Source organism: Brachybacterium netajii (SeqCode), assembly GCF_054114245.1.
This window is the reverse complement of the sequence record NZ_JBSYXB010000004.1, coordinates 1-115,343: the sequence shown is the minus strand read 5'-3', so window position 1 is coordinate 115,343 and position 115,343 is coordinate 1. Positions and strand designations below refer to the sequence as shown.

The 115,343-nt window shown below is 71.2% G+C and carries 85 protein-coding genes and 1 riboswitch (1 of these 86 running past the window's edge); of the genes, 34 read left to right on the top strand and 51 right to left on the bottom strand.

Features of this window, described 5'->3' with window-relative positions:
• The 7 genes from ACXET9_RS09670 to ACXET9_RS09640 all read right to left on the bottom strand — a co-directional run.
• A protein-coding gene (locus ACXET9_RS09670) for a Gfo/Idh/MocA family protein (RefSeq protein ID WP_457886370.1) crosses the window boundary here: on the bottom strand, positions 1 to 1,120 show its 5' portion. It extends 143 nt beyond the left edge of the window; 1,120 of the gene's 1,263 nt are visible here — the first part of the coding sequence; it begins with the start codon at positions 1,118 to 1,120; its stop codon lies off the left edge, out of view.
• On the bottom strand, positions 1,110 to 1,883 hold the full coding sequence (locus tag ACXET9_RS09665; protein ID WP_457886369.1) for a ThuA domain-containing protein: 774 nt from the start codon (positions 1,881 to 1,883) through the stop codon (positions 1,110 to 1,112). Before ACXET9_RS09665 ends, ACXET9_RS09670 begins: the two co-directional genes overlap by 11 nt.
• A 675-nt stretch (positions 1,884 to 2,558) precedes the next feature.
• On the bottom strand, positions 2,559 to 3,155 hold the full coding sequence (locus tag ACXET9_RS09660; protein ID WP_457886368.1) for a hypothetical protein: 597 nt from the start codon (positions 3,153 to 3,155) through the stop codon (positions 2,559 to 2,561).
• Entirely contained in the window at positions 3,152 to 3,844 is a 693-nt protein-coding gene (locus ACXET9_RS09655; protein WP_457886367.1) for a histidine phosphatase family protein, read from the bottom strand. Before ACXET9_RS09655 ends, ACXET9_RS09660 begins: the two co-directional genes overlap by 4 nt.
• A gap of 32 nt (positions 3,845 to 3,876) precedes the next feature.
• Entirely contained in the window at positions 3,877 to 5,586 is a 1,710-nt protein-coding gene (locus ACXET9_RS09650; RefSeq protein ID WP_457886366.1) for an FAD-binding oxidoreductase, read from the bottom strand.
• Complete coding sequence (locus tag ACXET9_RS09645; RefSeq protein WP_457886365.1) at positions 5,583 to 6,401, bottom strand: lysophospholipid acyltransferase family protein; 819 nt, start codon at positions 6,399 to 6,401, stop codon at positions 5,583 to 5,585. Before ACXET9_RS09645 ends, ACXET9_RS09650 begins: the two co-directional genes overlap by 4 nt.
• A 4-nt stretch (positions 6,402 to 6,405) precedes the next feature.
• Positions 6,406 to 7,182, bottom strand: a complete 777-nt coding sequence (locus tag ACXET9_RS09640; RefSeq protein WP_457886364.1) for an SDR family NAD(P)-dependent oxidoreductase — start codon at positions 7,180 to 7,182, stop codon at positions 6,406 to 6,408.
• A gap of 149 nt (positions 7,183 to 7,331) precedes the next feature.
• On the opposite strand from ACXET9_RS09640, the gene ACXET9_RS09635 reads away from it, so the two are divergent.
• Both ACXET9_RS09635 and ACXET9_RS09630 read left to right on the top strand, forming a co-directional pair.
• A complete protein-coding gene (locus ACXET9_RS09635; RefSeq protein ID WP_457886363.1) occupies positions 7,332 to 9,737 on the top strand; it encodes an HAD-IB family hydrolase in 2,406 nt (801 codons plus the stop codon).
• Positions 9,734 to 11,389, top strand: a complete 1,656-nt coding sequence (locus ACXET9_RS09630; protein ID WP_457886362.1) for a YibE/F family protein — start codon at positions 9,734 to 9,736, stop codon at positions 11,387 to 11,389. The genes ACXET9_RS09635 and ACXET9_RS09630 overlap by 4 nt, the downstream gene beginning before the upstream one ends.
• A gap of 63 nt (positions 11,390 to 11,452) precedes the next feature.
• Here ACXET9_RS09630 and ACXET9_RS09625 read toward each other — a convergent pair whose 3' ends face one another.
• The 5 genes from ACXET9_RS09625 to ACXET9_RS09605 form a co-directional block, all read right to left on the bottom strand.
• On the bottom strand, positions 11,453 to 12,295 hold the full coding sequence (locus ACXET9_RS09625) for an amino acid ABC transporter ATP-binding protein (RefSeq protein ID WP_457886591.1): 843 nt from the start codon (positions 12,293 to 12,295) through the stop codon (positions 11,453 to 11,455).
• Positions 12,296 to 12,297: 2 nt separating this feature from the next.
• On the bottom strand, positions 12,298 to 13,314 hold the full coding sequence (locus ACXET9_RS09620; protein WP_457886361.1) for an amino acid ABC transporter permease: 1,017 nt from the start codon (positions 13,312 to 13,314) through the stop codon (positions 12,298 to 12,300).
• On the bottom strand, positions 13,311 to 14,246 hold the full coding sequence (locus ACXET9_RS09615) for an ABC transporter substrate-binding protein (RefSeq protein WP_457886359.1): 936 nt from the start codon (positions 14,244 to 14,246) through the stop codon (positions 13,311 to 13,313). The genes ACXET9_RS09620 and ACXET9_RS09615 overlap by 4 nt, the downstream gene beginning before the upstream one ends.
• 102 nt (positions 14,247 to 14,348) lie before the next feature.
• Positions 14,349 to 16,376, bottom strand: coding sequence for an ABC transporter ATP-binding protein (locus ACXET9_RS09610; RefSeq protein WP_457886590.1), 2,028 nt, complete (start codon positions 16,374 to 16,376; stop codon positions 14,349 to 14,351).
• A 128-nt stretch (positions 16,377 to 16,504) separates the two neighbouring features.
• Positions 16,505 to 18,241 carry an ABC transporter ATP-binding protein gene (locus ACXET9_RS09605; protein WP_457886358.1) on the bottom strand — a complete coding sequence of 579 codons (1,737 nt, stop codon included), beginning with the start codon at positions 18,239 to 18,241 and terminating at the stop codon, positions 16,505 to 16,507.
• 573 nt (positions 18,242 to 18,814) lie between these two features.
• On the opposite strand from ACXET9_RS09605, the gene ACXET9_RS09600 reads away from it, so the two are divergent.
• The gene (locus ACXET9_RS09600) at positions 18,815 to 19,477 is read left to right on the top strand and encodes a DUF6318 family protein (protein ID WP_457886357.1); all 663 of its coding nucleotides are present in this window, start codon (positions 18,815 to 18,817) and stop codon (positions 19,475 to 19,477) included.
• 559 nt (positions 19,478 to 20,036) lie between these two features.
• On the top strand, positions 20,037 to 21,188 hold the full coding sequence (locus tag ACXET9_RS09595; protein WP_457886356.1) for a hypothetical protein: 1,152 nt from the start codon (positions 20,037 to 20,039) through the stop codon (positions 21,186 to 21,188).
• Positions 21,189 to 21,263: 75 nt separating this feature from the next.
• On the opposite strand, the gene ACXET9_RS09590 is transcribed toward ACXET9_RS09595, so the two are convergent.
• The 6 genes from ACXET9_RS09590 to ACXET9_RS09565 all read right to left on the bottom strand — a co-directional run bounded on the left by ACXET9_RS09590 (position 21,264) and on the right by ACXET9_RS09565 (position 29,115).
• Positions 21,264 to 21,980, bottom strand: a complete 717-nt coding sequence (locus ACXET9_RS09590; protein WP_457886355.1) for a class I SAM-dependent methyltransferase — start codon at positions 21,978 to 21,980, stop codon at positions 21,264 to 21,266.
• Between the two features lie 684 nt (positions 21,981 to 22,664).
• The gene (locus ACXET9_RS09585) at positions 22,665 to 24,749 is read right to left on the bottom strand and encodes an ABC transporter ATP-binding protein (protein WP_457886354.1); all 2,085 of its coding nucleotides are present in this window, start codon (positions 24,747 to 24,749) and stop codon (positions 22,665 to 22,667) included.
• The gene (locus ACXET9_RS09580) at positions 24,746 to 26,941 is read right to left on the bottom strand and encodes an ABC transporter ATP-binding protein (protein WP_457886353.1); all 2,196 of its coding nucleotides are present in this window, start codon (positions 26,939 to 26,941) and stop codon (positions 24,746 to 24,748) included. Before ACXET9_RS09580 ends, ACXET9_RS09585 begins: the two co-directional genes overlap by 4 nt.
• Entirely contained in the window at positions 26,938 to 27,450 is a 513-nt protein-coding gene (locus ACXET9_RS09575) for a DUF456 domain-containing protein (protein WP_457886352.1), read from the bottom strand. Before ACXET9_RS09575 ends, ACXET9_RS09580 begins: the two co-directional genes overlap by 4 nt.
• A gap of 221 nt (positions 27,451 to 27,671) precedes the next feature.
• Positions 27,672 to 28,061, bottom strand: coding sequence for a tautomerase family protein (locus ACXET9_RS09570; RefSeq protein WP_457886351.1), 390 nt, complete (start codon positions 28,059 to 28,061; stop codon positions 27,672 to 27,674).
• 61 nt (positions 28,062 to 28,122) lie between these two features.
• Positions 28,123 to 29,115 (bottom strand): beta-ketoacyl-ACP synthase III, encoded by a 993-nt coding sequence (locus tag ACXET9_RS09565; protein WP_457886350.1) that lies wholly within the window; start codon positions 29,113 to 29,115, stop codon positions 28,123 to 28,125.
• Between the two features lie 206 nt (positions 29,116 to 29,321).
• Here ACXET9_RS09565 and ACXET9_RS09560 point away from each other — a divergent pair, with 206 nt between their 5' ends.
• Together ACXET9_RS09560 and ACXET9_RS09555 are read left to right on the top strand one after the other, a co-directional pair.
• On the top strand, positions 29,322 to 29,993 hold the full coding sequence (locus ACXET9_RS09560) for a VanZ family protein (RefSeq protein WP_457886349.1): 672 nt from the start codon (positions 29,322 to 29,324) through the stop codon (positions 29,991 to 29,993).
• A gap of 17 nt (positions 29,994 to 30,010) precedes the next feature.
• A complete protein-coding gene (locus ACXET9_RS09555) occupies positions 30,011 to 30,457 on the top strand; it encodes a hypothetical protein (protein ID WP_457886347.1) in 447 nt (148 codons plus the stop codon).
• A gap of 77 nt (positions 30,458 to 30,534) precedes the next feature.
• Here the strand turns inward: ACXET9_RS09555 and ACXET9_RS09550 are convergent, their stop codons facing one another.
• The 4 genes from ACXET9_RS09550 to ACXET9_RS09535 form a co-directional block, all read right to left on the bottom strand.
• On the bottom strand, positions 30,535 to 33,738 hold the full coding sequence (locus tag ACXET9_RS09550) for an AAA family ATPase (RefSeq protein WP_457886346.1): 3,204 nt from the start codon (positions 33,736 to 33,738) through the stop codon (positions 30,535 to 30,537).
• Entirely contained in the window at positions 33,735 to 34,967 is a 1,233-nt protein-coding gene (locus ACXET9_RS09545; protein ID WP_457886345.1) for an exonuclease SbcCD subunit D, read from the bottom strand. The genes ACXET9_RS09550 and ACXET9_RS09545 overlap by 4 nt, the downstream gene beginning before the upstream one ends.
• Positions 34,968 to 35,173: 206 nt before the next feature.
• Entirely contained in the window at positions 35,174 to 37,660 is a 2,487-nt protein-coding gene (locus ACXET9_RS09540) for a bifunctional metallophosphatase/5'-nucleotidase (protein WP_457886344.1), read from the bottom strand.
• 192 nt (positions 37,661 to 37,852) lie between these two features.
• Positions 37,853 to 38,491 carry a TetR/AcrR family transcriptional regulator gene (locus ACXET9_RS09535; protein WP_457886343.1) on the bottom strand — a complete coding sequence of 213 codons (639 nt, stop codon included), beginning with the start codon at positions 38,489 to 38,491 and terminating at the stop codon, positions 37,853 to 37,855.
• A gap of 88 nt (positions 38,492 to 38,579) precedes the next feature.
• Between ACXET9_RS09535 and ACXET9_RS09530 the strand changes: the two genes are divergently transcribed.
• Both ACXET9_RS09530 and ACXET9_RS09525 read left to right on the top strand, forming a co-directional pair.
• Positions 38,580 to 39,626: an SDR family NAD(P)-dependent oxidoreductase gene (locus tag ACXET9_RS09530; protein WP_457886342.1), complete on the top strand. Its 1,047-nt coding sequence runs from the start codon at positions 38,580 to 38,582 to the stop codon at positions 39,624 to 39,626.
• 174 nt (positions 39,627 to 39,800) lie between these two features.
• Complete coding sequence (locus tag ACXET9_RS09525; RefSeq protein WP_457886341.1) at positions 39,801 to 41,186, top strand: NAD(P)/FAD-dependent oxidoreductase; 1,386 nt, start codon at positions 39,801 to 39,803, stop codon at positions 41,184 to 41,186.
• A gap of 82 nt (positions 41,187 to 41,268) precedes the next feature.
• Here ACXET9_RS09525 and ACXET9_RS09520 read toward each other — a convergent pair whose 3' ends face one another.
• The 9 genes from ACXET9_RS09520 to ACXET9_RS09480 form a co-directional block, all read right to left on the bottom strand.
• Positions 41,269 to 41,646, bottom strand: a complete 378-nt coding sequence (locus ACXET9_RS09520) for a DUF202 domain-containing protein (protein WP_457886340.1) — start codon at positions 41,644 to 41,646, stop codon at positions 41,269 to 41,271.
• Positions 41,643 to 42,005 carry a YidH family protein gene (locus ACXET9_RS09515; RefSeq protein ID WP_457886339.1) on the bottom strand — a complete coding sequence of 121 codons (363 nt, stop codon included), beginning with the start codon at positions 42,003 to 42,005 and terminating at the stop codon, positions 41,643 to 41,645. Before ACXET9_RS09515 ends, ACXET9_RS09520 begins: the two co-directional genes overlap by 4 nt.
• Positions 42,006 to 42,170: 165 nt before the next feature.
• On the bottom strand, positions 42,171 to 42,674 hold the full coding sequence (gene ribH / locus ACXET9_RS09510; RefSeq protein WP_457886338.1) for a 6,7-dimethyl-8-ribityllumazine synthase: 504 nt from the start codon (positions 42,672 to 42,674) through the stop codon (positions 42,171 to 42,173).
• Entirely contained in the window at positions 42,671 to 44,227 is a 1,557-nt protein-coding gene (gene ribB, locus ACXET9_RS09505) for a 3,4-dihydroxy-2-butanone-4-phosphate synthase (protein WP_457886337.1), read from the bottom strand. Before ribB ends, ribH begins: the two co-directional genes overlap by 4 nt.
• Complete coding sequence (locus ACXET9_RS09500) at positions 44,224 to 44,865, bottom strand: riboflavin synthase (protein ID WP_457886336.1); 642 nt, start codon at positions 44,863 to 44,865, stop codon at positions 44,224 to 44,226. Before ACXET9_RS09500 ends, ribB begins: the two co-directional genes overlap by 4 nt.
• Positions 44,866 to 44,894: 29 nt before the next feature.
• Positions 44,895 to 46,106: a bifunctional diaminohydroxyphosphoribosylaminopyrimidine deaminase/5-amino-6-(5-phosphoribosylamino)uracil reductase RibD gene (ribD, locus tag ACXET9_RS09495; protein ID WP_457886589.1), complete on the bottom strand. Its 1,212-nt coding sequence runs from the start codon at positions 46,104 to 46,106 to the stop codon at positions 44,895 to 44,897.
• Between the two features lie 191 nt (positions 46,107 to 46,297).
• Positions 46,298 to 46,425: riboswitch (FMN riboswitch) on the bottom strand.
• A gap of 160 nt (positions 46,426 to 46,585) precedes the next feature.
• A complete protein-coding gene (locus tag ACXET9_RS09490; RefSeq protein WP_457886335.1) occupies positions 46,586 to 49,213 on the bottom strand; it encodes a DUF3488 and transglutaminase-like domain-containing protein in 2,628 nt (875 codons plus the stop codon).
• Complete coding sequence (locus tag ACXET9_RS09485; RefSeq protein ID WP_457886334.1) at positions 49,210 to 50,643, bottom strand: DUF58 domain-containing protein; 1,434 nt, start codon at positions 50,641 to 50,643, stop codon at positions 49,210 to 49,212. The genes ACXET9_RS09490 and ACXET9_RS09485 overlap by 4 nt, the downstream gene beginning before the upstream one ends.
• Positions 50,640 to 51,716, bottom strand: a complete 1,077-nt coding sequence (locus tag ACXET9_RS09480) for an AAA family ATPase (RefSeq protein WP_457886333.1) — start codon at positions 51,714 to 51,716, stop codon at positions 50,640 to 50,642. The genes ACXET9_RS09485 and ACXET9_RS09480 overlap by 4 nt, the downstream gene beginning before the upstream one ends.
• A gap of 131 nt (positions 51,717 to 51,847) precedes the next feature.
• Between ACXET9_RS09480 and ACXET9_RS09475 the strand changes: the two genes are divergently transcribed.
• Positions 51,848 to 53,098 carry a hypothetical protein gene (locus tag ACXET9_RS09475; RefSeq protein WP_457886332.1) on the top strand — a complete coding sequence of 417 codons (1,251 nt, stop codon included), beginning with the start codon at positions 51,848 to 51,850 and terminating at the stop codon, positions 53,096 to 53,098.
• A gap of 57 nt (positions 53,099 to 53,155) precedes the next feature.
• Here ACXET9_RS09475 and ACXET9_RS09470 read toward each other — a convergent pair whose 3' ends face one another.
• A complete protein-coding gene (locus ACXET9_RS09470; RefSeq protein WP_457886331.1) occupies positions 53,156 to 53,917 on the bottom strand; it encodes a DUF6270 domain-containing protein in 762 nt (253 codons plus the stop codon).
• Between the two features lie 290 nt (positions 53,918 to 54,207).
• Here ACXET9_RS09470 and ACXET9_RS09465 point away from each other — a divergent pair, with 290 nt between their 5' ends.
• Entirely contained in the window at positions 54,208 to 55,356 is a 1,149-nt protein-coding gene (locus ACXET9_RS09465) for a magnesium and cobalt transport protein CorA (RefSeq protein ID WP_457886330.1), read from the top strand.
• A gap of 183 nt (positions 55,357 to 55,539) precedes the next feature.
• Here ACXET9_RS09465 and ACXET9_RS09460 read toward each other — a convergent pair whose 3' ends face one another.
• From ACXET9_RS09460 to ACXET9_RS09445, 4 genes are all read right to left on the bottom strand, one after another.
• Positions 55,540 to 57,411 (bottom strand): collagen-binding domain-containing protein, encoded by a 1,872-nt coding sequence (locus ACXET9_RS09460; RefSeq protein WP_457886329.1) that lies wholly within the window; start codon positions 57,409 to 57,411, stop codon positions 55,540 to 55,542.
• A gap of 395 nt (positions 57,412 to 57,806) precedes the next feature.
• Positions 57,807 to 59,954: a hypothetical protein gene (locus ACXET9_RS09455; protein ID WP_457886328.1), complete on the bottom strand. Its 2,148-nt coding sequence runs from the start codon at positions 59,952 to 59,954 to the stop codon at positions 57,807 to 57,809.
• Between the two features lie 132 nt (positions 59,955 to 60,086).
• Positions 60,087 to 60,881, bottom strand: a complete 795-nt coding sequence (locus ACXET9_RS09450; RefSeq protein WP_457886327.1) for a FadR/GntR family transcriptional regulator — start codon at positions 60,879 to 60,881, stop codon at positions 60,087 to 60,089.
• On the bottom strand, positions 60,878 to 61,810 hold the full coding sequence (locus ACXET9_RS09445) for an SDR family oxidoreductase (RefSeq protein WP_457886326.1): 933 nt from the start codon (positions 61,808 to 61,810) through the stop codon (positions 60,878 to 60,880). Before ACXET9_RS09445 ends, ACXET9_RS09450 begins: the two co-directional genes overlap by 4 nt.
• 66 nt (positions 61,811 to 61,876) lie before the next feature.
• Between ACXET9_RS09445 and ACXET9_RS09440 the strand changes: the two genes are divergently transcribed.
• The 9 genes from ACXET9_RS09440 to ACXET9_RS09400 all read left to right on the top strand — a co-directional run bounded on the left by ACXET9_RS09440 (position 61,877) and on the right by ACXET9_RS09400 (position 74,581).
• A complete protein-coding gene (locus ACXET9_RS09440; protein WP_457886325.1) occupies positions 61,877 to 62,716 on the top strand; it encodes an SDR family NAD(P)-dependent oxidoreductase in 840 nt (279 codons plus the stop codon).
• A gap of 84 nt (positions 62,717 to 62,800) precedes the next feature.
• A complete protein-coding gene (locus ACXET9_RS09435) occupies positions 62,801 to 64,858 on the top strand; it encodes a glycosyltransferase family protein (protein WP_457886324.1) in 2,058 nt (685 codons plus the stop codon).
• Between the two features lie 228 nt (positions 64,859 to 65,086).
• Positions 65,087 to 65,674 (top strand): HdeD family acid-resistance protein, encoded by a 588-nt coding sequence (locus ACXET9_RS09430; RefSeq protein WP_457886323.1) that lies wholly within the window; start codon positions 65,087 to 65,089, stop codon positions 65,672 to 65,674.
• 210 nt (positions 65,675 to 65,884) lie between these two features.
• Positions 65,885 to 66,442, top strand: coding sequence for a YdeI/OmpD-associated family protein (locus ACXET9_RS09425; RefSeq protein WP_457886322.1), 558 nt, complete (start codon positions 65,885 to 65,887; stop codon positions 66,440 to 66,442).
• Positions 66,439 to 68,154: a hypothetical protein gene (locus ACXET9_RS09420; RefSeq protein WP_457886321.1), complete on the top strand. Its 1,716-nt coding sequence runs from the start codon at positions 66,439 to 66,441 to the stop codon at positions 68,152 to 68,154. The genes ACXET9_RS09425 and ACXET9_RS09420 overlap by 4 nt, the downstream gene beginning before the upstream one ends.
• A gap of 269 nt (positions 68,155 to 68,423) precedes the next feature.
• Positions 68,424 to 69,734, top strand: coding sequence for a hypothetical protein (locus ACXET9_RS09415; protein ID WP_457886320.1), 1,311 nt, complete (start codon positions 68,424 to 68,426; stop codon positions 69,732 to 69,734).
• A 208-nt stretch (positions 69,735 to 69,942) separates the two neighbouring features.
• Positions 69,943 to 71,202 (top strand): LacI family DNA-binding transcriptional regulator, encoded by a 1,260-nt coding sequence (locus ACXET9_RS09410; RefSeq protein WP_457886319.1) that lies wholly within the window; start codon positions 69,943 to 69,945, stop codon positions 71,200 to 71,202.
• A 469-nt stretch (positions 71,203 to 71,671) separates the two neighbouring features.
• Positions 71,672 to 73,300 (top strand): family 43 glycosylhydrolase, encoded by a 1,629-nt coding sequence (locus tag ACXET9_RS09405; RefSeq protein WP_457886318.1) that lies wholly within the window; start codon positions 71,672 to 71,674, stop codon positions 73,298 to 73,300.
• Positions 73,301 to 73,606: 306 nt separating this feature from the next.
• A complete protein-coding gene (locus ACXET9_RS09400) occupies positions 73,607 to 74,581 on the top strand; it encodes a ribokinase (protein WP_457886317.1) in 975 nt (324 codons plus the stop codon).
• Here ACXET9_RS09400 and ACXET9_RS09395 read toward each other — a convergent pair.
• Complete coding sequence (locus tag ACXET9_RS09395; RefSeq protein ID WP_457886315.1) at positions 74,565 to 75,305, bottom strand: hypothetical protein; 741 nt, start codon at positions 75,303 to 75,305, stop codon at positions 74,565 to 74,567. The two genes, ACXET9_RS09400 and ACXET9_RS09395, sit on opposite strands and share 17 nt — an antisense overlap.
• Before the next feature lie 231 nt (positions 75,306 to 75,536).
• Here ACXET9_RS09395 and ACXET9_RS09390 point away from each other — a divergent pair, with 231 nt between their 5' ends.
• The gene (locus ACXET9_RS09390; RefSeq protein WP_457886314.1) at positions 75,537 to 77,771 is read left to right on the top strand and encodes a glycosyltransferase; all 2,235 of its coding nucleotides are present in this window, start codon (positions 75,537 to 75,539) and stop codon (positions 77,769 to 77,771) included.
• Between the two features lie 16 nt (positions 77,772 to 77,787).
• Positions 77,788 to 79,629, top strand: a complete 1,842-nt coding sequence (locus ACXET9_RS09385) for a heparinase II/III domain-containing protein (protein ID WP_457886312.1) — start codon at positions 77,788 to 77,790, stop codon at positions 79,627 to 79,629.
• 64 nt (positions 79,630 to 79,693) lie between these two features.
• On the opposite strand, the gene ACXET9_RS09380 is transcribed toward ACXET9_RS09385, so the two are convergent.
• Positions 79,694 to 80,749 carry a hypothetical protein gene (locus tag ACXET9_RS09380; protein ID WP_457886311.1) on the bottom strand — a complete coding sequence of 352 codons (1,056 nt, stop codon included), beginning with the start codon at positions 80,747 to 80,749 and terminating at the stop codon, positions 79,694 to 79,696.
• Positions 80,750 to 81,076: 327 nt separating this feature from the next.
• Between ACXET9_RS09380 and wecC the strand changes: the two genes are divergently transcribed.
• From wecC to ACXET9_RS09365, 3 genes are all read left to right on the top strand, one after another.
• Positions 81,077 to 82,330, top strand: coding sequence for a UDP-N-acetyl-D-mannosamine dehydrogenase (gene wecC, locus ACXET9_RS09375; protein WP_457886310.1), 1,254 nt, complete (start codon positions 81,077 to 81,079; stop codon positions 82,328 to 82,330).
• 184 nt (positions 82,331 to 82,514) lie between these two features.
• A complete protein-coding gene (locus tag ACXET9_RS09370) occupies positions 82,515 to 87,125 on the top strand; it encodes a glycosyltransferase (protein WP_457886309.1) in 4,611 nt (1,536 codons plus the stop codon).
• Positions 87,126 to 87,138: 13 nt separating this feature from the next.
• Positions 87,139 to 87,933, top strand: coding sequence for a polysaccharide pyruvyl transferase family protein (locus ACXET9_RS09365; protein ID WP_457886308.1), 795 nt, complete (start codon positions 87,139 to 87,141; stop codon positions 87,931 to 87,933).
• 72 nt (positions 87,934 to 88,005) lie between these two features.
• On the opposite strand, the gene ACXET9_RS09360 is transcribed toward ACXET9_RS09365, so the two are convergent.
• A complete protein-coding gene (locus tag ACXET9_RS09360) occupies positions 88,006 to 89,283 on the bottom strand; it encodes a hypothetical protein (protein ID WP_457886306.1) in 1,278 nt (425 codons plus the stop codon).
• Positions 89,280 to 90,512, bottom strand: a complete 1,233-nt coding sequence (locus ACXET9_RS09355) for a hypothetical protein (RefSeq protein WP_457886305.1) — start codon at positions 90,510 to 90,512, stop codon at positions 89,280 to 89,282. The genes ACXET9_RS09360 and ACXET9_RS09355 overlap by 4 nt, the downstream gene beginning before the upstream one ends.
• Before the next feature lie 507 nt (positions 90,513 to 91,019).
• On the opposite strand from ACXET9_RS09355, the gene ACXET9_RS09350 reads away from it, so the two are divergent.
• From ACXET9_RS09350 to ACXET9_RS09340, 3 genes are read left to right on the top strand one after another with little or no spacing between them, the layout of a single operon-like run.
• Entirely contained in the window at positions 91,020 to 91,448 is a 429-nt protein-coding gene (locus tag ACXET9_RS09350) for a hypothetical protein (RefSeq protein WP_457886304.1), read from the top strand.
• Positions 91,445 to 93,484: a glycosyltransferase gene (locus ACXET9_RS09345; protein WP_457886303.1), complete on the top strand. Its 2,040-nt coding sequence runs from the start codon at positions 91,445 to 91,447 to the stop codon at positions 93,482 to 93,484. Before ACXET9_RS09350 ends, ACXET9_RS09345 begins: the two co-directional genes overlap by 4 nt.
• Complete coding sequence (locus ACXET9_RS09340) at positions 93,481 to 94,119, top strand: hypothetical protein (RefSeq protein WP_457886302.1); 639 nt, start codon at positions 93,481 to 93,483, stop codon at positions 94,117 to 94,119. Before ACXET9_RS09345 ends, ACXET9_RS09340 begins: the two co-directional genes overlap by 4 nt.
• A 93-nt stretch (positions 94,120 to 94,212) precedes the next feature.
• Here the strand turns inward: ACXET9_RS09340 and ACXET9_RS09335 are convergent, their stop codons facing one another.
• From ACXET9_RS09335 to ACXET9_RS09320, 4 genes are all read right to left on the bottom strand, one after another.
• Positions 94,213 to 95,889 carry a hypothetical protein gene (locus ACXET9_RS09335; protein ID WP_457886301.1) on the bottom strand — a complete coding sequence of 559 codons (1,677 nt, stop codon included), beginning with the start codon at positions 95,887 to 95,889 and terminating at the stop codon, positions 94,213 to 94,215.
• A 104-nt stretch (positions 95,890 to 95,993) separates the two neighbouring features.
• On the bottom strand, positions 95,994 to 96,617 hold the full coding sequence (locus ACXET9_RS09330; protein ID WP_457886300.1) for a hypothetical protein: 624 nt from the start codon (positions 96,615 to 96,617) through the stop codon (positions 95,994 to 95,996).
• 27 nt (positions 96,618 to 96,644) lie between these two features.
• The gene (locus ACXET9_RS09325; RefSeq protein WP_457886299.1) at positions 96,645 to 97,994 is read right to left on the bottom strand and encodes a glycosyltransferase family 2 protein; all 1,350 of its coding nucleotides are present in this window, start codon (positions 97,992 to 97,994) and stop codon (positions 96,645 to 96,647) included.
• A complete protein-coding gene (locus tag ACXET9_RS09320) occupies positions 97,991 to 98,365 on the bottom strand; it encodes a hypothetical protein (RefSeq protein ID WP_457886297.1) in 375 nt (124 codons plus the stop codon). Before ACXET9_RS09320 ends, ACXET9_RS09325 begins: the two co-directional genes overlap by 4 nt.
• Positions 98,366 to 98,739: 374 nt before the next feature.
• Here ACXET9_RS09320 and ACXET9_RS09315 point away from each other — a divergent pair, with 374 nt between their 5' ends.
• From ACXET9_RS09315 to ACXET9_RS09305, 3 genes are all read left to right on the top strand, one after another.
• Positions 98,740 to 100,056, top strand: coding sequence for a UDP-glucose dehydrogenase family protein (locus tag ACXET9_RS09315; RefSeq protein ID WP_457886296.1), 1,317 nt, complete (start codon positions 98,740 to 98,742; stop codon positions 100,054 to 100,056).
• Between the two features lie 15 nt (positions 100,057 to 100,071).
• Entirely contained in the window at positions 100,072 to 100,695 is a 624-nt protein-coding gene (locus tag ACXET9_RS09310; protein WP_457886295.1) for an acyltransferase, read from the top strand.
• Between the two features lie 285 nt (positions 100,696 to 100,980).
• Positions 100,981 to 102,000, top strand: a complete 1,020-nt coding sequence (locus ACXET9_RS09305; RefSeq protein WP_457886294.1) for an SGNH/GDSL hydrolase family protein — start codon at positions 100,981 to 100,983, stop codon at positions 101,998 to 102,000.
• Here ACXET9_RS09305 and ACXET9_RS09300 read toward each other — a convergent pair.
• From ACXET9_RS09300 to ACXET9_RS09285, 4 genes are all read right to left on the bottom strand, one after another.
• Entirely contained in the window at positions 101,902 to 102,741 is an 840-nt protein-coding gene (locus ACXET9_RS09300) for a hypothetical protein (RefSeq protein WP_457886293.1), read from the bottom strand. The genes ACXET9_RS09305 and ACXET9_RS09300 overlap by 99 nt on opposite strands.
• A 66-nt stretch (positions 102,742 to 102,807) precedes the next feature.
• A complete protein-coding gene (locus ACXET9_RS09295; protein WP_457886292.1) occupies positions 102,808 to 103,473 on the bottom strand; it encodes a sulfotransferase family 2 domain-containing protein in 666 nt (221 codons plus the stop codon).
• A gap of 70 nt (positions 103,474 to 103,543) precedes the next feature.
• Entirely contained in the window at positions 103,544 to 104,740 is a 1,197-nt protein-coding gene (gene cysC / locus ACXET9_RS09290; protein WP_457886291.1) for an adenylyl-sulfate kinase, read from the bottom strand.
• On the bottom strand, positions 104,712 to 105,704 hold the full coding sequence (locus tag ACXET9_RS09285; RefSeq protein WP_457886290.1) for a sulfite exporter TauE/SafE family protein: 993 nt from the start codon (positions 105,702 to 105,704) through the stop codon (positions 104,712 to 104,714). The genes cysC and ACXET9_RS09285 overlap by 29 nt, the downstream gene beginning before the upstream one ends.
• 169 nt (positions 105,705 to 105,873) lie before the next feature.
• Here ACXET9_RS09285 and cysD point away from each other — a divergent pair, with 169 nt between their 5' ends.
• The 4 genes from cysD to ACXET9_RS09265 are packed head-to-tail and all read left to right on the top strand — an operon-like array spanning position 105,874 to position 109,824.
• Positions 105,874 to 106,785: a sulfate adenylyltransferase subunit CysD gene (gene cysD / locus ACXET9_RS09280; protein ID WP_457886289.1), complete on the top strand. Its 912-nt coding sequence runs from the start codon at positions 105,874 to 105,876 to the stop codon at positions 106,783 to 106,785.
• Complete coding sequence (locus ACXET9_RS09275) at positions 106,785 to 108,026, top strand: sulfate adenylyltransferase subunit 1 (RefSeq protein WP_457886288.1); 1,242 nt, start codon at positions 106,785 to 106,787, stop codon at positions 108,024 to 108,026. The genes cysD and ACXET9_RS09275 overlap by 1 nt, the downstream gene beginning before the upstream one ends.
• 12 nt (positions 108,027 to 108,038) lie before the next feature.
• Positions 108,039 to 108,860: a 3'(2'),5'-bisphosphate nucleotidase CysQ gene (locus tag ACXET9_RS09270; RefSeq protein WP_457886588.1), complete on the top strand. Its 822-nt coding sequence runs from the start codon at positions 108,039 to 108,041 to the stop codon at positions 108,858 to 108,860.
• A 1-nt stretch (position 108,861) separates the two neighbouring features.
• Positions 108,862 to 109,824 (top strand): hypothetical protein, encoded by a 963-nt coding sequence (locus ACXET9_RS09265; RefSeq protein WP_457886287.1) that lies wholly within the window; start codon positions 108,862 to 108,864, stop codon positions 109,822 to 109,824.
• Between the two features lie 150 nt (positions 109,825 to 109,974).
• Here ACXET9_RS09265 and ACXET9_RS09260 read toward each other — a convergent pair whose 3' ends face one another.
• The 3 genes from ACXET9_RS09260 to ACXET9_RS09250 form a co-directional block, all read right to left on the bottom strand.
• Positions 109,975 to 111,189: a hypothetical protein gene (locus ACXET9_RS09260; protein ID WP_457886286.1), complete on the bottom strand. Its 1,215-nt coding sequence runs from the start codon at positions 111,187 to 111,189 to the stop codon at positions 109,975 to 109,977.
• 37 nt (positions 111,190 to 111,226) lie between these two features.
• Positions 111,227 to 111,982: a sulfotransferase gene (locus tag ACXET9_RS09255; RefSeq protein ID WP_457886285.1), complete on the bottom strand. Its 756-nt coding sequence runs from the start codon at positions 111,980 to 111,982 to the stop codon at positions 111,227 to 111,229.
• 89 nt (positions 111,983 to 112,071) lie between these two features.
• The gene (locus ACXET9_RS09250) at positions 112,072 to 115,107 is read right to left on the bottom strand and encodes a glycosyltransferase (protein ID WP_457886284.1); all 3,036 of its coding nucleotides are present in this window, start codon (positions 115,105 to 115,107) and stop codon (positions 112,072 to 112,074) included.
• Positions 115,108 to 115,343: the final 236 nt, after the last annotated feature.

Below are 115,343 nucleotides of genomic sequence, written 5' to 3'. Positions count from 1 at the left end.
AGGCGACGGCCGCCTCGACCATCGCGAAGCTCAGCAGGTTCTCGTGGATCTCGCACATCGGGGTGCGTCCCTCGCGCAGGGCGGAGACGAACTCGATGAGCGAGGCCGCGATCTGGTCGGGCTCGGGGGAGCCCGCCTCGGCCGATGCCGCGGCGGCCGCCTCCTCGGCGGCGACCTCGGCGGTCAGGCGCGCGGTCTCCTCCTCGTCGGCCGTGCCGAGGACCGGCGCACCGGTGCCGTCCCAGAGAGCGGTGCCGTCCTGGGCGCCGATGCGCCACTCGCCGTTCCAGTAGGTCGGCAGGCCGCGGGCGTTCCAGGTGCCGTTGTAGACGAACAGCGATCCGTCGGACATCTCGAAGGTGGCCGTGACGGACGCGTCGTGCGTGTAGACGCTCCACTCGGGGCGGGCGCCGCGGGCGGTGACCGCCACCGGGTCGGCGCCGGTGATGTAGCGGGCGGCGTCGAAGGCGTGGATGCCCATGTCCCGCAGCAGCGGGTGCAGCTGCGTGCGGCGGTAGCCGTCGTGCTCCTCGAACAGCGAGAAGAAGGCGGAGGTCAGGACCGTCGGCCCGTGCCCGGCGACGAAGGAGCGCAGGCGGCGCACCTGCCGGAAGAACCTCCGCGACTGCGACACCATGAAGGGCGTGCCCGTGATCTCGGCGTGCGCGAGCAGGCTGATGGCCTCCGGCAGCGTCTCGGTGACGGGCTTCTCCCCCAGCACCGGGATGCCGGCATGGAGGGCCTTCACGGTCACCGGATGGTGGGCGACGGGGACGGTCGGGTTGATGAGGATGTCGGCCCCGACCTCGAGGGCGAGGTCGACGCCGTCGGTGCCGACGCCGATCGCCGACGGGTCCGGTGCACCGGACCGGGCGATGACGCGCTCGGGAGCGCCCTCGACGAGGTCGGCGATGCCGACGAGCTCGGCCACGCCGCTCGCGACGATCTCCTCGGCCCACCAGCTGCCCATCCCGCCGGCGCCGACGACGACGGCGCGGGCCTTGCGGTCCGCGGGCAGCGGCAGGGTGACGGGACGGACTGCGGCGGAGCCGGCGGACGCGGCGGCGGATGCGGCGTCGGCCGCGGGGGCGGCGGCGTCGATGCGGGGATCAGATGACACGGTCGACCGCCTCGGGGGTCTCGTCGCGGAACCAGTCGCGCTGCGCGTTGGCGATCTTCACCGGTGCGGCGGGGCGCTCCTCGGGGCGCGCCCACACGACGGCGTTGGCCAGCACCCGCTGGATCTCGGCCTGGTGGTAGACGGGGTACTCCTGGTCGCCGGGGCTGAAGTAGAAGACCTTGCCCTTGCCGCGGCGGAACACGCTGCCCGAGCGGAAGACCTCGCCGCCGGCGAAGGAGGAGACGAAGACGAGCTCGTCGGGCGCGGGGATGTCGAACATCTCGCCGTACATCTCCTGGGCGGGGATGACGATCGGGTGCGGGACGCCGCGGGTGATCGGATGGGAGCCGTTGACGGTCCACACCCGCTCCTCCTCGCCCTCGTTGCGCCACAGCAGGTTGCAGGTGGTGCCCATGAGGAGCTTGAAGGGCTTGGAGTAGTGCGCCGAGTGCAGCGGGATCAGGCCCATGCCCTCGTGCACGCGGCGGACGACGCGCTCGGCGATCTCGTCGGGCACGTCCTCGTGGGCCATGTGGCCCCACCAGGTGAGCACATCGGTCTGGGCGAGCGCCTCCTCCGAGAGCGACTCCTCGATGTCGTCGAGTAGGGCGATCCTGACCTCGGCGTCGACGCCGTCGGCCGCGAGGGTGGCGCGCAGCCCCTCCGCGATGACGGTGTGCATGCCGTCGGGATAGATCGCCTGGACGCTGGGATCGACCTTCTCGTGCCGGTTCTCGCCGAAGACGGCGATGCGCAGTGCCATGGTGCGTACCTTCATTCATCAGAGGTGGAGGTGGGTGCGGAGCGGTCCGACGACGGCTCCGCACGGACGGCCGGGCGGGATCTCCCGCGGCGGCCGCGACCGCCCGGAGCACGGCGGCTCCGGCGCGGTCGGACCATCGTAGGAGCGTCCGACGGCCGCCGGAACCACTTTCCCCCGGCGATTCGTGAACGCTCTCGGAACAGGCCGGATCCGCGCCCCGGAGCATTGCAAGAAACCCCGGGCGCACCGCCCCTCCCGGACCCATGAGAGCGCCCGACGACGGCTCCGCGCCGCCGCGCCCCGCGGCCGTCCCGCGGCCTCGATCTTGCAGGATCCCGTCGATCGCTCCCGATGCGCGAGCGACCGGGGAGGTCACAGGGACGCGCTCCGGAGCTCCTCTGCAAGATCCGCCCTGCTCGGCGCGTCCGTCGGCCGCGCGCTCGCGGGCCGGGCATCGGCCGAGAACCCGCCCGGACGGACTGCCATCGTTGCAAGAACCGTGACCATCGTGTGATCGGATTCTCACTGGATCTGGATTATGGTCATGCAGAGGTTCCTTCAATGGCGAGGGAACCTCTTCTCCTTTCCGGGAGCGGCACCCCGGTGTCGGCTGCCCGGTCCCCCGGCGCCGGTTGCCCGGACGGGCGCCGGGGGGGCGGCCCCTCCGCGACGGCGTCAGCGGATCCGTCGCACCTCGAGGTCGCGGCCCAGCCGCTGCTCGATCAGGGCCGCGGTCGCCTCATGCCGGCGCACCGCCGTCGCCCGGCCGACGACCCCGCCGAGGGATCCCCCGGCCCGGCCGCCCCAGCGATGGACGAGCTCGGTGCGCGAGGCATCGGCGCCGGAGCCGGGGCGGAGGGTGATCGTCGCCGTCAGGTGGAAGGCGCGGCCCGCGAGGGCTCCGAGCAGGACGGTGCGGCGCAGGCTCCCACGCTCGATCCGGAGGGTCAGGGCGCGCGGGGGGTCGACCGCGTCGTCCGTCGCCCGGTCGCCCTGGTCACCTCGGCCGCCCTGGTCGCCCCGGTCGTCGGGCTGCTCCTCCGCGATGCGCCAGCCGTCCTCCTGCAGCACGGCCATCAGGGCGGTGCGGACCGCCTCGGGCGCGGCGCCGACGAGGAGCACCGCCTCGGTCGGCGGCAGTGCGGAGCCGCGGGACACCGGGCTGCGGGAGCTCGGGCCGTGGGAGGTCGGGCCGCGGAACGCCGGGCCGCGGGACGCGGAACCGCGGGAGGCCGAGCTGCGGGACACCGGGCCGCCTGGCGTGCTCATCACGGCGCCAGTGTCCCGGGCCCGACGGGGCGCAGCTCGGCGTTGCCCAGATGGGGGACGGAGCGGTGGTCGTGCGGGTCGAGCCCGCTCCCCAGCGCGAGGGCGATCTGCAGGACGTCGCCGTGGGCGACGAGCACGACCGCCGGCGGCGTGCCCGCCTCGCCCGTCGGCCCGGCCTCGCCCGTCGGCCCGGCCTCGCCCGTCGGCCCGGCCGCCTGCCGTGCCTGGGCCTCGCGGAGGACCTCGTCGACGCGGCGGGCGACGTGGAGAACGGTCTCGACGCCGTCGCCGGGGTCGCGGCGGGCGCGGTCGGCCTCCCAGACGGTGTCGTAGGCGGTCGCGGGCCCTTCGTCGTGGGCGCCGAAGGAGCGCTCCCGCAGGCGCACGTCGATCGTCGGCTCGTCGGCGCCGAGGACGCGCGCGAACTCCTGCGCGGTCTCTCTGGCGCGGGCGAAGTCGCTCGTGATCACGAGCGTGCCGGGGCCGAGGCCGAGGCTCCGGGCCCGCTCCCCCGCCGCCCGGGCCTGCTCACGGCCGCGGGCGGTGAGACCGACCTCGGTGAGCGCGCGGGGTCCGGGGACGGAGACGATCCGGCCCTCGACGTTGGCGGTGGACTCGCCGTGGCGCAGGACCAGCACGCCCGTCGACACCGGGGCGTCGTCGGCCGAGGGGGCGGGGCGGTGCTCAGGCACGGGTGCCGCTCCGGTGTCGCCGCGGACGCCGCTCAGGCGTCGACGACCTTGTGCGGGTTCAGGTTGCGACCCGGGTCGTTGTCGGCGAAGAGGCCCTTGACCATGCGCACGCCGACCTCGCCGATGTCATCGACGATCCAGGGGCGGTGCTCGGTGCCCACGGCGTGGTGGTGGGAGACCGTGGAGCCGAGGTCGACGAAGGCCTGCTGCACGGCGGACTTCGCGTTGGTGTACTCGGCGAGGGCGGTCTCCTCGCTCGTATACTCGAAGGCGAAGGTGAAGTAGAGGCAGGCGCCCGAGTGGTAGCTGTGCGACATGTGGCAGAACATGAAGCCCCGCAGGCCCAGCTCCTCCTGCGCCGCGAAGAACGCCTCGTAGACCTTCGCGTGGACCTCGTTGATGTTCGACCAGGTGGCGCCCGTGTCGCACACGTCGCCGAAGACCTGGTAGTTCAGCAGGAAGTCGCGCAGGTACGGGGTGTCGAACTTCTTCTGGTCGTAGATCGCGCCGGGGCCCGCGCCGAGCGTGATGCCGCCGTTGGCCTTGACGATCCTCTTGACGATCGACTTCTGCTGCTCGACGGAGCTCTTGGTGCCCTCGAAGCAGACGTAGGAGATGCACATCTCGTCGCTCGTGTCCCAGCCCTGCGAGCGCAGGTAGGCGAACAGGCCGTCCTGCACCTTCGCGGCGACCTTGCCCTTGGTGGAGCTGGGCTCCTTGACCATGGAGAGGCTGAAGGCGGTCTCCGGGCCGTCGGAGAGGCGCGTGAAGGTCGGGGTGACGTCGGTGGAGCGGGCGATAGCGTGCATGCCGCGGATGCCGTGCTCCCAGTCGGGGTACATGTAGGCGATGACCTGGCGGACCGGGGCGATCCGGTGCACCTGCACCGTGACCTCGGTGATGATGCCGAGGCGGCCCTCGCTGCCGAGCAGCATCTCGTGGACCGACGGGCCGGAGTCGCGACCCGGGATCGCCTTGGTGACGACGACGCCGTCGGGGTGGACCACGCGCATGCCGCGGACGATGTCCTCGATGTCGCCGTACTTGTCCGACTGCATGCCCGAGGAGCGGGTCGCCGCCCAGCCGCCGAGGGTGGAGTACGTGAACGAGTCGGGGAAGTGCCCCATCGTCCAGCCGTCGGCCTGGAGCTGGTCCTCGAGGTCGGGGCCGTAGACGCCGGCCTGGACGCGGGCGAGGCCCGAGGTGTCGTCAATCGCGACGACGCTGCGCAGGCGCCCCAGGTTCATGGTGAGGACCTGGCGCTCCTCGTCCCGCTCGGGGGTGACGGAGCCGGAGATGCAGGAGCCGCCGCCGTAGGGGATCAGCACGAGGTCCTCGGCGAGCACGATCCGCAGGATCGCGGCGACCTCGTCCTCGTCCGCGGGGTAGACCACGGCGTCGACGGGACGGCCGAAGTCGCCCGTGCGCACGCGGAACAGGTCCGTCAGGGAGCGGCCGAAGGAGTGCACGAGACGGATCTCGTCGTCGTCCAGGAGGTTGTCCTCGCCGACGACGCCGACGAGCTGCGCGCGCACGCCCGCCTCGAGGCGGCTCGCGGGCACCTCGTGGTCCTCCAGCCGCGGCTCGTCCACCGGGCCGCGGGAGGCCAGGTCCACGCCGATCTTGCTCTTCGCGAAGGGCGCGAAGAGCGGCTTGTTGTCGAAGCGGAAGGCGACGTCGTCCAGGCCCCACCCCCACCACTTGTGGCGCTTGACCTCGCGGGCGCTCGGCGTAGAGCTCATGCGGACTCCTCCTCTCCCGGGCGCGCGGCGCCCAGGACCTCGTCGTGATGCTCGTCGTACAGGGACTGCACGCGCTCGCGGATGCGGGCGCTGAACTCCACCGCCGGCTCGCCCTCGTGAGCCAGCATCGGCTCCCCGAAGACGACGCGGACCGGCGGACGTCCCTTCTTGGGCCAGCTGCGGCCCTTGGGCATGGCCTCGTAGCCGCCGACGATCGCGGCCGGGATGACCGGGATGCCGACGCCGATGGCGAGCGCCGCGGCGCCCGGCTTGAACTCGCCGATGCGTCCCGTCGTCTGCCGCGTCCCCTCGGGGAAGACCAGGATCGGGACGCCCGAGCGCAGCAGACGACGCGAGAAGCCGGCGAACCGTCGGTCGCCCCCGCGGCTGATCGGGAAGGCGTTGAACATGAGCCGCACGAACAGGCGGCGGTACCAGATGGTGAAGAAGTAGTCGGCGGCGACGCCCGTGGAGAGGTAGCGCGCCTGCGACCAGGGCAGGCCCTGCGCGAGCATCGGCGCGTCGACGTGGCTGGTGTGGTTCGCGACCAGCACGTACGGGCCGCGGACCGTCTTCACCCGGCGGTTCACGACCGACGACGCGGTCAGCTGCGTGCGCACGATGCCGCGGAAGAACACCCGCTGGACCACGAAGCGCAGCGCCGCGCGCGGCCGCGAGCGGTACTTCTTCAGCTCGGGGGCGAGCTCGTCCCAGCCCTCGCCGCGCGAGCGCGCCGAGAGCGACGCCAGCATCGCGGAGGGCTCCTCCGGGGATTCCTCCCCGTCGGTCGTCCTGCGGTCGTCGCTCGGGCTCATCGCCTCAGCGCTCCTTGCTCCGACGGTGGCTCAGCAGGGCGCTCAGCCGCGCGACCACGCCGCGCGGGGTGGTGCGGAGCACCGCGGAGATGATCTTCCAGCGCAGGCTCGGGATGCTGACGGGGCGGCCCTTGGCCACATCCCGCAGGCACTCCTCGACGAGCTTGTCGGCGTCGAGCCAGAGCACCCCGGGGATCGAGGACCCCTTGATGCCGGCGCGCGAGTGGAACTCGGTGCGCACCCAGCCCGGCATGAGCGCCGTGACGTTCACGCCCGTGCCCGCGAGCTGCACGCCGAGGGACTCCGAGTAGTTGGCGACCCACGCCTTGATGGCCGAGTAGTTGTTCTGTGTGACGAGCGAGCTGACGGACGCGACGTTGACGATCCAGCCGCGCCCACGGGAGGCGAAGCCGCGTCCGGCCGCCCCGCCGAGCTTGAGGACCGCGCGGATCATGACCTCGAAGCCGAGGTCATGCTGCGTCAGGTCCTCGTCGAGCAGGCTCGCCCGCACCGAGAACCCGGCATTGTTGATGAAGACGTCGACGGGGTCGACGTCGGCCTCCAGCCGGTCGGCGACGCGCTGCTGCGCGGCACGATCGGAGAGGTCCGCGACGACGGTCTCGACCTCGACGCCGTAGCTGCGGCGGAGGTCCTCGGCGGTCGCGGTCAGACGCTCCTCGTCGCGCGCGACGAGGACGAGCGCCGTGCCGCGCGAGGCGAATGCTCGTGCGAAGGCGGCCCCGATGCCCGCGGTGCCGCCAGTGATCAGGGCCCTATGCATGGCGGCTACGATACACTAGCGCCGCCCTGCCCAGCGCACGCATGACCTGCGTCGATACCTGCGACGACAGCCCGCGTCGATGTGGCCGGCGACACCCCGCCGCCCTTTCCGCCGCTGCCCGCCGCTGCACCGAACAACCGAGGGAATCCATGACCAGCACCTCGTCCTCCTCCCCTTCCGCAGGCGCCTCCGCGAGCACCCCCTCGCAGGCCGCCGCGGATGTCGCCGACGCCGTCGCCCAGGCCTACGCCGGGTCCGCGGCCGCCGGCTCGGCCGCGCCCCGGGGCGCGCAGACGCGGAGGATCCTGCTGACGGGCGTCACCGGCTTCCTCGGCCAGGCTGTCCTGCGCTCCCTGCTCGAGACCGACGAGACCGTCCGCGTCACCGCCGTCGTGCGCCCCAAGGGCTCGGTCACGGGCCGCAAGCGCCTCGAGGGCCTGCTGCGCAAGCCCGTCTTCGCCAGCTGGGCCGACGAGATCGACAAGGCCTCGGCCGAGAGCGCCGCCGACGGCGCACGGGTCAGCGGCAAGGAGCGCGTCCAGGAGATCTTCGACGCCCGCGTCGACGTCCTCGAGGGCGACCTCACCGACATGCCCGCGATCACCGAGCCCCTCGACGTGGTCATCCACTCGGCGTCGTCGGTCTCCTTCGACCCGCCGATCGACGAGGCCTTCCGCACCAACGTCGGCGGCGCCCGGAACCTGTACCAGGCGCTCCTGGACTCCGGGCAGGACCCGCACGTCATCCACGTCTCCACCGCCTATGTCGGCGGCATCTCCAAGGGCCTGCGCCGCGAGGGCTCCCTCGAGGCCCAGGTCGATTGGGAGGCCGAGTACCGGGCCGCGCAGGACGCCCGCGTCCGCGTCGAGGCGGAGTCCCGTCGGCCGGAGACCCTGCGCACGCAGATCCGCGCCGCGAAGGTGCGCCACGGCCGGATGGGCCCGAAGGCCGTCGCCGCGGCCGCCGAGGAGGCCCGCCGCGCCTGGGTCGACGAGCGCCTGATCGACTTCGGCCGCACCCGCGCCCAGTCCGTCGGCTGGACCGACATCTACACCTTCACCAAGGCGATGGCCGAGCAGGTCGCCGAGCAGATGTGGGCGGGCAACGGCCACCGCGTCTCCTTCGTGCGCCCCTCGATCATCGAGTCCGCGATGGTCACGCCGTATCCGGGCTGGATCGACGGCTACAAGGTCGCCGACCCGCTGATCATGGCCTACGGCCGCGGCGCGCTGCCGGAGTTCCCGGGCCTGGCCGATTCGATCCTCGACGTGATCCCCGTGGACTACGTCGTCAACGTGATCGTCGCCCTCGCCACGCAGGAGGTCTCCCGCCGCGGCGAGGACGCCTACTTCCAGGTGGTCTCCGGCGCGTCGAACCCGCTGCCGCTGCACGAGATGTTCTCCGCGGTCCACGACTACTTCGTCGAGCATCCGCTCGAGGACGACAAGGGCCGGCCGATCCGCGTGCCCGAGTGGACCTTCCCGGCCGTCGAGATGGTCGAGCAGCGGTTCCGCGTCAAGGAGCTCTCGGCCAAGCTGGGCTCCTCCGCGGTCGCCTACCTGCCGGCCACGCGCCGCACCCGCGAGTGGACCTCGAGCCTGCACAAGGCCACCTCCGGGCTGACCCTGCTGCGCAAGTACATCGAGCTGTACCGCCAGTACACGAAGACCGAGATGGTCTTCGACGACGCCAACACCCGCGCCCTGCGCGAGGAGCTGCCGGCGGAGTTCCTCGCCGGCCACGACTTCGACGTCACCAGCATCGACTGGCGCGAGTACTTCCAGGAGCAGCACCTCCCGGCGGTCACCGACCTCACCAAGGCGTACTCGCGGGCGAAGTCGGCGCAGAAGCGCCGCACCTCGCGTCCCGCCCCGGAGCTCAAGGCCGCCGAGGGCGCGCTCGCGATCTTCGACCTCGACGGCACGGTCATCGCGACCAACATCGTCCAGCAGTACTTCGCGGTCGTCCGCGCGACCCGCCCGCGCCGCACCTGGCCCCGCGAGATCGGCGGCCTGCTGGCCTCCGTCCCCGGCTACCTGCGCGCCGACCAGCGCGACCGCTCCGAACTGATCCGCCTGGTCAACCGCCGGTACAAGGGCTTCCGGGCCGACGAGCTGCGCACGCTCATGAACGCCCGCGACGGCGAGCTCGGCCGGCGCATCCGCGCCTCCATCCGCCCCGAGGCCCTCGAGGTCATCGAGCGCCACCGCGCCGCGGGCCACCGCACCGTCCTGGTCACGGGCGCCCTCGACGTCCTCGTCGAGCCGCTCGCCGATCTCTTCGACGACGTCGTGGCGACGCAGATGGACACCGGCGCCGACGGCGTCCTGTCCGGCTACCTCGCCACTCCGCCGGTCGTCGACGAGGCCCGCGCGAACTGGCTCGCCAAGTACGCGGCCTCCCACGGCGCCGACCTCGCGGCCTCCTACGGCTACGGCGACTCCCACGCCGATGCCGCCTGGCTCGACCTCGTCGGCCACGCGACCGCGATCTCCCCCGACCTCGGCCTGTACGCGGTCGCCAAGAAGAAGCGCTGGCAGATCGCCGAGTGGTGAGCCACGGCGGGCACTCGCACGCCGGCCACTCCCACGAGGGAGGCACGGCGGACGATCTGACCCGTCGGGGCCGCATCGCGCTGTTTGCGCTCGTCGGCGCGCTCCTCCTCGCGACGATCGCCGGGATCCTCCTGCTGCTCCCGGGCGCGGAGCGGAGCGTCGAGCGCACCGCCTTCCTCGCGCCCGGGGTCGAGATCGTCCCCGTGACCGTGACCGTCGTCGACCTCGACGGCCGGCCCACCGAGCAGGTCGCGATCGAGGGCGAGGCGCGCTCGGGCGATCTCGAGGGCCGCACCGTCCAGGTCGAGGTGCCGCCCGAGGTCGCCGCCGACGGGATCCAGGTCGGCGACCGGATCCGCGCCCTGTCGGTCGCCGTGCCGACGGACGCCGGCGCCGACGGCTCGGACTGGACGGACGAGGAGGGCGCGCTCGAGGCCGACGGCACCACCTCCGACGAGACCGCCTCCGACGAGACCTCCGCCGACGGCTTCTCCGTCGACCCCTCCGCGCCGCTGTACTACTTCGACCATGACCGCGGGCTCCCCCTGGGCCTGCTCGCCATCGCCTATCTGCTGCTGGTCGCGCTGGTCGCCCGGGGCCGCGGCCTGCGGGCGATGGTGGGGCTCGCCGCGGGCGTCGCGATCGTCCTGTGGTTCATGCTGCCGGCGATCCTCGCGGGCGAGAGCCCGATCCTGGTCGCGCTGGTCTCCGCCGCCGCGATGATCTTCCCCAGCGTCTACCTCGCCCACGGGGTGTCGGTGCGCACGAGCACGGCGGTGCTGGGCACCGTCGCCGGCATCGCCGTGACGGTGCTGGTGGCGCTCCTCTGGGCCGGTCCCTCGGGCATGACGGGCTCCCAGGGCGACGCCCCGCTCATGCTCTACGGCGCCCACCCCGAGATGTCCCTCGGCGCGGTGTTCCTCGCGGGCGTGATCATCTCGGGCCTCGGCGCGCTCAACGACGTGACGATCACGCAGGCGTCCTCGGTGTGGGAGCTGCGGCGCGCGATGCCCGGGGCCTCCCGGCTGCGGGTCTTCACCTCCGCGATGCGCATCGGCAGCGACCACATCGCCTCGACGGTCTACACCCTCGCGTACGCGTACATCGGCTCGGCGCTGCCGCTGCTGATGTACGCCTCCACCCTGGACCGCTCGATCCTGGACAGCCTGATCTCCGGCGAGATCGCCGAGGAGGTCTTCCGCACCCTCGTCGCCTCGATGGGCCTCGTCCTCGCGATCCCGCTGACCACGGCGATCGCCGCGGCGCTCGCGTCGCCGCACGCGGCGGCCGCGGGCGCTCCGTCGGCCGGGCCCATGGGCGCTCCGGCGGGCGCGGCCGGCGCGGGGGCGACGGGTGCGGCCGGCGCGGGGGCGACGGGTGCGCCGACGCACGGCGCGTGGATCGGGCCGACCGGGGTGCCGTCGGGCGGGACGGCGGGCTCGTCCTCGGGCGAGAAGCCGGGCGCATCGTCGGCCGAGTCGACGAGCGCCGACGGCGCGGCCGGAACCGGCGCCGGAGCAGTCGCAGAAGGCGACGCCGGATCCGACGGTGCGGCCGGGGCCGAGGAGCCCCGCCCGGTGCGGCACAGCACGCGGCGCGAGCGTCGCGCGCAACGGCAGGCCGAGATCATCGAGCGCCTCTCGCGCTACTGACCGATCGCGCAGCCGACCGCGCCGACGGCGGGCTGGCCGTCTGCGGGCTCGCCGACCGCAGGGTCAGATGACCGAGGCGAGGAACGAGGCCAGGCGCTCGGAGCGGGGATGGTCGATGACGTCCTCGGGGGTGCCCTGCTCGACGATCCGGCCGTCGTCCATGAAGACGACGCGGTCGGCGACCTCGCGCGCGAAGCCCATCTCGTGGGTGACCACGACCATCGTCATGCCGCCCTCGGCGAGCTCCTTCAGCACGGCGAGGACCTCGGCGACGAGCTCGGGGTCGAGCGCGGACGTCGGCTCGTCGAAGAGCATCAGCTCGGGCTCCATGGCGAGGGCGCGGGCGATCGCGACCCGCTGCTGCTGGCCGCCGGAGAGCTCGGACGGGTAATGGTCGGCGCGGTCGGCGAGGCCCACCCGCTCGAGCAGCTCGCGGGCGCTCGCCTCGGCCTCGCGGGCGGAGCGCCCGAGGACCTGCTGCGGCGCCTCCATGACGTTCTGCAGCGCCGTCATGTGCGGGAACAGGTGGAAGCGCTGGAAGACCATGCCGATCCGCGCCCGCTGCGCCGCGATCTGCTTCGGCGAGAGGCGCTGCCAGCGGCCGTCGGGCAGGGGCTCCTCGAGATAGCCCTGGGTGACGCCGTCGACGCGGACGCGCCCGGCCGTCGGATCCTCGAGCTGGTTGATGCAGCGCAGCAGCGTGGACTTGCCGGAGCCCGAGGGGCCGATCAGCACGCACACCTCGCCGTCGGCGACCTCGAGGTCGCAGCCCTTGAGCACATGCAGGTCGCCGAAGGCCTTGTGCACGCCCTCGATCCGGATCCGTGCGCTGCCGGGAGCTCCAGCGGACGCGGCGGCGTCGGACGCGGCGTCGGGCGCGGTCGTCGCAGCGGTCTCGTCGGTCATCATCACAGCTCCACCTCCGGGAGGGAGTCCTTGGGGGTCGTGCCGGCGCGGTTCACGGCGGCCTGGCGGGTGCGGCGCGCGGAGGCGCCGCCGCGGGCGGTGCGCCCGCCCGTCGGACGATCGTCGAAGCCGCGGCCGAAGTAGCGCTCGAGGTAGTGCTGGCCCACCATCAGCACGCTCGTGATCGCGAGGTACCAGAAGGCGGCGACGATCAGCAGCGGGATCGGCGCGTACAGCTTGTTGGCGATCGCGTTGGAGGCGAAGGTGAGGTCGAGCGTGAACGGCACCGCGAGGACCAGCGAGGTCGTCTTCAGCATGCCGATGGTCTCGTTGCCCAGCGGCGGCACGATCACGCGCATGGCCTGCGGGATGATGATGCGCCGCAGGATCTTCCCGTTGCTCATGCCGAGGGCCTTGGACGCCTCGGTCTGCCCCTTGTCCACGGAGTTCAGGCCCGAGCGGATGATCTCGGCGAGGTAGGCGCCCTCGTTGAGCCCGAGGCCGACGACGGCCGCCCAGAAGGCCGGGAAGTAGTCGCGGGTCTCGAAGGCCAGCAGCTCGGGACCGAAGGGGACGCCGATCGCGATCTTCGGGACGATCACCGTGAACAGGCCCCAGAACACCAGCTGCGTGTACACCGGGGTGCCGCGGAAGACGAAGATGTACGCCCAGCTCACGCCCCGCAGGACGGGGTTGTCGCTGCGTCGGGTGATGGCGGCGGCGAGCGCGACGGCCGTGCCGAGCACCATCGACAGCACGGTGATCAGCAGCGTCCAGCCGACGCCCTGGACGACCTTCACGTCGAGGATGTAGGTCGCGACCGTGGCCCAGTCGAAGACCTCGTTAGAGACCAGGAAGTTGGCCAGGCCCAGCACCAGCAGCACGACGATCACGGCGCTGATCCAGGTGCCCGGGCGCGGGCTGCCCTTCGCGCGGATCCGGCCGGGGATGCGGTCGACGCCGTCGGCGGCCGACGAGGCGGGGCCCGACGGGGCGGGGGCGGGAGTCTGTGCGTTCACTGCTGCGGGTCCACTTCCGAGGTCTCGATCATGCCGTTGTCGTTGCCCCAGGCGCCGAGGATCTCGGCCATGGCACCGGTGTCGATGAGGTGCTGCACCGCCTGGCGGATCGCCTCCGCGAGCTCGGGCTGGTCCTTGGCGACGACGATGCCGTTGAGGGCGGAGTCCTCGATCTCGCCGACCTGCTCGAGGGTCCCGCGGGACTGCGCGACCGCATAGGCGACGACCGGGGAGTCCCCGATGAGGACGTCGGCCTTGCCGCCCGCGACGGCGGTCGCGGCGTCGGCGTTGCCGGTGTAGGGCTGGTCGACGATGCCGCTGCCGCCCGCGTCCCGGCATGCCTGGTCGCGCTCGACGACGACGTCGTCCATGTAGGTGCCCACCTGGTGGGCGACGGACGTCCCGCACAGGTCCGGCGGGACGATCCCGTAGGGATTGCCGGTGCGCACCGCGTAGGACATGCCGGCGGAGAAGTAGGAGACCATCGAGACCTGCTCGAGGCGCTCGGGGCTGATGGTGAAGCTCGAGATCCCGACGTCGTACTTCGTGCCGATCGAGGGGATGATCTGCGCGAACACGGCGGACTCGGTGCGGGTGGAGAGCCCCAGCACCTTGCCGATGCCGGCGAGCACGTCCATGTCGAAGCCGACGGCCTCGCCGTCGGAGCCGACGAACTCGCCGGGCGCGTAGTTCAGGGCGGCGCCGTTGACGAGCTCGCCGCGCTCGCGGATCGCGGTGGGCACGAGGGCCGCGATGTCCTCCTGCAGAGTGATGCCGGAGAAGTCGACCTCGGGGATCGCATCACTCTCGGCGTCGAGCCGCTCGGACGCATGCGTGCAGGCGCCGAGCAGCGGGGCCGCGACGGCGGCGCCGAGCACGAGCGGCACGCCGCGGAGCAGGGTGCGGCGACGGGGCTGGAAGACGGTCACCATGGAATGTTATGCATTGTTACGCATGATGACAACCTGGTGTGGTGCAGCTCCTCGACGCCGACGGGCCGGGCCGACCGGCCGGGCCGCCGGGCCGGGCCGGGGTCACATGCCGAGCATCATCCCGCCGGTGGCGGTCGGAACCTCGCCCTCGGGGGCGGCGTCGTCGGGCTGGTCGTCGGCGTCGGGATCGGCTCCCTCGAACTGGGCGCGGTACAGGCGGGCGTAGGCGCCGCCGGCGGCGACCAGCTCGTCGTGGGTGCCCTGCTCGACGATGTCGCCGGCCTCCATCACCAGGATCAGGTCCGCGTCGCGGATGGTGGAGAGACGGTGGGCGATCACGAAGGAGGTGCGGCCCTCGCGCAGACGGTTCATCGCCTGCTGCACGAGCACCTCGGTGCGGGTGTCGACGCTCGAGGTGGCCTCGTCGAGGATCAGCAGGCTGGGCCTTGCGAGGAACGCGCGCGCGATCGTGAGCAGCTGCTTCTCGCCGGCGGACACGTTCGAGGCCTCGGCGTCGAGCACGGTCTCGTAGCCCTCGGGGAGGTGCCGGACGAAGTCGTCGACGTGGGTGGCCTTCGCCGCGGCGATGACCTCCTCGTCGGTCGCGTCGAGGCGGCCGTAGCGGATGTTCTCCATGATCGTCCCGGTGAACAGCCACGTGTCCTGCAGGACCATGCCGGTGCGGGCGCGCAGCTGGGTGCGGGAGAGCTCGCGGATGTCGACGCCGTCGATGGTGATGCGGCCGCCGTCGATCTCGTAGAAGCGCATCACGAGGTTCACGAGGGTCGTCTTGCCGGCGCCCGTCGGCCCGACGATCGCGACCGTGTGGCCCGGGTCCGCGACCAGGGACAGGTCGCGGATGAGCTCGCGGTCGGGGCTGTAGGAGAAGCGCACGTGCTCGAACTGGACGCGGCCCTTGCGGATCGCGTCGGCCGCGCCCGCCCGCTCCGTCTCCGGCTCCTGCTCCTCGGCGTCCAGCAGCTCGAAGACGCGCTCGGCGCTCGCCACGCCCGACTGCAGCATCGTCGCCATCGAGGCGACCTGGCTGAGGGGCTGCGTGAACTGGCGCGAGTACTGGATGAACGCCTGCACGGCGCCCAGCGTCATCGAGCCCGAGACCACCTGCAGTCCGCCGACGATCGCGATCGCCACGTACGACAGGTTCCCGGCGAACATCATCAGCGGCATGATCAGCGAGGACACGAACTGGGCGCCGAAGGACGCCTTGTACATCTCGTCGTTGCGCCGTTCGAAGCTGCGGGAGATCTCCCGGCGGCGCCCGAACACGTTGACCAGCTCGTGGCCCGAGAAGGCCTCCTCGACCTCGGCGTTGACCTTGCCGGTCGCATCCCACTGCGCCTGGAACAGCTTCTGCGAGCGCGAGCCGACGAGGCCCGTGATCAGCAGCGCCAGCGGGATCACGGCGAGCGCGATCAGCGTCAGCTTCCACGACAGCGTGACCATCATGATGACCACGCCGATGATCGTGAGTATCGCGTTGACCAGGCCCGTCAGCGTGTTGATGAGGGTGTTCTGGATGTTGTCGATGTCGTTGGTGACGCGCGAGAGGATCTCGCCGCGGCGCTGGCCGTCGAAGTACCGCAGCGGCAGCCGGTGCAGCTTCTCCTCGACCTCCCGGCGCAGGCGGTACACCATCTTGAAGATGATGACGTTGAGCAGATAGCCCTGCAGCCACTGGAAGAACGACGCCACGATGTAGAGGCCGACGACCATCAGCAGCACCTCGTGGAGGGCCGTGAAGTCGATGCCCTCGCCGGGCGTGAAGTCCATGCCCGAGAGCATGTCGGCGAAGGTGTCCTCGCCCTGCGCGCGCAGCCCGTCGATGACCTCCTGCGGGTCCGCCCCGGCGGGGAGCCCCTTCGAGATCAGCCCCGAGAAGATGATGTCGGTCGCGCGGCCGAGGATCTTCGGTCCGACGACGCTCAGCGCCACCCCGATGATGCCGACCAGGATGCCGAGGATCGCGTACCAGCGGTCGGGCCCGATCTGGCCGAGGAGCCGCTTGGCCGAGGGCCAGAAGGTCTTCGCGCTCTGCCCCGGGCGCAGTCCGCGCTCGGCGTCCTTCTGGGCTGCGATCTCCGCGGCCTCGCCCGCCTCGTCGCCCGCCATCGCGGGCTTCGTGCTCCGGTCGTCCGCGGGGCTGCCGTCCGTGCGGCGGTCGTCCGCGGGGCTGCCGTCCGTGCGGCGGTCGTTCGCGGGGCTGCCGTCCGTGCGGCGGTCGTTCGTGCTCCGGTCGTTCACGCCGGCACCTCCTCAGCGCCCTGCGAGCGGACGATCTCCCGATAGGTCTCGCTGGTCTCCAACAGCTCCGTGTGGGTGCCCGAGCCGACGACGCGGCCATGGTCCAGCACGAGGATCAGATCCGCAGCGGTGATGGTCGAGACGCGCTGCGCGACGATCAGCACGAGCGCATCCCGGGTCTCGGGGGCCAGCGCCGCCCGCAGTTTCGCGTCGGTCGTCAGGTCCAGCGCGCTGAACGAGTCGTCGAAGAGGTAGATCTCCGGACGCGCGACCAGGGCGCGCGCGATGCACAGGCGCTGCCGCTGACCGCCCGAGACGTTCGTTCCGCCCTGCGCGATCGCCGAGTCCAGCCCGTCGGGCATCGCCGCGACGAAGTCGCGGCCCTGGGCGACCGTCAGCGCATGCCAGAGCTCCTCGTCGGTCGCGTCGGGACGGCCGAAGCGGAGGTTCGAGGCGACGGTCCCCGAGAACAGGTACGGCTTCTGCGGCACCAGGCCGATGCGGTCCCACAGCAGCTGCGGGTCCAGCTCGCGCACGTCGACCCCGTCGATCACGACCCGTCCCTCGGTCGCATCGATGAGCCGCGGTACCAGGTTCAGCAGGGTCGTCTTGCCCGAGCCCGTGCCGCCGATGATCGCGACGGTCTGGCCCGCGGTGGCGGTGAAGGAGACGCCGTCGAGCACCGGCGTCTCCGCGCCCGGATAGGTGAAGGTGACGCCCTCGACCCGCAGGTCCCCGCGCCCGACGACCTCCGTGACCCCGTGCTCCGGGACCTCGACCGACGTCGTCGTCGTGAGCACCTCGTCGATGCGCTCGGCCGAGACCATCGCGCGCGGGATCATCATCGTCATGAACGTCGCCATCATGACGGCGATCAGGATCTGGATCAGATACGCGATGAACGCGGTGATCGACCCGACCTCCATGCGCCCGTCGTCGACCATCGGCGCCGCGAACCACAGCACCAGCACGCTCGACGCCTGCAGCAGCAGCATCACGATCGGGTTGATCAGGATCATGATCAGGCCGACGCGCCGGTTCGTGTCCGTCAGCCGCTCGTTGGCGACCTCGTAGCGGGCCCGCTCATGCTCCTCGCGGGTGAAGGCCCGCAGCACCCGGATGCCCGTGATCTGCTCGCGCAGCACCAGGTTGATCGCATCGATGCGCTCCTGCATGACCCGGAACTGCGGCGCCGCCTTCGCGATCAGCAGACCCACCGCCACCAGCATCAGCGGCACCATCACCGCGATCAGCCACGCCAGCCCGGCCTCCTGCCGCAGCGCCAGCACGATGCCGCCGATGCCCGTGATCGGCGCCTGCACCAGGAACTGCATGCCGAAGAAGCCCAGCATCTGCACCTGCTGCACGTCGTTCGTCGACCGCGTGATCAGCGACGGCGTGCCGATCTCGTTCATCTCCCGCGCCGAATACGTCGCCACCTGGTCGAACACGCGGCTGCGCAGGTCACGGCCCATGCCCATCGCGAACCGGGCCGCTGCATAGTTCGCGATGATGACGGCGACGATGTTCCCCAGCGACACCGCGAGCATCCACGCCCCGAGCCGCCAGATGGTGTCGACGTCGCCGACCGCGACGCCGTCGTCGATGATCGACGCGTTCAGCGTCGGCAGGTACAGCGCGGCGAGCACGCCGACCAGCTGGAACACGACGACCACGAGGATCGACGCCCAGTACGGCCTGGCCGATGCGGACAGGAGTCGCAGCAGAGTCACGAGGTTCCTTCGGTCTAGTGCGGGCGGAGCGGGAGTGAGGGGGGCGGGGCGGGAGTGAGGGGGGCGGAGCGGGAGTGAGGGGGGCGGGATATCGGAGCAGGCGCTATCGGAGCGGGCGCTCGGAGCGAGCGCCCGCTGTTGCCGGCTGCGCAGCAGGACGGGGCGGCGAGCGGGCGAGTTGTCGAGCTGCGCGAGTTGGCGAGCTGTGCGAGTTGGCGAGCTGTGCAAGTTGGCGAGCTGCACGACAGGACGGGGCTGCGGCAGCGTGACGAGACGGATCGGCGGCGGTGGCGGGAGTGGTCCGGGCGAGGACGTGTGAATGCCCGGCACGGAAGATTAACCCCGCAAGTCTGCATGTGTCCCGGGACTTCTGCATCCGACGAAGGGCGGACCTTCCATGAGCCCGTCGTCACATGCCCGTCGGGTGTCGAGCGGAGCGCGGGCCCGTCGGGCATCGGGCGTCGGGCGTCGGGCGTCGGGCGTCGGGCGTCGGGCGGAGCGAGCATCCCCCTGCCGCAGAGCGAGGCGGGGCCCGTCGGGCGCCGCCCAGGCGCTCCCTCTACCCTGGGGCCCGTGAGCAGACGCACCCAGCAGATCATCATCGCCATCGTCGCGGCCGCGCTCGTGATCCCCTTCGGCGCGCTCGGCATCGCACAGCTGCTCGGGAACGACGACCAGACGCAGACCGAGTCCGCCGACGGCCGCGCCTCCGTCGACCCCGCCGACCAGCCCGCACGCCCGTCGGTCGCCCTGGCCGACGCACCCGCCGAGATGACCGACCAGTCCGCCGAGGGCGCCGAGTCCCTCGTCGCCTACATGCTCACGACGTACACCTACATGATGACGACCGGCGACACCTCGGTGTGGGAGGCCGGGTCCGACGACAACTGCTCGGTCTGCCAGACCTTCATCTCCAACGCGCAGATCCTCAACGACCAGGGCGGCTACCTCGTCGACGGCGCCTTCACGATCCACTCGACGAGCTTCAGCGGCGCCGGCGACCCGCCCTCGTCCGGCACCGTCACCATCGAGTTCACCGAGGAGCCGGGCATCCTCGTCGACGATCCCACCCTCACCCCTTACGAGCTCGAGGAGATCAACGGCACCATCGAGGCCACCGTCGCCTGGGACGGCACCGCCTGGAAGGTCGGCGACATGACCCTCCTCGACTCCGACTACACCGGCCAGGACTCCACCGCCTCCGACGCCGGCGGCGCGAGCGACGCGGGGCAGTGACGCGGGGGCGTGAGAACGCTCTGCAAGGTGACACGAGGCGCTGAGGGCGCCGTATCCGCGTACTGAGAGCGCCGCGACCTCGAGCTGAGAGCGCCGCATCCGCGTGCTGAGGACGCCGCTTCCTCGAGCAGTGGGCCTCAGCTACCCCTATAGCGCTTCATTTCCGTTGAGGAATGGACACTGCTCCGCTGTGTCGCCTCCTCCGGCTCCGGTAGACACCTCCCCGCGCCGCTGTGCGCACTTGCGGCCCGTCTCCCCTTCGCGAAGCTCGTGAACTGTCCCCCAGCAGTAGCTGAAGCGCTCCACTTCCGGGTGCTCCTGCCCAGTGCTCCGCTCCTGCCAGGGGCTGAGCAGGAGCACGGGCCCGGACCTCGGGCGTGGGCACGGGCACGAGCTCGGGCACGAGCTCGGGCAAGGACTCGGAGTACTCCTCCCCACTGGCTTCCGAGAGGTATGAGCAGGTGGAAGGGGGGCGGACAACGGACGGAAGCGGGGCAGCGCGGACCGGCGTTGTGGATGAGCGGCAGGGTGGCCCGGACGAGTGGGAGAGGCTGTGGCGATGGCCCGTCCTCCCGCCCCGCTGCCCCTCCCGATCAAGCACCGCGTCTTCACGCGCCATGAGGCGCGAGCGCTCGGAGTCAGCGATGCGCGTCTGACGCGGCAGGACGTGGAGCGATGGGGCCCGGGCCTCTACCGACGGGCCGGGAGCACGATCCGCGAGGCGGATGTCGCCTCGGCCATGTCCCGACGGAATCCCGAGGTCACCGTCGTCGGCCTGTCCGCGGCCCGGCTGTACGGGATGCCGCTGCCCGGCCGGCTCGACCAGTGGGGACCGGGCACGGAAGTGCACCTCTCCTGGACGGCGGTGCAGCGCCGCAACCGTCACCGGGATCGGGGGCGGGGAGAGTGGCGACGTGAAGGGGCCGACAGGGCATCCGGCAGCACCCCGGGACGCGCGGCGCTGAGCTGGCGGCGTCTGAGCCTCGGCGATGGCGAGCGTCGGCCGATGCTGATCCTGATCCCCGAGAAGCCCACGTCGCCGGAGCGCGCGCAGATCATCACCGACGCCTCCGGTCCCGGCTGCACCTTCTCCCGGGCCGCGCGCGCGGCATCGCTCGAGGTCACCCTCACGACCCGGGCTCGCACGTGGCGGGATCTCGCCGGTCATCTCGACGAGGAGCAGCTGGTCGCCGTGGCCGACCACCTGCTGCGTCATCCCCGTCCGGAGCTCGAGGACGGACGGATGGAGCCGCACTGCACGCGCGCGGAGCTCGCCGCGCAGTGCACCGGCAGGCACGCTTCGATGCTCAGGTCGGCTCTCGCCCGGGCGCGCGTCGGCGCCGACTCCCCGAAGGAGACCGAGCTGCGCCTGGCGTTCGTCGCCGCTGGCCTGCCCGAGCCGCTGATCAACCGGCCGCTCGTCGGACTCGACGGAGATCTCTTCCACGAGACCGACTTCCAATGGCCGGACCAGCGGATCTGCGCGGAGTACGACGGCCTCGTGCACGAGCGGACGAGCCAGGTGCAGCGGGACATCCAGCGGGAGCGTCGGGCACGTGCCGCGGGCTTCCTGCAGGTGCGGCTGTCGAACCGGGACACCCGCGACGGCTGTCACGCGGCGGTCGAGCAGGTGCGGCGCGTGCTCCTCGGGAGGGGGTGGGTGCCGCCGGAGGGCGGGCATTCGGCGCGGGCGGAGCGGGCCGCCGCGTGACGGTGGGGCGTCGTGTGACGGCGGGATGCCGCGTGACGGCGGGGCGCCGCGTGTCTGCCGGCGCGCGGCCCGCGATCAGCCGGCCCGGAACAGGAAGAGGTCCGTCCGGTAGGGCAGTCCGACGACATCCCCCGGCGCGTGCCCGAGGTGCTCATGGAGATACCAGTCGAGGTTGCCCAGCACCTTCGCACGCGTCGCCTCGCTGGCCGTGATGACATAGCTGCGGGTGCGGGCCAGATCGATGAGGTCCTGCGTCGGCATCGGATCCTCCCAGCGCACCACGATCCGCTCGACCAGCTCGAAGCCCGCGGCGACCGGCGGAGCGAAATCATCCTTCTGCACGTCGCCCGCGTGCATGATCCGCGAGAAGCGGTGCACCCACGGGATCTGCACGTCCATCGTGTTCCATACGAGCGCGAGCACTCCCCCGGGCTTCAGCAGCCGACGCGCCTCCGCGCTCGCGGCCTCGGTGTCGAACCAATGCCATGCCTGCGCCGACGCCACCGCCTCGGCGCACCCGTCCGCGAGCCCCGTCGCCTCCGCGGTCCCGACCACGGTGCGGACGGAACCGCGAGCGCCGCCGGGAACCCCGTCAGGGACAGCGGAATCTCCGAGCACCCGCAGCATCGATTCCGACGGATCCACCGCGATCACCTCGGTGCCCCGCGATGCGAGCGCGAGGGACAGCTTCCCGGTCCCTGCGCCGAGGTCGACGACGACTCGTGAGCCCGCAGCGCGGTCCGCCGACGCACGGTCGCTGTCCGGGAGCGCCGCCACGATCGCCTCGACCACCTCGTCCGGGTACTCGGGACGCAGGCGGTCGTAGTCAGCACCGGTCTCAGCGAACGCATCGGCCAGCTCATCACGCCGCTCCCGACTCGCGAACCGGGGCTGCGACGCACGGGACACGGGCGGGATCGCCGACGAGACGGGCGAGGTCGCTGGCGAATCAGCGGGAGTCATCGAAGGCGCCGGCGCGGAATCCGAGACGGAGGGTTCATCAAGCACGGCTGCGATCCTAGACCGCCCCTGCCACGCAGCTCGCTCCCCTTCGGCGTCGGCTCGTCTAGCCTCGCCCGTCCTGCCCTGTCCTGGGGCGCCCCGCTCAACCCCGCCCTGCCCTGCCCTGCCCCGTCCTGCTCTACCCCGTCCTGCGCCGTCCTGCGCCGTCCTGCCCCGTCCTCCCCGTCCTGCCCCGATTCCCTCCATGGGCGATGACGCTGTGGCTCAGCGGAGAGGCAGTGGCCGGAAACCCTCGGATATTGAGCGCTTCAGCTACTGCCCATGGACACTCGAGCGGCCAAATCCCCATGAGACCCGCCTTCCCGGTTGGACGAGAAGTCGCCCGCCGGGGCAGTGGCCGGAAACCCCCGGATATTGAGCGCTTCAGCTACTGCCCATGGACACTGGCCCGGGACGAGGCGGCCTGAGGAGGGAGGACCCCGGCCCGCCCCCGCGTCAGCCGCGGGCCCCGCGTCAGTCGCGGGATTCGCGGTGGGCGACCCATGAGCGGTGGAGGCCGGCGTAGATGCCGTCCTCGAGGTCGACGAGCTCGGCGTGGGTGCCGTGCTCGACGAGGTCGCCGTCGGCGAGGACGAGGATGCTGTCGGCGCGCTCGGCGGTGGAGAGGCGGTGGGCGATGGTGATGGTGGTGCGTCCGCGGGAGAGGCCGTCGATGGCCTGCTGGAGACGGACGTCGGCGGCGGGGTCGACGGCGCTGGTGGCCTCGTCGAGGACGATGATGTCGGGGTCGGCGAGGTAGGCGCGGGCGAGGGCGACGAGCTGCCGCTCCCCGGCGCTGAGGGATTCGCCGCGCTGGCCGACGGGGGTGTCGAGGCCGTCGGGGAGGCCGTCGATCCAGGCGCTGAGGCCGAGCTCGTCGAGGGCCTGGCGCATGTCGTCGGCGGTGGCGTCGGGGCGGCCGTAGCGGAGGTTGCCGGCGACGCTGGTGTCGAAGAGGAAGCCCTCCTGCGGCACCATGATCACGCGCGAGCGCAGGGATGCGTAGGGCACGAGCGGCAGCGGGATGCCGCCGATGCGGATGGTGCCGGAGTCGGGATCCATCATGCGCGTGAGCAGCTTCGCGAAGGTAGTCTTCCCGCTGCCGGTCTCGCCGACGATCGCGACGTGGGAGCGAGCGGGCAGGCTCACGCTGATCCCGTGCAGGACCTCCGGACCGATGCCCGAGGCCGCGGCACCCTCCGCGTCCACGGCACCCTCCGCGTCCACGGCACCCTTCGCGTCTGCGCCACCCTCCCGGCCCGCCGCGACGCCCTTCTGCCCTGCGGCGTCGTCGGAGTCCTCGACCAGGGGGTAGGAGAAGCGGAGGGCGTCGACCTCGATGTCGAGGGGGCCGTCGGGGAGGGGGCGGGCGCCGTCGACGGCGGGGAGGCGGGTGCCGGTGTGGGGGTCCATGCCGCCGGCGGGGTCGGCGACGTCGGCCGGGGTGTCGAGGACGCCGAGGACGCGGCGCCAGCCGGCGACGGCGTTCTGGGCCTCGGAGAGCATCTCGATGCCCATGCGGACGGGCTGGCTGAACAGCGACACGAGGAACACGAAGGCGACGACGCCGCCGGCGGTGAGGTGCGCGCCGGGGAGGTCGATGCCGAGCATGCCGGTGCCGAGGAGCACGCCGACGACGACCACGACGGCGGTGGCGAGGCCGTCGGCCGCCTCGGAGAGGAAGAAGGAGGCGGACTGGGGCTTGAGGACGCCGAACTGGGCCTCGCGGACAGCGCGGATCCGCTCGACCTGGCCGCGACGGGTGCGGTCCTCGATGCCGTAGGCGCGGACGGTCGCGGAGCCGACGAGCGATTCGGAGACGGAGCCGAGCATGCGGCCGACGGCGGCGCGGACCTTCTGGAAGCGTCGGCGGATGAGCTTCTGCAGGCTGCCCATCAGCAGAAGGATCGGCAGGTAGCAGATCCACACGACGACCGCGAGGGGCCACGAGTACACGGCCATCACGCCGGTGGCGAGGACGAGCTGGAAGCTCATGACGACGAGCATGATGCCGCCGAAGCTCATGAACTGGCTGACGGTGTCGACGTCGCTGGTCACGCGCGAGACGAGAGCGCCGCGCTGCTCGGTGCCCTGGGTGAGCAGGGACAGGTCGTGGATGTGCCGGAAGGCGCGCTTGCGGAGCGTGGCGAGAGAGGTCTCGGCGAGCCGGAACAGGCGCCGGTTCATCAGCACGTTGCAGGCGGCGGTCGCGAGGAGGACGAGGGCGGCGAGGCCCGCGGCGCCGGCGACGAAGCGCAGGTCGGGCTCATCGGGCGCGATGATCCCGCGGTCGAGGATCGTCTGCACGGCGATCGGCACGACGATCTTCCCGGCGGTCGCGATCACGGCCAGCGCGAGGGTGATGCCGATGCCGCGCAGGGCCCCGGGGGTGAGGGCGAGGCCGCGGCGGATGGTGGTCAGCGCGGACTCGTCGGTCCGCATCTCCCCGCCGAGCGAGGAGGAGCGCCGCGAAGCATCGCGATCAGGGCGGGCGGCATCGCGATCAGGGCGCGAGGCGGCGCGATCAGAGGCGGCGGCATCCTTCGGGATGGCGGTCATCGTTCGTCCTCCTCTCCGTCGCGGACAGAGCGGCGCAGGTCGCGGCGGGTCTCGTGCTGGCGCTCGGCGGCGGCCTCGCCGCGGCGGCGGGCGTCGGGGACGGCGCGCGCGGGGTCGGGGCCGTCGCTGGGATGGGGGGCGTCGGCCTCGAGGAGCTCGTGGGCGATCGCGGCCTCGTCGTAGGCGTCGACGAGGGCCCGGTAGCCGGCGCTCTCGGCGCGCAGGCGGGCGTGCGGGCCCTGGGCGGCGACGCGGCCGCGGTCGAGGAAGACGACCTGGTCGGCGAGGGAGATCGTGGACTTGCGGTAGGCGATAAGCAGGAGCGTGGAGCCGGTCATCTCGCGGCGGATGCCGTCGAGGATGGCGAGCTCGACGCTGGGGTCGCAGGCGCTGGTGGCGTCGTCGAGGATGAGCAGGCGGGGCCGTCGGGCGAGGGCGCGCGCGAGGGCGATGCGCTGGCGCTGGCCGCCGGAGAGGGAGCCGCCGCGCTCCCCCAGCGGGGCGTCGAGGCCCCCGGGGAGGGCGTCGACGAAGGCCTCGGCCTGGGCGGTGCGCAGGGCCCAGCGGATGGTCTCCTCGTCGATGTCCTCGCCGAGGGTGATGTTCTCGCGGACGGTGTCGTCGAAGACGAAGGCCTGCTGGAGCACGAGCGCGACGTCGGCCGTGAGGGCGTCGGCGGTGAGGGTGCGCAGGTCGGCGCCGTCGAGGCTCACGGTGCCGGAGGTCGGGTCCATGAGGCGGGCGGCGAGCAGGGCGAGGGTCGACTTGCCGGAGCCGGTGGCGCCGACGATCGCGAGCACGCGGGTCCCGTCGCGCGGGTCGGCGTGCAGGCTGACGCCGTCGAGCGCGCGGCTCTCGCGGATGGTCGCGCCGTCGGCCGGAGCGCCGTCGGCCGCGGTCCCGCCAGCGCCGCCGGACCCGCCAGCGCCGCCGGACCCGGCCCCGCGGCCGAGGATGACCTCGGCGGGATCGTCGCGGTAGACGTGGGTGACGTCCTCGAGGCGGAGGGCGCCGGGGCCCGCGGGCAGCGGGTCGGGGCCGTAGCTGCGCTCGTCGGGGACGTCGAGGATCTGCTGGACGCGTCCGCCGCCGACGACGGTGCGCGAGAGGTCGCCGAGCACCCAGCCGAAGGAGCGGATCGGCAGGGACATGAGCGTGAACAGGTAGGACACCTCGACGAGCTGGCCGGTGGTGAGGTGGCCGTCGCCGATCCGCCAGGCGCCGAGCACGGCGACGGCGAGGATGCCGAGGTTGGGGAGCGCGTCGAGCGCGGGGTCGAACCAGCCGCGGACGTAGCCGAAGCGGATGCCGGCGGTGCGCAGGTCGTCGGCGGCGCGGGAGAAGCGCTGCTCCTCCATGTCCTCGCGGCCGAGGGACTTCACGACGTTGGCGCCGTCGAAGGATTCGTGGGCGATCTCGGCGACCTCGGCGCGCAGCTGCTGGGAGCGCACGGCGATGGGAGTCGCGAAGCGCTGCAGCAGCACGTTCAGGATGATCAGCAGCACGATGAGGGCGACCATGACCAGCAGGATCACGGGGTCGATGCGGGCGACGACGATCGTCGCGTACACCAGCATGACGATCGTGGCGAGGGCGAAGGGGAACGGCGCCATCGCGTAGAAGGTCGCCTCGACGTCGGAGTACATCGAGCTCAGCAGCGTGCCGGTGGACTGGCGGCGGTGCCACAGCAGCGGGACCCGCGCGTACACGGCGGCGAGGCGCTCGCGGTACAGGCGGAACAGGTCGAACTGCGAGGCGGCAGCGAACACGCGGCGGGCGACGACGGTGACCGCGCGCGCCACGGCGATGCCGAGGATCGCGAGCCCGCCGGCGACGACGGTCGCGAGCGGGAGGTCGCCGTCGGCGAAGGCGGGGATGACGACGTCCTCGGTGACGGTGCCGATCACGGACGACGTCGCGATCTGCAGCAGCGCGAACACGATCGCGCCGGCGACGGCGAGGACGAACCAGCGGCGCATCTCCCAGGAGCCGCGCAGCAGGCGCTTCAGCCCGGGGACCAGCACCGACGGGTGGGGCGCGGCCAGGTTCGCAGCGTTCGACGACGCCGCCGCCGACGCCGACGACGCTGCGGTCGCGCTCTGGGCCGACGACGATCCCGGGGCCGACGACGGAGCTGCCGAGGCGGAGGGATCGGGAGAGGAGGACGGGCGGGACGGTGCGGGAGAGGTCATGCGGAGACGAAATGGACGACGACGGCGATCGCGAACGCGATCGTGGACAGCATGGCGAGAGAGAACTCGATGGCGATGCCGATCCCGAGGGCCTTGATCGCGACGACGGCGTTGTCCAGGCCCTTCTTCCAGTCCTTCAGGCGCAGGGCCTCGGAGACGTAGAGGCCGACGAGGAAGCCGATGGGCAGGCCGACGAACGGGATGACGAAGATGCCGACGATGCCGGCGGCGAGGCCCACGAGCACCGGCCACATGGGCACCTCGGCCTGCTTGAGCTTCCGCCCGGTGAGGACGTAGCTGCTGGTCATGCCGATGGCGCCGAGCACGAGGACGACCGCGAAGGCGATCCAGGCGGGCCAACCGCCGACGACGATCGCCCACACGAGGGTCGCGATGACGATGGTGATGGTGCCCGGCAGGACGGGCACGATGATGCCCGTCAGGCCGACGACGTAGGCGAGCCCGGCGAGCACCGTGATGATGATCTGGACGGTCAGGCTGTCGACCATGGGATGTCCTCCAGGAGTGCGGGGCGGCGGTCTCGGGTGTCGGTCGCGGGCGACCCGGTCGCGGTCGACCCGTCCACCCGCCCCCGCGTGATCGTTCACGGAGAGTGCGCGGGTGCGGCTCCGTCGGCGACCGAGAAGAGGGGGTGGCGGTCCCGCGACGGGACCGCCACCATCCTAACGGGCGCCCGTCGCGCGCGGTCGGCTTCCCGCGGCGGGTGCCCTCAGACGTCCACCCGATATCCGAGGGCCAGGTCCTCGGCGTTGCTGCCTCGGATCCCCCAGTTCACGCGCGGCGTCTCCGTGAGGGTGATCTCGACGCTGTGCGGCGGCGTCCCGGCATCCCGCTCGATGCGAGCGAACAGCTCGGCGATCAGCGCCCGCTTGGCCGCGTCGGACCGGCCCTCGAACAGGGAGATCTCGATGATCGTGTAGTCCGGACCGCGGTCCTCGGGATGGATGAAGTCCTCCTCGGACAGCGCGATGAAGCGCTGGAACCGCTTCTCGGGCGGGTAGTCGAGGGCCTTCATGACGGCGTCATGGATGGCCTGCGACAGGGCGGCCCTGCGCCGGTCGATCGACTCCCGGTGTCCGTACACGATGATCTGCGCCATGCGACCCCACTATGCAGGACGTCGCGCCGAGCGCGACATCCTGCTCGGCGCGGCAGCGCGCTCAGGGCAGGCGCACGACCTGGCCGGCCCAGGAGAAGCCGCCGCCGAAGCCGAGGAGCAGCGCGGTCGCCCCGGAGGGGATCCGGCCTGCCTCGCGCATCCGCGAGATCGCCAGCGGGATCGTCGCGGCGGAGGTGTTGCCGGAGGTGATGATGTCGTCGGCGACGACGGCGTCCTCGCGCAGGCCGAGGGAGGCGGCGAGGGGCTCGATCATCCGCAGGTTCGCCTGGTGCGGGACGAACACGTCGATGTCCTCCATGGTCAGGCCTGCGGTCTCGACGACGCTCCGTGCGATCCCGGGGGCCTCCCGCAGCGCCCAGCCGAGGATCTGCCGACCCTGCTGCGAGAAGACGGGACGGTCGCCGGCGATGGTGACGGCGTCGGCGAGCTCGGGGACGGTCCCCCACACGACGGGGGCGACGCCCGGCTCCTCGCTCGGGACCAGCACCATCGCTCCCGCGCCGTCGGCGGTGAGGATGCAGGTGGTGCGGTCGGTGTAGTCGGTGACCGCGGAGAGCTTCTCGGCGCCGATCACGAGGGTCGCGCTCGAGGCGCCGGAGCGGATCGACATGTCGGCGACGGCGAGCGCGTGCTCGAAGCCCGAGCAGGCGGCGCCGACGTCGAAGGAGGCTGGGCCGTCGAGGCCGAGGAGCTGGGCGACGCGGCCGGCGGCGCTCGGGGAGCGCTCCTGCGTGGAGCAGGTCGCGACGATGACCTGGGTGATGTCGCCGGGCTCGAGGCCGGCGTCGGCGATGGCCCGACGGCCGGCCTCGGCGGCGAGGTCGGCGACGTCCTGGTCGTCGGCGGCGATGCGGCGCTCGACGATGCCGGTGCGCTGGCGGATCCACTCGTCGCTGGTCTCGACGAGCTTCTCGAGATCGTGGTTGGTCATCACGCGCTCGGGGCGGTGGTGGCCGGTGCCGATGATCCGCGCTCCCGCGGCCGGGACGGGGAGGGCGAAGGGGCGCGGTGCGGCGCCGGTGGGGGTGCTCATGGGAGTGCTCCTGGTCCGAGGGGCGAGGCGGGCGGACCCATCGATCGTAGAGCCTCGGCCCGCGAGGGTCCGGCCGACGGCGGTCCGGCGGTGCTCCGGCCGACGGCGGGGCGCTGTGTGGAGGTCGTCCGTCGGACGGGCGAAGATCGTGTGATGCGGGCGGTGGGGCGTGGCGCGGCGGAGGCCGCGGATCGTACGGTGCGGGAGTGAGCGAGATCCTGCGGCTGCTGGTGGTCGGGATGGTGGGCGGCCTGGGGCTGTTCGCCATCATCCTGCTGCCCGCGATCTGGCTGCAGCGGCGCCGCTTCGGCCGGGTGCATCCGTGGCGCCTGCTGGGGGTCGCGATCATCTGCGTGTACACGATGGGGCTCGCGGGGCTGACCATCGCTCCCGCCTATGACGTGGCGGTGACCTGCGCGAACCGGGTCGGCGGCGTGCTGCGCGCGGATCCCTTCGCGGCGGTCCGGGAGATCCTCGCGGTCCATGCCGCGGGGACGACGGGCTGGGGGCTCCTGACCAGCTGGGCGTTCCTGCAGCTGGCCTCGAACATCGCCCTGTTCGTCCCGCTGGGGGCGATCCTGCGCGGGGTGTTCCGCCTGGATGCGACCACTACCCTCGCGATCGGGCTGTCGCTGTCGGTGCTGATCGAGGCGACGCAGTACACGGGCGCGTGGGGCCTATATCCGTGCGGCGTGCGGATCGCCGACATCGACGACGTCTTCGCCAATGCGTTCGGCGCCTGGATCGGCGCGCTCGTCGCGCCGCTGCTGATCCGCTGGCGGGTGCCGCTGTTCGTGCGGCACGACGAGGCGGACGGGTCTCGCGCGGTCGAGGAGCTGGCCGAGGAGGACTCGACCGACGACGCGATCTCGCGGTGACCGAGAGGAGAGGACCGATGACAGCGCTGAGGAACGGCGGAGGAGCCGATCCCGTGACGCGGCGCGGAGCTCTCCGTCGGGTGCTGCTCGCGGGGCCCGCGCTCCTCGGTGCGAGCGCCTGCACGAGGCGCGGGTCCGACCGACGCGTCGCTTCGAGCGATGACCCCATCGCCTCTCCCTCCGGCGACTTCACCGCACAGGTCATGACGGCCACGGCCGATGACGGCTCCGCGGTGCTGCACCCCACCATCTCGGACGTCGACGGCACCGTCGTGTGGACCGACGACCTCGACCACGTCGAGCGCTTCGCCCCGGGTCTGGTGTGGGAGTCGGAGGCCGATGTGCTGTGGGTCCTCTCCTCGGATCACGGCACGGCGAGCGTCCGCCGGTCCGGTGACGGCGCCTGGGTCAAGACCATGGGGACCGACGGGATGCCGGAGGACGTCGCCGAGCTCGCCGGCTGATCCGCCGCGCGGCCGCCGGCTGATCCGCCGCGCGGCCGCCGGCTGATCCGCCGCGCGGTCGCCGGCCGACGACGCGATCACGCGGTGACGGTCAGCGTGGAGCTGCCGTCGGCCTGACGGCGCACGTGGATCTGCTCGGAGATCTGCTGCTTGAGCTCTCCGACGTGGCTGACCAGGCCGATGGTGCGGCCGTGCTGGGCGAGCTGTCCGATCTCCCCGACGACGCGGTCGAGGGATTCGGGGTCGAGGGATCCGAAGCCCTCGTCGATGAACAGGGTCTCGAGCTGCACTCCCCCGGCCTCGCCGGTGACGATGTCGGCGAGACCCAGCGCGAGGGCGAGGGAGACGACGAAGGTCTCTCCGCCGGAGAGGGTCTCGGGGACGCGGCTGGCGTCGGTGCGATGGTCGAGGACCTGCAGGTCGAGCCCGGTCTTGCGGGCGCCGCGGGCGGCAGTGTCGCGGCGCAGCTCGAGGTCGGAGCTGGAGAACAGGGCGAGCCGCGCGTTGGCGGCGACGATGACGTCCTCGAACCGCTTCATGAGCACGAAGGTCGACAGCGGGATGCGGTCGCCGTCGCTGCTGCGGCCGGTGGCGAGGTCGGCGACGCGCAGGACGACCCCGGCCTGCTCGCTGACGCCCTCGACCTCGGCCCTGCGCCGGGCGAGGGCGCTCTGGGCGGCGGTGCCGCGCTCGAGGGTCCCGGCGGTGCGGGCGGCGACGCCGGCGGCCTCGCGGGCGGCGGCCTGGGCGGCGGCGAGGCTCTCGGTGCGCTCGCGCAGGAGCGCCTCGGCGGCCTCGCGGGCCTCCTCGGAGGCGTCGACCTCGGCGATGCCCTCCTCGGCGAGGCCGTCGGCGAGCCGGGACTCGTCGATCGCGCGATCGCGGACGCGGCGGGCGAGGACGCTGCGCCGGTCGTCGGCGAGGACCGCGGCCTGCACGTCGGCGTCGTCGGCGAGCCCAGGATCGACGGGGTCCGCAGGATCGACGGCGTCCGCAGGATCGGTCGCGATCCCGAGCTCGGCGAGGCGGGCCATGAGCCGGGCCATGGCGCTCTCGCGGACCTGGAGGACCTCGTCGGCGCGCTCGGAGGCACCGCGGGCGGCGTCCCGGGCGGTCCGCAGCGCGTCCCGCAGGGTCGCGGCGGCGCGGGCCCGGACACGATGGCCCTGGCGGCGCTCGTCGACGCTGCCGGCGTCCCCGCGGGCGGTGCTCACGCGCTCGCGGTCGGCGGCGAGGGCTGTGTCGGCCTCGGCGAGGGCGGCGGACTCGCCGCGCTGGGCGAGGGCCTGGGCCTCGCGGCGGGCCTGCAGCGTCCGATCCTCCTCGTCGTGGGCGGTGATCCGCTGCTCGAGGGCCGAGGCCCGCTTCCCCGCCTCGCTGGCGGTGAGGACGGCGGCATCGGCCTGCTTGAGGGTCGCGGTCGCGGCGGCGACGTCGAGGTCGCCGGCGGCCTCGCGGAGGGTCGTGAGCTCCTGCTCGGCGAGCGCATGCGTCCGCTGGGCGGCGGCGAGGCGCGCATCGGCGGTCTGCCGGGCGGCCTCGGCGGCTTCGACCTGCTCGGCGTCGACCGCGCCGTCGGTGGGGGTCGCGGGCGCGGGATGCTCGACGGATCCGCAGACGGGACAGGGCTGCTGCTCCTCGAGGGCGCCGGCGAGCTCGGCGGCGATCCCGGCGTAGCGGCGCCGGCGCAGCTCGGCCTCGGTCTCCGCGGCCGTGCGGGCGGCGGTGACGGCGCTCTGGACCGAGGCCTCGGCCTTCTCCACGACGGTCGCCTGGCGGGCGGCTCCCTGCGCGGCCTGGAGCCGGGCGGTCGCGCCCTGCTGGGCGAGGCGCGCATCGGCGAGGGCGGCCGCCGACGCGGCGGCCGCGTCGCGGGCCTCGACGAGCGCGGTGCGCTGCGCGGGGCGCTCGGCGATCTGCTCGGCGAGGCGGGTGAGCGCGGCCTGGGCCTCGGCGAGGGCGGTGCGGCGGCGCTCGAGCTCCTCGGCCCGGGAGGGGATGTTCGCCTCGAGGGCGACGAGATCGTTGAGGGCGCCGGCCGCGGCGGTGGACTCCTCGACGGCGTCGGCGAGCGCGGCGTCGGACGCGTCGGGGTCTCCGGCATCGGCACCAGCGGGGTCCTCGGCCTCGAGCAGCCGGGCGAGGTCGGGGTGCGGGTCGCGGGCGGCCTCGAGGGCCTCGGCGAGGGCGCCGGCGGCGGTGGTCTCGGCGCGGCGGGCGGCGGCGAGGCGGGCGATGGCGGCGGCGAGAGTTCGGGCGGCCTCGTCCCGGGCGAGGGCTTCCTCCGCGGCGCGATGCGCGGGGGCCTCGGCGGCGAGGCGCGCGGCGAGGGCGTCGAGCTCGCGGCGGCGGTCGATGCGGGTGCGGGCGACGCGGGCGGCGTCGACGGACTCCCGGGCGGCGGTCTCGGCAGCGGTCGCGGTGCTCGCGCGTCCGGCGGCGTCGTCGGCCGCGGTGCGCACCTGGACGATCCGCTCCTCGACGGCGGCGGCGAGGTCCTCGAGGCGGAGGGCCTGCGCGTGCTCCTCGAGGAGGGCGCGCCGTTCGTCGTCGACCTCGGCGGCCTCGGCGAATCGGGCGAGGGAGGTGGCGAGGGCGCCGTGGGCGGCGTCGATCTCGCGCTTGGCCTGCTTGCGCATCTCCTCGAGCTGCTTCTCGACGTCCTCGTAGAGCTGGGTGCCGAAGACGCGCTGGAGGACCGCCTGGCGCTCGGTGGTGCCGGCGCGCAGGAAGCGGGCGAACTCGTTCTGCGGGAGCAGCACGGTCTGGGTGAACTGCTCGCGGCTGAGCCCGATGGCGCGCTGGATCTCGCGGCCGACCTCGTCGAGGCGGGTGGCGATCGGTTCGATCCCGCCGCCCTCCCCGGCCGCGTCGGCGATCGCCAGGGGGATCGCCTCGGGCGAGGTGACCCGCCACAGCAGCGCCTTGGCCTGCTGCCGCGTGGTCTTCACGGTGCCGTCGGCGGAGCGCCGACGGGAAGGGCGGTCGAAGGCGGGCTCGCGACGGATCCGGAAGATCCCGGCGCCGGTCTCGAAGACGAGGTCGACGACGCTGGGCTCCATGACGGGGGCGAACTGGGAGCGGATGCGGTCGTCGTGGGAGGCGGAGCCGGCGACCTTGCCGTAGAGGGCGAAGACGATCGCGTCGAGGATCGTGGACTTGCCGGATCCGGTCGGCCCCTCGAGCAGGAACATGCCGCTCGCGCCGAGGCTCGCGAGGTCGATGTCGGCCTCGCCGCCGAAGGGGCCGATGCCGCGCAGGCGCAGGTGATGGAGCTTCACATGGCCTCCTGGCGGCGGCTGCGGACGGTCGTGTAGGCGTCGTCGAGGACCGCGTGCTCGGCCTCGGTGGGGTCGGCCCCGGTGACGAAGGCGAGGAACTCGTCCATCACCTCGAGCGGGTCGGACTCGCGGCGGACGACCGGGGTCAGCTCGGCGCGCTCGCGGCCCTCGGGACGGTACTCGGTCAGCAGGAGGTGCGGGTAGCCGGCGCGGAGGCGCTCCTGCAGGTGGGGCGGGCGCGCGGGATCGGTGATGGTCGCCTTCAGCCAGTCCTCGCCATGCTCCGCGGTCCGCGCGAGCAGCTCGTCGAGGGTGCCGCGGAGCTCGGTGAGGCGCCGTGGCACGGGGGCGTCGATCCGTTCGACGCTCACGTCTCCCGGGGCGGCGAGGTCGACCAGCAGCACGCCCTTACGCTGGTTCCGCTCGGAGAAGGAGAAGGCGAGCGGCGACCCGGAGTACCAGGCGGGGGCGCCGACCGCGGTGCTGAGGTCCTGGCATCCGTGCAGGTGGCCGAGGGCGAGGTAGTCGATCCCGCCGAGCACCCCCGCGGGCACGGAGTCCACACCGCCGACGGAGAGGTCGCGCTCGGAGTCGCTGGACTCGCCGCCGGTGACGAAGGTGTGGGCGAGGACGACGGTCCGCGCCCCCGGATGCTCTGCGGCGCGGCGCCGCACCCGGTCCAGGGCGGCAGCGGTGACCGCCTCGTGGCTGCGCGCGAGCGGGCGGGATGCGTCGGCGTCGGCAGCATCGGCGCTGGTGGCGGCATCGGCCGATCCGGCGGCGCTCTCCTCCCCGACGACGTCGCGCAGGACGGCGGAGTGCCGGGCGATGTCGGGCTCGAGGTACGGGAGGCCGAAGAAGAGGACCTCGCCGTGCTCGTCCTCGACGGCGACGGGGTGGTCGATGCCGGCGAGGTCCGTCATCAGATGCACGCCGGCGCGCATGAGCTCGCGGCCGAAGCCGAGCCGGGTCGCCGAGTCGTGGTTGCCGGGGGTGAGGACCACCGTGGAATGATCCGCGAGGCGCGTGAGGGTGCGGCCGAGGAGCTCGACCGAGGCCGTCGGCGGCACCGCCCGGTCGTACACGTCCCCGGGGACGACGACGACGTCGACGCCGCGCTCGCGCACGAGATCCACCAGCCAGTCGTGGAACGCCGCCTGATGCTCGTGCAGGTCCTCGCCGTGCAGGGTGCGACCCAGGTGCCAGTCCGAGGTGTGCAGGATCTTCATGCCTCGAGCCTATGCACGCGCTCCGACGTCCGGCGCCCTCCCGCGCCCGATGGGGACGGACGCGTCCTGGGGAGGAGCACTCCGGGACGCGCGACGCCCCCGCGACCCGGAGGTCGCGGGGGCGTCGTCCGCTGCGGTCGGCCGACGGCCGGTCAGCAGGGGGTCATCGGCTCGCGCCGACGCCCTCGCCGATCAGTCGCAGCCGATCAGTCGCGGCCGAGGCGGCGACCGGTGCCGAGCGCGCAGGCGCCGGCGCCGAACAGGGCCGCCACGCCGGCGACCATGAAGCCGACCGGGACACCGGTGCGGGCGAGGTCGCCGCGGACCGGGGTGGTCGAGCCGCCGGAGGTGGAGCCGCCGGTCGAGGTGCCGGTCGAGCCGCCGGTGGTCGAGCCGCCGGTGGCCTGGTCGTCCGAGCCGCCCGCGTCGGAGGCGGCGGAGTCGTCGTCGGTGCCCTGGGCGTCGTCATCCGTGCCCTGAGCGTCGTCATCCGACCCCTGGGCGTCGTCATCCGACCCCTGGGCGTCGTCGTCGGAGCCCTGCGAGCCGTCGTCGGAGCCGTCATCGTCGGAGCCGTCGTCGACGGGGACGGTGCAGGCCTCGGGCGCGCCGCCCTCGGTCCAGGTGAAGGACGGCAGGTCGATGGTGATGGCCGTGCCGGTGTCGGGGACGGCCGTGACGGTGATCGGGACCTCGGTGCCCTCGGGCACGCAGAGCCAGTCCTCGAGGGTGACGTCGGCGGAGTACTCGCCGGTCTCGGCGTTCTGCGTGTAGTCGGCGCTGAAGGTGCCGTACTCGCCGGCGTCGACGGTCACGGAGGTGATCTCCGGGGCGCCGAGGCTCAGGGAGTCGAGGTTGCTGAGGCGCAGCACCGGGTCGGTGTCGACGCCGGCGGCCTCGTCGTACTCGCCGGACTCGACGACCTCGAGGCCGAGCTGGCGCTGCGAGTAGTCGGGGGCGAGGTCGGCGTTCTCCTCGGCCTGGAAGTAGCCGGAGAGGGCGTCGCGGTCGAGCACGCCGGTGTCCTGCACGTTCGTGGCCTGGGCGAGGGTGTGCATGTTGTCGCCGCCCTCGAAGAGGAAGCTCGCGGTGACGATCGTGTAGGTGGCGTCGGGGTCGACGGGCTCGCCGTCGATCTGCACGTCGATGATGTGCTGATCCAGCTCGGCGCTCGGATCGTAGGTGTAGGTGACGTTGTCGGAGACGCCGAAGGCGTAGAACTCGCTGGTGGCGACACCGGAGGCGTCGCGCTGCCACTGCTCCTCGAGCATCTGGACGAACTGCGCGCCGGTGACCTCGCCGGTGTTCAGCGTGTTGCCGAAGCGGACCACGTTGTTGGCCTCGCCGTAGGTGACGACGCCGTCGCCCTCGCCCGCGTCCTGCGCGTACCAGAACTCGGAGCGGATGCCGCCGGGGTTCATCCAGCCGATGACCTGCTGGTCCTCGTAGCCGCCGCGGTCCTCGAGGAACCAGGCCATGGAGTCGGCGAGCATGTTGCCGGCCGTGGAGAAGCTCGAGCGGTCGTCGCCCTTGATGTCGGCGCCGCCGGTCGCGCCGGTCGCGGTGCGCACGCCGTCGACGTACTGGGCCTTCTCGTCGTCCCAGGCGGTGGTGATGTCCGCGGAGACGGTGCCGACGGGGTTGTTCGCCTCGACGGCGGCCTCGGCGATCGCGTCGGTCGCGATGGTGCTGGCCTCGACGAAGGTCGCGTCGTCGGCGCAGGCGGCGAGGTCGGCGGACTCCGTCTCGATCAGCTGCGTGCCGTCGGCGACGACGTCCCAGTCGCCGTCGGTGCCGAGCTCGAGGGTGACCGAGCCGAGGTACTCGCCGCTGGAGCCGGTCTGGACGATCGGGCGGACCTCGCCGTCCTGGCCGGGGACCGGGGCGTCGTAGGCGTAGAGCTGGTGGGAGTCGCCGTTGAAGATCGCGTCGGCCTCGGCCGAGGTCTCGGTGACGATCTTCTCGAAGATCGGGTCGGTGTTCGCCGGCGCCTCGCCGACGGCCGCCGCGTCCCCGCTCGCGCCCTCGTGGTAGGAGACGACGAGCACGTCGTAGGCCTCGCCGGAGGCGTCGAGCTCGGCGATCGCCTCGTTCACGGAGTCGACCGGGTCGCGGAACTCGAGGCCCTCGATCGCGGCGGGGCTGACCTTGCCGACGGTCTTGGTGGTGACGGCGCCGACGACGGCGACCTTCACGTCGCCCGCGTCGACGACGGTGTAGGGCGTGTGGGCCCGCTCGCCCGTGGCGGTGACGTAGACGTTCGCCGCGAGGTAGGGGAAGTCGGCGCTGGACTCGATGCGACCGGTGAGGTCGTCGGCGCCCTGGTCGTACTCGTGGTTGCCGATCGCCGAGGCGGAGACGCCGAGGGCGTTGAGGTAGTCGAGGGTGGGCTCGTCGTTCAGCAGCGAGGAGGAGAACTCCGACCCGCCGACGCTGTCGCCGCCGCTGAGCAGCACCGTGTTCGGGTTCGCGGCCTCGGCCGTGACGACCGTGCAGGCGAAGCCGTCGGCCGCGCTGAGCGCTCCGTGGAAGTCGTTGAAGGTCAGCAGCTGGACCTGGTCGCCCGTCTCGGCCGCTTCGGCGGCGAAGGGCAGGAGGGCCGCGGAGCCCAGGGCGAGGACCGCGGCGCCGAGTCCGACGACGGTGCGCCGGGCCGCGACGCGGCAGGTGGAGCGGGCGGGGAGGAGGGGCATTGCGTCTCCTGGGACGGGGAGGAGCGGGGGAACGGGCTGCGCCCCGGCCGGGCGGGAGCCCGGTGCGGGAGCGGGGGTCGGACGTCGGTCGCGCACGGAAGGGAGGAGGGTGCGGCGACGCCCCGTCCATTCCATCGCAGACCGCTGCGGCCTGCGAGGGATCACCCCCGACCGTCCGCAGTCCGTCACCGACTATTCACCGGGAGCGTCCTCGTGCGCATGAGATTCGACCATCTCCGCGCCGCATCGTGACCTGTTCTTGACCTGCGGACCGGTCGCGTCCGTCGGCCGGCTCTCCACCAGCACCCCGGCCAGCAGCACCTCGGTGCACAGCGCGCGGTCGGCGCCGTCGCCGATCCGGATCGCGTGCTCGATGCCGCAGACGAGCCGCTGCAGCGTCGCCGCCGTGAGGTCGGGGCGCACCGCACCGGCCGCGCGCGCCCTCTCGAGGACGGCCTCGGCCTCGGCGAGCGCCTCGGCGCGGAGCGCGGCGAGCTCGGGGGCGAGAGGGTCGTCGGCCAGCAGTGCGGTCTGCAGTCCGGCGTCGTCGAGCTGGAGGGCGAGCGCCTCCCTCAGCAGCTGCTCGACGGCACGGCCCGGGTCGGGCTCGGCGAGCGCGGCGGCGGTCGCCTCGCGCAGCCGGCGCAGCGCCCCTTCGGCGAGCGCGGCGACGAGCGCCTCGACGGTCGGGAAGCGGCGGTAGACCGTGCCGACGCCGACGCCGGCGCGGCGCGCGACGTCGTTGAGGCGGAGGTCGGCGAGATCCAGGCCGCGGGCGGCCTCGAGGATGCGGGCACGGCTGCGGGCGGCGTCGGAGCGGAGCACGGTCATGCCCCCGACCCTACCCGAACCGGATGACTGATCCGCTTCGTGCTAGCGTAGAAACGGATAGCAAATCCGCTTGACGCGAGGAGCCCCCATGACCCGCACGACCGGCACGACCCGCCGCCCTCCGTCCCCCTGGACCCTGTCCGATGTCCCCGACCAGTCCGGCCGGACCCACGTGATCACCGGCGCGACCGCCGGCATCGGCTACTTCGCCGCCGAGCAGCTCGCCGCGGCCGGGGCGCGGGTGGTCCTCGCCGGCCGCTCCCCCGCTCGCCTGGAGACCGCCGCCGCGGCGATCCGCTCACGGGTGCTGGGGGCCGTGCTGGACTCCGTCGTCGTCGACCTGGCCTCGCGGGAGTCGGTCGCGCGCGCGACCGAGGAGCTCGCCGATCCCGAGCGCTTCGAGCGGATCGACGGCCTGCTGCTGAACGGCGGTGCGATGGCGGGCTGGACCGCTCGCAGCGCCGACGGCCTCCCGCTCACCCTCGCCACGCACGTGGTCGCGAGCGTCGGGCTCATCGCGCGCCTGCTGCCGGTGCTCGCCGCCGCCGGCACACCCGAGCGTCCGAGCCGGATCGTGCACACCTCCACGGGCTTCGTCGATCGCGCCCCGGGTCTCGCCCGACGGGACCCGCTGCGCCCGCCGCGGCTCGGCGTCGCCGCGTACACGCAGGCCAAGGCGATCACCGAGGTCCTCGCCCTGGAGCTGGACCGTCGGCTGCGGGCGGCCGACGCGCCGGTTGTCTCGATCCTGGACCGCCCCGGCATCGGAGTCGACGCGCGCACGCCCGAGCGCCCGGGCGTGCACGACGCGAGCACGCCGCACCGTCGCAATCCGTTCTCCCTCTGGGCCCAGGGGAAGGATGCGGCCGCCTGGCCGGCGGTGCGCGCGCTCACGGATCCGTCGGCGCGCGGCGGCGAGCTGTTCGCGCCGGCGAACGGGATCGCGGGAGCGCCGGTGCGCATCGCGCCGCCCGCGCGCACCGCCGCGCCGGGCGCCGGGGCGGCGGAGGAGCTGTGGTCGCGCCTGGCCGCGCTGGCCGGGGTGGAGAGCCCGCTCTCCGCGCTCCCGTCCGGCGCTCCGTCCGACTTTCCGTCGGGACCTTCGTCTGGTCCCTCACGGACTCGCCCGCAGTGATGACAGCGGGCCCCTGCGTCCGGCTACGATCGTCCACGACTCCCGACGAGACCGCCCGCGCGAGCACAGCACGGACGGCCGCGCCTCCGACAGACCTCTCCCCACCCGACGACGGGCCCCGCCCGACTCGGCGACCCCGGGTCGACCCCCGGCGTCCTCCCGAAGGAGCTCTCCATGGTGATGCCGTTCATCGCCCGCCGCCCCACCGTCCCTGCGAAAGACGGGGCGAGCTGGCCCCACGTGGTCATCGTCGGCGGCGGCTTCGCCGGGGCGAACGCCGTGCTCGGCCTGCGCGACACCCGGGTGCGCGTGACGCTGATCGACCGCAACGTCTACAAGACCTTCCAGCCGCTGCTGTACCAGGTGGCGACCGCGGGGCTGAACCCGGGCGACGTCACGATGTTCCTGCGGGGCCTGTCGCTGAAGGTCCCCAACATGCGCTACCGCCAGGGCGAGGTCGTCGGCGTCGATCCCGAGCGCAAGGTCATCACCCTCGACGAGGGGCAGATCGGCAACCAGGAGCTCGCCTACGACTACCTGGTGCTCGCCAACGGCGCGACCACCACCTACTTCGGCACCCCGGGCGCCGAGGAGCATGCGATGCCGATGTACACGCGCTCGCAGGCCCTCGCGATCCGCGACCGCGTCTTCTCGGAGCTCGAGCGCGCGAGCCGCGCCGAGGACCGGAGCGATCGTCTGCACGTCTCGATCGTCGGCGGCGGGCCGACGGGCGTGGAGATCGCCGGTGCGCTCGCGGACTTCCGCGAGCAGGAGCTGGACATCCTCTACCCGGAGATGGACCCGGGCACCCTGCAGATCACCCTCGTGCAGCGCGGCAAGGAGCTCATCAAGGAGTTCCGCGAGGAGTTCCGCGAGTACGCGGCCTCCGAGCTCGAGGACCGCGGCGTCTCGCTGTGCCTGGGGCACGGCGTGAAGTCGGTGGGCTACGACCATGTCGTGCTCGATGACGAGTCCGTCCTCGAATCGGACATCACGATCTGGGCGGCGGGCGTCGGCATCGCCGATGTCGTCAAGGAGTGGGGCCTTCCGCAGACGAAGCGCGGCCGCATCGCCGTCGAGCCCGACCTGCAGGTCAAGGGCTTCCCGGGCGTCTACGCCGCGGGCGACATCGCCGCGCAGGACGATGAGCTCCCCCAGCTTGCGCAGCCCGCGATCCAGGGCGGCCAGGCGGTCGCCCGCGCGATCGACGCGGACGTGCGCGGGAAGTCCGTCAAGCCGTTCCGCTACAAGAACCTGGGCACCATGGCGACGATCGGCCGCCGCGCCGCGATCGCCGAGCTGCCGGATCTGCCGGTGACAGGCTCGATCGGCCTCAACGGCACCGTCGGCTGGTTCGCGTGGCTCGGCGTGCACGTCGCCAAGCTCCTGGGCCACCGCAACCAGCGTGCGGTCTCGATGAACCTGCTGACGCTGTACACGGGCACCCGCGCCACGCATCAGCCGAACCCGGTGGTCGGCGAGGTCGACTCGCTGAAGGCCGCACGGATCTTCGAGCAGCAGGCTCCGCATCGCCGCTTCGGCCGCAACCACGGGGTCTGACCGGCACCCGAGAGAGCGCGCTCCGGACGACGATGGGCAGGGCTGCGGCCCTGCCCATCGTCGTGTCCGTGCGCAGAGGAGCTCAGAGGACCTGCGGGATCCCGCGCAGCACCACGAGCGCGCACATCGCGCCGATGACGAGGACAGCGGCGGTCGCGAGGAGGACGGGCATGCCGTCCCGCCCGAGCCGGCCCTCGGCGTGGAGGCTGTGGGTCGCCCTGCTGTATCCGATCGCCGTGAGGGCGTAGGAGAGGACCGCGAGCCCGGCGCCGATCACGCCGATCACCACGGCGATCACGCCGAGGGATTCGAGGGCGAAGCGCATGCCGACGACGGACGCCACCCCGAAGGACAGGCAGGTGCGGCGCCACGCGAGCAGCGTCCGCTCGGGCTGGAGCCCGGGGTCGAAGACGGCCGGCTCGGCGCCCGCCTCCCCCGCGCGCGGATCCTCGTCGCTCACACCGAGACTCCGATGGTCACCAGCGCCGCGGCGAGCACGACGCCGATGACGATGATCGCGCCGACGGCGGGCCCGGGCAGCGGGGTGCCGCGGCGCAGCGAGCGCTCGGTGGCCATCCACCCGGTCCAGGCCTGCACGGCGCACAGGGTGCCGAGCACGAGGAACACGATCGCCGAGGCCATGCGCCAGCCCTCGGCGACGGGCAGGGCGAGCGCCTCGAGGGCGAAGGCGCCTGCGTACATCGCGAGCGCGGTGCGCAGCCAGGCGAGGAAGGTGCGCTCGTTGGCGAGGCTGAAGCGGGGGTCGGGCTCGTCGCCGTCGCGGTAGACGGAGGCGGGGAATCGGCGTCGCGGAGTCACCGAGCAATCATGACATCCCGCGCGCTCCTGCGCGCGGCACGGCGATACCGCGCAGAATCGAGCAGTCCGGTCGGGATTGCCGGGGCGATGGGAGTTCCCACCGCCCCGGCCGCCCGGTCCGACGGGCGGCCCGATGGTCCGGCCCGGCCCGACGGGCCGCCCGGGTCAGAACCCGATGCGGGCGCGCAGGCCGTCGTTCGCGCCGGAGATGCCGCGCACGGCCTTGACCGTCGCGATGGCGGCCTCGACGGCCTCGGCGCCCTTGTCCTCGACGGAGCCCTCGAGCCCCGCCCGGTCGAGCGCCTGCTGCTCGGTGTCGCAGGTGAGCAGGCCGAAGCCGACGGGCTTGCCGGTGCGCAGGGAGACGTCCAAGAGGCCCTGGGTCGCCGCCTGGCAGACGTAGTCGAAGTGCGGGGTTCCGCCGCGGATGACGCAGCCGAGCGCGACGACCGCGTCGGCCTTCTCCGCGGCGTGGAGGGCGCCGACGGGCAGCTCGAACGATCCGGGCACGCGCACGAGGTCGACGCGGGTGACGCCAGCGGCGTCGAGGGCGTGACGGGCGCCGGCGATCAGGCCGTCCATGACGACGTCGTGCCAGCTGGCGGCGACGACGGCGACGCGCAGATCGCTGCCGTCGGTCTTCAGGGTGGGGGCTCCGGCTCCGCTCATGACGGTGTCCTCTCGGTAGGGGGCGCCGCAGGCGCGGCAGGTGTGGAATCGTCGGCGGGGTCGCCGACGGAGTCGCTGGCAGGGTCCTCGGCAGGTTCGCCGACGGGGGCGGCGTCCTCGAGCGCGTCGGCGGGGATCAGATGCCCCATCGAGCGCGCCTTCGTGCGCAGGTAGTCGAGGTTCTCGGGGGTGCGACCGACGACGAGGCCGACGCGCTCGACGATCTCGATCCCGTGCGCGGCGAGCGCCTCGGCCTTGTCCGGATTGTTCGTCATCAGGGCGACGCGGTCCAGTCCGAGATCCTGGAGGATCGCGGCAGCGGCCCCGTACTCCCGCAGATCACCGGGCCACCCGAGGTCGAGGTTCGCCTCGAGGGTGTCGCGCCCGCGGTCCTGGAGGTCGTAGGCGGCGAGCTTCTCGAGCAGGCCGATCCCGCGCCCTTCGTGGCCGCGGAGGTAGACGACCGCTCCCCCGTCCCGGGCGACGCGCGCGAGCGCGGCGTCCAGCTGGGGCCCGCATTCGCAGCGCGCCGAGCCGAAGGCCTCGCCGGTCAGGCACTCGGAGTGGATCCGCACGAGCGCCGCATCGCCGGACCCGGCAGGCGCGGCGGACGCGGCGGGGCCGCCGTCGGCCGGGGTCGCGGCGGGGCCGTCGGCCGGGGCCGCGGCGGGCCGCGGGGCGACGAGCGCCACGTGGTCGGCGCCGGTGCGGCGGTCGCGATAGCCGTGGATGGTGAACTCGCCGTGCCGCGTGGGCATGCGCGCGCTCACCAGGTGCTCAACCCGGTCCGCGGCCGACGGGCGCGCGCCCGCCGACGTGCCGGTCCCCGCCGTCGTGCCGGTCCCGGCCGTCGGATCGGCTTCGGCCGACGACCGCTCGTCGGCCGGCGCCTGCGCGCCCCGCTCCCGCAGCCAGTCGCGCAGCTCGGCGATGGTGATCAGCACGAGGTCCTCGGCAGCGGCGAGCTCGAGCGCCTCGGGCAGGCGCATGACCTCGCCGTCGTCGCGGACGAGCTCGCCGATCATCCCCACGGGCGCGAGGCCCGCCGCCCGGCACAGGTCGACGGCGGCCTCGGTGTGCCCGGGGCGCTCGAGGACCCCGCCGGGGACGGCCCGCAGCGGGATCACGTGCCCGGGACGGATGAGGTCGCCGGCGTCGGAGGACGGGTCGGCGAGGACCCGCAGGGTGCGGGCGCGGTCGGTCGCCGAGATGCCGGTGGTGACGCCCTCGGCGGCGTCGACGCTGATCGTGTAGGCGGTGCGGAGGTCGTCCTGGGTGCGGGGCACCATGAGCGGCAGGTCGAGGTGGTCGGCGCGCTCGTCGGGCATGGGCGCGCACAGGTAGCCGGAGCTGCGGCGCACGGACCAGCCGACCCAGCGGGGGCTCGCGAGCTCGGCGGCGAGGATCGCGTCGACCTCGTCCTCGCGGTCGTGGTCGTCGGCGACGAGGACGGGCCGTCCCGCGCGCAGCGCCGCGAGCGCCGCTTCGATCCGCGTCGCGGCAGGGCCGTCGAGCGCGGGGCCGTCGGCCGCGGGACCGTCGAGGGCGGTCACCGCTCCTCCCCGTCGGCCGACGCGGCGTCCGATGCCGCTGTTGCCGGGAAGGCCTGCAGGCGGGCGACGTAGCGGGCGAGGACGTCGACCTCGAGGTTGACCTCGTCGCCGACGCCGAGGGCGCCGAGCGTCGTGGCCTCGAGGGTCGCGGGGATGAGGGAGAGGCCGAAGGCGTCGTCGGCGACCTCGGTGACGGTCAGCGACACCCCGGAGACGGTGATCGCGCCCTTCTCGGCGATCAGCGGCGCGAGGCGGCCGTCGTGCGCGATCACGAGGTCCTCCCAGCGGCCGGAGCCGGTGCGGGAGCGGAGGGTGCCGACGCCGTCGACGTGGCCCTGGACGATGTGGCCGCCGAGGCGGGCGTCGGCCCGCAGGGCGCGCTCGAGGTTGACGCGCGAGCCGGCCTCGCGGCGGCCGAGGGCGGTGCGGCGGAGGGTCTCGGGGACGGCGTCGACGGCGAAGGTGCCGTCGCCGGGCAGGTCGACGACGGTCAGGCAGACCCCGTCGACGGCGATGGAGTCGCCGAGGCGGGCGTCGGAGGCGGCGAGCGGCCCGCGCACGAGCAGGCGCGCCTCCCCCGTGGGCTGCGGCGTGATGGACTCGAGGGTTCCGATCTCCTCGACGATGCCGGTGAACATGGCGGTCTCCTTCCGGGAGGGGCGGGTGGTCAGCGGGGCTCGTCGGCCGCGGGCGCGACGGGCTCGGGCACGACGGGCTCGGGCGCGGCCGAGGCGGCGGCCGGTCGGCGGCGGGCGATGAGCAGGACGTCCTCGCCGAGCTGCTCGACGCGCTCGGTGCGGAAGCGGCGGGCGTCCTCGAGGGTGGTGATGCCGAGGTCGCCGACGGCGCCGCGCCCGGCCCCGAGCAGGACGGGGGCGATGTAGGCGTGGATCTCGTCGACGACGTCGGCGCGCAGGAAGGCGGAGGCGAGGACGGGCCCGCCCTCGAGCACCGCGTGGTGGATGCCGCGGGCGGCGAGCGCCGCCAGCACGTCCGTCGGATCAAGGCTCTCGACCTGCAGGAACCGTCCGTCGGTCCCGCGGATCGCCGCGTCCTCGGGGAGGAGCCGGCGCCCGACGGCGACCCGCAGCGGCTGCACGATCGGCTCGTCGGCCGACGAGTCGTCCGCCGGACCGGCCGACGGGTCCGCTGCCGGACCGGCCGACGGGTCGGCCGCGGGGCGGTCGGGGCGGGCGGTGAGCGCGGGGTCGTCGGCCTCGACGGTCCCGGTGCCGACGATGATCGCGCCGGTGCGGGCACGGACCTCGTGGGCGTGGGCACGGGCGGCGGGCCCGGTGATCCAGCGGCTGGTGCCGTCGGCGGCGGCGATGCGGCCGTCGAGGGTGCTCGCGGTCTTGAGGATCAGGTGGACGTTCTCGGCGGCGACCCGCCGGTACCAGGGGCCGATCAGCGCCATCGCCTCGGGCGCGAGCACGCCGCCGACGACGTCGACGCCGGCCGCGGCGAGGCGCGCGGCACCGCCGTGGGAGGCGCGGCCCGGGTCCGGCAGCGCGTAGACGACGCGCGCGACGCCGGCCTCGAGCAGCGCGAGGCTGCAGGGGCCGGTGCGGCCCGTGTGGTCGCAGGGCTCGAGGGAGACGACGGCGGTCGCGCCGCGCAGCAGGTCCGCGGCATCCGCGACGGCGGGTGCGGGGGCGGCATCCGTCTCAGCGGCGGCCTCGGCAGCTGCTTCGGCGGCGGCCTCGGCGACGCGGCGGTGGGCGTCGGCGATCGCCTCGACCTCGGCGTGCGGGGTGCCGGCCCCGCGATGATGGCCCTTGCCCAGGACGGTGCCGTCGGGCGCGAGGAGGACGCAGCCGACCTGCGGGTTCGCGTCGTCGACGGGGCCGAGGACGGCGAGGTCGAGGGCGCGGCGCATGGCGGCGAGCTCGACGGCGGAGACCGCGGCGGTGCCGTGGCCGGAGGGGGTGGCGGACGCGGACGTCCGGTGCGCTGGCACGAGGGTCCTCCCGGGATAGACCTGTCCCGGGGCGATGCGCGTAGCGCGGACGCCGACCGCGCCGCGGCATCAGGCGCGCACAGGCGTCGCCGACGCCGACGAGGTCGACGTCGCATCTCCTCCCATCCGGACTTTCACCGTCGGTCCTGGAGTTCCACCAGGTCAACCGGCTCTCGAAGGAGCCGGGTCGCGGACTGTCACCGCCGGCTCAGATTTTCACTGACCCCGGAGAATGCGATTCATTCGAGCGTGAGCGTAGCACCGGCCGCCGTGCGGCGGTCGAGCGGATGTCACCGGATCGACATCCGCGCCCCGTCGCGCTCGCGGCTCGAGCTCGCCGCGCGCCGGTCCCCCGCCGCTGCCGCGCGCGGCGCACGTTCACCGCGCGCCGCGCACGATCACCGCGCGCGGCGGATGAGGCGCAGCAGCACGTCGGTCTCGGCCTGGAGCGGCATCGTGATGGTGTCGCGGGCGATCCGCTCGGCCTCCGCCCCGTCCGCCCCACCGTCGTCCGCCCCGCTGTCCGTCCGACGGGCGGCGCGCTCCTCGGCGACCCAGGTGGGCACGGCGTAGCGGGCGGCGGCGCAGGCGGAGCCGATGAGCGCCGCGGCGAGCCGATGCTCGTCGCCGACCTCGACGCCGTGCTCCTCGAACTCGTCGAGGAGCGCGGTGAGGGCCTGCGTGGGCGGCAGCGCGTCGGAGAGCACGGGGTCGACGACGGGGCGGCCCCACAGCCCGGTCCAGCCGAGCATCGCCACGGCCCGGTGGCGTCCGTGCAGCTCGGCGCGGATCTCGGACCAGGCGAGCAGGCCCGCCCGGCGCCGCACCTCCTCCGCGCTCGGCCCCGCGCCCCCGCCGGGCCCGCCCCCGGACCCGCCGCTTCCGCCGTCGGCCCCGCCGGCCCAGCCGGTCAGGGCGTCCCAGCGGGCCTGGCGGGCGAGGTCCCGGCGTCGGCGCAGGACGATGACGGCCACGGCGAGCGCCGCCACCGCGAGCACGGCCAGGGCGATGAGGCCGAGGATCCCGCGGAGGGCGTCGGAGGCGGCCTCGCCGGCGTCGAGGCCGGTGGTGCCGCCCTGGTCGGAGGCGTCGGAGGCGGCCGTCTCCGTCGTGTCGGCGGCATCGGTCGGCTCGTCCGCCGCGGTGGTCTCCTCGGCGGGGGCCGTGGTCGCGACCGTGTCCTCGGAGGTGGCGGTGTCCTCGGTCCCGGTCTCGCGGTCGGGGGCGGAGACGCCGTTGCCGGCGGCGGCCGGGGTCGGCTCGAAGCGGACCCAGCCGTAGTCGGGGCCGAAGTAGACCTCGGGCCAGGCGTGGGCGTTCGAGGTCGAGACCACGTGCTCCCCGTCGGCGGTGGTGGTGCCGGGGGTGAAGCCGGTGACGACGCGCGTCGAGTAGCCCTGCGAGTTCATCATCAGCGCGAACGTCGAGGCGAACTGCTCGCAGTAGCCGATGCGGTCGGCGAGGAAGGACTCCAGCGGGTCCTGGCCGCGGGGCGTCGCGACCGTGAGGGAGTAGTCGAAGGAGGTGCGGAAGTAGTCCTGGAAGGCGATGGCCGTGTCGTAGGCGGTGGTGGCGCCGGTGCTCTCGACGAGCTGGTCGGCGAGCTCGCGGGCGGCGTCGGGGACCTCGGAGGCCTGCAGGTAGCCGATCTCGAGGGGGCTGCCGACGGTGCTCGCGGGGACGGCCCGCAGCTGCGCGGCGGTCGCCGGGCTCTCCTCGGCGGTGACGGTGTAGGCGAGCTTCTGGCCGGTGCTGCTGCTGGAGCCGGGGAAGCCGTCGCCGTTGGCGAGCGCCGGGTACTCGCTGAGGGCGACCTGTCCGGAGACATCGTCGATCGTGATCGCCTCGGAGACCGCGTCGAGGGTCGAGCTGACCGCGCGGACGTTCGCGGGGACGGGCAGGCGCAGACTGAGCACCTCGGTGAGGGTCATGTCGTAGTCGGTGAGCAGGCTGGTGTCGCCGCTGACGGCGAGGCCGTCCTCGCGGGCGTCGGAGAAGCTGACCTCGGGCAGCACGGTGACGTCGTTCTCGCCGGGCGCGGAGAAGGTCTCGCCGTCGAAGCGGGTCAGGACCAGCATCCGCAGGTACGAAGAAGAGGACGCCACGGAGGAGGACGAGGCGTCGGTCGTGTAGCGCAGCACCTCGACGGGGTCCTCCTGCAGGAGGCTGCGGCGGACCGAGGCGTCCTCGGCGATGCCGATGGAGCCGAGCTGCTGGCCCTCGTTGTTGCGCCAGGCGTTGACGACGTCGATGTCGAGGGCGACCTGCGTGGGGGCGACCTGCGGCAGCAGGGCGGCGACGGGCAGGGCGAGGCCCGCGACGAGCAGCACCGCGCTGACGGCGGCGCCGATGGTCACCAGCGGTCTCGGGAGCGGTCCGGCCTGCGGCCGCGTGTCGCCGACGACGTTCGCCGGGTCCGCGTGGACCGCGCGGATCGCCAGCACCATCATGCCGCCGAGGATCGGACCGACGGCGGTCCACCAGGCGCCGCCGTCGGGCGCCTGCAGGGACGGCAGCAGCACGAAGCCCATGAGCAGGAGGCCGACGGGCGTGTGCCAGCCCATCTCCACCAGCAGCAGGTCCAGGACGAGGGCGACGAGCGCCGCGATGAGCACGACGAGCACGCTGCCGCGGGCCCCGACCGTCAGCGGCGCGAGACCGGCGCCGATCTCCCCGACGGCGGCCGTGAGGATCCCGGCCTGTGCGCCGATCAGGCCGACGGGCTCGCCGAGGGACACGAGCCCGTGGCCGACCTCGGTCGCGATCACGACGATCACCACGACGAGCAGCTCGGCGACGGCGACCAGCACCGGCCGCAACCCCGCCAGGCGCAGCAGCGCGGCGAGTGCGAGGACCGGGACGGCGCCCGTCGCGACGAGCTCGAACCAGCTGGCCCCGGCGAGGATCAGCGACAGCGGGGTCGAGGCGAGCAGCAGCGCGACCAGCAGCACGAGGCCGCGGCGGGCGGCCTGCGCCCGCGGCAGCGCGGGGCGTCCGAGCAGCGGCACGACGGGACCCCGGCTCATCGCGCCGCCTGCTGACCGGCGGGCTGGCCGACGGACGGGCCGACGTGCGGACCGGCGGGCTGGCCGGCGTGCGGGCCGGTGGGCTGGCCGGCGAGCGCGAGGAGGTCCTCGAGCTCGTCGGCGGCGGTGCCCTGCACGAGCGTCCAGGCGCCGATGCGGCCGACGACGGGGGCCGGCCGCTCCCCCGCGCCCGCCGCCCCGGCGCCCGGTCCTGCGCCCGGCGCCGCGTCGGCGCGCAGGGCGATGGCGGTGCGGTGGAGGGCGCGGCCGGCGAAGCGGTCGAGCTCGATGCCGTGGAAGGGGTCGCCGTCGTCGATGCCGAGCGCGATCGCGAGGGCGGTGTCGCCGGAGGCGTGGTCGGGGCCGACGACGCGCTCGGGGATCTCGTCGTCGAAGTCGACCTCGGCGAGGGCGAGGAGGGAGCCGCGCAGGCCTGCGGCGTCGGCCTCGCGGCCCACCGGGGAGCGGCCGTCCTGGGAGCGGCGGCGCGGGGCGCGGGTGATCTCGTCGCCGGAGGCGTCGAGCACGCGCACGGTCCAGCCGTGGGTGCCGAGGCTCTCGAGCACGGAGGCCGCATGCGCGACCAGGCGGTCCTCGAGGGCGCGGCGCTCCTCGCGGGCCCGGCGCTCCTCGCGCTCGGCGGCGCGCCGCCGGGGCGGGGCGGGGGCGCCGCCGCCGCGGCCGGTGTCCAGGACGATCACGGCACTCTGGCCGGCGACGGGCTCGTCCTCGCGGGTCATGAGGCGGCCGGTGCGGGCGCTCGCCCGCCAGTGGACGCGACGGATCTCGTCGCCCGCGACGTACGGGCGCGCGATCGGGCCGATCTCCCCGAGGCCGCCGGCGAGCGCCCCGGCGCCCTCGCGCCGGGAGATCCCGGCGGCGCGGACCGCGGGGGCGGCCAGCGGGGTCACGGGCGGGAGACCGGTGACGCGGAGGCCGTCGTCGGCGGTCCATCGCAGGTGGAACATGCCCAGCACGTCCTGCACGACCAGCGAGTAGGGGCCGAGGGGGTGGGCTCCGCGGCGCTGGATGCGCAGCACGTGCGGCATGCTCGCGCGCAGCGGCAGGTCGCCGGTGCCGCCGAGGTCCGCGGGCAGGTGCTCGCGCAGGACGCCGCGGCCCAGCGGGATCCGCGCGAAGACGCTGCGGGGCCCGAGCGCGGCGTGCACGCGGGCGGTGCCGCCGACGGGCACCGCGTCGTCCTCGAGGCGCCTGGTCCCCTGCAGGCCGATCGCGGCGAGCAGGATGCAGGCGGCGCCGACGGCGAGCGCGATCAGCAGCGCGGCGGCGAGCACGCGCGGCGGGACGAGCGCGGTGGAGTCCGCGAGCACCCACAGCAGCACGGCGAGCACGGCGGCGAGGCCTCCGCGGAGGGTGGGGCGCAGCACCCGGCGCCGCCGCGGCGCCGGGAGGCCCGGGGACCTGGTCATGACAGGCCCGTGGAGTCCAGCACCTGCTCGATGATCTCGCCGGAGCCGGCGCCGCGGGACAGCGACTGCGGCGTCAGGTGCAGGCGGTGCCGCCACACGGGCATGCTCACGGCGCGGATGTCGTCGGGGGTCACGTGGGGTCTGCCCTCGAGGACGGCGTGCGCCTTCGCGGCCCGCACCAGGTGCACGGCGGCGCGCGGGGAGGCGCCGAGGGCGACCTGCGGGTGGGTGCGGGTCGCGGTCGCCAGGCGCACGACGTAGTCCAGCAGCTCGGGCGCCGCGTAGACGCGGCGGACGTCGCGCACCTGCGCGGCGATCTCCTCGGGCGTGGTGCGTGCGCGCAGGGCGCCGAGGACGTCGCGGTCGCCGTCGGGCACCGGCCCGGACTGCGCGGCGAGCATCCGCGATTCGGCGCTGGGGACGGGATAGCCCATGGAGGTCTGGGCGAGGAAGCGGTCGCGCTGCGCCTCGGGGAGGCGGTAGGTGCCCTCCATCTCCACGGGGTTCGAGGTCGCGACCACCATGAACGGCTCGTCGAGCGCATAGGTGGTGCCGTCGACGCTGACCTGCCTCTCCTCCATCGCCTCGAGGAGCGCCGACTGGGTCTTCGGGGAAGCCCGGTTGATCTCGTCGGCGAGCAGGATCTGCGTGAAGACGGCGCCCTCGCGGAACTCGAACTGCCCGGTCGCCTGGTTGTAGATGCTCGCGCCGGTGACATCGCCGGGCAGCAGGTCCGGGGTGAACTGGATGCGGTGGCGGGTCGCGCCGAGGGCCGCGGCGAGGGACTTCGCGAGCATCGTCTTGCCGACGCCGGGGATGTCCTCGATGAGGAGGTGGCCGCCGGAGAGCAGCACCATCAGCGCCAGCCTCACGACCGGCTGCTTGCCCTCGACGACGGTGCCGATCTCGGCGCCGACGGCCTCGACGGTCCTCGCGATCTCCTCGGCCCGCGCCTCGTCGAGGGAGGCCAGGGCCGCTTTCCGGGTCTCCTGCCGGATGTCGGGGGCGTCCCGGTCGTCGGTCTCGGGGAGCGCCCGTCGGCGGCCGGGCCCTGCGTCCTGCTGCTGCGTCATGTCCCTGCTCCTCGTCCGCCGGCATCGCGGGACGTCATGCGACGTTCATCCTCGATGTGACCTGAGCGGCGGACAGCGTCGACCGCCGGTACATAGAGTATGGCGGAGCATCGTCGACCCGAGGAGTATCCGTGGACCATCCGCGCCGCTCGATCCTCGCGCGCCTCGGCGCGGGCGCGCTGCTCGCGACCGCCGCCGTGGGCCTGCCGGCCCTCGCGCTGAACAGCGCGACGGATCCGCTGCTGCCCGCCGCGATCGCGGCCGACGACGTCTGCGTGGCCCCGCGCCTGTCCGCCTCCCCCGCGACGATCGCGCCCGGGGAGACGACGCGGATCTCGGGCAGCTGCTTCGGGACCGACGAGCGCGCCCAGGTGACCGTCCTCGTCGACGGCGCCCCGGTCGGCCAGGCCCAGACCAGCCCCGACGGCGGCTTCAGCCTCGTCTACACCGCCTCCGGCCTGTCCGAGGGCTCCCATACGGTCACGGCCACCATCGGCGGCGCATCGGTGAACGGCGCCAGCACCGACCTCGTCGTCACCGCCCCCGCCGAGCAGCCCACGGAGGAGCCGACCGAGGATCCGACGGAGGATCCGACGGAATCGCCCACCGAGGAGCCGACGGAGCAGCCGACCGAGGACCCGACCGAGTCGCCCACCGAGGATCCGACGGAATCGCCCACGGAGTCGCCGTCGGAGTCGCCCACCACGACGCCGACGGAGGATCCCTCCACCGCGCCGACGGAGGAGCCGACCGAGGATCCCACGGAGAGCCCGACGACGGAGCCGTCGGCGACGCCGACAGACGATCCGACGACGACGCCCACCGAGGATCCGACGACGGCTCCGACCGAGGATCCGACGCAGAGCCCGACCATCGCGCCGACCACGGACCCGTCGACCGCACCGACGACGGAGCCCACCGGCTCCCCCTCGACCGGCACGCCCTCGACCGCCGCCCCGACGACGCCGACGGACGGCGCGTCCACAGCGCCCGCCGGGTCGGATGATCCCACCGGCGCGGCGGGCACCCCGTCGACGGAGCCTGCCGACGGCGCGGCGACGTCCGACAGCCCCACCGGCGGCAGCTCGACCGACGGTGCCTCGTCCGGCGGCAGCTCGTCCGGCGGCAGCTCGTCCAGCGACGGTTCGGCCGTGAGCAGTTCGACGAGCGATTCCGTGCGCACGGCCGGCAGCCTGCTCGCCGCGATCACCGGCCAGAGGCTCTCGAACGTCGGGGAGCCGGCGGATGGCGCGTCCGACGATGCCCTCGCGGCGACGGGCGCGGAGATCGCCGTCGGCGCGATCGCGGCCGTGGTGCTCATCGGGGCCGGGGTCGGCCTCGTCATGGTCACACGGCGCCGCGGGAAGGGCCCTCAGGACTGACCTGCGGGGGAGCTGGCCTGCGGGCGGATCGTCCGCGTCCGCGAGCGCCGCGGGGCGTCAGGCCTTCTCGATCTCCTCGAGGACCCGGCGGATGATCTCGTCGTACACGTCCTGCGTGTAGTGGAAGGGCGCGAGGCCCCAGCGATGCTCGGGGTCGGCGAGGACCCCGAGGGGCTGCAGCTCGAGGAGCCGGAAGCCGAGCTCGCGCAGCAGCTCGAAGTAGCGGCGGTACGCCTCGTTGGCCTGCACGGCGGTGGTGCCCATGCTGACGGGGGTCTCCCGCCCGTCGGACGTGACCAGGGCCCACGGCACCTGCAGCACGACGGTCGAGGCGAACAGGCCGAGCTCCACGAGCTCGTCGCGCAGGGCGGTCGCGCGCGGGGCCCACAGCGCGAAGTGCTCGTCGGACCCGAAGGCGATGTGCCGGGCGCCGTCGACGACCTCGACGGCCTCGGGCACGGCGAGCAGGTCGATGCTGCGGGTGACGACGGTGCCGTCGTCGAAGACGTGCACGCCGTGGCGCTCATCGGTGAGGTCCCACAGCAGCAGGTCGGTGCGGTAGGCGACGGCGGAGAGGCGCTCGGTGAGGTCCCCGGCGAAGTCGGACTCCATCATCCGCTGCTGGAAGCGGTGGGCGATCTGGGCGCCCGCGGGGAACCGCTCGGAGGCGTCGGTGTCGGCGGAGATCAGCGACTGGCGGGCGATGTAGTCGGTGACCACGAGGCGGTCCCGGCCGGCCAGGTCGACGGCGTCACGGGCGACGCAGCTGCCGTACACGGCGACGCGCAGCCGATCATCGCTGCTTCCCGAAGCGCTCACGAACATCCTTCTGGTCTGCGGCTCGAGGGGCTCCGGACGTGCGGCGACCGCAGTGCAGGGGTCCACCCGAGGTCCGGCCTCCAGGGTGCGGACGCCGCAAGATTACCCGCGCCCCCGCCCGTCGGCATCGATCGCAGTGCTGTCTGGGCAGGACGTCACATCGGGACGGACCGGTTCCCGAGCGCCGCGCGGATGCTCCGCCGGATAAGGTCAGGACGCTCTGCGTCGAGCAATGGCGTCGAGCAGCGGCATCGAGCAGCGACTTCGAGCACGGTGGAGGACGGACGGCGATGGCACACTTCCGGCAGAGCGGGCTGCCCGCTCCTCTGAGCCCCCTCTCCGTCCGACGCCCTGCGCCCGTCCCGGCGCACGCCTCGGCACCGGTGCTCACCCGCAGGATCGTCGACGGCGTGCCCGGCGAACCGCTGCACGACGAGCCCTTCGACGCCACGCTCGCGTTCTGCGCGGAGGCTCCCGACCGGATGGCGCTGACCATCGTCCCGGAGCCGCATCCCGAGACGATCGCGGCCCTGGCCACGTCGTGGGCCCTGCACCCGCTGCTCGTCGAGGACCTGCAGGAGGCCTCCCAGCGCCCCAAGCTGGAGCGCTATGACGACACGCTCTTCGTCGTGGCCCGCTCGGCCCGCTATCTCGACGCGAAGGAGGAGGTCGAGTTCAGCGAGTTCCATCTGCTGATGCGCCCCGATGCCCTCGCGGTGATCTGCCAGGACGGCCGTCTGCCCGACGGTGCAGTCCTGCCGCGGGGCCACCGCTCGTCGGGCGCGGCGGCAGGTGAGCCGTCGGGAGCGGCGGCGGAGGCCTCGGTCATCGATGCGAGCACGCCGCTCCTGCGCAGCCCGGAGCTGCTGCGGCTGGGCCCCGAGGCGATGCTCTACCAGCTGCTCGACACGATCGTCGACGGCTATCTGCCGGTTCTCGACGGGCTCCATGTCGACCGCGAGCAGATCGAGCGCCAGGTGTTCAGCGGGGACGCCGCCGCGACCGAGCGCATCTACCACCTGAGCCAGGAGGTGATCGACCTGCTGCATGCGTCGACCGCCCTCTCGCGGGTGCTGCTGGGGCTCGAGCGGGGCGCCGAGAAGTACGGCATCGACGAGCAGATGCAGGCCTACCTCCTCGACGTCGCCGACCACCTCAGCCAGGTCATCGGCGATGCGAAGGAGCTGCGCGACGCGCTCTCCCAGATCCTGCAGGTCAACGCGACGCTCGTGGCGCAGCGGCAGAACGACGACATGAAGAAGATCTCCGGCTGGGCGGCGATCCTCTTCGCCCCCACGCTCATCGGCGCGATCTACGGCATGAACTTCGATGCGATGCCGGAGCTGCACTGGACCTACGGGTATCCGCTGGCCGTCGGCGCCATGGTCGGGCTCGGCGCAGCGCTCTACGGCGTCTTCCGCTGGAAGAAGTGGATGTAGCGGCGGATCCCCGACGCGAGCCGCGGAGCCAGCGGGCGGACGCAGGGCCGACGGGCGGACGCAGGGCCGACGGGCGGACGCAGGGCCGACGGGCGGACGAAGGAGAGCCCGGCTGCATCGGTGCAGCCGGGCTCTCCCGGTGATGATCGACCGTCCGCCGAGGTCGATCACGATGCGTGCCGCTCAGACTCGGCGGCTCCGCACGACCATGAGGACCGCTCCTCCGACGAGGAGCAGACCCGCTGCGATGCTCAGCGGCACCGCAACGTTCGTACCGGTCTTCGCGAGCTCCTCGCCGGAGTCCGCCGAGGTGGCCTCGGAGGACTCGGCCGGCGCCTCGCTGCCGGTGGAGTGGGTGGTGGGTGCAGGCGTCGTGGACTCCGACGCGGCAGGCTGCTCGTCGCCGACGGTGAGCTCGACGACCGCGCCCTCGCCGGTGACCTCGACCGAGGTGCCGCCCTCGGTCTCCGGCGTCACCGTCTCTTCGGTCCCGTCGACCTCGGGCTCGTCGACCTCGGTCCCCTCGGTCGGGGCCTCGTCGCTCGGCTGCTCTCCCTCGTCACCGTCTCCAGCCTCCTCGCCGGACTCCTGCTCCGTATCCGCCACCGGGGTCTCCTCGGTGCGGTCCTGCTCGTCGGTCACCGGGGTCTCGTCCTCGGTCACCGGGGTCTCCTCGGCGGGAGTCTCCTCAGCCGGGGTCTCCTCCGCCGGAGTCTCCTCCGCCGGAGTCTCCTCCGCCGGAGTCTCCTCCGCCGGAGTCTCCTCCGCCGGAGTCTCGTCGGCCGGGGTCTCCTCCGCCGGGGTCTCATCCTCCGTCACCGGGGTCTCGTCCTCGGTCACCGGAGCCTCCTCGGCAGGAGTCTCCTCAGCCGGGGTCTCCTCGGCCGGGGTCTCATCCTCCGCCACCGGGGTCTCCGGCTCGTCCTCGCCGAAGAAGTCCTCGAGGTGATCGCAGAAGTCGCGATCGAAGCCCGTCGGCGGGGTCACGACGGTGTCCTCGGCCGGAGTCTCCTCTGCCGGAATCTCCTCCGCGGGGGTCTCCTCCGCGGGAGCCTCCTCGACCGGGGTCTCGATCTCGGTCTCGGTCTCCGGGGTCTCCTCCTCGACCTCGTCGCGCGAGTGCTTGCCGTCCTTGCCGCCCTTCGAGCCGGTGTCGGTCGAGCAGGGCAGCTTGCCCTCGAAGTCGCGGTGCTTGAGCTTGCCGGAGCCCTTCTCGCTCGTGAACGAGGAGGAGTAGGTCTGGCCGGAGCTCTCGCCGCTGCCCGAGTAGGTGACGTCCGCGTCGGGAGCCCACACGGAGCCCTTGACGGGGCAGTCGAAGTCGACGGAGCCCGAGACCTCGGAGAGGTCGAACAGGACGTAGCCGGAGTAGCTGTCACCGTCGGTGGAGCCGCTGCGCTTGCTGGACGTGCCGTGCTTGCCGCTGCGCGTCGAGCTGCTCTTCTCCGAGGAGGAGGCGAGGGCGTCCAGGTCGATCTCCTCGACGACCTCGATGTCCTCGGACACGTGGATGATCAGGGGCGCCTCGGAGGAGGGGACGTAGCCGCCGGCCTGCGAGAAGTCGAGCTCCGCACCGACGATGTCCTCGTACTCGATGACGTTGGGGCGGTCCGTCGCGAAGCCGGAGAGGACCTTGGTGTCGCCGGAGTCCTTGACCTTCACGCGGTTGCACAGGTCCGAGTCGGCGTACAGCGCCTGGAGCTGCGCGGTGGTCTCGTCGACCTGTGCATCGAGGTCGCTGTAGATGATCTCGGCGTTCTGCAGACCGGTCGCGTCGGCGCCGTCCTCGGTGCCCGCGGACTCCGAAGACGTCGGACCGTTGGTGCGCGAGGTGCCGCGCGTGCTCGTCGACGTCCAGCCGCTCAGATCGAGCTCGCCGCTCGTGACGACGCTGTAGCCGTGGTTCGTGTCGAACGGATTGAACGTCTCCTGGCCGGCTTCAGCGCTGGCGCTTCCCGCGACGATCACGCCGGAGGCGAGGGCGACAGCGCCCAGCCCCGACAGTCCGTTCCTCCAGATGCGGCGCCCGCACAGCGCCTGCTCCTTGTTGCTCACTGAATGCCCTTCGTTATGGGGGAGGGATGACGAGAGTCCCCGGGCATGACGATGCGTGCCACCCACCACCGGGCACGCTCGCGCCTAGCACGGAATCCGCTGCGGAATCCGCACTTGACCTGCCGTAACACTCGTCGGACGGAGACTAGCCCAGAATTTTGCCGTCTCATGACAATCCACCGTCCGGCGTGCTCCCCACAGAAAGCCAACAGATCGGGCACGCCGCCGCACGCGAGCCGACTCCGCCGCTGAACGCGTGAGAAGACCCAGGTCAACGGACACTTCGGGCATTGTGAACGCGTATGACATCGGCGGGGGTTCTGGCGACTCAAGCCCTTTTTGTGGGGTCGCACACATTTGGCGCGTATGGACAGATCGCGCGCGCCGAGCCCGCGTCAGGACCTCGCGGACCTCCGGTCCAGGACCTCGACCTCGACGCCGTAGATCTGTGAGAGCGCTTCGACCTGGGACGATCCGACCGCGTCGTCGGCGATCAGGATCCGGATCCGGTCGGCGCGAGCGGCGATCGCGGCGCGTCGGACCATGAGCGGGAGGTCCCGCCAGGGCCCTCGAGCGGCGATGACGAACCGCGCGACCGGCGCAGAATCCCGCTCCTCGCCCGCGAGGAGCGCGGATCCGGCGGCGAGGAGGTCCGCGCGGAGGCCCTCCGCGCGGGGCACGACCGCCACATCGACCCGGGTATCGGCGGTGTCGATGCGAGGGTCCGCGGCGTCGGATCGACGGTCTGATGGACGACCCCGATCCCCCTCCGGGGCGACCTCCTCCGAGGCGTAGAGCACCTCGGTCCACGGCCGGTTCGCCGCGCCGAGCAGCGCGTAGGGCGTCGGCTCCGCCGCATCGCAGACCAGCGTCGCGGGCGCGGGAGGCGCCGACGGAGACGGCAGGACCTCCGATGTCTGGGGGCTCTCGGCGGCGCTCGCGTCCTCGACGAGGCGACACTCCGGCAGCGCTCCGGCGAGCATCCGGGCCTCGCCGTCGAAGGCGACGATCCGGGTGAGGGCCGCCGCCGGATGCAGCGCAGGATCCAGCCGCTGCGCCGGCCCGGTCGACCAGCGCGACACGGCATCGTCGGCCGACGGCGGATCGTCGGCCGCGAGCGGATCGGGCTCGCGCGTGAGGAGCTGGCGGAAGCGGGTGCCGCCGAGGTCGCCCTCGAGGTAGACGTTCGCGGTCGCGGGCAGGCCGCCCGGCAGGTCGGGGGCCGCGAGCTCCACGGTGAACGAGACGCCGTCGGCGCCGACGCTCGCCCTCAGGTCGGCGCACGTCAGCGTCCGCGGAGCCCGCTCCTCGGCCCGGCCGGTCGCGGCCGCCGCACCTGCCCGCGGCACCGCGACCGCCGCGTCGGCCACGTCGGCCGCTGGCACGTCGGCCGCCGTCGGCGCGTCCTCCCCCGCGGCGAAGGCGCGCAGGATCGACAGGACGGTGGGCAGGGACTTCTTGGCGACCGCGGCGTGATTGCCGTCGACGCGATGCTTGGTCAGACCGGGGGCGTCGCGGGCGAACTCGATCAGCGAGCAGTTCGAGTCCTGGTCGCTGTCGGTGTAGAACCAGTCGATGCGTCGGCCCTCGGCGAGGGCGCGGGGCAGCAGCTCCCCCGGCTGCTCGGCCTCCCACAGGTGCCGGTCGCGGTAGAGGCCGTGGCGCAGGACGGGCTTGGCCGCGTAGTACGGCAGGCTCATCTGCGGCACCACCAGCACCTGCCGGGCGCCGGGGAGGTCCCGGGCGGTGCGGGCCGCGATCGAGGCGCCCTTGGAAGAGCCGAACAGGAGCACGTCCTCCTCGGCGATCCCGTGGCGGCGTCGGACGGCGGAGATCGCCGCGGCGATCCGGTCGTGCAGGGGCCGACCGGCGTTGTCGGCGAGCATGTAGGTGCCGGCGACGCCGTAGCGGTCCTGGAAGCAGATCATCATCGTGTCGGCGAGCTGGGCGTCGGTGAGCGCCTTGAGGTAGCTGACCGCATAGGAGACGCGCCCGTTCCTCGGCGGGAAGCCCGGGAAGGTGACGATCAGGCGGGACGGATCCCGCGTGTTCCCGCGCACCGCATAGTGCAGGTCGCCGTGCCGTTCCACGTGGTAGCGACGGTCGTAGGAGTCCTGCTCGGGCGTCGTGAACGCCCCGGGTCCGATGGCGAGCTTGTGCTTCGCACGGATGTCCAGGGTGAAGTCGGCGGGGTCGTCGGAGCCGACGATGATGTTCCGGTACTCCAGCGGCGTCCCCTCGGGCGGCGCGGCGATCCGGTTGCCGTAGACGACCTCCCCGTTCTGCAGCAGGCGGAAGTCCCGGCCGATGAGCTTGCGCCAGCCCGTGATCGTCAGCCGCAGATAGTGCTGGCCGCGCGGCAGCGCCGGCGAGGCGACGCGCCGGAGCAGGTCGCCGTGGCCGCGCTCCTCGATCGCGCGGCGCGCTCCCGCGAGCGCTCCCCCGCTCTCGACGGCCCGGGCGAGCGCGCGACTGGGCCGGCTGTAGAGGGCGTCGCGGGCGGCGGTGCGCGCGGCAGCGCGGAGCGGGGAGAGACGGGACACCGGGGGTTCCTTCCGACGGGCTGGGCCACAGTAGTCCCGTCGGCGGCGGTGATCCTTCCTAGCTCCGCATCGGTGCAGGTCGGCACGGGGTGGCGCGGCAAGGGAGCGGTGCGGCGGCTGATGGACGCCCCGTCAGGGCTCCTCCGTCCGCTCCACGATCTCCCGCATCGCGGCCGACGCCGCCGTCTCCTCGCCCGCCAGGATCGCGTCGACGGTCTGCCGGTGCAGGGCGAGGTCGTGCGGGTCGGGCGGGAGGTCGGCGCGCTCGCGGAGGGCGCGGGAGCGCAGGCCCTCGTCGATCACGGCGCCGAGGCGCGCGAACAGGGCGTTCCCGGAGAGGCCGAGGATCGCCGCGTGCAGGGCGCGGTCGACGTCGAGGAAGGTCTCGGCCTCGGTCCCGGGCGGCAGGGCGGCGAGGGCGCGCGCGGCGGACTCCAGCGCGGCGAACTCCTCCGCGGGCGTCCGCCCCTCGCGGACCGCCCGTGCCGCGGCGGCGGCCGCCGCCGGCTCCACGGCGTGACGGAGCGCCCGCAGCTCGTCCCCCGCGGCCGCGGCATCCGCGGCGGGACCGGCCATGCGCCAGCGGATCAGGTGCGGATCCAGCACCTCCCAGTCCTCGCGCGGCAGGATCCGCAGGCCGACGCGCCGCCCCGCCCGCAGCATCCCCAGCATCCCCAGCACCCGCGTCACCTCGCGCACCACGCTGCGCGAGGCGCCCGTCCGCTCGACGAACCCCTCGACGGTGTCGATGTGCCCGGCCGGCAGGTCGCCGTCGACGATCGCCTGGCCGAGCTGCTCGAGGGCGCGCGCGAACGCCGTCGCTCCGGCGCCCGCCCGCCCGGCCGACGCCGGCCCGACGGCGGCGCGCTCGTCGGCGGCGCGTCCGACGGCGGCGCGCTCGTCGGCGGCCTGCTCGTCGGCGCTCATGCCTGCGCGACGGGCGAGATGACGAGCTCGTCGATGCGCACGTGCGGCGGGGAGTCGAGCACGAACGCGACCGCGCGGCCGACGTCGGCCGGATCGAGCATGACCGCGCGGGCCTCGGCGTCCGGCACCTCGGGCCGCTGGTCGAGGAAGTCGGTGGCGACGTCCCCCGGGCACAGGTGGCAGGCCCGCACGCCGTGGCCCGCCTCCTGCTGGTTGAGGGTGCGCAGGAGCGAGCCGACGGCGGTCTTGCTCGCCGAGTAGGCGACCCCGGCGCCCGGCTGGAACGACCAGCCCGCATAGGAGGAGATCGCGACGACGACCCCGCCGCGGCGGCGCAGGTGCGGGAGCGCCGCGTCCACGGCGACGGCGATCGCCGTGAGGTTGGTGGCGATGATGGCCTCGACCTCGTCGAGGTCCTGGTCGTCCCAGCGCCGACGGGGCGCGTTCAGCCCCGCGGAGAGCACCGCGGCGTCGAGTCCGCCGCATCGCTCGACGATCTGCGCGACGGCGTCCGCGACGGCCGTCCGGTCGCGCGCGTCCAGGGGGATCGCCAGGGCGCGTCCGCCGTCGGCCTCGATCGCGGCGACGACCTCCTCGAGCGCGGCCCTGCGCCGCCCGCTGACGACGACGGTCCAGCCGGCCCGCGCCGCCGCGAGCGCGCTCGCCCGGCCCATGCCGCTGCCGCCGCCGGTGACCCAGAGCGTCCGCGCGCGGGCGGGCGCTGGATCCGACGGCTCCGTCACGGGGACGGGGGCAGGCGCAGGGAGGGGCGCCGAGGCGGGCCCGGATACGGCGGCGGTGGCAGGGGTGGCGGCCGCTGCGGCGGCGACGGCGGTGGCAGGGGTGGCGGCGGTGGCAGGAGCGGCAGCGGCGGCGGTGCTTGCTGCGGCGGGCGGGCGCGGGGCCCGGGGATGGTCGACATCGTCCATGAGCCCAATAGTATGCTTTTTGAGGACGGTGGTCGACGGCGATCCCGCGGACGAGGAGAGAACGCGATGGAGCTGGATCTGAGGGAGAAGGTCGTCCTGGTCACGGGCGCCGGACAGGGCATCGGCGCGGTCATCGCCCGCCGCTTCCAGGCCGAGGGAGCGCGCGTCGTCGCCCTCGACCTCGCCTTCCCCGACCGCGCACCGGTCGACGCCGCAGCGTCGGCCGACGCCTCCCCCGCAGCGCCGAGCGACGACCGCGCGGCGGGCCCGGCCGACGCCGCCCCCGCGCATCCGATCGACGAGCTGGTCTGCTCGGTCACCGATCCCGAGGCGGTGCGCGCCGCGGTCGACGAGGTCGTGCGCCGTCACGGGACGATCGACGTCCTGATCAACAACGCCGGCATCAACGTCGTCGGGCAGGTCGAGGAGCTCGACTGGGAGCGGTGGCGGGCCTGCTTCGACGTGAACGTCGGCGGGGTGTTCCTCCTCAGCCGCGCCGTCGCCCCGATCATGAAGGCGGCCGGCCGCGGCCGGATCCTCAACGCCGCCTCGTTCGCGGCGATCGTCCCGAGCGTCGGCAGCGCCGCCTATGCGGCCTCGAAGTCCGGCGTCGTGCAGCTCACCCGCGTGCTCGCCTCCGAGCTCGGCCCCTGGAACGTGACCGTCAACGCCTACGCCCCCGGCATGGTCCCCACCGCCATGAACGGCTTCGCCGACATGCCGCAGGACGACCAGGACCGCCTCCTGGACACGCTCTCGCTGCGCCGCTGGGAGACGCCCGACGACGTCGCCGACCTCCTGATCTTCCTCGCCTCCGACGCCGCCGCCTACATCACCGGCACCCTCATCGACGTCTCCGGCGGCAAGCTCGCCACCCAGATCCCCTCCCGCGCCCACGGCCGCTGACCAGGGGATATGCGCCCGCGCAAGAGCGTGCGCCTGCGCAACTAGGATGGCCGGGTCCCCCTGACCCGCTCCCCGGAGGTCCCCATGCCCTCGTCGCCCTCCCCGTCGGCCTCGCCGAAGCCCGCGCAGTCCTCGCGGACCTCGGTCGTCAAGGAGCTGCGCACGGCGCTGTGGCATCTGCGCAAGGGCGGGGTCTCCCAGCTGCGCACGTGGCGTCGCCGGCAGAAGCTGGACGGGTACGGCGTGGGCGACGGCCTCGGAAGCCGGGACGCGGACGGCCGGCTGTCCTTCCCGCCGGCGAAGCTGCCGAGCACCGCGCCCCGTACCGCGGGCACGACCCCTGCCGCAGGCACGACGACAGCCGCAGGCGCAGGAGCAGCCCCGGCGCTGCCGCATCTGCCGGGGCTGCGGGCCGCGGTGATCCTCGACGACTTCTCGATGCTGGCCTGGTCGTACGAGATGGAGACGGTGGCGGTGACGCCGTCGGGGTGGCGGGAGCAGCTGGCGGAGGCGCCGGTGGATCTGCTGCTGGTGGAGTCCGCCTGGCACGGCAACAAGGATGCGTGGCAGTACCAGCTGACGGGCTCGAAGGCGCCGACGGAGCCGCTGCGGGAGCTGGTCGCGCACTGCCGGGAGCAGGGGATCCCGACGGTCTTCTGGAACAAGGAGGATCCGCCGCACTTCGAGGATTTCCTGCCGACGGCGCGACTGTTCGACCAGGTCTTCACCACCGACGTGACGCTGCTGGACCGGTACCGGGAGGAGCTGGGGCACGACCGGGTCGCGGTGCTGCCGTTCGCGGCGCAGTCGGCGGTGCACAATCCGATCCGTCCGCGGCACGGGCATCAGGAGCGGGACGTGGCCTTCGCGGGGATGTACTTCGCGCACAAGTTCCCCGAGCGTCGCGAGCAGATGGACATGCTGCTGGGCGGGGCGATGGATGCGACGCCGGCGATGGAGAAGGCGGGCGGCACGGGCCTGGAGATCTTCTCCCGCTTCCTCGGCGACGACGAGCGCTACCAGTTCCCCGGCCGTCTCGCGGACCGGGTCGTCGGCTCGCTCTCGTACGACCGCATGCTCACCGCGTACAAGGCGTACAAGGTGTTCCTCAACGTGAACTCGGTGGTCACGAGCCCGTCGATGTGCGCGAGGCGGATCTTCGAGATCTCGGCGTCGGGCACGCCGGTGGTCTCGGCGCCGTCGCCGGCGATCGGCGACTTCTTCTCCGACGACGAGGTGCCGGTGGCGACCTCCCGCGAGGACGCCGCACATCTGGTGCGGGCGCTGGTGCGCTCCCCCGAGCTGCGCGATCGCACGGTGCACCGCGCGCAGCGGCGGATCTGGCATGAGCACACGTACACGCATCGGGCGCGGCAGGTGCTGGACGCCGTCGGCCTCGGCGAGCACGCCGCGGAGGTCGCGGGCCGACGGGGCCTGGTGGGCGGTGCGGGCCTGCCGACGGTGAGCGTGCTCGCGGCGACGAACCGTCCCGGCCAGCTCGACCATCTGGTCGAGCAGGTGGGTCGGCAGAAGGGCGTCGAGCGGCAGCTGCTGCTGGTCACGCACGGGTTCGAGGCCGACGAGCGGATCGGCGAAAAAGCCCGGGCGCTGGGGATCGCGAACGTGGTGGTGATGGCGGCGCCGTCGGACTGGACGCTGGGGGCGTGCCTGAACGCGGCGCGCGAGCGGGCCGACGGCGAGGTCTGCTCGAAGATGGACGACGACGACCTGTACGGCGAGCTGTACCTGCACGATCTGCTGCGGGCGCGCGAGTTCTCCGGCGCCGACGTCGTCGGCAAGCATGCGCACTACATGCATCTGGCCGGCGCCGAGGCGACGCTGCTGCGCTTCCCGTGGATGGAGCATCGCTTCACCGACCGCGTCATGGGGCCGACGCTCACGGCCGCCCGCGAGGTCTTCGCGGCGCACCCCTTCGCCGACGTCTCCCGCGGCGAGGACACGGGCTTCCTCGAGTCCGTCGTCGCGGGCGGCGGCCGCATCTATTCCGCCGACCGTTTCAACTTCACCCAGATGCGCCATGGCGAGGCCGGCGGGCACGCCTGGTCCGTCGGCGATCGGGAGCTCCTGGCGAGCGCCGACGTCGCATGGTTCGGCCGCAACGACGCGCACGTCATGATCTGACGGGCACGCCCGGCGGCGCGTGCGGCGCGCCCGTCGGCTCGCGCGGCGCCCGGCCTCATCCACAGCTGATGAACCCTGGGCGTCGACGGGGCGCGCACCTTCCCCCTCGACCACCGCGTTGCTAGGGTGAAGGAGCAGGCCGTCCGGGCTCCCCGACGGTCGGTCGGCGGCCCGTCCCGTGCCCCCGCGGATCGGGTCCTCCTCGCGCCCCACAGATCGGCGGTCCCCATGTCCGAGTCCCTATTCGCGAAGTCCGCGACGAACGCCATCCGCATCGCCCTCGGCATCGGCGGCGTCGCCGCGCTGATCGTCGGCATCCTCATCCTCGTGTGGCCCGGGAAGACCGCGATGCTCGTCGCCGGCATCATCGCCGTGTACGCGATCGTCACCGGTCTGGTCTACGCGGCCTCGGGGATCTTCTCGAAGTACAAGGGCGGCTGGTCGCGCGTCGGCCACATCGTCCTCGGCGCGATCTTCGTGATCGCCGGCATCGTCGCCTTCTCCAACCTGGGCCTGACCGCTGCGACGCTCGGCGTGCTCCTCGGGTTCCTCGTGGGCGTCATGTGGATCGTCGAGGGCATCACTGCCCTGACCACGGTCAAGGACTACACCTCGAAGACCCTGCCGATCGTCTTCGCGATCCTCAGCATCCTCGCCGGCCTGGTCCTGCTGTTCTCGCCGCTGTTCGCGGTGCTCGTGCTGTTCTGGATCCTCGGCATCACGCTGATCATCCAGGGCATCGTGAACATCGTCCGCGCCTTCGCCTTCGGCGCCGAGCGCACGCCGGAGGCCGCACCCGAGACCGTCGTCGCCTGAGCCGGTCCCCCGCGAGCCGGCTCCGCGCCGGCTCCGCGCCGGATCCCTCGCCGACGAGCCCGCCGGGTCCGACGGGTCGCCCGACCCGCCGGATCTCGCGGGCCCGTCGTCGTAGGCTGGACGGCGCCCGACGCCGACGGGTCCGCCCGTCGGCCCGTCACCGGACCGCCGCCCGACCGCCCGACCACCAGACCGCCCGAGGAGCTCGCCATGGCCGCATCGACCGCATCCTCACCCCCGACCCCGATCACCGCGACCTCCGAGGTCGTCCGCGTGGGCGAGCGCCTGATCGTCCCGCTGCCGGCGGAGGCGTCCGCGCAGCTGCCCTCCCGCGGGCAGGTCGCCGCCGAGGCGGTGCTGAACGGGCACGAGCTCGCCCTCGTGGTCGAGCCCGACGGCCGCAAGGGCCACTGGCTGAACCTCGACGACGCGCTCCGCTCGGCCCTCGCCCTCTCCCCCGGCGACGCCGTCGAGATCTCCCTGACGCCGACGAAGGCCTGGCCCGAGCCGGAGGTCCCCGCGGACCTCGGCGCCGCGCTGGACGCCGCCCCGGACATCCGGGCGACCTGGGCGGACATCACGCCGATGGCCCGCTGGGAGTGGGTCCGCTGGGTCGGCGCGACCCGCAGCGAGGCCACCCGCGCGAAGCGGGTCGAGGTGTCGATCGACAAGATGCGCCACGGCAAGCGCCGCCCCTGCTGCTTCGACCTGTCCTCGTGCACGGATCCGGAGCTCGCCCGCAGCGGGAAGCTCATCGGGCTCGAGTGAGCTCCGACCGCAGCCCTCGGCCCCGACCGTCGGCCGCGTCGATCGCGGCATCGGCGGCGCTCGTCGTGCTGCTGCTGTTCATGGCGGGCACGGCCAGCGGGTTCCCGCCGGCGCTGTTCGGCGAGGGCGGGTTCTTCCGCGGGGGCGACGGGTCCTCCGGGTCCGCGGGCTCGTCGGGCTCCGACGGCGGTTCCGATGCGGGGGCCGACGGGGCGTCAGCCCCGGATCCGTGGACGCTCACGGACCTGCCCGGCTATGACGCCGATCCGGGGCCGCTCGTGCTCGCGCCGCTCGCGGAGGCCGACGGCGAGACCGTGACCGCGGCCTTCGCCCTCGAGGCGGGGGCGGCGCCGATCGGCGGCACCATCGGGCTGAGCTTCGACGCGACGGAGCTGGCCTCGCCGCTGTGGGACGCGGAGCATTCGAACCTGACGCTGATGCTCGCGGAGCTGGGGTCGCCGGCGCTGCGCTTCGGCGGCAACGGGGTGGATCGTCGGATGTGGTGGACCTCGTCCGACGAGCCGGCGCCGGCGTGGGCGGAGGTCGTCGTCACCCCGGAGGATCTCGAGCGCGTCGCCGCGGTCGCCGACGACGTCGACGCCCTGGTCACGATCGATCTGGACCTCGGCCACGACGATCCTGCGCGCGCCGCCGACATGGCCGCCCATGCGCGCGAGATCTTCGGGGAGCGTCTGCTCGCCGTCGCGATCGGCAACGAGCCCAACGGCTTCTTCCACGAGAACCAGATGCAGCTCGCCGTGCGCGACGAGTCCTGGGGCACCGAGGCCTATCAGGCGTCGCTCGCGGAGTATGCGACGGCGCTCGAGGAGTCCTCCCCCGGCATCCCGATCGCCGGCCCCGGCGCCTACGACGCCGCATGGATGCGCGCCTTCCTCGCCGCCGATCTGCCGACGACGACCGCGCTGACGATGCATTGGTATCCGCTGTGGGACTGCGACGGCCCGGACTCGTCGATCGCGAACCCGACGGTCGAGGACCTCACCTCCCCAGCGCTGCGCGAGCGCGCCCGCGAGATCATCGGCATGGCCGACGGGATCGCCTCCGAGGCCGATCTGCCGCTGTGGATGGAGGAGACCGGGCCGACGTCCTGCCCGGGCACCAACGCCACATCCCGCACGCATGCGCAGGCCCTCTGGACCAGCGACTACACCCTCACCGCGGCGGAGTCCGGGGCCGAGCGCATCGCCTTCCACTCGACGCTGCAGGCCTGCCGCGGCGGCGCCCCGATGAGCCCGATCTGCGCGACCGGCCCCCTCGAGAACCCGGGCCTGATCACCGAGGGCCGCACCAGCTATCTCTCCCTCATGCAGCTGGGCACGTTGCCCGACGGGCAGGTCCTCACGCCCGAGGTCTCCGGCGACGGCACGGTCATGGTCCACGGCGTCTACGGCGACGACGGCTCGTTCACCGCGGTCATCGTCGACCTCCGCGATCCGGCGAGCACCGACGCAGCGATCGCCGTCGACCTCTCCGCGCCCACCGGTCTGCCCGACGACGCCCCGGAGAGCTGGACCCTCGCCGAGGGCTCCCGGCTCGCGGGCGATGCCCTCGACACGGAGGCCTCGACGCTGACGGCGCCGGCCGCGCTGGCCGGCGAGTACGCCGACGCCCCGCTCTCGTCCGCGCAGTCGCTCGCCGTGACGAGCGATCCGGGCACGGTCACCGTCCTCCGCTTCGCGGCGGTGGGGTGAGGCCTGAGGCTGACAGCGGCCAGCCGTTCTGCCTGCGTAAACACGGTGCTCTCTCTCGTTTTCGACTCCTTGTTCGAGGGTGTGGAGATTCTTCTGGACCCCGGGGAAGAGATGAGAAGCTGAGCGACATGACGTCGCCCGACCCGCATCAGATCCGCAGCGCGCTCCTCGACGCCTTCTCCGGCGACCTCACCGACGGTCGAGCTCGGTCGACGGACCTCTTCGCCCCGCAGCCGCACCATCGTGCGCTGCGACTCGACGCCGCTCTCGTGGTCGGCGGGCGCGGGACCGGGAAGACCTTCTGGACCTCGGCTCTGCGCGATGTGCAGGTCCGCCGCAGGCTCGGCACGGTGAACCGGGACCTGAATGCCACCGAGGTCCTCGTCGGGCACAGCGAGCTGCAGGACATCGCCGCCTATCCCGATCGACGAACCTTCGCACAGCTGCTGGAGCAGGGATACAACGCCGAAGATGTCTGGCGCACCGTCGTCCATGGCCTGCTCGCCGGCGCAGAATCCCCTCTCCGCATCGATGCGGCGGACTCATGGTCGTCACGCGTCGAGAAGGTCGCGTCAGCGCCCGAGAGCGTCGCCCGAGACATGGCAGCTGCTCAGCGACGCTTCTCCGATGCCGGCACCCACGCTCTCATCGTCTTCGACGCGCTCGATCGCATCTCCGCCGACTGGGATGCCGCTGATCAGATCGCCCGCGAGCTGCTCATGACAGCCCTGTGGATCAAACCGTTCAACAATCTCCACATCAAGGTGTTCCTCCGCGAGGACCAGTACGCGCGGACGATTCACGATTTCCCGGACGCTTCGAAGCTGAAGGCGACGGAAGCACGTCTCTCCTGGCGTCGCGAGGACCTGCACGGGATGCTCTGGAAGCGACTCATCAACACTCCCGGTGACAGCGGCGCACTGCTGCGGGACCTGGGTACCAACATCCCTGGAGGGTCTCCGTTCGTCGAGAACGACGGCATCTGGGAGGTCAGCCGCCCGACGGAGGCCACTCTGCGGGACCTGTTCGGCGCACTCGCCGGGCCGAGGATGGGCACCGGCTACCGCCGGGGCGTTCCCTATGTCTGGACGATCAGCCGCCTGGCGGATGGTCAGGGCGCGGCATCGCCGCGCTCCCTGCTGAAGGCGATGGAGTTCGCCGCGCAGGACTCCTCCACTCGCTACGAGGACAATCCGTTCCCGTTCGCGCTCCACTACGAGAGCATCAAGCGAGGCATCGGTGCAGCCTCCCAAAGCCGGGTGGCAGAGCTCAGCGAGGACTTTCCGTGGGTGAGTCCGATCGTCGAGACCCTCGGCGGCAGCGTGGTGCCGCTCGAAGAGGACGCGGTCATCCGCACCTTCTCCGAAGCCCATCTGGGAGGTCCCCTCGACGCGGTCGCAGCATCCGCCTCGCAATCGCTTCCCCCGGCGCACGCCGGCGACGGCTGGCCCGGCGTCATCGACGACCTCGAGAGCATCGGTGTTCTCACCCGCCGGACCGACGGCCGCATCGACATGCCGGACATCTATCGGATCGGGTACAACGTGCGCCGCAAGGGCGGTGTCGCTCCGCAGCGGTGAGCGGTCCGCAGCGGTGAGCGGTCCGCTTCAGGGACCAGCGATCGCTTCGCATCGGCAATGGGTTCCACAGCCGTGAGCATCCCCGCTGCTCGCTCTACGCTGACCCCATGGTTCATGACCTGCCTCGCCCCAGCCTCGAGGCCGATGACGCCGCACATCGGCACGACCCCGCGAGGATGGCGGCACCGCAGACCATCGAGGAGATCCCGTGACCCGCAAGCGCGCCACCGTCTACGACGTCGCCGAGCGCGCCGGCGTCTCCATCGCGACGGTGTCCTTCGCGTTCCGGAAGCCGGAGAAGGTGCGCCCCGCGACCATCGAGGCCGTGCGCGCGGCCGCCGCCGAGCTCGGCTACGTCCCCTCGGCGAGCGCCCGCGGTCTCGCGAAGGGCCGCACGGGCGCGATCGGCCTGTATGCGTTCGAGTACCTGATGGATGACGACGAGGATGCCTCGTCCGCTGCCGCGGAGGCCGGTCGTCCCACGGGGGCGGTAGCGGGTTATCCCGCGGGGACGGGGCTTCCTGCAGCCGCCGATAGCCGAACGCTGACCGGTCCGCCGCCAGTCGTGACCGCCGCCCGGCTGTTCCCGCTCTACGCCGATGAGGTCCAGCGCGGCATCGAGCTCGAGTGCAGGCGCCGGGGTCTCGCCCTCATGATCGGCACGGGCCGCCGCTCGACCGCCGATGCCGGCGGCGGAACCGGCGCAGGCCATGCCGGATCCGGTGCAGAGGCCGATCTCGGGTTCTCCCCGGTGGTCGATGTCGCCGGACGGGTCGACGCCCTCATCGCCTTCGCCCAGGTCATGCCCGATTCCGGCATCGATCACGTGCTCTCGCGGATGCCGGTGGTGGAGTTCGGCGGCGAGGTCGCGACGCCCGGGCTGAACACGGTCTCGGTGGACAACGCGGGAGCGATGACCGAGCTCGTCGAGCACCTGCTGGACGTCCACGGCGTCCGGCGCTTCGCCTATCTCGGGCCTTCGGGCTCTCCCGAGCAGAACGCTCGACTCAGCGCCTTCTCCGCCGTGCTCCGCTCCCGCGGTCTCGAGGTTCCGGTCCCGCTCGAGAGCAGTCCCGGGCTCGAGGACCTGACCCGCGCCTCGGTCGCCAGACTGCTCTCCGGCGACTCGTCCGCCGGGGCCGCCGGGGCCACCGGGGCCACCGGGGCCGATTCTCTGCCGGAGGCGATCGTGTGCGCGACCGATCAGGAGGCCCTGGTCGTCCTCGAGGAGCTGGCCGCCGCCGGGGTCCGCGTCCCTGAGGACGTGCTGGTCACCGGCTTCGACGGCATCCTCGCCGGGCGCCTCTCCTCCCCCACGGTGACGACGATGCGCCAGCCCATGGAGGAGATCGGCCGGGCCGCGGTGCAAATGGTCGCCGCCCGCATCGAGGACCCCTCCCTCGAGGTCGAGCACCGCACCTTCCCGGCAACCCTCCTCCTCGGCGCGAGCTGCGGCTGCAGGGCCTGACCGGCTATACCGGCTCGACCAGGCCGACCAGGTCAACCGGCTCGATCTGCTCGACCTCACCCACTCGCCTGACCTGTCGACCTGGCTGACTCACCTGACCCGGCCGACCCACCTGACCCGGCTGACCCTGCCGATGCCTCCCTCCGCGTGCCCCGCAGCCTCTCCTCTCGCCGATGGCCTGCGAGCCTGTCCACGAACGGGATGTGAGGAGCATCTGCCCTGCTATATGCAAGGCGCGTGCCGCTGAGCGCCCGTTCGCTGCCACCCGTCCCCACCGCCACCCCCAGATCCGCCCGATCTGCCGGACCTCGTCGCCCCGAGGGGTGGCCAAACGAGAATCTATGCGCTTAAATCAGTGCCGTCAGCGCCTCAGCGCCCCACCCTCCGCCCACCCCGTACCCCGTACCCCGTACCCCGCACCCCGCACCCCGCACCCCGCACCCCGCACCCCGAATCGAGCCGAGCCCCCATGCCCCTGGCCTCCACCGCTCCCACCGCTCCCGCCCCCGCCGAGCACTCCCCCGAGGTCTCCTCCGCCGAGCATCCCGTCATCCCCGGCTTCCATCCGGATCCGTCGATCTGCCGCGCGGGCGAGGAGTTCTTCCTGGCCGCGTCGTCCTTCGAGTACCACCCGGGGGTGCCGCTGTTCCGCAGCACCGACCTGACGCACTGGGAGCTCGCCGGTCATGCGCTGACCGATGACCCGGCATTCCCGGCGGGCCGGGCCGGGGCGAACGGCGGCGTGTACGCCCCGACGCTGCGCCACCACGACGGCCTGTTCTGGATGATCACGACGGACGTCTCGGGCGGCGGCGGGCAGCTCGTGACCTCGGCGCCCTCGATCGAGGGGCCGTGGGGTCCGGCGCGTGTGATCCCGGGGATCATCGGCATCGATCCGGATCTCTTCTGGGATGAGGACGACACCTGCTACGTCACCTACAGCTCCAATGATCCTGCGGCGCCGGACATCGCACAGGTCCGCGTGGATCTCGAGGCGGGGACGATCATCGGCGAGCCCGCGACGATCTGCCACGGCACGGGGATGGCCTACCCGGAGGGTCCGCACATCCTCCGCCGCGGCGACTGGTTCTACCTGCTGTACTCCGAGGGCGGGACCGAGCGCGGGCACTGCGTGTCGATCGCCCGCGCACCCCGGCCCGATGGCCCGTTCACGCTGCTCGAGCAGAACCCGATCCTGACCCGCCGCAGCACGGTCTTCCCCGTCCAGAACACGGGCCATGCCGACATGGTCGAGCTCGCCGACGGCTCCTGGGCCATGGTCTACCTGGCGGTTCGCGCCCGCGGCGGCACCCCGATGTTTCACGTGAACGGCCGTGAAACCTTCGTCGCCGGCATCGAGTGGTCGGACGACGCCTGGCCGACGGTCGTCCCCGACGCCTTCTCCTTCGTCCCGACTCCGACGGCGTTCGCCCTCGATGCCACCGGCCCCACGCTCCCCCTCCGCTTCACCTCGCCGGGCGCCGCGCTCGCGGACTTCACGCGCATCGTCCCGGGCGAAGGCGTCGAGATCTCGCCGGCGGAGACGGCGAACCGGGCCCCGTCCATGCTGGCCCTGCGCGCCACCGATCTCGCCTGGCGCTACGAAGCCGATCTCGCTGCCGCGTCGGAGGGTGCCGCCGTCCGCCTCCGGATGGACGAGTCCCACTATGCCGAGCTGCGCGTCGAGGACGGCCGCGCCCTCCTCCACGTCCAGATCGGTCCGGCCTCGCTGCGCACTCTTGACGAGGTCCCCCTCGGCGCTGCTCCGACGTTCCGCATCGAGGCCGTCGAGGCGACGCATGGCGGACCCGATGACCTGATCTTCACCGTCATCGACACCCCCGGCACCGGCACCAGCACCAGCACCGATCACACCGCCGGCGCCTTCGACGACCCCGCCTCCGATCCCGGCCGCACCGCCCGCGAGCTCGGTCGCATCGACGGCCGCTACCTCTCGACCGAGGTCGCCGGCGGCTTCCTCGGCCGCACGATCGGCGTGCGGGCGGTGAACGAGCCGGTCATGGTCACGGCGATCCGCTACACCCCGATCGCCGGACAGAACACGAACGCCGACGGCCTGATCGACTCCTCCCTCTGACAGCCCGCCGGTCCGGCGTCCCGCTCCAGATGCCGGACCGCCGGACCTCCGAACCACCGACCCGCCGGGCCCTGCCTCGCCCGCCTCGCCCCCTGATTCCCACCGATCCCCGGAGAGCCCGTCCACGAACGGGACGTGAGGAGCACGTGCCCTGCCATATGCAGGGCACGTGCCGCTGAGATCCCTTTCGCAGACGCCCACCACCCCGCCACCCCGCCAGCTCACCCCACCCCGCCACCCCGGCCCAGCCCAGCCCGGGTGCGACACTGGCCCGGTCGTCACCCCGCCCCCGGAAGGACCCGCCGCATGACCGCCGAGCCCACCGACCCCGCTGACTCCGCCACCCCCACCGCCCCCACCGTCGACGTGCTGGTCGTGGGCAGCGTGAACATGGATCTCGCGGTCCGGGTCGCGCGGATCCCGGCGCCGGGCGAGACGGTCCTGGCGCGCGGGGCGAGCCGCTCCCCCGGCGGGAAGGGCGGCAATCAGGCGGTCGCGGCGGCGCGGGCGGGCGGGGCGGCGGTCGGGTTCGTCGGTGCGGTCGGGGAGGACGCCGACGGGCGGGCGCTGCGGGAGGCGCTCGCGGCCGACGGGATCGACGTGTCGGGGACGGAGACCGTCGCGGGCAGCAGCGGTCTGGCGCTGATCAGCGTCGACGATGCGTCGGAGAACGCGATCGTCGTGGTCCCGGGCGCGAACGCGGCGGCGAGCACGCGCTCCCCGCGGGCGCTCGCGCAGCTGGCGGGGGCGCGCGTGGTCCTCGCGCAGCTGGAGATCCCGCTGGCGACGGTGCTGCATGCGGCGACGGCGCGCTCCGCAGGCAGCCTGTTCGTGCTGAACGCGGCACCGGCGCTGGATCCGGGTCCGGAGCTGCTCGCGGCGACGGATGTGCTCGTGGTCAACGAGCACGAGGCCCGCGCGCTCGGCGGCGGCGACGATCTCGACGCGGCGGTGCGCGCGCTCCTGGAGCGGGTCCCGACGCTCGTCGTCACGGTCGGGAGCGAGGGGGCGGTGCTGCATCGGCGGGGGCGTCCGCCGCATCGTCAGCCGGCGTTCGCGGTGGCGGCGGTGGATTCGACCTCGGCAGGGGATGCGTTCTGCGGGGTGCTGGCGGCGCGGCTCGCGCGGGGCGGGGGCATCGAGGAGGCGCTGCGAGAGGCGTCCGCGGCGGCGGCGCTGACGGTGATGCGACCCGGCGCGCAGGATGCGATCCCGTCGGCCGCGGAGGTGCGCGCCTTCGTCGCGGAGCCCCCGGCCGGTCCGGTCAGCGCTCCTCGATGATGACGGCGCCCCGTCGGCCGAGGTCGACGGGCGAGTAGCGCACGGTGACGGGCCGTCCGACGGAGAGGTTGCCCAGGAGGGTCTCCCGGTGGTAGCGGGTCTGGCCGTCGCCGTCGGTGAAGCGCACGGTCACGCGGGTGACCGCCACCTCGTTGCGCGTGTAGCTCTTGGCGCGGGTGACGGTCCCGCGGGCGGTCACGCCCTGCTTCTTCGTCCGGGCGCTCGCGTGGGCGGTGGCGGCGCTGCGGGCGCGGACCCGTTCCATCACGATGATCGCGACGACGCCGCCGACGCAGAAGACCACCGCCATGATGTACATCGTGACCTGTCCGCCGCCGTAGGCCGACGGGCTCAGCGCGGTGAGGATCGCGCCGGTCAGCTGGCCGAGCCCGGAGGCGATGAAGTAGCCCGGCAGCGACCAGCGCAGCAGCACCGGCTGCGGACCGTCGCCGTCGACGAGGAATCCGTGCAGCAGCGTGCCGCCGACGACCAGCGGGATCGACACGAACAGTCCGACGAGCCCGAGGATCCCGACGGCGCGGACGATGGTCTCCCCGAGATGCCCGAGGCCGAGGTCCCCGATCCCGAGCGACTGCCACTGCCCGAGCATCGTCGCGTTGCCGAGATAGGCGAGCGCGACGCCGATGATCGCCATCGTCTGCGCGAGCATGCTGCGCACCAGGTTGGACCGCCACCAGCGGGAATCGGGATCGACGAGCGACATCGGCGCCTCCTTCAGGATCGGGGAGATCCTAGCGGGGGCACCACGGACGCCGGCCGCGGCCGACGGGCGGCATCGCGCGCCCGCCCGGGTACGATCGCGCGCCCGTCCGGGTCCCGCCCGGGTACGGTTGTCGGGTCCGGCGGGAGCGCCCGCCGGTGCTTGCCGCGCCCGAGGAGCCAGGATGCCGTCGATGCCCGCCACCGCGATCGCCACGCCGCGGGGAGTCGCCCGATGAGCCCCGACGGCTCCCGCCGCAGCACCGCACCGGGCGCTGCCCGCAGGATCCCCGGGATGGGTCGCGTGCGCCGCGCCCTCGGCCTCGCCGCCCCGTCCCGCAACGCCGGCGCTCCAGGTGCCGGCGCTTCAGGCCCCGGCACCCCGGGCTCCGGCGCGCCCGGCAAGGGCCGCCCGGTCGCGCCCGAGGAGGCGGCGCGGCTCGCGCTCCTCGAGGAGGCGCGGCGGGTCGCGAAGGAGGCGCCGACGCATGAGCGCGCCCTCGCGGGCCTGCGGGATGTGGTCGCCCGGTCGGGCTTCGAGGTCACGGTGATGCTCGAGTACGCGCGCTATCTGGTGCGTCGTTCGGCGGGCGGCACGGCGGAGGAGGTGCTCGCGCTGTCGCTCGCGAAGGACGGCGCGCAGCCCGATGCCCTCGAGCTGTACCTGGATCTGGTCCGCGAGCTGGATCATCCGGATTCGCGCCGGGACTGGGCGCTCGAGCGTCTGGCCGCGGACATCGCCGGGGCGCCGGCGCAGCAGCGGGCGGCGCTGGACTTCGCCCTCCCCTTCCGCCTCACGAAGGCTCTCGCGGCGATCGGCGCGGGCACGGACCGGGTGAACCGGGCCGTCGTCGCGATCGACGCCGCCTACGAGGCCGACGCCTTCACGCCGCAGACCCTCGAGGACGTCCGCGACGGCCTCGGCGACAACGATGTGCGGCGCGCGCATCTGACGGTCGCCCTCGGTCGCGGGGATGCCGAGCTCGCCCTCGGTCTGCTCGAGGACGCGGAGGCGAAGGCGGTGCCGATGAACGCGCTGCGTCGGGCGATCCGCCGCGGACGCTCGACGATGCCGCGGGCGACGATGGTCGGCTATCTCGAGGCCTACCAGCGGCTGGTCCCGGGCGACGGCTGGGCCGCGTCCCTGATCGACGAGTACGAGCACAACCTGTTCTCGAACGTCGAGCTCGCCGCCTCCGGGTTCCCGTTCCCGCCGAAGGCCGCGGAGCCCGTCTACGCGCCGCGCACGGACCATGTGCTGTATCTGCTGCACAACTCGCTGCCGCACCATTCGGCGGGCTATGCGACGCGCACGCACGGGCTGCTGTCGGAGCTGAACCGGATCGGTTGGGACGTCGACGGGGTCACGCGCCTGGGCTACCCGTACGACATGCCCGGCAAGGCGGACATGCCGTCGGTGCCGCTGCACGAGGTCGTCGGCGAGGTCGACTACCGGCGCCTGCTCGCGGGCCGCGAGATCGAGAAGAAGAACCCGCTGTTCTACTACACGGAGCGCTACGCCGAGCATCTGAAGGAGCTCGCACTGGTCGAGCGTCCGGCGATCCTGCATGCGGCCTCGAACCATTGGAACGGCCTGACCGCCGTGAAGGTCGCCAACGAGCTCGGGATCCCCTCGGTCTACGAGGTCCGCGGGCTGTGGGAGATCACCCGCGCCTCCCGCGAGCCCGACTGGGCCGACAGCGAGAAGTTCCGCTATCTCGCCCGCATGGAGGCCGACGCCGCCCGCGGCGCCACCAAGGTCGTCGCGATCACGGAGGCGCTGCGCGAGGTCATGATCGAGCGGGGCGTCGACGCGGAGAAGATCGCCGTGGTCCCCAACGGCGTCGACTCCGAGCGCTTCACCCCGATCCCGCGCGACGAGGAGCTCGCCGCCGAGCTCGGCGTCACCGGGAAGACGGTCATCGGGTACGTCGGCTCCGTGCTCGACTACGAGGGCATCACGCTGCTGATGGAGGCCGCGCAGATCCTCGCCCGCACCCGCGAGGACTTCCACGTGCTGATCGTCGGCGACGGCGCCGCCCTCGAGCAGCAGAAGCTGTTCGTCCAGGAGACGGGCCTGAGCCGGGTCGTCACCTTCACGGGACGGGTCCCCCACGAGGACGTCGAGCGGTACTACTCGCTCGTGGACATCACCCCGTTCCCGCGCCTGCCGCTGCCGGTCTGCGAGATCGTCTCCCCGTTGAAGCCCTTCGAGGCGATGGCGATGGGCAAGGCGGTCCTCGCCTCCGACGTCGCGGCCCTCGCCGAGATCGTCTCGCCGGACCTGAACGGGCTCCTGCACGAGAAGGGCAGCGTCGACTCCCTCGTCGAGCAGCTCGCCCGCCTGCTCGACGACGCCTCCCTGCGCGAGCGGCTCGGCCGTCAGGCGCGCGACTGGGTCGTCGAGCACCGCGACTGGAAGCGGCTGGCCCGGCTGATCGCCGACGAGTACGCCGAGCTCACGCGCTGACGACGCGCCCGCCCCGATGAGCCTCGATCTCCGCGCCGCCCGGCGCCAGACTCTCGCCGTCGGCTTCCGCGCCCAGGACGTGGCGCTGCTGAAGGCCGGCCGACTGCGGATGTCCCCGCATCCGGAGTGGCGCCTCCCGCAGGATCCGACCTGGCAGGAGGATCCCTTCGCGGACCGCAACTGGTGCTTCCAGTTCCACATGCTGCGCTGGCTGGATCCGCTGCGTCGGGCCGCCGCCCAGGGCGACGACGCCGCCTATGCGCTGTGGCTGCGCTGGATCCAGGACTGGGCGGCGAAGAACCCGCATGACGCCCCGGCCTCGCCGTGGGCGTGGACGGACATGTCCGACGGGATCCGCGCGCAGCAGCTGTGCCTGGCCGCGCCGATGGTCGCCGAGCGCTCCCCCGAGCTGCTGGACCGGCTCGAGGACCTGATCCGCGTGCATGCCGAGCATCTGGCGGATCCGGTGCACATGGGCCGCGCGAACCATGCCCTGCACCAGCAGGAGTCGCTGTTCGTGTGCGGGCGGGTGCTCGGCGAGGAGCGCCTGTGGGAGCTCGCGCTCGAGCGGATGGGCGCGCTGCTGCGCGAGCAGTACGACGAGCAGGGCATGAACGCCGAGGGCGCGACCGCGTATCACGTGAACAACGTGCTGTGGTGGGAGAAGGCGCTCTCGCGGATCGACCGCGAGGGCCTGCCCCGCCCGGAGGGCGCGGAACGCCACCTGTCCGCTCCCGAGGGCATCGCGCATGCGACGCGGCCCGACGGGACGCTCGTCGCGATCGGCGACACCGACACGGTCTCCCCGACGACGGTCGACGCCCCCGCCACCCGCCACGCGACCACCGACGGGGCCGACGGCACGGCGCCGACGGAGACGACGCGCGTCTTCGACGCCGGCTACGTCTTCGCCCGCAGCGGCTGGGGCGATGCCGAGCGCCCGTTCTCCGCGCAGACGTTCTTCTCCCTCCGCTTCGGGCCCGCGCAGCGCGTGCACGGCCATCCGGACGGCGGCTCGCTCACCTATTCGGCCGACGGCGTGAACTGGCTGGTCGACCTCGGGAAGTTCCAGTACGGCAGCGGCCTCGAGCGGAACCATGTCGCCTCCCGCGCCGCCCATTCGCTGGTCTCGATCGCCGGTCGCACGCCCCGCAAGGACGCCGTGGTCGAGCTCATCGCCCACCGCGCGACCGCGACCCATGAGGAGTTCGTGCTGCGCGACGACTCCTTCACGGGCGTCGAGCTCACGCGCCGGGTGATCTGGTCGCGGGCCGGCGAGCATCTCGTGGTCATCGACGACGTCCGCGCCGACGAGGAGGTCCGCGCCCTCCAGCGCTGGCAGCTCGGGCCCGACGTCGAGGTCGAGGGTGACCCCGGCGAGCGCGCGGGCAGTCTGCGTCCGGTCCGGCTCTCGTCCGGTGGCCGACGGGCGCTGCTCGCCCTCGGCGGCGACGTGCAGGAGGTCGAGCAGGTCCGGGGCCGGCAGGATTCGTTCGACGGCTGGGTCTCCGTCGCCTGGAAGAAGGTCGTCCCCGCGACCGCGGTGACCGCCTCGGCCCGTGGCACCTCCCTTCGCTTCGTCGCCGTGATCGCGGCCGGGCACGGGGCCGAGCCGGAAGCACGGGTGCTGGAGGAGCACGGTCCGGAGTCGCTCGTCCCGGACGCTCCGGCGGAGCCGCCGAGACCGCAGGTCTCGAGGTGGCGACGCCTGCTGAACGCTCTGCTGACCCCGGCCGGCGCGGAGACCATCGAGGAAGTGGAGCCGCAGCCTCGGGAGCTGCGGCTCGACATCACCTCGGGGCGCGCCACCGAGCGGGTATCGATCACCGAGGACGAGGTCACCGCGCTTCGCACCTGACGCCGGCGCAGCACCCGTTCCGGCCGACGATGCTCCCGTCCGACCTCGTCAGCGGTCGACGTTGTCAGCGGTCGACGTCGCTCTCGGTGATGACCATCGAGGAGTTCGCCTGGTGCACCAGCAGCGCTGCGGGGCCCCGGTTCACGATGACCGTCGCGTACCGGATCTGGCGCCCGCACAGGTCGTCCGGGATCGTCAGCCCGGTCTCCATGGAGAGGGTCTGATGATGCCGGTAGGTGTTGAGGGAGATCGTGCGCTCGTTGACGCCGAGCGTCTGGCAGACCGTGCCGTCGAGTGCGAGAACGTCCATACGGGTCTCGACGTCGAAATCGCTGCCCTGGATGTCGATCCCGTCCTCGGTGCACCAGGTGGTGCCGTTCTCCGTGGATCCCCCTTCATCGGAACAGGTGGTGACGTTCAGCGTCGTCATGATGTGCACCCGGTTCGAGGTCAAGGAGTCGATGGAGACGGCTTTGCCGAAGGCGAGCGCCTGCGACCCGGTCGCGACGACCATCGGCAGGCGATCGCTGGCGGGCACCTGAAATGCGTAGCCCTCGACCTGGCTGACGCCCCACTGCACGTCGATGTCGAACGACGTGCCTTTGGACGCCCCGTTATCGTTCGGCGCATTCAGGTAGACCGAGCAAGTGAAGGTCGCATCCTCTTCCGGTGAGAGCAGGATCTGGTTGGAGAAGCGGACCGGTACACCGGTCAGCAGGTTCTCGGCGCCTCCGGCGGTGTAGGTTCCGCCTTCCGTCCCGTCGCTGCAGGTCACACGCGCGCCGAAGAAGATGTTCACTCCAAGGCTGTCAGCAGGCTTCACGGTCGACACGTCCAACGTGACGACATAGTTCCCGCCGCCGGCGAGGTCGAAGGACTGCTCGGCGGTGTCGGCGTCCTGCGGCACCGTGAGCGTCGCGCTGTCGCTGACGGTGAGCGGGAGGGAGTGAACGTCGTCGGCCTCGGCGGGCTCGGTACTCTCGACGGGCGTGGTCGGATCGGCGACCGGGGCTGTGGTGGTCCAGCGTCCGGCTCCGGCGCTCTCGCCGGGGAAGGCGATGCGTCCGGTGGCCAGCATGATGACGAGGACGAGCAGCGCCGCCGCGAATGCAGCGGCCATCACCGTCCACCACGAGGGCTGTCGCGGTGCCCGTTCCCTGGTCCTTGACATGCGTCTCCTTCGCCTCGACCCGAGCGTCGACTCTAGCCGGAGTGCAGGATGCCCTTCGCACCGCAGGGCGGCGGAACGCCGGCATGGAGCCGAGGTGAACCCGGGGTGGCGAGCAGGAGTCGGGGCACGGGACTTTTTCCAGGCAGGTGTCCGACGACTGTTGTATGGGTGACAGGAGATGTCCTGAGCGTTCCCCAGGTAATCCTCAGCCGCTACGGTGGCAGGCGGCGCGGTCCTCCCCGCGCCCATCCTCACCCCCGATCGCCAGGAGATCCGATGAGTCCGAACGTCCCCCTCGACACCGTCAGCGTGATCGGGCTCGGCTACATCGGCCTGCCGACCGCCGCAGTGCTGGCCCAGGCCGGCAAGACCGTCATCGGCGTGGACGTCAAGCAGGCCAACGTCGACGCGATCAACGCGGGCAAGGTCCCCTTCGTCGAGGAGGGTCTGGAGACCGTCGTCGCCGGCTGCGTCGCACAGGGCAAGCTGTCCGCGCAGACCGAGACCCCCGAGGCCGACGCCTACATCGTCTCCGTGCCGACCCCCTTCAAGGGCGACCACGACGCGGACCTGTCCTACATCGAGGCCGCCGCCCGCGGCATCGCCCCGAAGCTCTCCGGCGGCGAGCTCGTCGTCCTCGAGTCGACCTCCCCGCCCGGAGCCACCGAGCACATGGCCGACGTGATCCTCGAGCTGCGCCCGGAGTTCACCACGGAGCCGAACCTCCCGAACTCGCTGTACTTCTCGCACGCCCCCGAGCGCGTGCTGCCCGGCCGCATCATGATCGAGATGGTCGACAACGACCGCATCATCGGCGGCCTCAGCACCGAGGCCGCGGAGCTGAATCGCGACCTCTACGCGAGCTTCTGCAAGGGCGAGCTGCTGCTGACCGACGCTCGCACCGCAGAGATGGCGAAGCTGACCGAGAACGCCTTCCGCGACGTGAACATCGCCTTCGCGAACGAACTCTCGATGATCGCAGACCGCCAGGGCATCGACGTGTGGGAGCTCATCGAGCTCGCCAACCACCACCCGCGCGTGAACATCCTCCAGCCCGGTCCGGGCGTCGGCGGCCACTGCATCGCCGTGGACCCGTGGTTCATCGTCTCCGCCGAGCGCGAGACCGCGAAGCTCATCGCGACCGCCCGCAACGTCAACGACTCCAAGCCGCAGCTGGTGGTCGACAAGGCCCTCGCGCACGCGGACCGCTTCAAGTCCCCGACGATCGCCGCCCTCGGCATCGCGTTCAAGGCGAACATCGACGACCTGCGCGAGTCCCCCAGCCGCAACATCGCCAACGATCTCGCCGAGCGCCTCCCCGAGGGCACCGTCCTCGTCGTGGAGCCGAACGTCGAGAAGCTCCCGAAGGATCTCGCCGAGCGCAGCAACGTGGAGCTCGCCGAGCTCGACGACGCCATCGCCCGCGCCGACATCGTCCTGGTCCTGGTCGACCATGACCCCTTCAAGGGCTACGACCAGGAGAAGCTCCAGGAGAAGGTCGTCATCGACACCAAGGGCCTCTGGCGCTGAGTGCGCCGCGGGCCGGTCCGTCACAGGCGGACCGGCCCGCCGCACGCGGCGTCGCCCCGTCTCAGGGGCGGCGTCCTCCGCTGTCGCCAGCGAGCTCTCGCATGCGAGAGTGCTCCAGGGCGAGCCCTCGCGACAGCTCACCATCGCCAGGACGACCAGCACCTTCGCTGACAGGGAACGGGACATGAAGCACGACGACGAACACCGCTCTGACGCCGAGATCGAGGCTCTCATCCGTGAGGAGGCCGTCAGCGATCCCTACGCGTTGTACGCCGCTGTCGAGGACCTGAATCGCGAGCTGGATGCGGTCCGTGCCGAGCTGGCTCAGACTCGCTCGGATCTCGCCGCCGCCGAGAAGGCCACCCGCTGGCAGAAGGCGAAGCGGAAGGAGAACGGCGAAGCGCTGCAGGCCGCGACGAAGGAGCAGAAGGCTCTCACGTCGAAGCTGGGCGAGACGCATGCCAAGCTCGAGGCGTACCGCAAGGAATCCCGTCGACTGCGGGAAGACCTCGAGCGCGTCCGAGGCTCACGGACCTTCAAGGTGGGCAAGGCGGTCCTGAGCCCCACGAGACTCTTCCGCGGCGGGGGCTCCACCGGAGCCGCAGCGGTGGCCGAGCTGCCGGCAGGGAGCGGCTCCGCGGAGCAGACCTCGAGCGCTCCGGCGGAGCGGACCGCAACGGTCGACACGACGGCAGCTGAGTCTGCCCCGGCAGACGATGGCGCTCCGTCGACGCCCTACCAGAAGCCTTCGTTCGAGGGAGAGTCGACCCTCCCAGTCTCCCTGCGCGACCTCGACACGCTCCACCACGAGTTCGAGATCCACCCGACGTCGGAGACCCTCTATCGAGCCGTGAACCGCAGCTGGCATGGCCACGGGATGATCGAGGCACCCGCCGCCTTCCTCCGAGAGAATCCTGCTCTCGTCGCCCAGCTCGATGACCGCAAGCGCCTCATCGCTGAGCGGGTACTCGGCGACCAGCGACTCCAGGAGTCCGGCATCCCCGTACCGCCTCGTGCAGAAGGTTCCGTGTTCCTGCCGGAGCCCGATCGGGTGATGTACTGCGTCCATTCGACTCCGGTGTTCAACTCCAACGGCTACTCGACGCGCACCCGGGGCGTCGCCAAGGGGTTCCAGGCCGCCGGCGCCGATATCAAGGTCGTGGCCCGGGCGGGCTACCCCTGGGATCACCGCACCGATGGGACCAAGCCCGCCGTCGAGCGCACCGTCCGCGAGCTCGACGACGTCCAGTACATCCACCTGCCGGGTTCAGGCCTCGGCAAAGTGCCCATGGATCATTATCTGATCGAGGCTGCGGATGCCTTCACCCGTGAGGCGCTGGTCCAGCGCCCGGAGATCATCCAGTCGGCCTCGAACTATCGCACCGCGCTGCCCGCGCTGATCGCTGCACGGCGCGTCGGCGTCCCCTTCGTCTACGAGGTGCGCGGCTTCTGGGAGCTCTCCCAAGCCGCGGCGACATCCGGGTGGGAAAGCAGCGAGCAGTACCGCACCATCCATGACCTAGAGACCCTGGTTGCCCAGGAAGCTGACGCAGTCCTCGCGATCACGCGCCAGGTCAAGGATGACCTCATCGGCCGCGGAGTTCCCGGAGACAAGATCCGCGTTGCCCCGAACGCCGTAGACACATTGGAATTCGCTCCCCTGCCGAAGGACTCGCGCTATGCGGAGAGACGCAAGATCCGCACCGATGTCCCCGTCATCGGGTTCGCCGGAAGCATGGTCGGCTACGAGGGTCTCGACCTGCTATTGGAGGCGAGCGGGCGACTGACAGAACGAGGCGTCGATCATCAGATCGTGATCGCCGGCTCCGGAGCCGAAGAGAAGAACCTCAGGGAGCTACGAGACCATATCCGCGGTTGCCGCGCGCTGTTCCTCGGCCGCCTCCCGATGGAGGAGATGCCCCGTCTGCTGAGCACCTTCGACATCGTCCCGCTCCCCCGTCTCCCCTTGGCCGTGACGGAGATGGTCTCGCCGCTGAAGCCGCTCGAGGCCTTCGCGTCGCAGAAGGCGGTGCTGATGTCCGACGTCGCACCGCATCGTGACCTCGCCGGGGAGAACGAGGAGCGCGCGCTCCTGTTCCGCGCCGGAGACGTCGAGTCCCTCGCCGACCAGCTCGAGACGTTGATCGCCGACGAGGACCTCCGCCGGGACCTGGGCCGCACCGCCCGCCTGTGGACTCTCGACGAGCGCACCTGGACCTCCGTCGCCACATCCATGCGCGCCTCGCACAGCGCGCTCCTGGCGCCTTCGGGCGGCATCACCCAGACGAGCACCGCGGAGCACCGAGCGATCGGCTCCATCACCATCGGTCTGATCGCCGATGAGTTCACGACGAAGACCATCTCCGCGTCCATGCCCGTGGTGCCCCTGGACCGAGCGCACTGGCGCGAGCAGCTCGACGAGTCCGGGCTCGACCTGGTTCTCGTCGAATCGGCTTGGGAGGGCAACGGGGGCCAGTGGCACCGGGGCATCGGCGCCTACGAGCCGGAGGAGCACCGGGATATCCGTGAGCTCCTCGCCCGTGCCCGGGAGCTCGGGATCCCCACGGCGTTCTGGAACAAGGAGGATCCGATCCACATCAAGCGGTTCCGCCCGACCGCTGCGCTGTGCGATCACGTCTTCACGACCGACGCGACGATGATCCCGACCTACCTGTCGACGCCGGGAGCCATCACCCGCACCGCCTCCGCGATGCCCTTCTATGCGCAGCCGGTGATCCACAACCCCTTGCCCACCGAGCGGCCCTACCGCCACACGGTCGCCTATGCGGGAACCTATTACGGTGATCGCTACAAGGAGCGCTCCGAGGTCCTCTACCGGATGCTCGAGGCCTCCTCGCGATACGGCCTGACGATCTACGATCGCCAGGCGACGAATCCCGACTCGCCGTACCGCTTCCCCGAGGAGTTCGAGCAGTTCTCCGACGGCGCGCTCCCCTATGACGAGGTCATCGACTCCTACAAGTCGCACCTCGCTCACCTCAACGGGAACTCGGTCCTGCAGTCGCCGTCTATGTTCTCGCGGCGTGTCGTCGAGATCGCCGCATGCGGTGGCATCGCCTTGTCCGGGCCGGGCCGTGGCGTCGAGGAGACCTTCGGAGGTCTCATCCCTGTCTCTCGCGAAGCCCGTGAGTGGCGCGCGCTGCTGCACTCTTGGTCGACGGATCCTGTGGCTCGTGTGCGCGAAGCCTGGCGGCAGATGCGTGCGGTCCACCGCTCCCACACCGTGCAGAGCGCCATGACGATCCTGCTGCGGACCGCGGGTCTCCCAGTGTCGGCCGCCCCGCTCGACACCTACGCCGTCGTCTTCACGCGTTCCGATGACGACCTCGTCGCGGGCGTCCTCGCGCAGTCGCACCGCCCGCTGGAGGTCTTCGTCCCCGGCGGCGCATCCGATGCCACGGCACCGTTGGAGTCCGCCGGCATCCGCGTGCTCGACTCCTCGGCAGTCTCCGATGCCACGGCTCGATGGATCGGCGTCCTGGACGCTCCCGCACCGCGCACCTGGTTCGAGGACCTGCTGCTGGCACCGCGCTTCGGCGACTGGACGCGGATCGACGTCGAGATCGCCGACGAGACCTCCGAGGGACGCACGCTCGCGTCCTACGGCGCGGCCGACGGCTCGAGCCGTGGGCTCGTCCTCGCACGCGTCGCGCGGTCGTACCCCACTGTCGGTGAGGCACTTCGCGCTTCGACAGGTCGGGCAGTCCGGCTCCTGGTCGCGTCAATCACCGACCACCACATCGATTCTCCTGGCATCGAGAAGCTCCTCGACGCAGAGAGCCACGAAACTTCCGGGCCAAGAACCGTCGTCGTCGCCGGCCACGATCTGAAATTTGCTGGCGCTGTCATCGAGCAACTCGAAGCGGCCGGCCATTCTGTTCTGATCGATAAGTGGGAGAGCCACACCAAGCATGATGAGGAGCGCTCCGAGGAGCTGCTCGCCCGCGCGGACATCGTCTTCTGCGAATGGGGTCTCGGCAACGCCGTCTGGTATTCGAAGCATGTCAGCACGACCCAGCGCCTTGTGGTGCGGGTTCACTCGCAAGAGCTCTTCCGCCCTTATCTCAGCCGAGTCAACCACGCCAAGGTCGATCAGTACTTCTTCGTGGGGGAGCTCATCAGACGCGCTGCCATTGAGAGCCACGGAGTTCCCGAGTCCAAGGCGACGGTCGTCCCGAACAGTGTCGATGTTCCTCGGCTCACGCTCGACAAGTTCTCCGACTCGGAGAAGAATCTCGGACTTGTAGGTATCGTCCCGCGAGCCAAGCGACTCGACCTGGCACTCGATCTGCTCATCCGACTGTTGGACCGAGACCCTGAGTATCGGCTCTTCATCAAGGGCAGGCGGCCTGAGGACTACGCCTGGATGAGCAAGAGGCCGGAGGAGATGCAGTGGTATGCCGAGCAGTACCGGCGCATCGATGACATCAACGCACAGCATCCCGGCGCGATCGTCTTCGATCCCCAAGGGGATGACATGCCGGAGTGGTACCGCAAGATCGGCGTAGCACTCTCGGTCTCCGACTTCGAGTCCTTCCACCTCACGATCGCCGACGGCGCAGCTTCCGGCGCCCTTCCGGCTTCCCTCGCCTGGGCGGGATCGGACTACCTCTACCCCCGCGACTGGCTAAGCGGGACAGTAGAGCAGATGGCCATCTCGATCCTTGACAGGAGAACCGCTCCCCGTACCGAACGAGAAGAGATTCTGGACCACTACGCAGCATCCCACGTCCTCCCTCGCCTCATCGAGCTTGTTGCCCCGCGCAACTCCTGACATGAAAGCCAGCATGCGCTCCATCTACGCTCACAAGACCTTTTTCCGCGAAGACTCCGGAAATCTCGGCGACATGATGGGGTACCACATCGCCGATTGGATGATCGGCCCGGACGCCTATGTCCGCAAGGGAATCCGACAGAAGGATGCCCTCGACTCCGAGACCGTCGCACTGGTGGGCTCTCTGATCGCCGCTCTGGTAGATGCACCGGTTCGCATCATCGGCGGAGGCCTCATCAATGCTAACCCCCGAGACTATAGCCCTACGGTTCGGATCGAAGCCGTCAGAGGATTCCTCACGCAGACAATCGTAGAGCGCGACGCCAAGCAGTTGCCTGTAGTGATCGGCGACCCAGGCCTCCTACTCCCTCGAATCTCACCCATGGAGCCAACCGAAACTCGCAAGCCTCTGGGTTATATCATTCACGATGTCGATCGAGATGAGTTCGCTCGGCGATATCCAGACCAGGTCGGCAACATCGTTGACAACTACGCACCTCGTGACGAGTTCGTTCGTCAACTCTCTCAATATCGTGCGATAGCATCAACCAGCCTGCATGGCTGCATCTTCGCTCACGCCTACGGAGTCCCCGTTGCCCCCTTCGTCCTCACGGACAAGGTCTTCGGTGGAGACTTCAAGTTCCGGGACCACTATTCAGCCTTCGGAATCGACATCCGCCGCCAGCCGCTCCAGGGCACACCGGATGACATTCTCTGTTCAGTACTGGAGTGCCCGCAACCCCGCAACGGAGCTGTCGTCGACCTCATGGACCTTCAGGAGTCTTCAATCCGGTCAGCTTTGAGCTGAAGAGACTTCTCAACCCTGAAGTACCGAAGGGGCCTCTCTGATTCGACAGAGAGGCCCCTTTCATTGTGCAAACTAAGCCTTGGCCGCCACAGGCACGCTCTCCCTGAAGATCTCGTCACCAAAGCCGTCGTAGACCATCACCGTAAATCTGCTGCGTGCAGGAACTTCTTTCGGCCGCCACGAGCCAAGCCCTCGTATTCGAGGTGACCGTTCAACTGCTTGACCTGCGGACATCAGAATTGCACGCCACTCAATGCCGCCGTAGAAACGAGGGAGCGTCCCACCGGCATGCAACATCGCCCCGTCCCACTCAAGCTCGATTCGAGAGCGAATTTCCTCGGCGACCAGCGCCAGCGGTTCCGGGCGAGCACTACGATCGTCATCAAAATAGTCGACGGAGTCCAGTCTCTGCACTGTAGTCAGCACATCCTCATCAGTGTGCGTGAGCCTATAGAGCAATTCAGATAGCTGCTCGCGCGACGGCGGAGTGTGGCCCGGAGCGACGTCCGCAATCCAGATAACATGGTCGCGATCACGGCGCCAGACCCCGCGACCATATCGAGTAAAGTCGCTATTTCGCAGATATGGACGACAATGCACCGGAAAGTGCGAATCAGTCGCGTTCTGGAGATAGAAGAGCCTGCCAGGCCCCTGAGAAGGCAACTCTCCCAGAAGAGAATGCGTGCGCCCATAATGGCGAAATACAGCCCTCACAACATTTTGATAGTCCGGACCAGAGAGCTCCTTTTCAGAGACAGGGAATGCCGCCTTGACATAATCGACCACAAACCGACGCCCATACTCCACAAAATCAGTCTGCGGATTCCATACAAAAACGGACGGCGCCCCCGGGAGCGAGTGTCCCACCAGAAGTGCCGCGAACCCCCCTGCTGAGCCCCCGACGAGCCACAACTCTCGCCCAAGCCTGCGAGAAATCGGCGATAGCACTTCGCGAATCACAGCAGGGGTATCGAAGTGCGAACTACCCGCGTACCACGCGATTGCCATCGTATCCGTGAGGCCCACTCCAGGATCTGAAATCGCAACAAAAGGATGCCCCGTCGATGCGGCCAAGTTACTTCCTGAGAAGAAGGGCGGAACACGCTCCTCACGCTTACTAACAGCCCCCGAAAAGACTACAAGCACCGGCCCCTCAATAGCCTCAAAAGGGTTGCCCCCGGTGAGCAGCTCAATCTGGTGCCCCGCGCGATCTCCGATAACATGAACCCCGTCTTCATGCTCGGCTGCGCTATGGAAAGCTTCGACACTCTCCCAACGGGTCACCGGGTGCCGAAACTCTGGCTGCTGGATGTCGGCCTCAGAAGCCAGCGGCTCGAACCGAATTGTCACAGCTTCTCGCTCTCGGCTCGCGCGGCGATAACTCCGTCAGATCCGCGAAGGAACGCTCGCACGCTCGAGCCAGACGGGGCACTCTCAAAAATAGTGCTGGATTCTGTAGAGTACCACCGAGCATCAACCCGCTTGCCGTCGTTCATGAGGTAGTAGCAAACCTTCCAACTCGCGCCCGGTTGCTTCGAGAGGTTGGAATCAACCTCGATCGAATTACCAACTCGACGCGCCTCGACGGCGAATGCTTCGGACCTCTCCGGCAGGCTGACCCAGATCCGACCTTCATCTCTAGCAACATCAGATGGTCTCCTCTGGAAGACCTCGGAAGCGCTCGCGGCACGGAAACCCCCGAACCGCTTGAGTTCGAGATACTCCTTGCCTTGCCTGGAAAGGTTCTGCCCCCAACGCATGTACGCAAACCCAGGGACGTAACCGCCAGCGCCATATAGCCCCGCGCCGATACGCAGAAGCCTCTCGTGCGACTCCATATCCACACGCTCAGGTACCGCAGTTGCGTGAAAAATGGCGATACTCTCGAGGGATTCAGGGTTATCGATGACATTGAATTTGTCGCCCGTGAGGGACCGCTTCAGTCGAACAGAGTCCACCGAAAATCCATCGTCATCGGCGTACGCAACAAGCGTATCCAACATGCCGATTGCAAGCACACCTTCATGCGTGACTTCGGGGCTCAAGCGGGCCAACTCTGCAATGCGGCAGATATTCTCGGTCTGCCACGGCATCCACACATCATCGTCATCCAGGCCGACGCGGATGATGCGACGATAACGCTCCACCTGTAGACCCGCATGCGACTCCATGAATAGGTTCTCGCGGTACGGGGAATGCTTGTTGGGACTCTTTACCCAGTCAACCCGAGAGTCGTCACCGCCCGGGTACCCATCTGCAGGATGTTCATACTGATACAGGCGGAACCGCGTTCGCGGCGAGAAGACTGGCTTGCGTAGAAGTTCTGCGGTGCGGCCAATCCACGGCTGTTTATCACTCGACATCTGCACCGTTACCAACAGCTCGACACCTTCGGGGACTTCCTGCGCACGAAGTGAGGCCAGCGAATGCTCGAAACGCGCAAAGTAGCGATCCAGCACCTCAGGATCTCGTTCATAATCGCAGAATAGGATCTCGAGCAGAACCAGCGTGGATACAGGTTCCGGTTCGGCTTCTCGCCGGAGGAGCTCGAGGTCGGCGGCGGCCTCGGCATTCGGCACGGCGCATCACATCCGTTCAGGTCCAATGTGGTCTGGGGACTGCCCGCCCCCTCGGCGGGCCTCAGCGTATCGCAGGGCGCGTACCTGGCACCTGACCACTCCGACCTTCGGCAGGAACCTTCGGCTCCGTGGTCGCGTCGATGCCTGGAGCGGCCCTCGGAGCCGCGGTGCGCCTCGGGCCCAGCGATCAACCCCGATCGCGGGGCCACACCACCGGACGCACTGCAACTCGCCGGTTAACGCGAGCTCCGTACGAGCGCGCCTCATGCCAGGTAGATTCCTCCCGGGGGGAGCACCTGCCTACGGCGGTGGGCCGTAACGTGCGGCTGATCTAGCATCTGTCACCTCGCTGGCTGCACCCGGTCGAGTGCCCTATGACTCGGCATCTGGCGCGAACCCTTGGCGGGCTCGGACGCACTGCACGCGAGATCCTGTCTTGATCCGCACACCAGTCGCACGCCCGTCCGATACAGGCGATCGGTACCTGATGACGAGGAGAGCAGCCGAATGAGACTTCGCGAGCGCATCGCGTTCACCTGGTTCCCCCCGGAGGCGCTTCGTGCCTTCGACTGCGCCATCATCACCGATCGTGCGCGGGCGCAGAGCAGCGCCTTCGCCGTCACGTTTGTTGCGCGTGGCGCCGACGGGGGCGAGGTTGCTCCAACTGGGGAGTTCTGGCCCTTCTCCTCCTCCTTGGACGCCTACTTCCAGTACAGCCCGGAGTCCACCGACTCCCCGGCGCTCACCCTGCGGCGCTGGGTCGGAGAGTCCCCGGTCGTCTCGGTCCGCGTCGAGGTCGTCGGCTGGCTCAAGGACGAGGAGGCGCCGGATGCACTGGCCATGGCGTTCTCCGCGGCCGACGAGGCTGAGGCCTCGGCCCGGACGTGGTCTCTCATCCAGCCGAAGCTGCCCGCCGCTCAGGAGGCGACCGCATGACCGAGTCCGCCGCACGGCCCTATGCCTCCCTCGTCGTCGGGTTCAAGGACTGGGGGCTCGAGCGCCTCGAGCTGTCGCTGCGCACGATCCGCGATGCCCTGGTGCAGACCTCTCACGAGATCGTCATCGCCGACTACGGCAGCACGGATGGAGATGCCGTCGCGGAGGTCGCCGCTCGCAGCGGTGCTCGCTATGAGCGCGTGTCCACGCACGGAGAGTGGTCCCGCTCCCGGGCGCTCAATGCGGGCGTCCGCACGTCACGAGGCGGGATCATCCTCGCGACCGACGCCGACATGCTGTTCTCCCCGGGCGCTCTCGACCGCGTCGTCGAGCAGCTGGACCGGCATCCCCACGAGATCGTCATCCTCCAGTGCCGCGATCTCCCGACCGGTCACACGCACGAGACGGTCGCGCGGGAGGGGCTGGACTGGGAGCGATTCGCGGCCATCGGGCACCTGCGCCCCCGCTGGGGGATGGGCGGGCTCGTCGGCATCAGGCGTGATCTGTGGGGCCGTCTGCGCGGCTGGGACGAGCGGATGCATACCTACGGCGGGGAGGACATGGACCTCGCCCGTCGCGCCCAACGGCTCGGCGCACGCATCGACTGGCTCGACGAGCCCGGCATCGCGATGTACCACGTCTGGCACCCCTCGAGCGGGGCCAGCGCGGCGCGCTCCCCCGACGCGAACTCCGCGGTCGCGGCGAACCGGCGGATCCGGGACGAGGATCAGACGTTCGCCCGCAACATCACCCGCGCCCGGTACCTGCCGGATGACCTGCCGCCGCTGGTCACCGTCGTCGTGGACGGAGAGAGCGGAGCAGGATCGTCCGACGCCCTGGAGCGCACGCTCGTCTCGATCCTGGGCCAGAGCATCCTCGATCTCGAAGTGCTCGTCTCCGGTTCCCTGCCCGCGGTCGGCTCCGCGGCATGGGGACCGCGAGTCCGAGGCCTCGGTGACGAATCGCCGACGCCGAGAGGGACGTTCACCGCGGTCGCCCGCGCCGGGGAGATCTGGGCCGATGCGCACCTCGAGACGCTCCTGTCGGCGTGGATCCCCGGAACGGGCCTGATGTCCTCCTCCACGGCCGAGCTCCTGATCGGACCTGGCGGGGAGAGCCTCGGCGACCTCACGGCGGCCACCGGCACGGTCCCGTCCGCGAGGGCCACGATCGTGCGGACCTCGCTCCTCCCGACGGACGCCGAGCTCACGACCCGGGGCTGGCCGACAGTCGTTCGGAGCGTCGCCGCCACCGGGGCTGGTTGGGTCGTGCGGCCGGAAGCGCACCATGTCGCAGCCGTCACCGCCGAGGATTCGGAGCGGCTGCGCGATGAGCGCATCGACGATGCCGTCGCCCTGACCGGCACCCTCGCACGCTGCAGTTTCACGCTCCCCGACCTCCCTGCTCCGTCCGTCGTCGCGCTCGGCATCCGTGCCGATGCCGTCCTGGACGGCGACGGGCTGCGTCTGACCGTCGACCTCGCCGAGTCCCATGACATCGAGCGCGCAGAGGCCGTCGTCCACGGGATGGGCTCCGAGTCCTGGACGATCTCGAGCATCCGCACCCGGACGGGCGACGTCCTGCACAGCGAGAGCGTCTGGTCCGGCTATGACCTCCGTGCGGCCGTCGTCGTCTGGCGCGAGCTCGATGCCTTCGGCGCGTCGACGTCGTTCGACCGCATCGAGCACGATGGGGATGCACGGACCGCCTCGCCGGTCGATCCGGTGTCGCTCATCCGCACTGTCGACGCATCGGACACGGCAACGGACGCAGCGGAGAGCCTGTGGATCGCCGCGTCGACGACCCGGCAGGACGTCGAGCCGACGCATGCCGCCATGGCCGCATGGAGCCAGGCAGAGCTCGTCGTCGACCGCGTCGTCGAGGTGCAAAGCGAGGAGAGCATCTGGGTGCTCACCCGACTGCAGGATGCGACTCTCGCCGAGGCCTGGACGAGAGCGGCATCGTTGACCGCCGCACGGTCGGTCTCGGTGATCGAACTGCGTGACCATGACGATCGAGCGGAGGCCACCCGATGAGATTCGAGAGCCTGACGACGGCCGGCGCTCCCCAGGCCGAGATCCTCGCCTTGCCCGGCGACGCCGACGGGCATCCGCCCCTCCCTCGCCTGCGCCTGGAGTGGCCGCTCGTCGACTCGAGCCCCGATCGCCTCGCGGTCGGGACATCGCTCGTGTTCGCCCCGTGGATGGCGGGCTCCGGCGTGTTCGATGAGCCGCTCTCCCCGCTGACCGCGCAGCGCCTCGGCGAATGGTTCGCCGCCCAGGGGATCTGGGTGTCTCCCGGGCCCGTGCGCTCCGGCGGGATCGTCCTGCCCGGAGGAGCTCGTCGACTGCGCCTCGTCGACGGCCCCGGGGCGGCCGAGCAGCCCGCATGCGACGGCGACGACCTCCGTCTGCAGTTCGTGCCGGCGGTGGAGGGCTCCAGCACGCACGGTGCGGATATCCGGGTCGCCACCACCGTGGGCCTGCTGGCCACGCACATGGCCGCCGGAGCCGAGCGGGAGGCGGCGCGGGTGGGCGCGGCCGTCCTGGTCTCCGCATCGCTGCGCGTCGGTCAGATCGTCGCTCCGAGGTTCGCGACCGAGCACCCGACGGAGTTCGCCGCGGCCGCTCGTCTGCTCGAGAGCGTCGCCCTGGGCCTCGTCTCCGAGTGAGGTGATGCTGCCGGCCGGCTCTCACCGGCCGGCAGCATCAGCACAGCTGGACGGGCACAGTACAGCTCGACGGGCTGATCGCAGCCCGGCGGGTCAGTCCAGCTCGACGGGCTCGTACCAGGGGGCGTTCCAGTCCACCGGGCGGAACGCGTTCTGGGCGGCCTCGAGATCGCCCTGGACGAGATCCCACCAGGCGCGCAGGACTCGGTCCTGATCGAGCGCAGGGTGGCGCACGAAGTGATCGATCGTCTCCTTCCGCCACTGCGGGTCGCGGGAGCGGAGCACCTGCTCGGCAGCGTCCTCGAGGGTGTCGAAGACGGAATCCTGCGGCCAGAGCGTGCGCACTCCAGGCCAGGGACGGGCGATCGGCAGCGCTCCGGACGCCATGCCCTCGGCGAGGGCCACATGCGAGCCCTCGAGGTCGGAGGTCGACAGGATCACGCCGATGCCCTCAAGCCAGGAGGCCATGTCGCGCCCCGGGTCGTCGAAGAAGACGCCAGTGCGCAGGAGCGGATCCTGGCGGAGGCGGAACCGGATGCTCCCCCACTGATCGGCGATCGCCGGGTTCGTGGTCCAGTGGATGTGCTCGGGCGGCAGCTGGCCGCGCACGCGCAGGGTGAACCGCGGGTCCTCGGCGCGCAGCAGGGCGAGCAGGTCGAGGGCGAGGTCGAGACGCTTCAGATCAGGGGTGATCCCGACGATCCCGAGCGTGAACTCGGCCCCGGGCAGCTTCGGTCTCCGGAAGTGCGCGCCGTTGACATAGTTGGGGATGTAGACGAGCTTCTCGGCGGGCCACCCGAACTTCTGCACGAGCGCGCGCCCCACCCACGGCACGATGACGACGCCGGCGCTGAAGCGCTCCATGTCGATCGCGGCCGGGAAGTCCGTCGTCACCTCGTAGCGGTGGACGCGGACGATCAGTCGCTTGTCCGCCGCCGCGTTCTGCTGGATCCAGACGTTGTTCGGTCGGCCCCACTCACCGATGACGACCTCGGACTGCTCCATGATCTTCCGCGTCGCCGCGGCGTCGTCGGGGGCGCCGAGGTGCTTCCACTCGTCGAGCACCACGCGGGAGCCGCTGCTGTGGGCGAGGTCGCGTGCGAGCTCGTCGATGAAGGAGAGCTTGTGCCCGAGCACGCTGATCCGCAGCGGGGAGCCCTCGAGCGTGCGGACGCGGAGGATGCGCGCGAGGGTCTCGGCGTTCGCGGCGGCCTCGGCGGCCGAGACCTCCAGCGCGGGGGCGTCGAGGGGCACATCCGTCTCGTCGAAGGTCCACTCCACGCCGCTGTGCTGCGGCAGGTCCTCCCCGGGGCCCCATCGCTTCATCGCCTCGAACCGAGCGATGGCGACCTGCAGGGGGTCGGCGATCCCTGCATCCGTGCGCCCCATGGCGTCCGCCAGGACGGCCTCGCGCGCGGGATGCAGGACGCGGACGTCCACCCGCGCCGAGGACAGATGGGACTCGAGCACGGTGCGGGAGAGCTCCGAGTCGGTGAGGTAGACGGTGTCGTCGCCGATGGTCGAGGAGAGGCCCTTCGCCCAGTCCGAGGTGAACTTCCCCCAATGGGAGTAGGTCGTCGGGACGACGAGCAGACAGAAGGTCGCGCCGAGGGAGCTCTCGGCGGCCGCCTTCTGCGCCGTCTGGAGGGCGCTGGTCGAGTCGGCGATGACGACGACATCGCGGTCGCGGTCGATCCGCCCCAGATAGTGCTGGACGTTGTCCTCAGCGGTCACGACCATCGTGGCGCCGAGGGAGGCGAGCGTCGTCATCACCGACTGGCGGAGAGGACGGATGCGAGTCCGAGCATCGCTCGCGGAGGTGCGCACGAGGACGACGACAGGAGAACTCTGCCGGTCCGACGTCACGGTCGTGCTCACTGGAGGGAGAGCCCGACGGCGGCGCAGAGCGTCCTCACCGTGCTCGAGAGCCCGGCGCTCTCGGAACCGGGGAGAGCGAGGTCGATCTCGCGGGCGAGGAGGTCCTGGGCGAAGAGGACTCCCGCGGCCGCGAGCACGGAGGCGGCGTCGAGACGCCGGCTCGCGTACCACGCGTTGGAGGCGATGACGCTCTCCTTCACACCGAACAGGGCGCCGCTGTAGCGGGCGTCCTGGACGAGGCTCAGAACGGTGCGGTCCACGCCCGGCGTGGAGGCGGGGAGGGACTCGGCGATCTGGACCGTCAGGGTCGTGGCCTGCAGCGGCTCGTCCTTCGGCGCCGTCTCGGCCTTCCGGGAGACGCCGGTGCTCACCTGGAGCCCGGTCGCGCTGATGATGGCCGCCTCCGCGGCGGAGGAGATCTTCGAGGGGAATCCGATCCGCCCTCCGGCGTAGGCGCCGAAGGCGAGGGTCCCGGCGATCGCGATCCGGTCCTTGGTCAGGGTCCGCGGCTCCGCGTCGAAGATCAGCTGGTCGACGGGGAGGGCCCGGTCGTCGGGCTCCCGCACGGCACGCAGCCGCGTGCGACCGGTGTCGTCGCGACTATCGAACTCGATATGCATAGCGATTCCTTAGGTCTGGGGCTCGTGTCAGGCGCCGGCGGAGAGCTCGGACACGATGGCGGACTGGGGCTTGCCGCTCAGGATGCGCACCTCGGCCGAGACCGGGAAGGCGCTCGCGGCGAGCGTCTGCGCCGCACGCCAGGAGCGGACGGGGATCAGACCGACCAGCGCCTTCTGCCCGTCCTCGGTGAAGTGGCAGAGCGCGACGGCCAGACCACGGCGCTCCGACGTCCACACCTCGGGCGCGGCGCTGACGATGGCCAGGTACTCCGCGGTCGCGTTCGCCGGTGCGAGCTCGAGGAGGCGCGCCAGCGCGTCGTGGCGAAGATCCGCGACGTCGAGCTGGGAGGAGATCTCCGTCGGAGCGATGGCGCGCTCGACCTCGGGGCTCTCGGCGAGGCGCGCTCGGACCGAGGAGACGTCGACGCCGGTGCCGCAGGCGGCCATGAAGGTCCGCCAGTCCATGCCCTCGACCCGCTCGACGTGGAGGGAGATCTCCGGAACGCCGCTCTTCTGCCCGGCCGTCCCGGAGACCGGCTCGACCAGCGACACGTGCCCGCTCCTCTTGACGAGGTGGTCGGGCATGTACGGGAGGTAGCGGGTCTGCCAGGCCGTCTTGTCGACCGGCCCCCAATCCCGGCGGGCAGCCTTGGTCAGCGTGTCCTTCCCCTTGGGCGGGACGCCCTGGGAGATGAACGCGAGGTTCATCCCGGCGACGTACTTCTGCCCGGCACCGCCCGTGTTGGTGATCCGTCCGGAGTGCACGCGCCGGAGGAGGCAGATGACGCCGCTGTGCACCAGCCGGACGCCGGAGCGGAGCATCCGGAAGACGAGGTTGTTGTCGACGGCGCTCTCGATGCCCTCGTCGTAGCGGAAGGTCCGCATCAGGTCGGTGCGCACAAGCCAGGTCGAGTGCCCCGGGGCGAAGCCGCTCATCAGCGCAGGCCCGTACCCGTAGTTGCGGCCATGGTGGAGCTGCAGCTCGCCGGTGTCGTCGTCGAAGTTGATGAAGGCGCCGTAGATGAAGTCGACGTCGTCCTGCACGTGCTTCAGCTGCTCCGCCAGACGGAACGGGAGCATGATGTCGTCATCGTCATGGACGGCGATCCACTCGCCGGTGGCGTGGTCTGTCCCCCGGTTGCGCGCCGCGGAGATGCCGGAGTGCTCCTGCCCGACATAGCGGACGCGAGGATCGGCGATCCCCTCGACGACCGTGCGGGTGTCGTCCTCGGATCCGTCGTCGACGACGATCACCTCGAGACGTCGGTACGTCTGCGACAGCACCGAATGCAGGCTGTCGAGGAGCATCTCCGCGCGGTTGCGGGTGGCGATCACGACGCTGATGAGCGGCTGGGTCGCAGCGGTCGCTTCGGTCATCGCTGAGCTCCTTCGGTGGATCCGGCGGCGGGGACGATCTCGAGGAGGGCTCGCTCGCCGAGGGACACCCGCTGCAGGCAGTGGACCGCGGTCGGGAACGGCGTACGGCTGGCGCGCGCCCAGCGGACGACGGCGAAGGCGATCTCGCCCGGCTGCCCCGTCGGCACCGCCCCGGGAGAGGCGAGAGCGATCTCGTTCGCCCCGCCGTCGAGGTAGTGGAACACCGCGCCGAGCGCCGCGGACTTGCTCCACGACGCGAACGCCTGCGCATACGCGAGATCGGTCTGGGGCGACGGCACGAGCAGGAACTCCCGATCACCCGCCCCCGCCATCACGATGCTCACCGCAGCGGGCACTGCGTCGGCGTCCACAGAGAACCGGTACACCCTGCTCTCGTAGCCCGAAAACTCCCCGAACTCGGCCATGTCTCCGGCCCCTTCTCCATTGGTCCCCCTGCCGGGCCGCGGATGCGCCCAGGCGCAACGCCCGACGGAGTCTCGTCGTTCTGCACAGCGTCCTGGACCGGCACCTCCCGCCCTGGTCGGACGACGGTTCGGTCGAGCGCCACGGTCATCGTAGAGGATCGGGAAAGAACGGAGCGGTAACACCGGGCGACCAGCTGGGGACGCCCGCGGCACGAGATGCCGTCGTACGGCGGCGTGACCTGCCCCCTTCCGCTGCGCACCCTCGCGCACGCCTGAGACCGGCGCCTCCGATGCCACGTTCTTCGCTACTATCCAGAACCATGCGAATCACGACTGTCGGTTGCGGGTATCTGGGCGCCGTCTATGCGGCGTCGATGGCGTCGATCGGGCACGAGGTGCTCGGGCTCGACGTCGATCAGGCGAAGATCGACGGCCTGAACGCCGGGATCCCGCCGTTCCACGAGCCGGGCTTCCAGAAGATCCTCACCGAGGCGCTGGAATCGGGACGGCTCCGCTTCTCGACGGACTACGCGGACGCCGCCGGCTACGAGGCGCACGTGATCTGCGTGGGCACCCCGCAGAAGGTCGACGCCGCCGGCGCCGACCTCACCTACGTGCATGCCGCGATCGACTCCCTGATCCCCCATCTCGCGGACTCCGACGTCGTGCTCGGCCGCTCCACGGTGCCGGTCGGGACCGCCGAGTCGCTGCGCGATCGGCTCCGCGCCGCGGGCTCGGCCGCGCCGCTGGCCTGGAACCCTGAGTTCCTCCGCGAGGGCTTCGCCGTCAAGGACACCCTCTACCCCGATCGCATCGTCTACGGCCTGCCCGACGAGCCGGCCGAAGCCGCCCGCGCCCGCGAGGTGCTCGACACGATGTACGCCCCGATGTTCGAGGCCGAGACCCCGCTCGTCGTGGGCAACTACGCCACGGCGGAGCTCGTGAAGGTCTCCGCGAACTCGTTCCTCGCCACCAAGATCTCGTTCATCAACGCCGTCGCCGAGGTCTGCGAGGCCACCGGAGCGGACGTCTCCGTGATCGCCGAGGCGATCGGCATGGACGACCGCATCGGCCCGAAGTTCCTCCGCGCCGGCATCGGCTTCGGCGGCGGCTGCCTGCCCAAGGACATCCGCGCGTTCATGGCGCGCGCGGGCGAGCTCGGCGTCACCGAGGCCCTCGGCTTCCTGCGCGAGGTCGACAACGTCAACAACCGTCGTCGCGACCATGTCGTGAACATGGCGCGCCGTGCGCTCGGCGGGACCTTCACCGACAAGCGGATCGCGGTGCTCGGCGCGGCCTTCAAGCCCGACTCCGACGACACCCGTCAGTCGCCCGCTCTCTACATCGCCTCGAAGCTCTCCGGCCGCGGTGCCCAGGTGGTCGTGACGGATCCCGCCGCCAACGAGCGCGTGCATGCGGAGCGCCCGAACCTCGCCGTCGCCGAGGACGCCTACGCCGCCGCCGAGGGTGCCGACCTCGTCCTGCTCCTGACGGAGTGGAAGGAGTTCCGCGAGCTCGACCCTGTGAAGCTGCGCGAGGCGGTCGGCACAGCGCACCTGATCGACGGCCGCAACGCCCTCGACCCAGCGGCCTGGCGCGAGGCCGGATGGACCTACGAGTCCATGGGACGCCCCTGATCTGAGAGACCGACCATGACGCAGCCCGACGACGCTTCCCAGCGGAGCCCTGAGACCAGCACCTCCGACGATGTCGAGGATATGAAGGCTCGCATCCTCCTGCTCGAGCGCGAGGTGCGCTACCTGCGCCACCACCTGGAGCAGTCGGACCCCGCGGGAAGGCCGCCCTTCCGCACGCCCGATTTCGTGACGATCGGAGAGGGGTCGCGGGTCGGCCGCGGCGTGACCATGTCCGCCACGGAGCGCACTCCCATCTCCATCGGCTCTCGCACCCGGATCCTCCGTGGCGCCGAGATCCTCGGTCCCACCAGCATCGGCGATCGGGTGTTCCTCAACCGGGACGTCTACGTCCGGGCGCAGGTGACCATCGGCGACGGCGTCTCCATCGGCCCGTTCACCCGGCTCATCTCCGACTCCCACGATGTCGGTGACCCTGAGCACCGCGCGGGCCAGGGGAAGACCGAGCCCATCGTCGTCGGCGAAGGGGCGTGGATCGGAGCAGGCGTCACGATCCTCGGCGGCGTCACCATCGGCAGCGGGGCGGTCATCGCCGCCGGGGCCGTCGTGACCAGCGATGTTGCGGCCAACACGATCGTGGGCGGGATCCCCGCACGGCTCCTCCGCTCCATCGAGGGGTGACGCCGGCGCTCTGCGACCATGCGGAGAGCTTCTCGCGAGCACCGTGGGAACGCTTCATGAAGGCGGCCGGATCGCAGCAACGACGACAGGGGACAACGTCCCGACTACCGGGTGACAATACCCATTTCACCAGCACTAACGCTTTTTGGCGCAAACTGGTAGATATTGGACATGCTCCCCCAGTCCCTCGGCACCCGGACCGTTCCGCTCGCTCTCACGGTCGGAGGCACTCTCGTCCCCTGGCGAGCAACGTCGGGCGCCCTTCGCGTCCCCTTCTCCCATGGCGTGACGATTCCTCGATGGCGGGTGCATTTCCAGAACATCAACCCTCGCGACGGCAAGCCGGGGACAGGGTCGCTGCGGATCGGGGAGGTCTCGATCGGGGAGTCATCGGGAACGGGCCGCTGGGACGGCTCCGTCACGACGATCGCTTCCGCCCTCGAGGGGTCCCCGGTCTCCACGGCCTGGCAGGACGTGCCGCTCGAGGCCGGCCGTGAGTATCTCCTCGGCTTCTCCTGGACGTCCGAGGCGCATCCCCGGCAGGTCTTCGGCGGCGGCTGGATCACCACGCATGCGACCTCGCCCGATGCGCGCATCGCACCGACGCAGGTCCATCCTCTTGACCTGTGGATCGAGGCCGAGGTCCCCGCGACGACGACCATCTTCGCCGTCCTCGGCGACTCCCTCGCCTCCGGTGTCGCCGCGACGGTCCCGGTGAGGGACTCCTGGCCATCGATCCATGGTCGGCGCACCGGTGCGCTGCCGATCCATCTCACGGCGTCCGGGGACACCATGGACGGGTGGTCGGATCCGACGAGCTTCAAGTGGGCTCGATGGCAGGGGCTGACGCGCGCGGACTACGCCATCCATGCCATGGGGTTCAACGACATCGGCAGCCTGGCGCCGATCTGGGAGATGCAGGCGCGTCACCACCGCACGATGGAGATCCTCCGATCTCGGGTCGACGGACCGATCCTCCGCGCATCCCTTACACCGGCTCGCCGCGACACCGAGGAGTTCCGCCGCATCCGGCGGTCGTACAACACGTGGCTCCGCGGCCTCGACGACCGGATGATCCCGTTCGACCGGGCGGTCTCGTCGGACGACATCCGATTGGCCCCGGACGTCGACGTGGACGGGACCCACATGAACACCCTCGGATACAGCAGGATGGCCGCGATCGTCCCCGCGCCCGTCGAGCGCGCCTCAGCCCTTCCGCGCCAGCTCCTCGCCGAGCAGGATCGCCGCATCCTCGCGCGGGAGCACCCGATGCCCGCTCACGCGGGTCTCGACCTGCAGGCGTGAAGCGCCCTTGACCTCGACCCCCGCGCCCAGGCTCCGGACGGCGCCCATGAACTCGAGGTGCTCGCGGTAGGTCTTGTCCTCCGGATTGGTGATCAGGAGGAATCCGGGGACGACTCCCGTCGTGCGGAAGCGCGAGAGCACGTCGAGCTGCTCGGGCCGGTCCTGTCGATAGCTGTCCAGGGGCTTCCCCGTGATGCTGTCCTCGAGCGCGGCCAGCGCGGTGGGCACCGGCCAGCGCTGGAGATCCAGCTGCGGGATCTCCGCGACGGCGCGGGCGCCCGCGAGGAGGGACGCGAGGCTGAGGGAGCCGAAGCCTCCCAGGGAGGACCCGTAGACCACGATCGACTCCTGGCCGACTCCGAGCTCCCCGGCGATCGCGGAGACGGCCTTCGCGATCCTCGCCAACACGTCCAGCCCCGGGGAGACGAACCAGGCGGCGGCCAGGCCGTCCCCTTGGTAGAGGGCCGGATCCGAGACAGCGATGACGTGGGAGTCCGGGTAGTCCGGGATCCAGTTCCATCGGGAGAAGAGCGGGTTGATCTGCCCCTTCTCGATCTGCGACTGCGCCGCCGGCATGAGCACGAGGAGAGTCTGCGCCTCGCCGCGCTCTGCGATGCGCAGGTGCATGCGCAGGCCGGAGCCGAGGTCCTCGGTGATCGCCTGGGTCCTCGGCTGACGCGGAAGACCGGCCCATTCGCCGACCGTCGGCGCGTCCGTCCACTGTCCTGCATCGCTCGTCATCGTCGTCATCCTTCCTCGCGGAGGTCCCGCGAGTCACCTCGCAGCGGCGTCGATGCCGCCGCACCTTCAGCTGCGGCGCCCCCGCGACTTGAGCCGTGCATGGGAGCGCGGAATGTCGTATCCGAATCGGATGAAGTCATCCCAGTAGTACTGGACCAGGTCCCTCTCCAGATGATCGGGGAGCTCGATACGGCTGCTCGACATGCTCCCGCGTCGCGCGGTGTCATGGGGGACGCCCTCGCTGAGGTCCAGGTCGAGGCCGTGCACATCGCGCAACGTCTCCGCGATGCGATCCAGACCCTCCTCGAGGTGGAAGACCTTCGACCCCGGGACGTAGAACTCCGACTGCGGACGGATGTGGTTGTCAGCGGTGAACGGGTTCGCGGAGGAGTTCCTCAGCAGCTGGAAGGCGAACTCCTCCACCTCATCGGACCACGGCTCCTCGAGCCCGGGCCGTCGCATGACGAGCTCGGATCGGAAGCGGGCGAGGGGCTCACGGACGACCATGAAGACCAGATCGAACATCTGGAGCCGCAGCAGGTCGGAGAGCATCGACGCGTGCATGTGCTGGGGACTGCATCGCCGATAGACGTTGAACGACTTCCCCACGCCGCGATCCAGGAGGCCCACGTCCCACCCGGACCTCATGAACAGGTTCTCGATCGATGTCCCTCCTGCCTTCGGGACATGCACGAACAGCACGCTGACGCCGCTCTTCCTGAAGATGGGCAACTCCAGCTCCTCTCATCCTGCGTCGCGTCGTCGACGACCCGCGCGGGGCGGCCGCTCCGAGCCTAGGCGATCAGCGGACCAGTGCGAGCACGCGCTCGAGCGCCTCGTCGATCGTGATGCTGGATGTGTCGATGACCAGGTCCGCGTCCTCCGGCTCCTCGTACGGGGAGGAGATGCCGGTGAACTCGGCGATCTCGCCGGCTCGCGCCTTCCTGTAGAGGCCCTTCCGGTCTCGGGCCTCGCAGATCTCGAGCGGCGTGCTCACCCAGACGAGATGGAAGCTGGCACCGACGCCCTCGACGAGCTGCCGGACGACGGTGCGGCTGCTCTCGAACGGCGCGATCGGCGCGGCGATGGCGAGACCGCCGTGCTTCGCCACGAGCGAGGTCGCGTACCCGATGCGCTCGACATTGATCTCCCGGTCCTCCCGGGAGAACGTGAGGCCACGACTCATGTGATGCCGGACCTCGTCGCCGTCCAGCAGCGAGACGGTGCGTCCCTCGCCCATGAGCCGTTCGGTAAGCGTCCGCGCGAGCGTCGACTTCCCCGAGCCGGACAGGCCGGTGAAGAAGATGACCTGCCCCTGAGGATGCGCGTGGGCACGTGCCGCCATGGTGAGCTCTGCAGCGAGCGGGGAGTAGAGGGCGTCGACGACCTTCCTCTCCGACTCCTCGATCAGCGCTGCGGCATCCGGTCGGGCCTCAGCTCGATCCTCGATCGGCGTGAGGATGCTGTCGACGCCGAGAGCCTCCGCGATCGCCGACGGGACCAGCCCGTCGAAGCGCTCCGGCTCGACGGGCCACGGCACGACGACGACCGACACGTCGGAAGAGCACCGGGCGAGGTGCTTCGCGTATCTCAGAAGACCCTCGGAGTGGACCCGCGGGCCGGACAGCTCGCCTCGCGCCGTCGGGACGGTGAGGACGACGCGCGTCGGACCGTTCAGAAGCTCGTCGAGCTCCGCCTCCTCCTCCCGCGTGGGAAGCGCCGACAGCCAGATCCCGATCGATCCGGGGCGTCGCGGTCGCCTCCACGAGAGCCGGACCCCGGCGGCGCAGAGCGGGCCATGACTGAAGGCGAGCGGCCGCAGCGCGACCAGCTCGTCCCGCTCCGAGAGGGTCGCAACCGGCGTGTTCTCGAGATCGGTGAGCACGAGCTCGCCGGATGCTCCGCCCCTCAGCTCCTTGGGCGTCGCGAGGAGCAGGTCATGGAGCGCGAGCTCGAGAACATCGATCTCATCAGGGGTGAGTACCCTGGTGGCCGCCATCGGGGCTCCTTGTCTGCGAGGACGATGCTGGTTCTTCGACTGGCTGCTCGACGGTCGCGGCGGATCCGGTCCTGTGCGCGGCTCCGCGAACCTTCGACTTGGCGATCTCCCACCCGATCGTGCCGCCGACGAGCGCCGATCCGGCGCCGACGAGCATGACCGCATAGCTCGCCCCGAGCAGCTTCAAGCCGCTCGCGAGAAGCAGGATAGCCAGCGCGCGGCGGATCAGACCACCGGGCGCGCGCGACGAGATCTGCGCGCCGAACCAGGCTCCGGGAACGGCTCCGAGGAGAAGGGAGAGGGTGACTCCCGCATGGAAGTCGCCGTAGAGGAGGTGCCCGACGGAGGCCGCCGCGACGAGCGGCACGGCCTGGACGAGGTCGGTCCCCACCAGCTGCGATGCCTTGAGCGCCGGATACATCATCAGCAGGATCACGATGATGACGGACCCGGCCCCGACCGAGGTCATCCCGACCATCAGGCCTGCGACGGCTCCGAGGAGGACGGTGGGGATCGGCTTGATCCGCACGTCGGCCCTCGACGCATCAGCGGGCCCCTCGCCGACGAGAGAACGACTCTTGCGGAGGTTGATGTACGCCCGGGCGACGAGACCCGCCGAGGCGAGGATGAGGGCGATGCCGAGGGCCGTCTTCAGCACGGCGTCCAGATCGTCCTGGAAGGGCAGGACCCGGATGAGCAGCGCGCCGCTGAACGCCGCGGGCACCGACCCCAGGCAGAGCCACCCGACCAGCTTGAGGTTGACGGTCTTCCGCCGGAGATGGACCAGCGCCCCCGCGGGCTTCATGAAGAAGGAGGCGACGACGTCGCTCGAGACCGCGACCAGGGGATCGATGCGGAAGACGAAGATCAGCATCGGCGTCATGAGCGCGCCTCCGCCCATACCGGTCATACCGACCACGATGCCGACGATCAGACCGCCGATGATCATCGGAACTTCGATCACGTCGTTCCTCGTTCCTCGGGACGATCGGTCTGGGGTCGGGGCGACAGTAGCACCGGAGGGAGGTCGTGGACGCCTGTCTTCCACGTCTCGAGGGCTCCGCTAGTCTGGCCCCGATCATCAGCTGCGGGGACATCTGGTGCCGCGCAGCCCGACCCGAGGAGGACCTGGCTTGAGGACGCACCAGGACTATCGACTCTCACAGCTCGACGAGCTGGAAGCTGAGTCCATTCACATCTTCCGAGAGGTGGCGGCGGAATTCGAGAAGCCCGTCATCATGTTCTCGGGCGGCAAGGACTCGATTGTGATGCTCCGGCTCGCGCAGAAGGCCTTCTATCCGGCGAAGGTTCCCTTCCCCGTGCTCCAGGTCGACACGGGCTTCGACTTCCCGGAGGTGCTGGCGACACGCGACGGCTGGGTGGACCGTCTCGGTGCCCGCCTCATCGTCGCCTCCGTCGAGCAGGCGATCGCCGACGGCATCGTCGACGACGACGGCAAGACCCCGCGGAACCGGCTCCAGATCGGCACGCTCCTCCATGCCATCGAGTCCAACGGCTTCACCGCGGCCTTCGGCGGCGGGCGCCGCGACGAGGAGAAGGCGCGCGCCAAGGAGCGCGTGTTCTCGCATCGCGACGAGTTCGGCCAGTGGGACCCGAAGAACCAGCGTCCGGAGCTGTGGAGCCTGTACAACGGGCAGATCCACGAGGGCGAGCACATGCGCGTCTTCCCGCTCTCCAACTGGACTGAGCTGGACATCTGGCACTACCTCCGCCGCGAGGAGATCGAGATCCCGTCGATCTACTTCAGCCATCGGCGCCGCGTCTTCGAGCGCGACGGCATGCTCCTGACTGAGACCGACAACAACCCGCTCCGGGACGGCGAGACGGTCTCCGAGCGGCAGGTGCGGTTCCGCACGGTCGGGGACATGACCCTCACCGGCTGCGTCGAGTCGGACGCCGACACCTACGACAAGATCATCGACGAGATCGCCGTCGCCCGACTGACGGAGCGAGGGGCGACCCGAGGGGACGACCGCTTCTCCGAGGCCGCGATGGAAGACCGAAAGCGACTGGGGTACTTCTGATGGATCTGCTGCGTTTCGCCACTGCCGGCTCGGTCGACGACGGAAAGTCGACCCTCATCGGGCGCCTGCTCATGGACTCGAAGTCCATCTTCGAGGATCAGCTCGAATCGGTGGAGGAGACCTCCAAGAATCGAGGCTTCGACTACACCGACCTCTCCCTCTTCACCGACGGCCTCCGTGCCGAGCGCGAACAGGGCATCACGATCGACGTCGCCTACCGGTACTTCGCGACGCCTCGCCGGAAGTTCATCATCGCGGACACTCCCGGACATGTGCAGTACACCAGGAATATGGTCACCGGAGCGTCGACCGCTGATCTCGGACTGATCCTCGTCGACTCCCGCAACGGTCTCACCGAGCAGTCCCGGCGCCATGCGCTGATCCTCTCGCTGCTGCGCGTCCCCCATGTCGTGCTGGCCGTGAACAAGATGGACCTGGTGGACTACTCGGAGGACGTGTTCCGCGCGATCCAGGACGAGTTCATCGCCTTCTCCGCCAAGCTGGAGATCCCGGATCTGCAGGTCATCCCGCTCTCCGCGCTCCAGGGCGACAACGTCGTCTCGCGCTCGGAGAACATGCCCTGGTACGAGGGCCCGTCCCTCATGTACCACCTGGAGAACGTCCAGATCGCCTCCGACCGGGACCTTCAGGACGTGCGCTTCCCCGTCCAGTACGTCGTGCGGCCGCAGTCCGACCAATTCCATGACTACCGCGGCTATGCGGGCCAGGTCGCGGGCGGCGTCCTCAAGCGCGGCGACGAGGTGATGGTCCTCCCCTCCGGTCTGACGACCACGATCGCCGGCATCGATCTGTTCGACGAGGAGGTCGAGGAGGCCTTCCCGCCGATGTCGGTGACCGTGCGGCTGACCGACGATCTCGACGTGTCGCGCGGCGACATGATCTGCCGCCCGAACAACCAGCCCGAGGTGTCGCAGGACCTGGACGCCCGCATCTGCTGGATGGCGTCCAAGCCCCTGAAGGCCGGCGCGAAGCTCGTGGTGAAGCACACGACCCGCAGTGCGCGCGCCATCGTCAAGGAACTGCACTACCAGCTGGACGTCAACACGCTGCACCGGAACCAGGAGGTCGAGGAGCTGAAGCTCAACGAGATCGGCCGGGTGCGGATCCGCGCGACCCAGCCGGTCCTGACCGATGCCTACGAGCGCAATCGGACCACCGGCTCCTTCATCCTCGTCGACCCCTCCACCGGAAGCACGGTGGGCGCGGGCACGATCCTCTGAGGGGTGAGCTCGATGAATGATGCGGAGCTCGCCGCCAGCATCGCCGAGGGTGCCGGTCGGCTGCTGATCAGCGTGCGCGATGAGGCCGTTGCCTCGGGGGAGACGGATTCGCGAGCGATCGCGAAGCTCGGCGATGCCCGGGCGCAGGAGTACATCGCCGCCCGGCTGGCCGACGCCCGGCCGGATGACGCAGTCCTCTCCGAGGAGGCGAAGGACGATCTCTCGCGACTCGACTCCTCGCGCGTCTGGATCATCGATCCCCTGGACGGGACGAAGGAGTACTCGCAGGGTCGTCACGACTGGGCCGTCCATGTGGCGCTCTGGATCGACGGCGACCTCCTCGGCGCGGTCGCCCTTCCCGGGCTCGGGGAAGTGCTGCGCAGCGATGCCCCGCCGGCCCTCGCCTCTCGGCCGGCCGATTCCAACGGCTTGCGCTTCGCCGTATCGCGGTCCCATCCTTCGGATCTCATCCGTGCCGTGATCGACGCGGCCGCCGGGTCACCGGTCGCCATGGGATCCGCCGGCTACAAGGTGTGCGCGGTCCTGAGGGGCGAGGCCGACGCCTATGTGCATGCCGGCGGCCAGTTCGAGTGGGACTCGGCCGCGCCGATCGCTGTTGCGCGTGCAGCCGGCCTCTTCACGAGCCGGCTGGACGGCTCGCCGATGGTCTACAACCGACGCGACGTCTACCTTCCGGATCTCGTGGTCTGCTCGCCGGAGGATGCCGAGGCGATCCATCGAGCCGTCCAGGTCGCACAGGCGAACGAGGCCTCGCCAGCGGGCGTGGAGAACCCGTCCTCGAGCTCCGCTGCGACGACGGGCGGTGCCTCCTGAGATGAAGCTCTTCCTCCATATCGGGTCGCACAAGACGGCGACCACGGCGATCCAGTACTTCGCGCGCCGCAACAAAGATTGGCTCCTGGAGAGGGGTCTCCTCTACCCGAGCCTGGAGCTGATCGGGGAGCGCCCTCAGCAGTCCCATCTGGGTGTGATGAGCGGGCTCTTCCGTCTCGGGGAGCGTCACGCCGTCGATCCGGTCCTGGGACGCAGACTCCTGATGACCGCGGCAGAGCTGGCAACTGAACAGGATGCGAACATCCTCCTCAGCGCCGAGAACCTCTTCCGCCTGTCCCCCGATGTCCGCGAGGAGGCGTTCGTCCTCTTCAACGAGATCTTCGCCGACTTCGAGCGGATCGTGGTCGCCGGGCTCCGCCGACAGGACATGTTCGCGGACTCGCTCTACAAGAGCATCACGAAGGTGAACCGTCGCCAGCCGGACTTCGCTCCGTTCCTGGAGTCGCGCCGCGGTGTCTTCTCCTACGGCGAGATCATCGCCCAGGCCGAGGCGGGGTTCCCGACCGAGCCCCTCCTGCTGCCCTTCACCCGGGAGAACAACCGCGACTTCCTGCGTCTGTTCTTCGAGGCCCTCGGGGTGGACATCACGGGAGCGTCGACTCCGAGCGCACGGCAGAACTTCAGCTATGACCTGGTCGACTGCCTGGCGAAGATGACGCTCCTCGACCTCCGTGTCCACGAGACGGTTCTGGGGAAGTTCGACGGGTTCGTCCAGAGGAACCCGCTGCGCTCCGGGTACTCCTTCTTCACCGAGGAGTCTCGCGCGACGTTCATGTCCGAGTACGAGCCGCAGAACCTCGACCTGATCGCTCGTTATCCGAGCATCACGTCGGCGCTGGATCCGCTCGTGCGTCCCGATGTCGAACGGCCTCTCGACGACGAAGCCATGACGCTCGGCGCCCAGCGCGTGGTGCAGTTCCGCGATGCGCTGAAGGGCGCATAGCAGAACCGGCGCATCGTCCTCCTCCTCGTGCAGGGTCCGGCCCATAGGGTCGGACCCTGCACGCAGTCCGGGCCGAGTGACGGAGGGACGTCCTCGAGCACCCGGTCTCGCGGTTCCCCCCCCGTACACCAGCCGCTCGCCGCCGCGAGTTCAACGCCAGGAGGCTGCGGCGCCCCCTTCGGAGAAGCTCTCCTGCCGGCAGACCCCTCCGCCAGCCTCGATCACCCGGCGGATGCCCTGCACGGTCGGCCATGGTCCTGAACCATGCGAGACCTCGACATCGCTCGGATGGATGAAGCTCGGACCGGTCGGCCCCTCGACCAGCACCGCACCCGAGGACATCTCGCTCGTCAGGAATCTCGCGAGTGCAGCGGTCGACGCCGGATGGTTCCGCGCCCTTCTGAGAGCAGGGTGAAGGACTTCCTCGGCACGGCTGTCCCAGCAGAAGACGAGTACGTCATACCCCTTCTTCTCCAGCGCCGACAAGGCGACGAGCGAGCTCCCGCCGTCATCCTGCCGCCCCTGCCGCCCCTCGGGCTGCATTCGCGAGACGTAGAGAACCCTCCGCGTCTGACCGACCTCTCCGGAGAGGAGGTCTTCCTGAGAAGCGATCCGCGTCTGCGGATGGAGCTTCACCAATCCCTTGCTGATATAGAGCTCGAGGGCTTTGAGCCAGATGGAGTCCCCTGTGATGACCATGTCCTTCGGGAGGACGAGAAGAGGTCGCGCACCGTAGGCAGCGATCCGATCGAGGTGGACGCTCACGTCGACGTCCGGCTCATCCACCAGGTTCCTATAGAGCTCCAGCCCGACATAGGAAGGATGCCCAGAACCGTCGATGTGGAGCATCTTGCCCATCGGATGATCGAAGACGCTCGACAAGGTGATCACCGAGTCCCCGAACCTCCCCTCAACCTCCGACAGATTCCAGATCGGATGACGATACGTGCCGGAGTCGAAGTATCTCCCGTTGGCGCGATTGTTCAGCTCCCGCCACCCGAGGCACCAGAACACGAATCGCGCGCGCGGATTCGCTTCGCGCACCTCATCGACCCGCTCCAGGACGCGCTCGCACATCAGCGCATCGCACTCCTTCGTGATGAGCCGTTTCTCCACGCTCAGATACGCTTCGGGGTCCTCCGGATTCTCTAAGGAGAGGTTCCCGAGACGAAAATCAGGGACGAACACGAGCGCTGGCGTGGGACTCTTCGAGAACTCGCACTCCCTGAAATAGGGGTGAAGCATCGAGGCGGCCGCGAGGTCATTCCACAGGATGCTCCGATGAGGTCTTGCTATCTGCCCGGTCGCGATCGCATGACGGAATCTCCTGGCGTGAGACGGCCCTGCGACCGCGACCTGCTCCATACGCGTACCTCTCTGACCTGCCCGAGCGGCGATGCGCTCAGCCGCGGAGGGAGAGGTCGACGAGGCGGTTCCAGAGCTCGTCGTTCCTCGCCGCAGCGATCTTCTCCAGCACTTCGGCCGGCAGGGAGCGATCCTTCTTCTCCACGTTCGCCTGGAAGTGACGGCGAGCCTTGGCGTATCCCGCCTCGGACGCCGGGGTGGAGGGGAGCCCGAGCTGCGACAGGAACGCCCGGAAGGGGCCGTCCGACCCGAAGAAGGCATCGTATTCGACGACGTAGAACCTGTCCGGGTGGGCATGGACCATTTCGTCGATGACCTTCAGGCTGTTGTTCCAGAACTCGACGGAAGCCTCCGCGCCGCGCGCGGCGGACCAGCCGCGGTCTTCGGGGTTGCGGGCACGCTGCTCCCAGGACCACGCCAGAGGGGTGACATCTCGGATGATCGCGAGGAACTTCGCCTTCGGGAAGTTCTTGACGAGCGAGGGAACGACATGCATCTCAGTCGTCTTGTCGCCGACATATCGGGCAGCCTCGATGCGCTCGTCCGCGTGCGCATACAGAGCGGCGAACCGCGGATCCTCGGGCTTCGTGCTGGACAGCCCGTCCGCGAAATCGAAGAAGGCTTCCCGCTCGAAGGACGCCGGAGTCACGCGGTCGACCTTCGCCGGGTTGTACAGCCTCTGGAATCGCTCCATCCCCAGGACGATGTCCTCATGCGATGCAAGGACATGGGTGAGCGCGGTGGTGCCCGAGCGGCCGAGGCCGGTCACGAACAGGTGGTTCTTCTCAGACATCTACAGTCATCCTTCAGATAGGGGTGCGATCAAGAGCAGTACGGAATTTCCGGAGGCCGCGAGGGCACCGCGGCGGTCGTGCCGATGCGTCAGGCTCCGAAGAGGGCGGCACGTCGGGCAGCCACGTCGGCGATGAGCTGCGCGGCCCGCGCATCGAAGGAGTGCTGCGCGAGCACATCCTGCGCCTGCTCCTTCCGAGCCTCGTACGTCCCGAAGAGATCGTCCGCTCGGGAGCTCGCAAGGAATCGGAGATGATCGACCGACTCGTAGACCTGGACGAGCGATCCGAAGACGTCCGAGACGCCGACGACCTCATCGGTGATGACCGGAGTGCCGCATGCCGCCGCATCGAAGATGCGGTTCTGGATGAACCCCATCTCAGCCATATCCGACCAGTGATCCGCCAGGACGCGCGTGGCCCCGCGGTACACGTCGCCCAGCTCTGCGTTCGGCACGCCTTCCGCCTCATGGATGGTCTCGGGGAGCCTCCTCCACCCGTGCCCGATGATCCGGAGGTCGGCGCCCGAGGTGAGAGCATCGGCGACCGCCCGCCGCGTGCGCTGCGGGAAGTGTCCGCCGACGAAGGTGAGCGGGCGCGTGAGCTCAACGGCGTCCTCGTCGATCGGATAGAAGATCGAGGCGTCGGTGGCCTGGAGAAGAGTGCGCACCTCGACCCCGCTCCGAGCGCTCATGGAGGCAGCCCAGGACGCCGATGAGGCGTACACCAGGTCAAAGGCTCGAACTTCCTCGACCGTGACATCCTCCGGGTGGCTGATGACCCAGAGGACGTTCAGCTGATCGGGGATCGGGGTGACCTTGTCGAGCCCCCGGATCACCAGGTTGACGTCGTCGAACGATTGCGAGGTCTCGGTGTTCGCGCCGTGCCGGTAGGTCAGGACCTTCTTCCCGCACCGTCCCAGGGCGACTGCCAGAGAGTTCGCGTAGTAGGTGTCGCCCCAGCGATCCCCTCGGACTCCTCCGACCGATGAGATGCGCAGACCCCAGCGGTCCCAGGGCTTGGAGCGATCCCGCACCACCACCGGCCGAGGCTGGACGATCCAGAGCTTGTCGCCTCCGATGCCTGCCGGCACCAGACCGGCGGTCGTGAACTTGTCGGTGTCCAGCGGAGGCATTCTGTCGGACCAGCGATCCATGAGAGCCTTCCGGTTCTCAGGGATCTTGCGCCCGCGCCCCGGGGTCTTCGACTCGTAGTGCGTGACCCGTGCTGCTGGATTGACGACGAAGTGGCCCCCGAAGCTGTCGATCGCACGCAGGCAGAGGTCGATGTCCTCCATGCCGTTCACGTAGATCGGGTCGAATCCCTTCAGCTGGGCGACCTCGCTCTTCCGCATGAGGACGCATGCCGCCGTCACCGCGCTGAACTCCATGCCTGACACCGCATCAGCGTCCTCCGGAGGCAGACCGGTGAGGAAATGGGTCGGGGGCGTGCGGGGAGCGAGGAACACGGTGCCGGCCGTCTGGATCGAGTCATCCGGGTACTGCAGGAGAGGCTGCACTCCGCGGACCGCAGAGTCCCGAATGCTCTCCAGCATGGGGGCGAGCCATCCCGGACGCACCTCGGTGTCGTTGTTGAGGAAGCAGATGAACTCGCCGGTGGCGATGGACGCTCCATAGTTGGAGCCGATCGCGAAGTTCATGTTCCGAGGGAGCCGCTCGTACCTCACCCGGGGCTCGCCGGCGAAGAACTGCGACAGCGTCGACCCGTGATAATGGGCCGACCCATTATCCACCAGGATCACTTCCAGGTCAGCGTCATCCGAGTTCTCCAGGACCGCTTGCACGGCGCGCAGAGTCATCTTCCAGTCCTGGTAGATCGGGATGACGACGCTCACGCGTCCGGGGATTTCCCCGGGTCCGTCCGCCTGGTCCCAGCTCACGAGGTTCTTTCCCAGAACCACCCATTGCCATGCCTCGGACTCACTGGTGGTGATCCTGTCAGGCATATCGCGATCGTCATCGTAGATGCATCCGATGAAGGGGAGGTAGCGAAGTTCCGCCTGCGCGGCGACGCGGACGACGAAATCGTGATCGACCCATCGGCGGAGCGACTCGTCGAAGCGGACCTCCGTCGCCAGGGAGCGCTCGACGACGAACACGTTGAGATCGACGTGATTCACGACCAGGAGATGCTCATGCCCTCCTTCATATCCGCGATAGGTGGTCTTCCCCTCGTTGTGGAGCTCCAGCCCGGCGTACGCCGCCCGCAGGCCCTCCTTCTTGAGGCCGCGGACCATGAGCTCCAGGAAGGTGCTCGGCCACTGGTTGTCGGAGTCCAGAAACGCGAGGTACTCCCCCGTCGCCGCGTCGAGGCCAGCATTCCGGGCTGCGCTCACACCGCCGTGATCGAGCTCGAGGACTCTGATCCGACCGTCCGCCGCGGCCATCGCATGCACGGCGTCCAGGGTGCTGTCGCTCGATCCGTCATCGGCGACGATGAGCTCCCAATTGCTATGGGTCTGCGCCTGGATCGACCTGATGGCCGAGGTGACGACCTCGGATCGGTTCCACGTCGGCATGATGACGCTGATCGTCGCCTGAGCATGCTCTTCCGAGACGCCCGGAAGGTCCGCGATCCAGGCCGCAGTGCGGGCCGCATCCCAGCCGTGCGTGTTCCGCGGACCGATCAGCCGGAGGTGGCTCTTGAGCCGGGAGTAGGATTCGGGCCACGAGCGTCGCACTGCAGCGAACGGGACTTTGCCGTACCTGGTCGGAAGCTCGAATCCGGGCTCCGCCTCCTGCAGGATGTACCCGAGCAGTCCGCCCGGGTGACCTGCATAGGCGGCATCGGGGATATCCTCGAAATAGCGGGCCTCGAAGAGCGGACCAAATGCCGGCTGACTCAGCTTCGGCTTACGGAACCACGCCATCGCCTTGTCGAAGAGCATCTTCTTCCAAGCGTTGCGCAGATGCTCCGGCCATACTCGCGGCTCGATGAGCGGATGCGGCGAAGCTTCTTTCGGCATTCCCTCACGAATGAAGTGCTTCGCCGCCGCGATGCTGTTGTGGAAGTACACGCCGCACTGGGCCATATACCAGTGCCTCTCGAATACGCCGGACTCGAGAAGTGCTTCTACCTGCGAATCGATGAATGCGTCGTCGGCCATGCAGTCTACCCTTTTCATGGAGTGCCACGTGCGCTGCCCACCACCGAGATCGCTCAAGGATCACGGACTGCATGACATGCGCCGGTCTGTTGTCAACATTGCGTCAGGTGCTTCTGGAGAGTTGAGGTCGGAACCATGGGCACCGACAAGTGAAGTTCTGAGTTACCCCAGCTCTTCCCTCGTCTCCCAGTTCAGGGATTTCCTCGGGCCAGCAGATGCTCGCGCAGACCTTCGAT

Coding starts and splice junctions, on each gene's coding strand:
- ACXET9_RS09255 (WP_457886285.1), bottom strand. CDS start 111,982: ATGTCTGAGAAGAACCACCTGTTCGTGACCGGCCTCGGCCGCTCGGGC.
- ACXET9_RS09545 (WP_457886345.1), bottom strand. CDS start 34,967: ATGAAGATCCTGCACACCTCGGACTGGCACCTGGGTCGCACCCTGCAC.
- ACXET9_RS09485 (WP_457886334.1), bottom strand. CDS start 50,643: ATGACCAGGTCCCCGGGCCTCCCGGCGCCGCGGCGGCGCCGGGTGCTG.
- ACXET9_RS09480 (WP_457886333.1), bottom strand. CDS start 51,716: ATGACGCAGCAGCAGGACGCAGGGCCCGGCCGCCGACGGGCGCTCCCC.
- ACXET9_RS09465 (WP_457886330.1), top strand. CDS start 54,208: ATGGCACACTTCCGGCAGAGCGGGCTGCCCGCTCCTCTGAGCCCCCTC.
- ACXET9_RS09270 (WP_457886588.1), top strand. CDS start 108,039: ATGAATGATGCGGAGCTCGCCGCCAGCATCGCCGAGGGTGCCGGTCGG.
- ACXET9_RS09650 (WP_457886366.1), bottom strand. CDS start 5,586: ATGAGCTCTACGCCGAGCGCCCGCGAGGTCAAGCGCCACAAGTGGTGG.
- ACXET9_RS09570 (WP_457886351.1), bottom strand. CDS start 28,061: ATGGCGCAGATCATCGTGTACGGACACCGGGAGTCGATCGACCGGCGC.
- ACXET9_RS09390 (WP_457886314.1), top strand. CDS start 75,537: ATGAGCCCCGACGGCTCCCGCCGCAGCACCGCACCGGGCGCTGCCCGC.
- ACXET9_RS09315 (WP_457886296.1), top strand. CDS start 98,740: ATGCGAATCACGACTGTCGGTTGCGGGTATCTGGGCGCCGTCTATGCG.
- ACXET9_RS09350 (WP_457886304.1), top strand. CDS start 91,020: ATGAGACTTCGCGAGCGCATCGCGTTCACCTGGTTCCCCCCGGAGGCG.
- ACXET9_RS09300 (WP_457886293.1), bottom strand. CDS start 102,741: ATGACGAGCGATGCAGGACAGTGGACGGACGCGCCGACGGTCGGCGAA.
- ACXET9_RS09450 (WP_457886327.1), bottom strand. CDS start 60,881: ATGAGCGCCGACGAGCAGGCCGCCGACGAGCGCGCCGCCGTCGGACGC.
- ACXET9_RS09635 (WP_457886363.1), top strand. CDS start 7,332: ATGACCAGCACCTCGTCCTCCTCCCCTTCCGCAGGCGCCTCCGCGAGC.
- ACXET9_RS09365 (WP_457886308.1), top strand. CDS start 87,139: ATGCGCTCCATCTACGCTCACAAGACCTTTTTCCGCGAAGACTCCGGA.
- ACXET9_RS09400 (WP_457886317.1), top strand. CDS start 73,607: ATGACCGCCGAGCCCACCGACCCCGCTGACTCCGCCACCCCCACCGCC.
- ribH (WP_457886338.1), bottom strand. CDS start 42,674: ATGAGCGGAGCCGGAGCCCCCACCCTGAAGACCGACGGCAGCGATCTG.
- ACXET9_RS09540 (WP_457886344.1), bottom strand. CDS start 37,660: ATGCCCCTCCTCCCCGCCCGCTCCACCTGCCGCGTCGCGGCCCGGCGC.
- ACXET9_RS09260 (WP_457886286.1), bottom strand. CDS start 111,189: ATGGAGCAGGTCGCGGTCGCAGGGCCGTCTCACGCCAGGAGATTCCGT.
- ACXET9_RS09665 (WP_457886369.1), bottom strand. CDS start 1,883: ATGGCACTGCGCATCGCCGTCTTCGGCGAGAACCGGCACGAGAAGGTC.
- ACXET9_RS09610 (WP_457886590.1), bottom strand. CDS start 16,376: ATGGCGGGCGACGAGGCGGGCGAGGCCGCGGAGATCGCAGCCCAGAAG.
- ACXET9_RS09370 (WP_457886309.1), top strand. CDS start 82,515: ATGAAGCACGACGACGAACACCGCTCTGACGCCGAGATCGAGGCTCTC.
- ACXET9_RS09380 (WP_457886311.1), bottom strand. CDS start 80,749: ATGGCCGCTGCATTCGCGGCGGCGCTGCTCGTCCTCGTCATCATGCTG.
- ACXET9_RS09585 (WP_457886354.1), bottom strand. CDS start 24,749: ATGACCGCCATCCCGAAGGATGCCGCCGCCTCTGATCGCGCCGCCTCG.
- ACXET9_RS09435 (WP_457886324.1), top strand. CDS start 62,801: ATGCCCTCGTCGCCCTCCCCGTCGGCCTCGCCGAAGCCCGCGCAGTCC.
- ACXET9_RS09565 (WP_457886350.1), bottom strand. CDS start 29,115: ATGAGCACCCCCACCGGCGCCGCACCGCGCCCCTTCGCCCTCCCCGTC.
- ACXET9_RS09345 (WP_457886303.1), top strand. CDS start 91,445: ATGACCGAGTCCGCCGCACGGCCCTATGCCTCCCTCGTCGTCGGGTTC.
- ACXET9_RS09425 (WP_457886322.1), top strand. CDS start 65,885: ATGGCCGCATCGACCGCATCCTCACCCCCGACCCCGATCACCGCGACC.
- ACXET9_RS09580 (WP_457886353.1), bottom strand. CDS start 26,941: ATGACCTCTCCCGCACCGTCCCGCCCGTCCTCCTCTCCCGATCCCTCC.
- ACXET9_RS09625 (WP_457886591.1), bottom strand. CDS start 12,295: ATGACCGACGAGACCGCTGCGACGACCGCGCCCGACGCCGCGTCCGAC.
- ACXET9_RS09445 (WP_457886326.1), bottom strand. CDS start 61,810: ATGGACGATGTCGACCATCCCCGGGCCCCGCGCCCGCCCGCCGCAGCA.
- ACXET9_RS09385 (WP_457886312.1), top strand. CDS start 77,788: ATGAGCCTCGATCTCCGCGCCGCCCGGCGCCAGACTCTCGCCGTCGGC.
- wecC (WP_457886310.1), top strand. CDS start 81,077: ATGAGTCCGAACGTCCCCCTCGACACCGTCAGCGTGATCGGGCTCGGC.
- ACXET9_RS09395 (WP_457886315.1), bottom strand. CDS start 75,305: ATGTCGCTCGTCGATCCCGATTCCCGCTGGTGGCGGTCCAACCTGGTG.
- ACXET9_RS09595 (WP_457886356.1), top strand. CDS start 20,037: ATGGCCCGTCCTCCCGCCCCGCTGCCCCTCCCGATCAAGCACCGCGTC.
- ACXET9_RS09555 (WP_457886347.1), top strand. CDS start 30,011: ATGACAGCGCTGAGGAACGGCGGAGGAGCCGATCCCGTGACGCGGCGC.
- ACXET9_RS09640 (WP_457886364.1), bottom strand. CDS start 7,182: ATGCATAGGGCCCTGATCACTGGCGGCACCGCGGGCATCGGGGCCGCC.
- ACXET9_RS09335 (WP_457886301.1), bottom strand. CDS start 95,889: ATGACGACGCTCGCCTCCCTCGGCGCCACGATGGTCGTGACCGCTGAG.
- ACXET9_RS09525 (WP_457886341.1), top strand. CDS start 39,801: ATGGTGATGCCGTTCATCGCCCGCCGCCCCACCGTCCCTGCGAAAGAC.
- ACXET9_RS09275 (WP_457886288.1), top strand. CDS start 106,785: ATGGATCTGCTGCGTTTCGCCACTGCCGGCTCGGTCGACGACGGAAAG.
- ACXET9_RS09250 (WP_457886284.1), bottom strand. CDS start 115,107: ATGGCCGACGACGCATTCATCGATTCGCAGGTAGAAGCACTTCTCGAG.
- ACXET9_RS09265 (WP_457886287.1), top strand. CDS start 108,862: ATGAAGCTCTTCCTCCATATCGGGTCGCACAAGACGGCGACCACGGCG.
- ACXET9_RS09645 (WP_457886365.1), bottom strand. CDS start 6,401: ATGAGCCCGAGCGACGACCGCAGGACGACCGACGGGGAGGAATCCCCG.
- ACXET9_RS09490 (WP_457886335.1), bottom strand. CDS start 49,213: ATGAGCCGGGGTCCCGTCGTGCCGCTGCTCGGACGCCCCGCGCTGCCG.
- ACXET9_RS09530 (WP_457886342.1), top strand. CDS start 38,580: ATGACCCGCACGACCGGCACGACCCGCCGCCCTCCGTCCCCCTGGACC.
- ACXET9_RS09340 (WP_457886302.1), top strand. CDS start 93,481: ATGAGATTCGAGAGCCTGACGACGGCCGGCGCTCCCCAGGCCGAGATC.
- ribD (WP_457886589.1), bottom strand. CDS start 46,106: ATGCGCCGCGCCCTCGACCTCGCCGTCCTCGGCCCCGTCGACGACGCG.
- cysC (WP_457886291.1), bottom strand. CDS start 104,740: ATGGCGGCCACCAGGGTACTCACCCCTGATGAGATCGATGTTCTCGAG.
- ACXET9_RS09310 (WP_457886295.1), top strand. CDS start 100,072: ATGACGCAGCCCGACGACGCTTCCCAGCGGAGCCCTGAGACCAGCACC.
- ACXET9_RS09430 (WP_457886323.1), top strand. CDS start 65,087: ATGTCCGAGTCCCTATTCGCGAAGTCCGCGACGAACGCCATCCGCATC.
- ACXET9_RS09575 (WP_457886352.1), bottom strand. CDS start 27,450: ATGGTCGACAGCCTGACCGTCCAGATCATCATCACGGTGCTCGCCGGG.
- ACXET9_RS09535 (WP_457886343.1), bottom strand. CDS start 38,491: ATGACCGTGCTCCGCTCCGACGCCGCCCGCAGCCGTGCCCGCATCCTC.
- ACXET9_RS09615 (WP_457886359.1), bottom strand. CDS start 14,246: ATGGTGACCGTCTTCCAGCCCCGTCGCCGCACCCTGCTCCGCGGCGTG.
- ACXET9_RS09440 (WP_457886325.1), top strand. CDS start 61,877: ATGGAGCTGGATCTGAGGGAGAAGGTCGTCCTGGTCACGGGCGCCGGA.
- ACXET9_RS09500 (WP_457886336.1), bottom strand. CDS start 44,865: ATGTTCACCGGCATCGTCGAGGAGATCGGAACCCTCGAGTCCATCACG.
- ACXET9_RS09325 (WP_457886299.1), bottom strand. CDS start 97,994: ATGACCGAAGCGACCGCTGCGACCCAGCCGCTCATCAGCGTCGTGATC.
- ACXET9_RS09330 (WP_457886300.1), bottom strand. CDS start 96,617: ATGCATATCGAGTTCGATAGTCGCGACGACACCGGTCGCACGCGGCTG.
- ACXET9_RS09405 (WP_457886318.1), top strand. CDS start 71,672: ATGCCCCTGGCCTCCACCGCTCCCACCGCTCCCGCCCCCGCCGAGCAC.